At 45.1% G+C, this 115,343-nt stretch carries 90 protein-coding genes and 2 tRNA genes; 41 read left to right on the top strand and 51 right to left on the bottom strand.

Annotated features, from left to right (window positions below; translation table 11 throughout):
- Positions 1–81 precede the first annotated feature (81 nt).
- From deoC to AB4384_RS00425, 9 genes are all read right to left on the bottom strand, one after another.
- Positions 82–858 carry a deoxyribose-phosphate aldolase gene (gene deoC / locus AB4384_RS00465; RefSeq protein ID WP_010436196.1) on the bottom strand — a complete coding sequence of 259 codons (777 nt, stop codon included), beginning with the start codon at positions 856–858 and terminating at the stop codon, positions 82–84.
- A 538-nt stretch (positions 859–1,396) separates the two neighbouring features.
- On the bottom strand, positions 1,397–2,659 hold the full coding sequence (locus AB4384_RS00460) for a NupC/NupG family nucleoside CNT transporter (RefSeq protein WP_017058833.1): 1,263 nt from the start codon (positions 2,657–2,659) through the stop codon (positions 1,397–1,399).
- A gap of 204 nt (positions 2,660–2,863) precedes the next feature.
- Complete coding sequence (locus tag AB4384_RS00455) at positions 2,864–3,676, bottom strand: TatD family hydrolase (protein WP_372128688.1); 813 nt, start codon at positions 3,674–3,676, stop codon at positions 2,864–2,866.
- The gene (locus AB4384_RS00450; RefSeq protein ID WP_171732460.1) at positions 3,657–3,812 is read right to left on the bottom strand and encodes a DUF5363 family protein; all 156 of its coding nucleotides are present in this window, start codon (positions 3,810–3,812) and stop codon (positions 3,657–3,659) included. The genes AB4384_RS00455 and AB4384_RS00450 overlap by 20 nt, the downstream gene beginning before the upstream one ends.
- Positions 3,813–3,910: 98 nt before the next feature.
- Complete coding sequence (gene prfC, locus AB4384_RS00445; protein WP_017059244.1) at positions 3,911–5,491, bottom strand: peptide chain release factor 3; 1,581 nt, start codon at positions 5,489–5,491, stop codon at positions 3,911–3,913.
- 172 nt (positions 5,492–5,663) lie between these two features.
- A complete protein-coding gene (rimI, locus tag AB4384_RS00440) occupies positions 5,664–6,119 on the bottom strand; it encodes a ribosomal protein S18-alanine N-acetyltransferase (protein WP_017063281.1) in 456 nt (151 codons plus the stop codon).
- Positions 6,112–6,510 carry a DNA polymerase III subunit psi gene (locus tag AB4384_RS00435; RefSeq protein WP_017063280.1) on the bottom strand — a complete coding sequence of 133 codons (399 nt, stop codon included), beginning with the start codon at positions 6,508–6,510 and terminating at the stop codon, positions 6,112–6,114. The genes rimI and AB4384_RS00435 overlap by 8 nt, the downstream gene beginning before the upstream one ends.
- Positions 6,511–6,708: 198 nt before the next feature.
- Positions 6,709–7,212 carry a GNAT family N-acetyltransferase gene (locus AB4384_RS00430; RefSeq protein WP_017063279.1) on the bottom strand — a complete coding sequence of 168 codons (504 nt, stop codon included), beginning with the start codon at positions 7,210–7,212 and terminating at the stop codon, positions 6,709–6,711.
- Positions 7,196–7,723, bottom strand: a complete 528-nt coding sequence (locus tag AB4384_RS00425; RefSeq protein WP_170963063.1) for an SCP2 domain-containing protein — start codon at positions 7,721–7,723, stop codon at positions 7,196–7,198. Before AB4384_RS00425 ends, AB4384_RS00430 begins: the two co-directional genes overlap by 17 nt.
- 258 nt (positions 7,724–7,981) lie before the next feature.
- Here AB4384_RS00425 and AB4384_RS00420 point away from each other — a divergent pair, with 258 nt between their 5' ends.
- The 3 genes from AB4384_RS00420 to AB4384_RS00405 all read left to right on the top strand — a co-directional run bounded on the left by AB4384_RS00420 (position 7,982) and on the right by AB4384_RS00405 (position 12,100).
- Entirely contained in the window at positions 7,982–10,021 is a 2,040-nt protein-coding gene (locus AB4384_RS00420; RefSeq protein WP_372128685.1) for an EAL domain-containing protein, read from the top strand.
- Between the two features lie 168 nt (positions 10,022–10,189).
- A complete protein-coding gene (locus AB4384_RS00410) occupies positions 10,190–11,203 on the top strand; it encodes a peptidase U32 family protein (protein WP_017059238.1) in 1,014 nt (337 codons plus the stop codon).
- Positions 11,204–11,221: 18 nt separating this feature from the next.
- On the top strand, positions 11,222–12,100 hold the full coding sequence (locus AB4384_RS00405) for a U32 family peptidase (RefSeq protein ID WP_017059237.1): 879 nt from the start codon (positions 11,222–11,224) through the stop codon (positions 12,098–12,100).
- A gap of 85 nt (positions 12,101–12,185) precedes the next feature.
- Here AB4384_RS00405 and AB4384_RS00400 read toward each other — a convergent pair whose 3' ends face one another.
- From AB4384_RS00400 to rlmE, 17 genes are all read right to left on the bottom strand, one after another.
- Positions 12,186–13,523 (bottom strand): MATE family efflux transporter, encoded by a 1,338-nt coding sequence (locus tag AB4384_RS00400; RefSeq protein ID WP_371721152.1) that lies wholly within the window; start codon positions 13,521–13,523, stop codon positions 12,186–12,188.
- Positions 13,524–13,612: 89 nt separating this feature from the next.
- Positions 13,613–14,020, bottom strand: a complete 408-nt coding sequence (locus AB4384_RS00395; protein WP_017056675.1) for a MarR family winged helix-turn-helix transcriptional regulator — start codon at positions 14,018–14,020, stop codon at positions 13,613–13,615.
- A gap of 153 nt (positions 14,021–14,173) precedes the next feature.
- Complete coding sequence (gene nlpI / locus AB4384_RS00390; RefSeq protein WP_372128683.1) at positions 14,174–15,097, bottom strand: lipoprotein NlpI; 924 nt, start codon at positions 15,095–15,097, stop codon at positions 14,174–14,176.
- 124 nt (positions 15,098–15,221) lie between these two features.
- Complete coding sequence (gene pnp, locus AB4384_RS00385) at positions 15,222–17,342, bottom strand: polyribonucleotide nucleotidyltransferase (RefSeq protein ID WP_017059234.1); 2,121 nt, start codon at positions 17,340–17,342, stop codon at positions 15,222–15,224.
- Between the two features lie 378 nt (positions 17,343–17,720).
- The gene (gene rpsO / locus AB4384_RS00380) at positions 17,721–17,990 is read right to left on the bottom strand and encodes a 30S ribosomal protein S15 (protein ID WP_010436144.1); all 270 of its coding nucleotides are present in this window, start codon (positions 17,988–17,990) and stop codon (positions 17,721–17,723) included.
- Positions 17,991–18,203: 213 nt separating this feature from the next.
- On the bottom strand, positions 18,204–19,157 hold the full coding sequence (truB, locus tag AB4384_RS00375; protein WP_017059233.1) for a tRNA pseudouridine(55) synthase TruB: 954 nt from the start codon (positions 19,155–19,157) through the stop codon (positions 18,204–18,206).
- A complete protein-coding gene (gene rbfA / locus AB4384_RS00370) occupies positions 19,157–19,570 on the bottom strand; it encodes a 30S ribosome-binding factor RbfA (RefSeq protein WP_017065964.1) in 414 nt (137 codons plus the stop codon). Before rbfA ends, truB begins: the two co-directional genes overlap by 1 nt.
- Positions 19,571–19,704: 134 nt before the next feature.
- On the bottom strand, positions 19,705–22,395 hold the full coding sequence (gene infB / locus AB4384_RS00365) for a translation initiation factor IF-2 (RefSeq protein WP_017059231.1): 2,691 nt from the start codon (positions 22,393–22,395) through the stop codon (positions 19,705–19,707).
- A gap of 22 nt (positions 22,396–22,417) precedes the next feature.
- A complete protein-coding gene (nusA, locus tag AB4384_RS00360; RefSeq protein ID WP_017059230.1) occupies positions 22,418–23,905 on the bottom strand; it encodes a transcription termination factor NusA in 1,488 nt (495 codons plus the stop codon).
- A gap of 35 nt (positions 23,906–23,940) precedes the next feature.
- Positions 23,941–24,396, bottom strand: a complete 456-nt coding sequence (rimP, locus tag AB4384_RS00355) for a ribosome maturation factor RimP (protein ID WP_004738265.1) — start codon at positions 24,394–24,396, stop codon at positions 23,941–23,943.
- Positions 24,397–24,630: 234 nt separating this feature from the next.
- A tRNA-Met gene (locus AB4384_RS00350) sits at positions 24,631–24,707 on the bottom strand.
- A gap of 53 nt (positions 24,708–24,760) precedes the next feature.
- Positions 24,761–24,845: transfer RNA gene (locus tag AB4384_RS00345), tRNA-Leu, on the bottom strand.
- Positions 24,846–24,861: 16 nt separating this feature from the next.
- Positions 24,862–25,194, bottom strand: coding sequence for a preprotein translocase subunit SecG (gene secG / locus AB4384_RS00340; protein ID WP_017059392.1), 333 nt, complete (start codon positions 25,192–25,194; stop codon positions 24,862–24,864).
- 310 nt (positions 25,195–25,504) lie between these two features.
- Positions 25,505–26,845 carry a phosphoglucosamine mutase gene (gene glmM / locus AB4384_RS00335; protein ID WP_050651777.1) on the bottom strand — a complete coding sequence of 447 codons (1,341 nt, stop codon included), beginning with the start codon at positions 26,843–26,845 and terminating at the stop codon, positions 25,505–25,507.
- Positions 26,846–26,866: 21 nt separating this feature from the next.
- Positions 26,867–27,697 (bottom strand): dihydropteroate synthase, encoded by an 831-nt coding sequence (gene folP / locus AB4384_RS00330; RefSeq protein ID WP_102393175.1) that lies wholly within the window; start codon positions 27,695–27,697, stop codon positions 26,867–26,869.
- Between the two features lie 88 nt (positions 27,698–27,785).
- Positions 27,786–29,753: an ATP-dependent zinc metalloprotease FtsH gene (ftsH, locus tag AB4384_RS00325; protein WP_017068905.1), complete on the bottom strand. Its 1,968-nt coding sequence runs from the start codon at positions 29,751–29,753 to the stop codon at positions 27,786–27,788.
- Between the two features lie 107 nt (positions 29,754–29,860).
- On the bottom strand, positions 29,861–30,490 hold the full coding sequence (gene rlmE / locus AB4384_RS00320) for a 23S rRNA (uridine(2552)-2'-O)-methyltransferase RlmE (RefSeq protein WP_136977823.1): 630 nt from the start codon (positions 30,488–30,490) through the stop codon (positions 29,861–29,863).
- 114 nt (positions 30,491–30,604) lie between these two features.
- Between rlmE and yhbY the strand changes: the two genes are divergently transcribed.
- Entirely contained in the window at positions 30,605–30,901 is a 297-nt protein-coding gene (yhbY, locus tag AB4384_RS00315; protein WP_004738252.1) for a ribosome assembly RNA-binding protein YhbY, read from the top strand.
- Positions 30,902–31,026: 125 nt separating this feature from the next.
- On the opposite strand, the gene greA is transcribed toward yhbY, so the two are convergent.
- Positions 31,027–31,500 (bottom strand): transcription elongation factor GreA, encoded by a 474-nt coding sequence (gene greA / locus AB4384_RS00310; protein ID WP_017059397.1) that lies wholly within the window; start codon positions 31,498–31,500, stop codon positions 31,027–31,029.
- A gap of 512 nt (positions 31,501–32,012) precedes the next feature.
- Here greA and AB4384_RS00305 point away from each other — a divergent pair.
- Entirely contained in the window at positions 32,013–33,014 is a 1,002-nt protein-coding gene (locus AB4384_RS00305) for a porin (protein WP_372128680.1), read from the top strand.
- 112 nt (positions 33,015–33,126) lie between these two features.
- Positions 33,127–34,560 carry a serine-type D-Ala-D-Ala carboxypeptidase gene (dacB, locus tag AB4384_RS00300; RefSeq protein WP_372054872.1) on the top strand — a complete coding sequence of 478 codons (1,434 nt, stop codon included), beginning with the start codon at positions 33,127–33,129 and terminating at the stop codon, positions 34,558–34,560.
- 110 nt (positions 34,561–34,670) lie between these two features.
- On the opposite strand, the gene AB4384_RS00295 is transcribed toward dacB, so the two are convergent.
- Both AB4384_RS00295 and tyrS read right to left on the bottom strand, forming a co-directional pair.
- Positions 34,671–35,516, bottom strand: a complete 846-nt coding sequence (locus tag AB4384_RS00295; RefSeq protein ID WP_017068902.1) for a magnesium transporter — start codon at positions 35,514–35,516, stop codon at positions 34,671–34,673.
- Positions 35,517–35,907: 391 nt separating this feature from the next.
- Entirely contained in the window at positions 35,908–37,095 is a 1,188-nt protein-coding gene (gene tyrS / locus AB4384_RS00290) for a tyrosine--tRNA ligase (RefSeq protein ID WP_017059402.1), read from the bottom strand.
- A 129-nt stretch (positions 37,096–37,224) separates the two neighbouring features.
- Here tyrS and AB4384_RS00285 point away from each other — a divergent pair, with 129 nt between their 5' ends.
- Entirely contained in the window at positions 37,225–38,514 is a 1,290-nt protein-coding gene (locus AB4384_RS00285) for a peptidoglycan DD-metalloendopeptidase family protein (RefSeq protein ID WP_372128677.1), read from the top strand.
- Between the two features lie 84 nt (positions 38,515–38,598).
- On the opposite strand, the gene AB4384_RS00280 is transcribed toward AB4384_RS00285, so the two are convergent.
- The 3 genes from AB4384_RS00280 to erpA form a co-directional block, all read right to left on the bottom strand.
- Entirely contained in the window at positions 38,599–41,691 is a 3,093-nt protein-coding gene (locus AB4384_RS00280; RefSeq protein WP_372128675.1) for an efflux RND transporter permease subunit, read from the bottom strand.
- 10 nt (positions 41,692–41,701) lie between these two features.
- On the bottom strand, positions 41,702–42,826 hold the full coding sequence (locus AB4384_RS00275; protein ID WP_017059405.1) for an efflux RND transporter periplasmic adaptor subunit: 1,125 nt from the start codon (positions 42,824–42,826) through the stop codon (positions 41,702–41,704).
- Between the two features lie 271 nt (positions 42,827–43,097).
- The gene (gene erpA, locus AB4384_RS00270) at positions 43,098–43,439 is read right to left on the bottom strand and encodes an iron-sulfur cluster insertion protein ErpA (protein ID WP_004734539.1); all 342 of its coding nucleotides are present in this window, start codon (positions 43,437–43,439) and stop codon (positions 43,098–43,100) included.
- Positions 43,440–43,735: 296 nt separating this feature from the next.
- Between erpA and hemL the strand changes: the two genes are divergently transcribed.
- The 14 genes from hemL to AB4384_RS00200 all read left to right on the top strand — a co-directional run bounded on the left by hemL (position 43,736) and on the right by AB4384_RS00200 (position 66,534).
- Positions 43,736–45,031: a glutamate-1-semialdehyde 2,1-aminomutase gene (gene hemL / locus AB4384_RS00265; protein WP_010436060.1), complete on the top strand. Its 1,296-nt coding sequence runs from the start codon at positions 43,736–43,738 to the stop codon at positions 45,029–45,031.
- Between the two features lie 343 nt (positions 45,032–45,374).
- On the top strand, positions 45,375–46,460 hold the full coding sequence (locus AB4384_RS00260) for an AI-2E family transporter (RefSeq protein ID WP_017059406.1): 1,086 nt from the start codon (positions 45,375–45,377) through the stop codon (positions 46,458–46,460).
- A 110-nt stretch (positions 46,461–46,570) separates the two neighbouring features.
- Positions 46,571–47,593: a 16S rRNA (guanine(1207)-N(2))-methyltransferase RsmC gene (gene rsmC, locus AB4384_RS00255; RefSeq protein ID WP_372128673.1), complete on the top strand. Its 1,023-nt coding sequence runs from the start codon at positions 46,571–46,573 to the stop codon at positions 47,591–47,593.
- Between the two features lie 216 nt (positions 47,594–47,809).
- Positions 47,810–51,199, top strand: coding sequence for a response regulator (locus AB4384_RS00250; RefSeq protein WP_017063266.1), 3,390 nt, complete (start codon positions 47,810–47,812; stop codon positions 51,197–51,199).
- Positions 51,200–51,910: 711 nt separating this feature from the next.
- Entirely contained in the window at positions 51,911–53,593 is a 1,683-nt protein-coding gene (locus AB4384_RS00245; RefSeq protein ID WP_017056650.1) for an ABC transporter substrate-binding protein, read from the top strand.
- A gap of 169 nt (positions 53,594–53,762) precedes the next feature.
- Positions 53,763–54,749, top strand: coding sequence for an ABC transporter permease (locus tag AB4384_RS00240; RefSeq protein WP_017059409.1), 987 nt, complete (start codon positions 53,763–53,765; stop codon positions 54,747–54,749).
- A 2-nt stretch (positions 54,750–54,751) separates the two neighbouring features.
- Complete coding sequence (locus tag AB4384_RS00235) at positions 54,752–55,777, top strand: ABC transporter permease (RefSeq protein WP_017056648.1); 1,026 nt, start codon at positions 54,752–54,754, stop codon at positions 55,775–55,777.
- A 2-nt stretch (positions 55,778–55,779) separates the two neighbouring features.
- Positions 55,780–56,763: an ABC transporter ATP-binding protein gene (locus tag AB4384_RS00230; protein WP_372128671.1), complete on the top strand. Its 984-nt coding sequence runs from the start codon at positions 55,780–55,782 to the stop codon at positions 56,761–56,763.
- Positions 56,764–56,837: 74 nt separating this feature from the next.
- The gene (locus tag AB4384_RS00225; protein ID WP_017059411.1) at positions 56,838–57,833 is read left to right on the top strand and encodes an ABC transporter ATP-binding protein; all 996 of its coding nucleotides are present in this window, start codon (positions 56,838–56,840) and stop codon (positions 57,831–57,833) included.
- A gap of 98 nt (positions 57,834–57,931) precedes the next feature.
- Positions 57,932–59,653 carry a glycoside hydrolase family 9 protein gene (locus tag AB4384_RS00220; RefSeq protein ID WP_372128668.1) on the top strand — a complete coding sequence of 574 codons (1,722 nt, stop codon included), beginning with the start codon at positions 57,932–57,934 and terminating at the stop codon, positions 59,651–59,653.
- 2 nt (positions 59,654–59,655) lie between these two features.
- A complete protein-coding gene (locus AB4384_RS00215) occupies positions 59,656–60,540 on the top strand; it encodes an N-acetylglucosamine kinase (protein ID WP_017066804.1) in 885 nt (294 codons plus the stop codon).
- 12 nt (positions 60,541–60,552) lie between these two features.
- Positions 60,553–62,514: a beta-N-acetylhexosaminidase gene (locus AB4384_RS00210; protein WP_102319896.1), complete on the top strand. Its 1,962-nt coding sequence runs from the start codon at positions 60,553–60,555 to the stop codon at positions 62,512–62,514.
- A gap of 127 nt (positions 62,515–62,641) precedes the next feature.
- Positions 62,642–65,047 (top strand): GH36-type glycosyl hydrolase domain-containing protein, encoded by a 2,406-nt coding sequence (locus AB4384_RS00205; RefSeq protein WP_372128666.1) that lies wholly within the window; start codon positions 62,642–62,644, stop codon positions 65,045–65,047.
- Positions 65,048–65,121: 74 nt separating this feature from the next.
- Entirely contained in the window at positions 65,122–66,534 is a 1,413-nt protein-coding gene (locus tag AB4384_RS00200; RefSeq protein WP_372128664.1) for a phosphoglucomutase/phosphomannomutase family protein, read from the top strand.
- Between the two features lie 150 nt (positions 66,535–66,684).
- Here the strand turns inward: AB4384_RS00200 and AB4384_RS00195 are convergent, their stop codons facing one another.
- The 6 genes from AB4384_RS00195 to AB4384_RS00170 form a co-directional block, all read right to left on the bottom strand.
- Positions 66,685–67,713 (bottom strand): ABC transporter ATP-binding protein, encoded by a 1,029-nt coding sequence (locus tag AB4384_RS00195; RefSeq protein WP_102394603.1) that lies wholly within the window; start codon positions 67,711–67,713, stop codon positions 66,685–66,687.
- Positions 67,713–69,338 carry an ABC transporter permease gene (locus AB4384_RS00190; RefSeq protein WP_372128662.1) on the bottom strand — a complete coding sequence of 542 codons (1,626 nt, stop codon included), beginning with the start codon at positions 69,336–69,338 and terminating at the stop codon, positions 67,713–67,715. Before AB4384_RS00190 ends, AB4384_RS00195 begins: the two co-directional genes overlap by 1 nt.
- A gap of 244 nt (positions 69,339–69,582) precedes the next feature.
- Positions 69,583–70,596, bottom strand: a complete 1,014-nt coding sequence (locus AB4384_RS00185; protein WP_102319893.1) for a Fe(3+) ABC transporter substrate-binding protein — start codon at positions 70,594–70,596, stop codon at positions 69,583–69,585.
- 295 nt (positions 70,597–70,891) lie between these two features.
- A complete protein-coding gene (locus AB4384_RS00180) occupies positions 70,892–72,121 on the bottom strand; it encodes an ammonium transporter (RefSeq protein WP_017059420.1) in 1,230 nt (409 codons plus the stop codon).
- Between the two features lie 27 nt (positions 72,122–72,148).
- Positions 72,149–72,487, bottom strand: coding sequence for a P-II family nitrogen regulator (gene glnK, locus AB4384_RS00175; protein WP_004738200.1), 339 nt, complete (start codon positions 72,485–72,487; stop codon positions 72,149–72,151).
- Positions 72,488–72,725: 238 nt separating this feature from the next.
- A complete protein-coding gene (locus AB4384_RS00170) occupies positions 72,726–73,094 on the bottom strand; it encodes a YacL family protein (protein ID WP_019824378.1) in 369 nt (122 codons plus the stop codon).
- Positions 73,095–73,225: 131 nt separating this feature from the next.
- Here AB4384_RS00170 and AB4384_RS00165 point away from each other — a divergent pair, with 131 nt between their 5' ends.
- The 3 genes from AB4384_RS00165 (at position 73,226) to AB4384_RS00155 (ending at position 76,923) form a co-directional block, all read left to right on the top strand.
- Complete coding sequence (locus tag AB4384_RS00165) at positions 73,226–74,380, top strand: sugar diacid recognition domain-containing protein (RefSeq protein WP_017066809.1); 1,155 nt, start codon at positions 73,226–73,228, stop codon at positions 74,378–74,380.
- 127 nt (positions 74,381–74,507) lie between these two features.
- Positions 74,508–75,773: a GntP family permease gene (locus AB4384_RS00160; protein ID WP_017059423.1), complete on the top strand. Its 1,266-nt coding sequence runs from the start codon at positions 74,508–74,510 to the stop codon at positions 75,771–75,773.
- 16 nt (positions 75,774–75,789) lie between these two features.
- Positions 75,790–76,923 (top strand): glycerate kinase, encoded by a 1,134-nt coding sequence (locus AB4384_RS00155; protein WP_372128661.1) that lies wholly within the window; start codon positions 75,790–75,792, stop codon positions 76,921–76,923.
- 101 nt (positions 76,924–77,024) lie between these two features.
- On the opposite strand, the gene acnB is transcribed toward AB4384_RS00155, so the two are convergent.
- The 4 genes from acnB to hrpB all read right to left on the bottom strand — a co-directional run bounded on the left by acnB (position 77,025) and on the right by hrpB (position 87,155).
- Positions 77,025–79,613, bottom strand: coding sequence for a bifunctional aconitate hydratase 2/2-methylisocitrate dehydratase (gene acnB / locus AB4384_RS00150; protein WP_017059425.1), 2,589 nt, complete (start codon positions 79,611–79,613; stop codon positions 77,025–77,027).
- 272 nt (positions 79,614–79,885) lie between these two features.
- A complete protein-coding gene (locus tag AB4384_RS00145; protein ID WP_372128660.1) occupies positions 79,886–82,219 on the bottom strand; it encodes a patatin-like phospholipase family protein in 2,334 nt (777 codons plus the stop codon).
- Positions 82,220–82,257: 38 nt separating this feature from the next.
- Positions 82,258–84,657 (bottom strand): penicillin-binding protein 1B, encoded by a 2,400-nt coding sequence (gene mrcB / locus AB4384_RS00140; RefSeq protein WP_017063253.1) that lies wholly within the window; start codon positions 84,655–84,657, stop codon positions 82,258–82,260.
- Positions 84,657–87,155 (bottom strand): ATP-dependent helicase HrpB, encoded by a 2,499-nt coding sequence (gene hrpB, locus AB4384_RS00135; RefSeq protein ID WP_372128658.1) that lies wholly within the window; start codon positions 87,153–87,155, stop codon positions 84,657–84,659. Before hrpB ends, mrcB begins: the two co-directional genes overlap by 1 nt.
- Before the next feature lie 34 nt (positions 87,156–87,189).
- Here hrpB and sfsA point away from each other — a divergent pair, with 34 nt between their 5' ends.
- The 7 genes from sfsA to panC all read left to right on the top strand — a co-directional run bounded on the left by sfsA (position 87,190) and on the right by panC (position 93,328).
- Positions 87,190–87,915: a DNA/RNA nuclease SfsA gene (gene sfsA / locus AB4384_RS00130; RefSeq protein WP_102394608.1), complete on the top strand. Its 726-nt coding sequence runs from the start codon at positions 87,190–87,192 to the stop codon at positions 87,913–87,915.
- A 135-nt stretch (positions 87,916–88,050) separates the two neighbouring features.
- A complete protein-coding gene (gene dksA, locus AB4384_RS00125; RefSeq protein WP_004738189.1) occupies positions 88,051–88,497 on the top strand; it encodes an RNA polymerase-binding protein DksA in 447 nt (148 codons plus the stop codon).
- A 218-nt stretch (positions 88,498–88,715) separates the two neighbouring features.
- The gene (gluQRS, locus tag AB4384_RS00120) at positions 88,716–89,591 is read left to right on the top strand and encodes a tRNA glutamyl-Q(34) synthetase GluQRS (RefSeq protein WP_017068882.1); all 876 of its coding nucleotides are present in this window, start codon (positions 88,716–88,718) and stop codon (positions 89,589–89,591) included.
- 183 nt (positions 89,592–89,774) lie between these two features.
- A complete protein-coding gene (gene pcnB / locus AB4384_RS00115; protein ID WP_017059432.1) occupies positions 89,775–91,130 on the top strand; it encodes a polynucleotide adenylyltransferase PcnB in 1,356 nt (451 codons plus the stop codon).
- A complete protein-coding gene (gene folK / locus AB4384_RS00110; protein WP_017088704.1) occupies positions 91,127–91,612 on the top strand; it encodes a 2-amino-4-hydroxy-6-hydroxymethyldihydropteridine diphosphokinase in 486 nt (161 codons plus the stop codon). The genes pcnB and folK overlap by 4 nt, the downstream gene beginning before the upstream one ends.
- 22 nt (positions 91,613–91,634) lie before the next feature.
- Positions 91,635–92,429, top strand: coding sequence for a 3-methyl-2-oxobutanoate hydroxymethyltransferase (panB, locus tag AB4384_RS00105; protein ID WP_017059433.1), 795 nt, complete (start codon positions 91,635–91,637; stop codon positions 92,427–92,429).
- 8 nt (positions 92,430–92,437) lie between these two features.
- Positions 92,438–93,328, top strand: coding sequence for a pantoate--beta-alanine ligase (gene panC, locus AB4384_RS00100; protein WP_017059434.1), 891 nt, complete (start codon positions 92,438–92,440; stop codon positions 93,326–93,328).
- Positions 93,329–93,414: 86 nt separating this feature from the next.
- On the opposite strand, the gene AB4384_RS00095 is transcribed toward panC, so the two are convergent.
- The 3 genes from AB4384_RS00095 to AB4384_RS00085 form a co-directional block, all read right to left on the bottom strand.
- Positions 93,415–94,185, bottom strand: a complete 771-nt coding sequence (locus tag AB4384_RS00095) for an ABC transporter permease (protein ID WP_010435987.1) — start codon at positions 94,183–94,185, stop codon at positions 93,415–93,417.
- A 1-nt stretch (position 94,186) separates the two neighbouring features.
- Entirely contained in the window at positions 94,187–95,104 is a 918-nt protein-coding gene (locus AB4384_RS00090; protein WP_017059435.1) for an ABC transporter ATP-binding protein, read from the bottom strand.
- A 350-nt stretch (positions 95,105–95,454) separates the two neighbouring features.
- Positions 95,455–97,086, bottom strand: a complete 1,632-nt coding sequence (locus AB4384_RS00085) for a SulP family inorganic anion transporter (protein WP_170960822.1) — start codon at positions 97,084–97,086, stop codon at positions 95,455–95,457.
- 286 nt (positions 97,087–97,372) lie between these two features.
- Between AB4384_RS00085 and can the strand changes: the two genes are divergently transcribed.
- Entirely contained in the window at positions 97,373–98,041 is a 669-nt protein-coding gene (gene can, locus AB4384_RS00080) for a carbonate dehydratase (protein WP_017063246.1), read from the top strand.
- 74 nt (positions 98,042–98,115) lie between these two features.
- Here the strand turns inward: can and hpt are convergent, their stop codons facing one another.
- Positions 98,116–98,646: a hypoxanthine phosphoribosyltransferase gene (hpt, locus tag AB4384_RS00075; protein WP_017059438.1), complete on the bottom strand. Its 531-nt coding sequence runs from the start codon at positions 98,644–98,646 to the stop codon at positions 98,116–98,118.
- A gap of 337 nt (positions 98,647–98,983) precedes the next feature.
- Here hpt and AB4384_RS00070 point away from each other — a divergent pair, with 337 nt between their 5' ends.
- On the top strand, positions 98,984–99,589 hold the full coding sequence (locus tag AB4384_RS00070; RefSeq protein ID WP_019824386.1) for a LuxR/HapR/OpaR family quorum-sensing transcriptional regulator: 606 nt from the start codon (positions 98,984–98,986) through the stop codon (positions 99,587–99,589).
- 191 nt (positions 99,590–99,780) lie between these two features.
- Here the strand turns inward: AB4384_RS00070 and lpdA are convergent, their stop codons facing one another.
- From lpdA to ampD, 5 genes are all read right to left on the bottom strand, one after another.
- The gene (lpdA, locus tag AB4384_RS00065; protein ID WP_017059440.1) at positions 99,781–101,211 is read right to left on the bottom strand and encodes a dihydrolipoyl dehydrogenase; all 1,431 of its coding nucleotides are present in this window, start codon (positions 101,209–101,211) and stop codon (positions 99,781–99,783) included.
- A gap of 242 nt (positions 101,212–101,453) precedes the next feature.
- Positions 101,454–103,349 carry a pyruvate dehydrogenase complex dihydrolipoyllysine-residue acetyltransferase gene (gene aceF / locus AB4384_RS00060; RefSeq protein WP_372128657.1) on the bottom strand — a complete coding sequence of 632 codons (1,896 nt, stop codon included), beginning with the start codon at positions 103,347–103,349 and terminating at the stop codon, positions 101,454–101,456.
- 26 nt (positions 103,350–103,375) lie between these two features.
- The gene (gene aceE, locus AB4384_RS00055; protein WP_017059442.1) at positions 103,376–106,039 is read right to left on the bottom strand and encodes a pyruvate dehydrogenase (acetyl-transferring), homodimeric type; all 2,664 of its coding nucleotides are present in this window, start codon (positions 106,037–106,039) and stop codon (positions 103,376–103,378) included.
- Between the two features lie 62 nt (positions 106,040–106,101).
- Positions 106,102–106,863: a pyruvate dehydrogenase complex transcriptional repressor PdhR gene (gene pdhR, locus AB4384_RS00050; protein ID WP_136973772.1), complete on the bottom strand. Its 762-nt coding sequence runs from the start codon at positions 106,861–106,863 to the stop codon at positions 106,102–106,104.
- Between the two features lie 483 nt (positions 106,864–107,346).
- Entirely contained in the window at positions 107,347–107,946 is a 600-nt protein-coding gene (ampD, locus tag AB4384_RS00045) for a 1,6-anhydro-N-acetylmuramyl-L-alanine amidase AmpD (RefSeq protein WP_017059444.1), read from the bottom strand.
- Between the two features lie 83 nt (positions 107,947–108,029).
- Between ampD and nadC the strand changes: the two genes are divergently transcribed.
- From nadC to yacG, 8 genes are all read left to right on the top strand, one after another.
- Positions 108,030–108,920, top strand: coding sequence for a carboxylating nicotinate-nucleotide diphosphorylase (nadC, locus tag AB4384_RS00040; RefSeq protein ID WP_016790034.1), 891 nt, complete (start codon positions 108,030–108,032; stop codon positions 108,918–108,920).
- 253 nt (positions 108,921–109,173) lie between these two features.
- On the top strand, positions 109,174–109,626 hold the full coding sequence (locus AB4384_RS00035; RefSeq protein ID WP_372128656.1) for a pilin: 453 nt from the start codon (positions 109,174–109,176) through the stop codon (positions 109,624–109,626).
- A gap of 5 nt (positions 109,627–109,631) precedes the next feature.
- Complete coding sequence (gene pilB / locus AB4384_RS00030; RefSeq protein WP_372128654.1) at positions 109,632–111,317, top strand: type IV-A pilus assembly ATPase PilB; 1,686 nt, start codon at positions 109,632–109,634, stop codon at positions 111,315–111,317.
- A gap of 15 nt (positions 111,318–111,332) precedes the next feature.
- Positions 111,333–112,562, top strand: coding sequence for a type II secretion system F family protein (locus tag AB4384_RS00025; protein WP_372128653.1), 1,230 nt, complete (start codon positions 111,333–111,335; stop codon positions 112,560–112,562).
- A gap of 66 nt (positions 112,563–112,628) precedes the next feature.
- Positions 112,629–113,498: an A24 family peptidase gene (locus tag AB4384_RS00020; RefSeq protein WP_017058945.1), complete on the top strand. Its 870-nt coding sequence runs from the start codon at positions 112,629–112,631 to the stop codon at positions 113,496–113,498.
- Positions 113,499–113,500: 2 nt separating this feature from the next.
- A complete protein-coding gene (coaE, locus tag AB4384_RS00015; protein WP_372128652.1) occupies positions 113,501–114,115 on the top strand; it encodes a dephospho-CoA kinase in 615 nt (204 codons plus the stop codon).
- A gap of 26 nt (positions 114,116–114,141) precedes the next feature.
- On the top strand, positions 114,142–114,882 hold the full coding sequence (zapD, locus tag AB4384_RS00010) for a cell division protein ZapD (protein WP_017063237.1): 741 nt from the start codon (positions 114,142–114,144) through the stop codon (positions 114,880–114,882).
- Between the two features lie 244 nt (positions 114,883–115,126).
- Complete coding sequence (yacG, locus tag AB4384_RS00005; protein WP_004735515.1) at positions 115,127–115,324, top strand: DNA gyrase inhibitor YacG; 198 nt, start codon at positions 115,127–115,129, stop codon at positions 115,322–115,324.
- Positions 115,325–115,343 lie beyond the last annotated feature (19 nt).

The raw sequence follows: 115,343 nt of genomic DNA, 5'->3' as shown, positions 1-115,343 counted from the left end.
TTTGTAGGGAAAGAGGTAATATGGAGTGACTTAACGTCACTCCATCAAACAGACTTAATTTTTTATACCCGAATGGGTAAATTAGTATGCTGCTGGATCAGCAGTCTGGTCTGTCACTTCTAATGTATTAAGAAGGTTAGTTAGTAGGCTTGAAGCACCAAAACGGTAGTGCATGTTGTCTGCCCACTCAGCGCCTAGTAGCTCATCAGCCATTGCTAGGTATAGTGCTGCATCTTCAGCAGTACGTACGCCACCAGCTGGTTTGAAACCAACTGTTTTAGCAACGCCCATGTCACGGATAACTTCAAGCATCATGCGCGCGTACTCTGGAGTCGCGTTTACTGGCACTTTACCTGTTGAAGTTTTGATGAAGTCTGCACCTGCTTCGATACAGATTTGAGAAGCTTTCTTGATTAGTGCTTCTTCTTTCAGTTCACCTGTTTCGATGATCACTTTAAGCGTGATGTCACCACAAGCTGCTTTACACTGTTTAACTAGCTCAAAGCCAACTTCTTCGTTGCCAGCAATAAGAGCACGGTATGGGAATACTACGTCAACTTCGTCTGCGCCGTACGCTACCGCTGCTTTTGTTTCTGCAACAGCAATTTCGATGTCGTCATTACCATGAGGGAAGTTAGTTACAGTCGCAATGCGTACTTCTGGAGTACCTTGCTCACGCAACGCTTTCTTAGCTGCTGGGATAAAGCGAGGGTAAATACAGATTGCAGCGGTGTTGCCTACTGCAGTCTTCGCGTCATGACAAAGCGCCACTACTTTTTCAGTAGTATCGTCGTCATTTAGCGTAGTTAGGTCCATAAGTTTAAGTGCACGTAGAGCTGCTGCTTTTAAATCGCTCATTTCTATCTCCGATCAATATATTCAAATAGTTAACTACTTCGCCCTCCATCCAGTATAGATGGATATTTTAGTAATGCTCAGTAGCCACAAATGAACGGACTTGGTTCCCTGAAGACTTGATAACTTTCGCTACCAATTGCAATCCTTGTCACCGCACAGTACCAGTTTGGTCTATGGCACAACAAATCAGTCATGTTGTGTCTAACATCTATAGCGTATCGCTAATTTTGGCTTAATCCCAGAAGAATAACGTTCGAGTTGATTTCGAGGTTACTTTCTTGCCAACAGAGACATCCTATCCCTTTAGCTTATACATTATAGGTATCCATCAATAAATTGTAGTGCTCCTTAGAACGCAAACGGTTTGTATCTCAAAAAAACATTCTAGACCCTACATCGAATCTAAGCATAAGCATAAGCATAAGCATAAGCGCGTGCATATACTAAAAACGGCAGGCCTAAAAACAAAAAAGCCCCGCAGCAATTTCTTGCTACGGGGCGATATTATTATGGCGTCTATATATCGATTTCTAACTAATTAGAAAGACAGGAAGAAGCCAGCAATTGTTGCTGCCATCAGGTTAGATAGAGTACCAGCAATTACCGCTTTAACACCCATACGTGCGATGTCGTGGCGACGGCTTGGTGCAATACCACCTAGACCACCTAGAAGAATCGCAATTGAAGAAAGGTTTGCGAAACCACATAGTGCGAATGCGATGATAGCTTGAGTCTTCTCAGACATCACTTGACCAGTTGCTGCAACAACTTGAGCGTTTTCACCAACGTATGGTACGAAGTTTAGGTATGCAACGAATTCGTTAACAACTGTCTTCTGACCAATGAAAGAACCAGCGATAGTTGCTTCTTCCCATGGAACACCAATGATGAATGCTAGCGGTGCGAAGATCCAACCTAGAAGAAGTTCTAGAGTTAGGTTTTCCATACCGAACCAACCACCGATGCCACCTAGGATACCGTTGATTAGAGCAATTAGACCGATGAATGCTAGTAGCATTGCACCAACGTTAAGTGCTAGTTGTAGACCAACTGATGCGCCACCTGCTGCTGCGTCGATAACGTTAGCTGGTTTGTCATCGCCACCGTCCATTTCGTCAGCGATGTTGTCGTCTGGCGTATCTGTTTCAGGCTTGATGATTTTAGCGAATAGTAGACCACCTGGTGCTGCCATGAATGATGCTGCTACAAGGTACTCTAGAGGTACACCCATAGATGCGTAACCCGCTAGTACACCACCAGCTACAGAAGCCAAACCACCACACATTACTGCGAATAGTTCAGAGTTAGTCATTTTAGGAACAAATGGACGAACAACTAGAGGTGCTTCAGTTTGACCAACGAAGATGTTTGCTGCTGCAGACATAGACTCGGCGCGAGAAGTACCTAGAGCTTTCTGAAGACCACCACCAAGAACTTTGATTACAATTTGCATAACACCAATGTAGTAAAGTACAGAGATAAGTGCAGAGAAGAAAATCAGAGTTGGTAGTACTTGGAAAGCAAAGATGAAACCGATACCGTCAACTGAGAAGTTAACTAGGCTGCCGAATAGGAAACCAGTACCGTCTTTACCGTAGTCGATCACGTTTGCTACACCAGCAGAGAAACCTGCAAGTAGATCACGACCCCAAGGGATGTAAAGTACGAATGCACCAAGTGCGAATTGGATAGCGAAAGCGCCACCCACTGTTCTTAGATTAATAGCTTTGCGGTTGTCAGATAGTAGTACTGCGATTGCGATCAGTGCAACCATTCCGACTAGGCTCATAAACAGGCTCATAGTTTATGACTTCCTTATTAGTTATTTATTGGCGTGTTACAAAATGGGGCTATAAAGCGGAGGCAATTATACTCATGCGACCACTAATAAAGTAATGCCGTCCTCACACTTTCGTAGAAGATTCATGTACCATTCACACACAAATGTGACCCAAATCACAAGCTCAGTGCAATTTACGCAAACGATAAACAAAAACCTTCGATTTTATTCACATATACCGAATGCGCGATGGCTATTTTGCCAAATTTGCGCTGCAATCGATTGCTTCGGCTCTTTTCTAAGCAAAAAAAGTTCATTTAAGATCGTAACTAAATATTTGGAATGATTAACATTTCCTTGGTTTCCATACATGGGCATGTCCGGAGCATCCGTTTCCAATACCAGACATTCAAGGGGCAATTTTGCGATGGTTGTGCGTGTTTTTTGCGCTCTTGGGTAAGTTATCGTTCCACCGACGCCAATATAGAAACCGAGCTTGATCCACGCCAAAGCTTGCTGTTCACTCCCAGAAAAACCGTGAATCACACCACCTAAGGTGAACTTATGCTGCTTTATTAGCTCGATAAGTCGGTTGTAAGACTTCCTCTCATGGATGATTAAAGGCAGGTCAAACTCCTTCGCAAGCTCCATTTGTTGGATGAAAAAGCGCTCTTGTTTCTCTCGTTCAACGTCCACAAAAAAGTCGAGCCCGCACTCACCTATCGCGACACATTGGCTGTTTTTTGAAGCGAGTAATTGGCGAAGTTCCGAAAATTGTTCGTCATTGGCCGGTTCTAAAAAGTAAGGATGGAAGCCTAATGCATAGTAAATATTGGGGTGAGATTGCGCAATTTTCTCAAGCTTATGCCAGTTATTTTGACCGATAGAAGGGATGAGTAACTTCTCAACTTGAGCCTGTTTTGCCTCTTTGATATATCCCTCAATGCTCAGCTCATGGGTAAAACCTTGCTCAAACGCCTCAAAGTCTGCGTGGCAATGTGTATCAAATAGCGGAAAATCACTTGTTTGCTGTGTCATCTTTCCCACTCTCAGCTTGCTGCCCTTGAGGATCTCGACGATAAGGAACACAACTGCGCTTGTTTTCAGGCGTTAGCCCAAGCTCTTCACACCACTTATCGTATTTCCTAATCCAAGCTTTTATCCAACCGAACATATTTACCTCAAGCTTATTGTCTAAAATGGCACGCATTAAAAAACGCCTATTGCAGAACAATAGACGTTTTTGTTTAACTCGAATAGAGATCGAAGAAATTAGTGCTCGCGCGTCGCTCGGAATTGAACTTCAGGGAAACGTTCAGAAGCTAGGTTCAAGTTCACCATAGTTGGTGCGATGTAAGACAGGTTATCACCGCCATCTAGCGCTAGGTTAGATTGGTTCTTACGTTTGAATTCTTCAAGTTTCTTAGCGTCATCACATTCAACCCAACGAGCTGTTGCAACGTTAACACCTTCGTAGATAGCTTCTACGTTGTATTCCGCTTTCAAGCGCGCTACAACCACGTCGAACTGAAGGACACCAACCGCACCAACGATCAGGTCGTTGTTCTGCATAGGACGGAATACTTGTACTGCGCCCTCTTCTGAAAGCTGAACTAATCCTTTTAGAAGTTGCTTCTGCTTCAGTGGATCGCGTAGACGGATACGACGGAATAGCTCAGGTGCGAAGTTAGGAATACCAGCGAACTTAAGGCTCTCACCTTGAGTAAAGGTATCACCAATCTGGATAGTACCGTGGTTATGTAGACCGATAATATCACCCGCGTATGCTTTTTCAGCACGTGCACGGTCACCCGCCATAAAGGTTACCGCATCAGAGATACTTACACTCTTGCCTGTACGAACATGGTTCATCTTCATACCTTGGTTGTAAGTACCCGAAACGATACGCATGAATGCGATACGGTCACGGTGTTTAGGGTCCATGTTTGCTTGGATCTTAAATACGAAACCAGAGAACTTCTCTTCTGTCGCTTCAACATCACGCTCGTTCGCTTGACGCGTTTGAGGTGCTGGAGCCCATTTCGTTAGACCATCAAGCATGTGGTCAACACCAAAGTTACCCAATGCAGTACCGAAGTAAACCGGCGTTAGTTCACCCGCTAGGAATAATTCATGGTCAAACTCAGGACAAGCACCGATAACAAGCTCTAGCTCTTCACGTACGCTTTCCGCAAGATCAGCACCTACTGCTTCATCTAGCTCAGGGTTATCTAGACCTTTGATGATACGAACTTCTTGGATCTCGTGGCCGTGGCCAGATTCATACAAGATCGTTTCATCACGGTGAATGTGGTAAACACCTTTAAACTCTTTACCGCAACCAATTGGCCATGAGATTGGAGCACAAGCCATACCTAGCTCGCTTTCCACTTCATCAAGCACTTCCATCGGGTCACGAACATCACGGTCAAGTTTGTTCATAAACGTTACGATTGGAGTATCACGAAGACGTGTTACTTCCATCAGCTTACGAGTACGGTCTTCGACACCTTTAGCAGCATCGATAACCATCAAACAAGAATCAACCGCTGTTAGCGTACGGTACGTATCTTCCGAGAAATCTTCGTGTCCTGGAGTATCGAGTAGGTTTACTAGGCAATCATTGTATGGGAATTGCATTACCGACGTAGTTACCGAGATACCACGTTCTTTTTCCATCTCCATCCAGTCAGATTTAGCGTGCTGGTTAGAGCCACGGCCTTTTACGGTACCCGCTTTTTGAATCGCGTTTCCGAATAAAAGAACTTTTTCAGTAATCGTGGTTTTACCCGCATCCGGGTGAGAGATAATCGCAAACGTTCTACGTTTGCTCACTTCTTGTTGGAAAGACATAGTCGCCCTTTGCTGATCTAAAGCGTAAAAAGGGCAAGTAGATAATACTTGCCCTTGAATTCTGTGTGCGGATTATACAGAAAGCGTATCACTTTCTAAAGGGTCAGTTTACACCCTATTTTTTGGCTAATTTTGTGATTAGCTATCTAGTTAGCGAAAAGACGTAACATGACTAGCTAAAAGACATAAAAAGATAGCTCATAATGATGGCATCTTCGTTGCCTTGTTTAGTTGGATAGTAATTACGACGGCGATCAACTTCGTTGAAGCCTGCCTTTTCGTAAAGATTAAACGCGTTCACATTACTTTCGCGAACTTCTAGCCAAGCACTTTCCGCGTCAGCTTGCTCACACATATCAAGGAAATGTTCCGTTAACGCTTTTCCATACCCTTTGCCTTGCTGGCTTGGGTCTACCGCGATATTAAGCAATGTGACTTCGCCAACGATGTTTTGCGCGAAGAAATAGCCCACCACTTGTCCATCAACTTCAAGGACATGATGACAAGCGCCTCGGCTATCAAGATCTCGGATCATATTTTCAGACCAAGGGTGAGAATGCGCGGCCTGCTCGATCTTCCAAATGGCGTCTAGGTGTTGTTGTGAAGTCGGTAAAAATTGATTAGTCATAAGCACAAATTTGTTGCCATAAGTCGCGGCGGTGTTGGTTGTTACCGTTAATGTCAGACAGTAATGGCGATTGAAGTGTTTTAGCCTTCAGCTCTTGAGCCGACTCACAACCAGCAAACCATATCCACTCAACCGAACCTAAATCCACAGTAGACAAGTGTTGCGGTTGAAGGTGTAAAGCCTGAGATAAGTCGAGCTTGATACTTTTGAGTACTCGCTCAAACATCACGGCGAGATCTTCCTGAGGTTTTTCAGGCGAAACCAACAGTAACTTGCAATCGCTCGAGAGCGGAGTCAATTCAGATTCATAACCTGCTAAACGCTCTGGGTGACTTAGTTCCCATTGGCTAATGCCCATCTCATGTAGGTATTGCGCGTGTGTTTGTGACATATCTAGCGGTAGTAACCTTAAGTTTATTGGAGCCAAAGTTTATTGAAACCAGAAGTTTGTTAGAACTAGTTTTGTGAAAGCTGCCTCTATTGAAAGAGCGCTTATTAGAGCAGGGCTGATACTAACAAAAAATAAAGGAGCATCAAGCTCCTTTATTTAGACTAAATCAGTTTGTATCTTGTTGCGTGATAAATCAGCTTATAAGTCGTTGAACTCGGGGCTGTAAGCAATCTCACCAGCATGTCCAGCAAACGCACCGTTTACCAATTCAATCGCTTGGAAAGCACCTTCAGGCACATCCCAAACACAACTCAGGCCAAACTCGCTCGCAGCCTTGAAACCAAAGCGGCTGTAATAAGCAGGGTCACCCAACACAACGCAAGCTGGGTAACCAAAATCAACCAAAGTGGAAAACGCATCTTCAACTAGAGATTTGGCAATGCCTTGGTTGCGGAACTCTTCTTTCACAGCGAGAGGCGCAAGCCCTTGCCAGTTATGATCGTCGCCATCAAGAGTGATAGGGCTAAACATCAGGTGACCAACCACCTCGCCTTCATCAGAACAAGCCACCAGCGATAGCGTTAAATGGCTATTCTCACGCAAGCTCATAACCAAGTTAGCTTCTGCATCTGTTTCAAAAACAGATTTCAATAAACGATCAATGACAAGTATATCTGCCGGTGCTTCAGTTCGAATAAGCATTCATTACCTCACTTTGTGTATCTGGGGATTGTACTCCCTTCTGCACAAAATCAGCTAATTGATTTAACAAAGTTTTCATAGGAGTCGGCAATAAGTCCAAATCTACGCTATCCATCAAGTTTTTGACCTCTAAACCGAGCTCTGTATCACCTTCAATAGACAGTCGACGTTGGAAGAAAAGCGTATCTGGGTCTTCTTTACGTCCCGCAATCAACACAAGATCGTTAAGATTGCCGCTAAAGCTTACATCTTCAACCACGTCTTTATCAGCTACAACCAGTTGCTCATTTTTGTAGCTAATACACCAACTTAACCCCATGTCTTTTATTGAGACTTTCAGCCATTTGTCTTCTAAAAACTCAAAGTCACCGTCCTCTAAAGCTTCCTTGAATACATTCTTAAGCGCCTCCAATAAGGCTCTTTTTTGTACTGTTTTAGGCAATAACTGGACTGGAGATCGCAAAATTGATGCGGCATTTTGAACTAGTTGAGTGCGAATCTTGTTTATCACGTGACTTATCCGTAACTTTGTCAATAATATGGAATGCATCATAGATGATGTTGAGATCTCAGTTACTGTTATGTATCAAATTAACTTCTGTTTGATACTCGACCTTTAATATCCTGAAAATCACAGTTATAGTAACTCAGGTAATGAGAATTACAGCGGATCGCTGCACTCACAGGTAAATATCGATAGCCACACAAAAAGTAATAAATATTTATCGATAGTGAATATTCAAGCTCTTGGAGAATTGGTAGTACTTTGATGCCTCCCCAACAACTACAACATTGGTTTACCCAGCTAACTGCAAATAGTCCGTTCTTTTTTGCAGTACTTGATGCTCAACATAACTATTTTATGGTGAATGAGCGTTACTGCGATATTGCTGGTTTGAGTCAACCAGAGCTTGCAGGCATGAATGATCGCCAAACATTGGGCGAACAGTTCTACCAACATCTCAAGCCTTACTATGAGCGTGCATTCAGTGGCGAAACGATTGAGGCCGAAGTCACCCTCAACGAAACAGACCTCGATACCAGCCTTCATTTCAGCCTATCTCCGCTTACCAATGGCAACAAAACCGACTACATCATCTTTCACGCCTTCGATACATCAGAAAACCAAGTACTTGTCCGTTCTTTAGAAGAATCCGAAGCGAAATTCCACAAGCTATCTCAACTACTCCCTGACGGATTACTGCTCGTTGAAAGTGACTATATCTTGTCATCCAACCCAGCGGCAGCGCGCCTGCTTGGCTTTAACTCAACCACAGAGTTAATTGGCGAACAGCTGGGACGCCTATTTATCGATGAACAAACCAAAACAGTCTTCAATAATAACCTCAGCTCTATTATTTCTGAGTCTGGTTTGGTTTGCTTAACGGGTGCACGATGCGGCTTTGAACGTAAGGTCCAGCTCAACATCGACTCCACCACCGTTCTTGGAAGCAACACTCAGCTGGTGCTTATTCAAGACGCACAAGAAACCGCAAAACAATACACACCAGCAAACAGTGAAGATGCCTACATAGATGCACTGACCAAACTCTACAATCGAGTTGGGTTTACTAAGCGTCTTGAGCAGTTCATTCACAACGATACGCCGGTGGTGATGCTCTACTTAGACATTGATAACTTTAAAAATATCAATGACTCACTTGGTCATCACATCGGTGACAAGGTGATTAAAGAGGTCGCTTCGCGTCTTAAACGCTTACTGCCTCGTAAGGCCGTGATTGGACATTTAGGCGGGGATGAGTTTGGTATTATCCTGCCAGAACCTGAACATCAGCGAACACCTGAAATGCTCGCTGAAAAGATCATATCTCTGATCAATCAACCCTTCGATCTTCACCACTTTAGCAAGCGCTTAGCCTGCTCAATTGGTAGCGTGAGTTTTCCTCAAGATGGTACTGATGCTCGTATCTTGCTGCAAAATGCAGACACAGCAATGTATGAAGCCAAAGATCGTGGGCGCAACCGTCTGATCAAGTTCAACGAACAGATGAACAAAGAAGCGCGCATGCGACTGTGGCTTGAGATAGAGCTACAAAAAGCGCTGCAACAGAATGGACTTGAGGTTTGGTATCAACCAAAAGTGAATGCCCGTGATTTCACCATCAACGGCGCTGAAGCTCTGGTACGTTGGAAGCATCCTGTCGAAGGTTATATCAGTCCTGCTGCGTTCATTCCTGTAGCGGAGCGAGCTGGTCTTATCGAACAACTTGGCCGAGTGGTAATGCGCGAAGTGTTTGCTACGGTTAAACGCTGGAAGATGCAAGGTATCCTTCCAGGTCGAGTGGCTATCAACCTTTCACCAGAACAGTTTGGTAACCCGAAACTGATTGATTACATGGAAAAGCTACTGCGTTCGACCGAGCTTGATCCAAGTGCGATTACGTTCGAGCTAACGGAAAGTGCGGTGATGAGTGATAGTGAACACACACTCCAAATGCTTAACGCCATCAAGAAACTTGGCTTTGCTCTCTCCATTGATGATTTTGGTACAGGTTACTCTTCACTGTCTTACCTTGCTCGCTTCCCAATTGATGAGCTTAAGATAGACCGTGCTTTCATCTCTGATATCGATACCCTACCAAAGCAAATCACCGTAATTGAAAACATCATCAACCTAGGTAAATCTCTCGATTTGACCGTGGTTGCTGAAGGTGTCGAAACCAGTGAGCAAGCGACTCTATTATCGAACCTCAACTGTAGTTCGATTCAAGGCTTCCACTTCTACCGTCCGCAACCAAAACAAGATGTCGAAGAGTTGTTTGCCCAAAACCGCCGTCATAAGAACTAATCAAGTACCTCATATTTAAACCAAGCCAACATGTAAAACGGTCACTCGTCAGTACCTCAAACGGAGTAAAAGCAGATTTATCCATCTAAACCTGCCTTACATCAATTCCGTCATTCACAATTCTTCATAAAATGCTCGCTTCAACTTAATTCTACTGGTAGTGAGCAAATGGAACTCTTATGCCCAGCGGGTAACTTACCTGCTTTGAAAACCGCTATTGATTGTGGTGCGGATGCTGTCTATATCGGATTCAAAGACGATACCAATGCCCGACACTTTGCAGGCCTAAACTTTGCGGGTAAAAAGCTCGATCGTGCTGTGCAGTATGTGCATGACCACAACAAGAAAATTCATGTTGCCCTAAATACGTTTGCTCACCCAAATGGCTTCGACCGTTGGACTAATGCCGTAGACAACGCCGCTGCTCTGGGTGTTGATGCGCTGATCATCGCAGACATCGCGGTGCTTGAGTACGCAGCAAATAAGTATCCAGATCTAGAACTGCACCTATCAGTGCAAGCATCTGCGACCAATGCGGCGGCTATCGACTTCTACCATAAAAACTTCAACGTTAAGCGTGTCGTACTACCGCGTGTGTTGTCGATTCATCAGGTCAAACAGCTTTCTCGTAACATCACTTCTGACGTTGACCTTGAAGTATTCGCTTTTGGTAGCTTGTGCATCATGGCAGAAGGCCGTTGCTACCTCTCTTCATACATGACAGGCGAATCACCAAATACTGTTGGTGCTTGTTCTCCGGCGAAATACGTTCGCTGGCAAGAAACAGAAACTGGCCTCGAATCTCGCTTGAACGAAATCCTTATCGATAAATATGAAGCAGGTGAAAACGCAGGTTACCCAACGCTGTGTAAAGGCCGCTTTGAAGCAGATATCGATGGTGAACGTAAGCGCTATCACGCACTTGAAGAGCCAACCAGCCTCAACACGCTATCCATGTTGCCTGAGCTTTTCGCGGCGAACGTTGCCTCAGTGAAGATTGAAGGTCGCCAACGCAGCCCGGCTTATGTTGAACAAGTCACTCGTACGTGGCGTGCAGCTATCGATCGCTACTTAGCGAACCCAGAACAATACCAAGTGGAACAAGCTTGGAATGCGACACTGGCGAATGTATCGGAAGGTACACAAACCACGCTTGGCGCTTATCACCGTAAATGGCAATAGAGCCAAATGGAGAACTCAATGAAATACGCATTAGGCCCTCTACTTTATTTTTGGCCAAAACAAGACGTTGAAAGCTTCTATGAGCAAGCGAAATCAAGCTCTGCCGATATCATCTACCTAGGTGAAGCGGTGTGTTCAAAGCGTCGTGAGATGAAAGCGAAACACTGGATGGACATTGCTAAAGAGCTGTCTGCTTCAGGTAAGCAAGTCGTACTTTCCACCATGGCATTGCTAGAAGCACCAAGCGAAGTCAACATCATGAAGAAGTACATCGATAACGGTGACTTTGCGATCGAAGCCAATGATGTGTCTGCAATTCAACTGGCCAGCGAAAGCAAAGTACCTTTCGTGGTTGGCCCGGCAGTAAACACCTACAACGCACGCACCCTGAACCTATTCTTGAAACAAGGCATGACGCGTTGGTGTATGCCGGTTGAGCTTTCTCGCGAATGGCTAAGCAACGTAATGACCCAGTGCGAAGAGCTAAATATTCGTAACAAGTTCGAAGTTGAAGTGTTTAGCCACGGCTACCTACCGCTTGCTTACTCAGCACGCTGCTTTACCGCTCGCGCTGAAAACAAAGCTAAAGACGATTGCGAAACCTGCTGTATCAAGTACCCAACAGGGCTACAAGTAGAAAGCCAAGAAGGCCAATCAGTCTTCAACCTTAACGGTATTCAGACGCAATCAGGCTACTGCTACAACCTAGTCAATGATTTACCGAACATGCACGATCTGGTTGATGTGGTTCGTTTAAGCCCTCTCGGTATCGATACCTTCTCTGAAATCAACAACTTCAGAGCAAACGAGCAAGGTCAAAAACCGATGAAAATTGAAAGCCGCCAATGTAATGGGTATTGGCATCAGCTTGCAGGTTTAGACGTTAAGAACATCTAGTTCCTCGCATTGGACTAACCAGTAACAAATACAAAAAAGGTCTAGCATTCGCTAGACCTATTTTATTCGACTTAAGAAACGCGACCTATGCCGCCGCGGTTTCCATCGATGAGGCATCGAGCTTCTTTATATCTTTGTAGAGCATCACCATCACCACCACACTTAGCGCGATGTTAGACAGTGGGTACGCAATCCAGATCCCCGGCACACCATACAACTTAGGCATAATGTACAAGAACGGTAGTTGGATAAGCATATTACCTATAGTCACAAACATCGCCTTGCTGCCCTTGTTCACCGCTTGATAGTAAGCAGCTGCGACTACCAAGAAGCCATCCAGCGCCAGTGCAAACATGTGAAGGCGAATACCCAACACCGTGTACTCAACCAACTGAGGTTCGTCTGAGTTAAATACTGATACAAACTCACGTGGGAACGCATTGAGAAGCAGCACGAACGCCACACCAATCAATACCGAACTCATCATCGCAATCTTAAGTAGCTTGCGGATGTTTGCTTGGTTACGCGCACCATGGTTGTAGCTCACCAATGGTTGCATGCCGTTGGCGATACCTTCAGCCGTGAGATAATAAACCGTCACGATGTAGCCCAAAATCGCGTAAGCACCGATCATCAACTGGTCGCCATATTGAGAGAACAACGCATTGTGCAACGCCACCATCATCGAACCATAAGCGTACATAAAGAAGCTTGATGTACCAATGGCGAAGATTTGTGGAATCACATCCAGCTTCAATCTCAACTCATTCCAACGTAAACGTAGGTTTGCTCGACGCGAGAAGAAGTAAGCCAAGCCGAGAGCCGTTACTACAAACTGGGCAATCGCTGTTGCTAATGCTGCACCCATCAACTCCCAGCCATAGAGAGCGATAAACAGGTAATCGAGCACGATATTAATCACCGCACCAACGATCATCAGTATCGTCGCTAAGTTCGGACTGTCATCGTTACGCAGTAGAAACGGCATCGCGATCGAACCTAGCGTGAAGACACTAGCACCAATCAGAATGTGTAAGTACTGCAGACCAAGTTCATACACTCGCCCTTCAGCGCCCTGCCAAAGCAAGAAGTTATCAGCAAACAAGAACAGCAATGCAGAGACAATAGGCGTTATCGCTAACAACAAGGTTAAGCCCGTTGCTAAGATCTGCTTAGCGCCTTGAGTATCTTTTTCACCTTGGCGAATCGAGACAAGCGCACCTGTGCCCACACCCACCAACATACCAATACCAAGAATCGAACCAATCACAGGCCACGCAACATTGATACCTGCAAGTCCATCAGCCCCCACATAGCGGCCAATGAAGATGCCATCCACCACTTGGTACAGGCCATTAACCAACATGGCCGCCACGGTAGGGATTGTGTATCGCCAAAATTGACGACTAATTGAGTTACTCATTTCTTACTCTACTTTCATTTGTGAGTCGCATATCAACAAGATATGACTCGAAAAATTAGTTAACAAGGCTAACTAAATATCTAAATTATTTACTTTAAAGCTTTATTTAATAATAGGTTTAACTGCTGAGATTCTTGCTCAGACAAACGGCTTTCCAGTATCTGTGCCATGACCTGATAGATCTTACTTTCTTCTTCCAAGCCGACTTCCGCTTTGCTGGTCAGTACGACCAACTTAGACCTCGCATCTTCGAGCGAAGCTTTACGCTCAACGAGACCTTTTCTCTCTAACCTTTGAACCATAGTAGTTGCTGAAGGCTTGGTTACTTGCATTTCAATCGCCAGATCTGTCAATCGGATCGGTTCAGGAGAGGCTTGAATGACCTTCAAATAGTCATATTCATTGAAGCTCAATTGGCAAATAGGATCTTCATTTACCTGAGTGCGCCATATCTTAGAGGCGAAGCGCTCAATCTTTTCTAAATTCTGGTTCAGCATACTCACCTAATCAAAGAATAGCATTTAGTTAGCAAGGCTAACTATTTTAGTGTTGTTTAAATAAAAAGCAATCAAAACGAGATGAAGATCATAAAAAAGGAGCATAAAAAAACCGCTGACAGACAGCGGCTTTTCGGAATCAAAATGTGTTGCTTACTTAGCGTTGGCTTCTTCTTCGGCCTCAGCCAGCTTAACTTGCGCTAAGTGCTCAGCTTTAAGTGTGGTGAAGATACGGCTTAACTCTAAGAAAGAGTAACGATGTTCTACGTATTCATACACGTTAAAAGAAACCGCTAACTTGTACAAAGAGATAGCATTCGCGTAATCACCATTCATATGGTAACGCTTAGCAAGGTAGAAGTACGTCTCTGTTAGACGCTGCGCAAGTAACGTGTTGTCACGAGTACCGGTTAAGATCGCCTTGAAAGCCTGCTCTTCAGTAATGTCATCAAGCATAATCGCGACTAATACCCAACCCCACTGCTCATCACGGCTCTCGTAACGTTTTTGCAAATCAAGCTTAGCCTGCTCTGGCGTCAGCTCATGCTGAATGATGTACAACCACAGAGCGCGAAACGGATCGCTAGGATCGTCGGCATAGTGCTTCATCATCTCTTCATTGGCTAAGTCGTAACGCTCGCCATAGTAAAGCGCGATAGAGCGGTTCCTTTCTGCGTAAGAGTTTGCAGGATCAAGCTCTAACGTAGAATCAAAAGATTCATAAGCCGTATCAAACTCCCCTACCTGCGTAAAGTAAACACCCAAAAGATTGAAGATATCAGGTTGAGCAGGGTTCAATGAAAGAGATTGGTTGAAGTCGAGACGCGCGAGATCACGCAGGCCAACACTGTCGTAGTAGTTACCACGTTCAAACAGCATCTTAGCTCGAACTTCATCGTTCAAATCTGGGCGCTGTAATAACTGACTAAGACGTGCAATTTGAACTTCTTGCTGAACGCTTGGTTGCAATGGCACAGCCATCGGTGGATAAACCCAACTTGAGGTGTTATCTGATGTTGTCGCACAACCTGTTAGTACAAGCAGTAAACACATACTCGCGGTTTGAAACCATTTCACAAATAATTACTCCTGTTATGACCGCAATAAAAAAGGGGAGCGATATGCTCCCCTTTATAACATGCTTTGTTGACGATAGGTTAGAAATCACTAAAAAGCGATATCACCATCGACACACTGAGAATTACTCAGCAGCAGGTGCTTCGCCTTCAGCTGGCGTTTCAACTGCTTCTTTCATGCTTAGACGTACACGGCCTTGACGGTCAATTTCAAGAACCTTAACAGGAACTTCTTGACCTTCAGTTAGGTAGTCAGACACTTTCTCAACGCGCTTGTCAGCGATTTGAGAGATGTGTACTAGACCATCTTTACCTGGAAGGATAGTAACGAATGCACCGAAGTCAGCTAGACGAGCAACTTTACCTTGGTAAATGCGGCCAACTTCAACTTCAGCTGTGATCTCTTCGATACGACGGATAGCTTCTTTAGCAGCTGCGCCTTCAGTAGCAGCAATCTTGATTGTGCCATCGTCTTCGATTTCGATTGTAGTACCAGTTTCTTCACAAAGAGCACGGATAACTGCGCCGCCTTTACCGATAACATCTTTGATCTTATCAGAGCTGATTTTCATTGTGTGGATACGTGGAGCGAATTCAGAGATATCTTCACGAGCACCAGAGATAGCTTCATCCATTACAGAAAGGATGTGCTTACGTGCACCTTGCGCTTGGTTAAGTGCAATTTGCATGATCTCTTTAGTGATACCTTCGATCTTGATGTCCATTTGAAGTGCAGTGATACCAGCGTTAGTACCTGCTACTTTAAAGTCCATGTCACCTAGGTGATCTTCGTCGCCAAGGATGTCAGAAAGAACAACGAAATCGTCGCCTTCTTTAACAAGACCCATTGCGATACCCGCAACAGAAGCTTTGATTGGAACACCAGCATCCATAAGAGCTAGAGATGTACCACATACAGAAGCCATTGAAGAAGAACCGTTAGATTCTGTGATTTCCGATACAACACGAACTGTGTATGGGAATTCTTCAACAGAAGGCATTACTGCTTGGATACCACGTTTAGCAAGCTTACCGTGACCAATTTCACGACGCTTAGGAGAACCAACGAAACCAGTTTCACCTACACAGTATGGAGGGAAGTTGTAGTGTAGAAGGAAGTTGTCTTTCTTCTCACCCATCAGGCTGTCGATGATTTGAGCATCACGTTGTGTGCCAAGCGTTGCAGTAACAAGTGCTTGAGTTTCACCACGAGTGAATAGAGAAGAACCGTGTGTACGTGGAAGAACACCAGTACGTACGTCTAGCGCACGAACCATGTCTTTTTCACGGCCATCGATACGTGGGTTGCCAGCGATGATGCGGCTACGTACTACGTTTTTCTCTAGAGAACCAAGCATGCCGCGGATTTCGCGCTCATCTAGGTTTTCGTCTTGTGCAATTAGAGCTTCAACAACGTCGTTCTTGATTACGCCAACTTGCTCGTAACGAGCCATTTTCTCAGTGATCTGGTACGCGTCAGATAGACGAGTTTCAGCAAGTTCAGCAACTTGAGCTTTAAGCTCAGTGTTAACTGCTGGTGCTTCCCAGTTCCAAGATGGAGTTGCAACTTCAGCAGCAAACTCGTTGATTGCTTTGATTACAACTTGTTGTTGGTCGTGACCGTAAACAACAGCTGAAAGCATTTCTTCTTCAGATAGGTTATCTGCTTCAGATTCAACCATAAGTACTGCGCCTTCTGTACCAGACACAACTAGGTCTAGTTTAGAGTTTTCAAGCTCAGTATTTGATGGGTTAAGAACAAGTTCGCCGTCGATGTGACCAACACGTGCAGCACCGATAGGACCATTGAATGGAGCACCAGAGATAGCAAGCGCAGCAGATGTTGCGATCATAGTGATCATGTCTGGGTTTACGTCAGGGTTGATAGAAACAACCGTAGCGATAACTTGAACTTCGTTTTTAAACGCACTTGGGAAAAGTGGACGAATTGGACGGTCAATCAGACGAGCTGTTAGTGTTTCGCCTTCAGATGGACGACCTTCACGCTTGAAGAAACCACCAGGGATTTTACCCGCAGCGTATGTACGCTCTTGGTAGTTTACTGTTAGTGGGAAGAAGTCTTGACCTGCAACTGCTTCCTTCTTAGCAACAACAGAAACGAATACTGATGTATCGTCCATAGTCGCCATTACAGCAGCAGTAGCTTGACGTGCAATTACGCCCGTTTCTAGAGTAACGGTGTGGTTACCGTACTGGAACGATTTTACAACTGGTTTTTCAAACATTGTATATCCTTAGCTCTAAAGTCAGACTTTAGATTAAGTGAATAATGACTCAAGACATTACCAATCGCGACTAGTGAAAAGGGACTTAGAATGGTGACTCTTTGTATGTGTTCATACGCCGAATTAAGACCAAATCCGCCTTTGAATAGTCGCGACCTATTGGCCGACATCTGTGACTGTAATCTCTTGAGAGGTTGATTGCCAAACGCTGAAAACGCTATAGGCGGGCGTAGTATAAACTATTTTTATTAGGAGATATATTTCCTATCAGAAAAAGCCAGATGATATTCTGAGCATCCAGCCTAGCATTTTCTTACAGGCACAAAAAAAGGAGCATAAATGCTCCTTTTCTTCAAACTGTCTTTGCAGACATCGCTATTAGCGACGTAGGCCTAGACGCTTGATTAGGTCTTGGTAACGAGCAAGGTTTTTGCCTTTCAAGTAATCAAGAAGCTTACGACGGCTAGAAACCATACGTAGTAGACCACGACGGCTGTGGTGATCGTGTTTGTGCGCTTTGAAGTGACCTTGTAGGTGGTTGATAGAAGCAGTAAGTAGTGCTACTTGTACTTCTGGTGAACCTGTGTCGCCTTCAGATTGTGCGTATTCTGCAACGATTGCTGCTTTAGTTTCTGCATTCAGAGACATAATTCTCTCCTGATAAGAGTAAGTTTATATTTGTAGCAGCCAATCTCTGATTCAGCCGCTACGCGAGCCGAGGATTATAGGGAAGTTTGTCAGTTGGTGCAATAACAATCGAACCCATTAAAAACGAAAAAAGCGAACCACCTAAATTAGGCGTTCGCTTTCTATCTTATTTGCTCACTTTTCACGACTCAGCGCTAAGATCCGATGTAAGCGCTACGCTTGTGGCTCTTCATCTCTGAAAACAACCAAACGCTTCGGTGCAACTCGGCCATCTTCAGCAATCTGAGCTACGCCGACAAACAGCTTCTCTTCGCCACTTGTCATACGAACCGTGCCTTCAGTTGGCGCACCAGCAACCTGAACTGGCATACCGTGCTGAACTAGGTCAGTCAGTTCCGCGTTCAGGTTTACTTCTGGTAAGTCTTCAACGGCAGTGTCCATTGGCATCAGCAGTGGATCAAGCAGCTCTTTCGGTGCAATTTCTTGCGCCTGTGCTTGCTCTAGGATCTCGTTTAACTGCTCCAAAGTCACCATACGCTCGTATGGGTACTTTGCGACACCTGTACGACGAAGCATGGTCACGTGAGCACCACAACCTAGCATTTCACCAAGGTCGTCGGTAATTGTGCGGATGTATGTGCCTTTCGAACAATGCACTTCCATTTCAACTTCATCACCTTCAAAGCGAAGCAGTTCAATAGAGTACACAGTGATCTTACGAGACTCACGAGGAACCTCAATACCTGCACGTGCGTATTCGTACAAAGGCTTACCTTGATACTTCAATGCCGAAAACATTGATGGTATCTGATCGGTTTCACCCTTGAAGCTCGCAATGCAACGCTCAAGCTGTTCTTGAGTCACGTTAACATCACGTGTCTCTACCACTTCACCATCAGAGTCAGAGGTATTGGTACGCTCACCAAGCTTAGCGATAACAACGTAGCGCTTATCAGAATCTAGAAGAAACTGAGAGAACTTCGTCGCTTCACCAAGACAAATTGGCAGCATGCCAGTCGCAAGAGGATCCAGAGCACCGGTGTGCCCTGCCTTCTCTGCAAAGTAAATACGCTTTACTTTTTGCAGTGCATCATTAGACGAAATGCCAGTCGGCTTATCTAATAGAATTACCCCGTTGATAGGGCGACCTTTACGACGGCGAGCCATTACTCTTCGCCCTTAGACTGAGTTTCGTCAGTGCGGCCAGCTTCTTCTTGCTTACGCTTGTCGTCGTTCAGAACTTCACTTACTAGGTTAGACATACGCATGCCTTCTACTAGTGTGTTGTCGTAAGTAAAACGAACTTCAGGCGTTAGACGGTGGCGAATACGCTTACCAAGAGCCATACGAACTGGCACTTCATGCTCTTTAAGAGCTTTAAGGCATGATTCCGGTGTTTGCTCACCAACACATAGGAAAGTCACGAACACTTTTGCGTAAGCAAGGTCACGAGACACTTCTACGTCTGAGATAGTTACCATACCAATACGTGAGTCACGAACTTCACGTTGTAGGATAAGCGCAAGCTCTTTTTGAAGCTGCTGAGACACACGTTGTGTGCGGCTAAATTCTTTTGACATTTTCTTTTCTCACTTAGAAAGATGGGGGGCTTGGTAATAACCAGCCCCCCATGGTGTATTCAACAACCGATTACTTATTACCTTTACTAGTAATGTTAGTAACCTTAGTCAATATGTCGAGTCGTACAGACTGATTAGTCTAGAGTACGTTTAACCTCAACGATTTCGAATACTTCGATCTGGTCACCAACGCGAACGTCGTTGTAGTTCTTAACGCCGACACCACACTCGTAACCGTTCTTAACTTCTTGAACGTCATCTTTAAAGCGACGAAGTGACTCTAGTTCACCTTCGTAGATAACAACGTTTTCACGAAGTACACGGATTGGGTTGCTACGCTTAATCGTACCTTCAGTCACGATACAACCAGCGATTGCACCAAGTTTAGGCGACTTAAATACGTCACGAACTTGTGCAAGACCAATGATCTCTTGACGGAACTCAGGAGCAAGCATACCGCCCATCGCCTGTTTAACTTCGTCAATCAGTTGGTAAATGATTGAGTAGTAACGTAGATCTAGGTTTTCGTTCTGAACCGTGTTACGCGCAGTTGCGTCAGCACGAACGTTGAAACCAAGGATGATAGCGTTAGAAGCTGCAGCAAGCGTTGCATCAGTTTCAGTAATACCACCAACACCAGAACCTACGATGTTCACTTTCACTTCGTCAGTTGACAGTTTCAGTAGAGAGTCAGCAATCGCTTCTACAGAACCTTGAACGTCAGCTTTAAGTACCACGTTAAGCTCAGCAACTTCGCCAGCCGTCATGTTCGCGAACATGTTCTCTAGTTTCGCTTTTTGTTGGCGAGCTAGTTTAACATCACGGAATTTACCTTGACGGTAGTTCGCAACTTCACGTGCTTTACGCTCATCACGTACAACAGTCGCTTCATCGCCTGACGAAGGAACACCAGAAAGACCTAGAATTTCTACAGGAATAGATGGACCTGCAGTTTCGATGTCTTTACCGTTTTCATCACGCATTGCACGAACACGGCCGTACTCTTGACCACAAAGAACGATATCGCCTTTGTTTAGAGTACCAGACTGTACTAGTACTGTTGCAACTGGACCGCGACCTTTATCAAGGCGAGATTCAACAACAACACCAGACGCCATACCTTCTTTAACCGCTGTAAGTTCAAGAACTTCAGACTGAAGAAGGATTGCTTCTAGAAGACCATCGATGTTTGTACCCTGTTTAGCAGAGATGTGAACGAAGATGTTCTCACCACCCCATTCTTCAGGGATAACGTCGTATTGAGCTAGCTCATTCTTAACGTTGTCTGGGTTTGCACCCTCTTTATCGATCTTGTTCACAGCAACAATCAGAGGAACGCCTGCCGCTTTCGCGTGCTGGATTGCTTCGATTGTTTGTGGCATTACGCCATCGTCTGCTGCAACTACAAGTACAACGATATCTGTCGCTTGAGCACCACGAGCACGCATAGCTGTAAACGCCGCGTGTCCAGGAGTATCAAGGAAAGTGATCATACCGTTGTCAGTATCTACGTGGTAAGCACCAATGTGCTGCGTGATACCGCCAGCTTCGCCAGAAGCAACGTGTGCTTTACGAATGTAATCAAGTGTTGAAGTTTTACCGTGGTCAACGTGACCCATGATAGTAACAACAGGAGCACGACCTTCAGCGATAGCATCGCTATCACGGTCAGCTAGTACTGCTTCTTCAAGTTCGTTTTCTTTACGTAGGATTACCTTGTGACCCATTTCTTCAGCAACAAGTTGTGCTGTTTCTTGGTCGATCACTTGGTTGATAGTCGCCATAGCGCCCATCTTCATCATTACTTTGATAACTTCAGTTGCTTTAACTGACATTTTGCTAGCCAGTTCAGAAACAACGATAGTTTCGCCGATAGCAACGTCAGATTTAGCAACAGTTGCTGACTTATCGAAGCCTTGCTGCATTGAAGTTGGTTTAGCAAGCTTACCTTTACCGCCACGACCACGCTGGTTACGACCACCACGGTTGTTTGCAGGTTGGTTAGCAGGAGCTGCTTTCTTCTTGCGACGACGAGGTGCTTTCTCATCTTTCTTATCTGCCGCATCTTCAGCTTCACGAGCGTAAGTAGAAGTAGTCACATGGTAATCCGCAGATTTCTCTTGCTCTTTCTTCTTCTTCTCTTCTTCAGACCAACGTTCTTGGTTCTCTTCTGCTAACTTACGAGCTTCTTCAACAAGCTTAGCTGCTTCAGCTTCTGCTTTACGAGTTGCTTCTAGCTCTTGACGAGCTTTAAGTTCATCCGCTTCTTTTTTCGCTTGTGCGTTAGCGTCTGCATTTTTTGAATTCATGTCTTTTTTAGCCTTTTCAGCTTGTGCGCGTTGAGCCTTCTCTTCAGCTTCACGTTTTGCATCCGCTTCACGTGTTACTTTTTCTTCAGCTTCGCGCTGTGCTTTCTCTGCAGCATCACGTTTCGCTTGCTCTTCAGCATCGCGTTGTGCTTTCTCTTCCGCTTCACGATTAGCTACTTCCTCAGCTTCACGTTTCGCTTCATCTTCAATAGTGCTGCGCTTCACGTAAGTACGCTTTTTACGTACCTCTACTTGAACATCCTTACTCTTACCGCCTCCAGCGGCAACACTTAGCGTGCTGCGGGTCTTGCGTTGAAGAGTTAAACGAGTCGGTTCTGTTTCGCCTGAAGTATCGCCGTGCTCCTTTTTAAGGTGCGTTAGCAATGTTTGCTTCTCTGAATCAGTCACTTGATCCGACCCTGCTTTCTTCATGCCTGCATCAGCAAGTTGTTCAATTAAGCGGTCAACTGGCGTACCAATCTCTTCACTCAGTGCTTTAACTGTTAATTGTGTCATACCGCTTTCTCTCCTTGCTGAATTATTCTTCGTCGCCGAACCAACAGATGTTACGCGCAGCCATAATTAGCTCGCCTGCACGCTCTGCAGTTAGGTCTTCGATGCCTTCTAGTTCATCAACGCCTTGGTCAGCTAGGTCTTCCAGTGTCGCAACGCCTTTTGCTGCTAGCTTGTAAGCCATTTCACGCTCAAGACCTTCAAGTGCAAGTAAGTCTTCAGCAGGCTCAACACCGTCGAAAGTTTCTTCTTTCGCTAGCGCTAGAGTAGTCAGTGCGTCTTTTGCGCGGTTACGTAGTTCTTCAACGATACCTTCGTCTAGACCGTCTACTTCAAGAAGCTCGTTCACAGGAACGTATGCTACTTCTTCAAGCGTAGAGAAGCCTTCTTCAACAAGCATTTGAGCAAAGTCTTCTTCAATGTCTAGGTGCTTCATGAAGTTTTCAATAGAAGCAACTGCTTCTTCTTGGTGCTTCTTCTCAAGATCAGCAACAGTCATTACGTTCAGTTCCCAACCAGTAAGTTGAGACGCTAGACGTACGTTTTGACCGCTACGGCCAATCGCTTGTGCTAGGTTATCCGCTTCAACAGCGATATCCATAGAGTGTGCGTCTTCATCAACGATGATTGAAGCAACATCAGCAGGAGCCATTGCGTTGATTACGAATTGAGCCGGGTTATCATCCCAAAGAACGATATCAATACGCTCACCACCAAGATCGTTAGAAACAGCTTGTACACGTGCGCCACGCATACCAACACACGCACCAACTGGGTCAATACGTTTGTCGTTTGTTTTCACAGCGATTTTAGCACGAGAACCAGCGTCACGTGCAGCACCTTTAAGTTCAATTAGCTCTTCACCAATCTCAGGCACTTCAACACGGAATAGTTCAGCTAGCATTTCTGGCTTCGAACGAGTAACGAAAAGCTGGAAACCACGAGCTTCTGGTTTAACTGCGTAAAGAAGACCACGAACACGGTCACCTGGACGGAAGTTTTCACGAGGAAGTTGGTCATCACGAAGGATTACCGCTTCAGCGTTGTTACCTAGGTCTAGGATAATAGTGTCACGGTTAACTTTCTTAACTGCGCCAGTTACTAGCTCGCCTTCGTTATCGATGAACTGCTCAACGATTTGAGCGCGTTCAGCTTCACGTACTTTCTGTACGATAACTTGCTTAGCCGTTTGAGTCGTAATACGGTCAAACGTTACTGATTCGATATCATCTTCAATGAAACCGCCAAGTTCGATCTCTGGGTCATCGTACTTTGCAGCTTCAATAGAGATTTCTTTTGTTGGGAATTCAACTTCCTCAACAGCTTCCCAACGACGGAAAGTTTCGAAATCACCCGTTTTACGGTCAATTTCAACACGAACTTCAATTTCTAGTTCGCTTTTCTTTTTTGTTGCCGTTGCAAGCGCGATTTCAAGCGCTTCAAAAATACGCTCACGAGGAACTGCTTTCTCATTTGAAACAGCTTCTACTACCGCCAAAATTTCTTTGTTCATTAATCTAGCCTCTTAAGCTCTTCTCTCTAGGAGAACTAAAATTTAGGGATCAGGTTAGCTTTCGCAATATTGCTCAGGACGAATTCTTCTTCTTGTCCTTCAACCAATACTTTCACTGTCTCGCCTTCGATAGATTGGATATCACCTTTCCATTTACGACGGTTGCCGACAGCCATTTTCAAAACGATGCTTACCTCGTGACCAATAAATTGTTGGTAATGCTCTGCTTTGAACAGTGGTCTCTCTAAACCTGGTGAAGACACTTCAAGGTTATAAGCCACTGAAATTGGATCTTCAACGTCCATTACGGCACTTACTTGGTGGCTAACTTCAGCGCAATCATCTACATTGATACCGTTTGGTGAATCGATGTAAATACGTAGCGTTGAGTGCTCACCAGCACGAATAAATTCTAATCCAACTAACTCATAACCTGATGCTGCTACTGGAGCGTCAAGCATTTCAGTAAGTTGTCTTTCTAAACCAGTCATTTAACCACTCCAGAAACAAAAAAAGGGCTCAAAGCCCAATTTAAATTCCAAGCAAACATTATCTAAATACATTTACAAATGCTTAGATAACAAAAAACCCCGTATAAGCCGGGGTTTTTGTTGCTGGACCCTTATATGTTAAGTGCCATCACATTCGATATCGCACCTAACTCACAGTGAGGTTCACACTGTGCAAACTTGCTACCAATACAAGCTATATAATAGCATTGAAATTGGTTGCGGGAGCCGGATTTGAACCGACGACCTTCGGGTTATGAGCCCGACGAGCTACCAAACTGCTCCATCCCGCGTCCGACTTGCGAGCATTATACGCCCAACAAGATGTTTTACAAGTTTGTAAACATGGTGCCGAGAGAGGGACTCGAACCCTCACACCCTAAGGCACTAGCACCTCATGCTAGCGTGTCTACCAATTTCACCATCTCGGCATCAAATCTTTACAGATTATTGTGGAATTTCGTCGCCTTGCGCCGGAACTTCACTCACTGCATCATCAGCTTGTTGAATCACCTGACCTTGGGTCGGGTCAATCCATTGTGACTCAGTTTTATGTGTAGACATATTACCAAGCACTAAGCTAAGGATAAAAAATGTAGTTGCAAAAATTGCAGTCATTCGGGTAAGGAAATTTCCTGAGCCACCAGCACCAAACACAGTGTTTGAAGCGCCAGCACCGAAAGAGGCTCCCATATCTGCGCCTTTACCTTGTTGAATCAACACTAGGCCAATTACACCAAGCGCTGCCAACAGGTAAATCACAAGTAGAACTGTAAACATTTTTCCACCTATGTTCCTAATTGTTGAGCCAGCGCCGTTCAAAAAACTATTTTTAAGAACAAGGCTAGCGACCTCCTAACTGAAGGCCGAGCAATACTAGCGAATGCGACGATGGCTGACAAGGAGAATTTGCTAAAAAATAAGCCTTTACCAAGTGAGTGGTCAAAAAAAGGTCAAAAGCGACACAAAACTCATTTACGTCTCTCTTGACCGTTATATCTCTTGACCGTTATATCTTTTGACCGTGAGATAACTCAATCACTTCTAATCACAGGCGCTATTCGTTACGCCGGCTAAGTAAAAGGTTAAATTAGCAGTTTGCTTTTACTGCATCTGCAATCTTAAGCGCTGATGCTTGAACAAGCTCTGCATCTTCGCCTTCAACCATGACACGCAGTAGTGGCTCGGTACCAGACTTGCGTAATAGCACACGGCCTTTCTCGCCAAGCTCAGCTTCTACTTCAACAACCGCTGCTTTTACCGCTTCGGCTTCTAGTGGGTTTGAATCTCCGCTGAAACGAACGTTTTCTAGAACTTGAGGGTACAACGTCATGCCCTGAGACAACTCATTCAGTGTCATTTCGCTATCAACAACTGAAGCCAAAACTTGCAGAGCAGCAACGATAGCATCACCCGTCGTCACTTTATCTAGTAGGATAACGTGCCCCGAGTTTTCAGCGCCGATCTTCCAGCCTTTAGCAAGAAGCTGTTCCATTACGTAACGGTCACCAACAGCAGCACGAACAAACGGAATACCTAACTGCTTAAGGCCATTTTCCATACCAAGGTTGGTCATTAGTGTACCAACAACGCCACCTTTCAACTCACCGCGACGCAGTGCATCACGAGCAATGATGTAAGCGATTTGATCGCCATCAACTTTGTTACCTAGCTCGTCAACCATGATGATACGGTCACCATCACCATCAAAGCCAAGGCCTAATGCCGCTTTTTCTTCAACCACTTTTGCTTGCAGAGCACGTACATCCGTCGCACCGACTTCGTGGTTGATGTTAGTACCGTTTGGCTCAACACCAATCGCAACGACCTCAGCACCCAGTTCTTTAAATACAGCAGGCGCAATGTGGTAAGTCGCACCATGTGCACAATCGATAACGATCTTCATGCCAGCTAATGTCATTTTATGTGGGAACGTACTTTTACAGAACTCGATGTAACGGCCAGCCGCATCGTTCAAACGTACTGCTTTACCTAGCTCTGAAGAATCAACACATTCGATGTCTTTATCCAACTCTGCTTCAATTGCCAACTCGATATCGTCCGGCAGTTTTGTTCCCTCAGAAGAGAAGAACTTGATACCGTTATCGTAGTATGGGTTGTGTGATGCAGAGATAACAATACCGGCTTCAGCGCGGAAGGTTTGAGTTAGGTAAGCCACAGCAGGTGTTGGCATTGGGCCAGTAAACGTAGCCTGAAGACCAGCAGCAGCAAGGCCAGCTTCTAGCGCTGACTCAAGCATGTAACCAGAGATACGAGTATCTTTACCAATGATGACTTTCTTTGTGCCTTGCTTCGCAAGAACACGACCCGCAGCCCAGCCAAGCTTCAGAACAAAATCAGGTGTAATCGGGTACTGGCCTACTTTGCCACGCACACCATCTGTGCCGAAATAACGTCTTTTATCAGACATAGTGATTTTCCTTAATTATATTTAGTGATTGTTGTTCATCACTTCGATTATTTTCATCGCTTCCAGTGTCTCCTCGACATCATGAACGCGAATAATTTGTGCGCCTTTCATCGCGGCAATCGTCGCGCAAGTGACGCTTGCGACCATGCAGTCGGCCGGAACCTTGTCTAGCAATTTAAAGATCATCGATTTTCTCGACATCCCCGCTAAAACAGGTAAGCCTAACGAATGAAACTTTTCAAGGTGCGCTAATAGGTGGTAATTATGCTCAATGGTTTTACCAAAACCAAAACCAGGATCCAGAATCAGCTGATCTTTTGATATACCAACAGCCTCACAAGCCTCCACCCTTTCTTTTAAGAACGCTTCAACATCCATTAGGACATCATCGTAATTAGGGTTAGCTTGCATGGTTCTTGGCTGACCTTTCATGTGCATCAGGCAAACGGGCACATTAGCATCGGCGGCCGCTTCTAAAGCTCCGGGCTCTTGCAGTGCGCGCACATCATTGATCAAATCAGCCCCCGCTTCAACGGCTTGGCGCATCACTTCAGCTTTACTGGTATCAATGGAGATCCACACATCAAACTTAGCGCGAATTGCTTTAATGGCAGGAATAACGCGAGCGAGCTCTTCTTCTAAAGGAACGTCAGGCGCTCCCGGGCGAGTTGATTCACCACCAATGTCAATAATGCTAACACCAGCTTGAATCATTCGCTCTGCTTGCAGTAAAGCATTATCTAATGAATTGAATTTTCCGCCATCAGAGAAAGAGTCAGGCGTAACATTGAGGATACCCATCACATGTGGGCGGTCTAAAACGAGCGTTTTATTATGTGCTTTTAATATCATGGAAGGTGGGTCTTAAAGGTAAAAACATCTAGGGCTAGAAACAGAAAAACCCTGAGCGTACTCAGGGTTTTAATTTATAACTTAGCGATTAAGAATCTTTGTTTTGAGCATCATCTGTTTCAGATTTAACTTCTTCAACTTTCGACTCTTCAGCTTTTGGTTCCGCTTTAGCTTCTTCTGCCTTAGCTTCAGGTTTTGCTTCTTCCTTTGTAGGTTCAGCTTTTACCTGATCACCCCAACCAGCTGGATCACGAATCTCTTGCTTACGCTCCATCAAGTCATCAATTTGACCTGCATCGATCGTTTCGAACTTCATTAGAGCGTCTTTCATCGAATGCATGATATCCATGTTATCTTCAAGAATCTTCTTAGCTCTATCGTAGTTACGGTCGATAAGGATACGAATCTCTTCATCGATAAGCTTAGTCGTGTCATCAGAAACGTGCTTAGCTTGGCTCATGCCGCGACCTAGGAAAACTTCACCTTCTTCTTCTGCGTAAAGAAGAGGACCCAATTTCTCAGAGAAGCCCCACTGCGTAACCATCTTACGAGCAATATCAGTTGCACGTTCGATATCGTTAGACGCACCAGTTGACACTTTGTCTTTACCGTAAATAAGTTCTTCAGCAAGACGACCACCGTACAGGCTAGAAATCATAGACTCTAGATGTTGGCGAGACATGCTCACACGATCTTGCTCTGGCAAGTACATGGTTACACCAAGCGCACGACCACGTGGAATGATTGACACCTTGTACACTGGATCGTGTTCAGGTACCAAACGACCAACAATTGCGTGACCCGCTTCGTGGTAAGCCGTTGACTCTTTCACTTCTTCAGACATAACCATTGAACGGCGCTCTGCACCCATCATAATTTTGTCTTTCGCAAGTTCAAACTCAACCATAGATACATTGCGCTTGTTACCACGAGCAGCAAATAGCGCCGCTTCGTTCACAAGGTTCGCAAGATCTGCACCAGAGAAGCCTGGAGTACCACGAGCGATCAGCGACGGTTCAACATCACCTGATAGTGGCACTTTACGCATGTGTACTTTAAGAATCTGTTCACGACCACGTACATCCGGTAGACCAACCACAACTTGACGGTCAAAACGACCAGGACGAAGTAATGCAGGGTCTAGTACGTCTGGACGGTTAGTCGCAGCGATAACGATAATACCTTCGTTACCTTCGAAACCATCCATCTCAACCAACATTTGGTTCAGTGTTTGTTCACGTTCATCGTGACCACCACCAACACCAGCGCCACGTTGACGACCTACAGCATCAATTTCATCGATAAAGATGATACAAGGTGCCGCTTTCTTCGCTTGTTCGAACATGTCACGCACACGAGATGCACCAACACCAACAAACATTTCAACGAAGTCAGAACCAGAGATAGTAAAGAACGGTACTTTCGCTTCACCGGCAATCGCTTTTGCAAGCAATGTTTTACCCGTACCAGGAGGACCTACCAACAGGATACCTGTCGGGATCTTACCACCTAGCTTTTGGAAGCGGCTTGGGTCACGAAGGTAGTCCACAAGCTCTTTCACGTCTTCTTTTGCTTCGTCACAACCAGCAACATCAGCAAACATGGTTTTGATTTGTTCTTCGCTCATCATTCGAGCTTTACTCTTACCGAAAGACATCGCGCCTTTACCGCCGCCGCCGCCTTGCATTTGACGCATGAAGAAAATCCATACACCAATCAGTAAGATCATTGGGAACCATGAGATGAAGATAGTGCCAAGCAGGCTCTGCTCTTCAGGTGGTGTACCCTGAACTTTTACGTTTTGATTAATTAAGTCATCAAGTAGCTTTTGATCATAAACAGGCATGTAAGTTACATACTTAGAACCACCACCACGACGTGTGAAAGTGATTTCGCTGTTATTGAACTGTGCGTCTTGAATCTGGCCTTGGCCAACTTCCTGTACAAACGTGGTGTAATCTACTGCTCTGCCGTTACTTTCCCCAGGGCCGAAGCTCTGGAATACCGACATCAACACTACCGCGATAACAAGCCACAGAATTAAATTTTTTGCCATGTCACTCAAGGTGTAAGCCTCTCGATAACTAATTGTAATTAAAGGTAGGGTACTACAGTTTGTAACCTGTAGCCATGTTGTTAACTCTCACTCTTGGAAGAGAATCGTTAACCTTTGTAACCAGTGGCTACGATAAACACTTCACGAGATCGAGCTCGAGAAGAGTCGGGTTTTCTAACTTTTACTGTTTTAAACATCTCGCGGACGTCCTTAACGTATTGGTCAAACCCTTCGCCTTGGAATACTTTTACAACAAAACTACCATTGGTAGCTAGAACTTGTCGACACATATCCAAAGCTAATTCAACTAAATACATAGCTCTTGGCTGATCCACAGAATTGTTGCCTGCTATATTAGGTGCCATATCTGACATCACGACATCAACCATGTTTGGTTGTATACGTTCCAACAAGGCATCTAGCACAGCTTCTTCGCGGAAATCGCCTTGTAAAAAGCTAACACCAGCAATCGGATCCATTGGTAACAAGTCACACGCAATGATTTGTCCGTTGTCTCCAACAATCTTAGCAGCATATTGAGACCAACCGCCAGGTGCTGCACCCAAATCCACAATGGTCATCCCAGGAGACAGCAATTTATCTTTCGCTTGAATCTCTTCCATTTTGAAATAAGCACGTGAACGATAGCCTTTCTTTCTTGCTTCATTTGCGTACTTGTCGTCGAAGTGTTCCTTCAACCAACGGCCTGAACTGGCCGAGTGTTTCTGTTTGCTCATTGGATACCTAAATTGGAGGAAAGTACTAATTGCTGAATAAATTATAGTCTTCAGCTTTAGATGGCGTTAAAATAGGTTTTTTCAACCCTAATAGTAAAGAAAATTGGCCGCGTAATGAACCTAAGTACCAAACAAAAGCAGCATCTAAAGGGCCTAGCTCACAGTTTAAAACCTGTTGTGCTAATGGGCGCAAATGGACTTACTGAAGCTGTTCTAGCGGAAATCGAATTAGCTCTAGACCACCACGAACTGATCAAGATTAAAGTTGCATCAGAAGACCGTGAGACTAAGCAACTGATTATCGATGCAATTGTACGTGAAACTAAAGCTGAGAAAGTACAGACTATCGGTAAAGTTCTAGTACTGTTCCGCCAGTCAGAAGCACGTAAAATCGAGATTCCACGTAAATAAGCGAGTTTGATATAAGCTAACTTCACTAATAGGAAGCCACAGCGCTTATCTTTTAGTGTAGCGTGAGAAACGAAAAAGGTCGCATTTAGCGACCTTTTTACTTATCAGAAACAAAGAAAATTCAATTAGATATATTCTACTTTGTCGATTTCGAAGTCTTTGTCACCACCAGGGGTAGAGATCATGACTTCGTCGCCTTCCATTTTACCGATAAGACCGCGAGCAATTGGCGATTTCACAGAAATGCGACCCGTTTTGATGTCTGCTTCGTCTTCTGAAACGATTTGGTAGCGGAACTCATCATCGGTATCCACATCAATCAGTGTCACTGTCGTACCAAAGATAATCTTGCCCGTATTATCCATTTGCGTTACATCGATGATCTGAGCCAGTGATAGCTTATATTCAATATCACGGATCTGAGCTTCACAAATACCCTGCTCTTCACGAGCGGCGTGGTATTCAGCATTCTCTTTCAAGTCGCCCAGTTCACGAGCTTCACCAATAGCTGCTGAGATAACAGGGCGTAGCTTAAGTAGGCGATCTAATTCGTCACGTAGCTGCTGAGCGCCACGTACTGTCATTGGAACCTTTTCCATTTTTTACCTCTATGCCAAAACTTTCTTTGGCGAACATAAATACACCCAACGTATTTATTGGGTAGTAGAAACAAAACGATTTGGCTTAGTGTAAACAAACTTTATGGCTAAATCATCTTTATTCCACTTTGCGTTATAAAAGCTGTATCTAGGTCTAAATTACAGATATCACAAAAATGAATAATAACGCCCCAATCAATAAGACAACAAGAAAATACCTAAAAAAACAAAAAACAAACAAAATAAACACAGATCACACTTTTATAAAAGACACATTAAAACAACAACTTAAATAAAAACAAATATAATAAAACAGTGTTCATTTTTTGGTTTTATATCATTTTACTAACTGACCATGGAACTTTAGAGGTAAAAAGTAACCCATGGATTGCACTGGCATTTTCAGACTTCTGTCCTAATCATGATTATGAAGCCTGATTAATACAGGCAATACACAAAAGGGTTCAAATCCTTAATAAAACTTCTATGGACAGTAATTAGGAAATAATAACATGAATAACAAGACTCTGATCGCTCTAGCAGTAGCAGCAACAGTATCAGCTGGCGCAAATGCAGCTAACGTATACAGCCAAGATGGCACTGAACTAAACGTTGGTGGTCGCGCGGAATTCCGTGGTGATTTCATTGGTAACGGTGGTGAAGAAATTGAAGGCACAATGGCTAACAACAGCCGTTTCCGCCTTAACGTTGGTGGTACTACTGAAATCAATGAATCACTAAGCGGCTTTGGTTTTTACGAAGCAGAGCAAACAGTAAACTCTTCTAGCGACAATGATGCGAACTCTGACTTCAAACAACGTTACATGTTTGCTGGTCTTCAAGGTGACTTCGGCGCAGTATCATTCGGTCGTCAAGATACAGCAGCAGTACAAATCTCTCAAATGTCTGATGTAACGACATTTACTGGTGCTCAAAAAGAATTCATCAACGCTGGTAACGAGCAAATCAACAACACAATCCTTTACACTGGCGAATTTGACGCGCTAACAGTAAAAGCAAGTTTCGTTGCTGGTGAAGAGAAAGATACTGACGCTTACGGTGTTTCTGGTATCTACACTCTACCTATGGGTCTAGGCTTCGGTCTTGGTTACTCTGCTGGCGACAATGGTGAAGGCGAAGGTTCTGGCGACGCTATCATCGCAGGTGTTAACTACACTCTTGATTCTCTATACCTAGCGGGTACATACACTACTGGTGAAGCAGATGATAAAGACAAGTCAGACTTCAACGGTATGGAACTTTCTGCAGTATACGGCTTTGGTAACGGCTTCTCTCTAATGGGTGCTTACCAAAAAACTGATCTTAAAGTTAATGGTACTAAAGAAGACCAAAGCGATTTCTTCGAAATTACTGGTGACTATGCATTCAACAAAAATCTTAATGCTTACGTTGCTTACCAGTTAAACAACCTAGATAGCCAATACTCTCAGGTTGGTAACAAGAAAATCGAAGGCGAAGATACGATGCGTCTAGGCCTAAAATACGACTTCTAATTCTGATTACCTAATTGATTAATTAGTTAATTGAGAATCAAAACGCCCGCTACCTAGCGGGCGTTTTTTATATCTGTATACTTGAAAACATCAGCCATCCAAGAAATCTTCTATGCGCCTTCTATCCACTCTACTTCTATGTAGCTTATCACTTGGTAGTTACTCACTTACCGCTTTCGCATATGCCCCTCTTGATAAACTGCCCGATGGCAGTAGTACAAGCTTAATACTGCAATCATTGAGTGGTAATTCAAATGGAATGAATACCGACACTGATGGCTTTTATCCACCAGCCAGCACTTTAAAACTGGTTACGGCTTTGGCAGCCAAGTTGGAATTGGGGGATGACTTTCACTACACGACCAACATAGCTCGTTCTAATGAAGATGTTGTGATCTCATTCAGCGGTGACCCAACGCTACAACGAGAACATCTAAAAAGCCTGTTAACTCAATACGCTAAGTCTCAATCCAGAACCATCAAGGGCAATTTATATCTGGATAACACAGCTTATACCGGCTATCAGCGAGCGGTGGGGTGGCCTTGGGACATTCTAGGGGTTTGTTACAGCGCGCCTTCTAGTGCAATGACCTTGGACAGCAACTGCGCACAAGCCTCTATTTATACAAAAGATAATGGTGCGACACGCGTTTATATTCCCGCTCACTACCCGATAGACGTGACAACCACTGCCGCCACGGTAACTCGCTCTGGGCAGAAGGCGACACAATGCGACTTAGAGCTCACCACCACACCAGATAACGCTTACAAGCTCTCTGGTTGCTTAGTTGAACGTAAAAAGCCACTGCCACTCAAGTTCGCGATTCAAAATCCAGAGCTTTACACTTATCAAGTTGTTACATCGCTTCTCAAAGAACTGAAAATCGGAGTAAAAGGTGATGTGATTATTGGTAAAAAAGCGAAAGCAGACAAAACCACGTTAGTCGCTAGTCACAACTCAGAAAAGCTTCCTGAACTGCTAGATATCATGCTCAAGAAGTCAGATAACCTTATCGCAGACAATCTAACTAAAACGCTAGGAGCCACATTTTATGTTCAACCGGGCAGTTTCAATAACGGTACTGAAGCGATTAAGCAGGTCTTGCTAACCAAGGCTAATATTGACCTCAGTAAAGCGCAGCTCGTCGATGGTTCAGGGCTATCTAGAAATAACCGAATGAGGTCACAGACCATGGCTCAAGTGCTTCGTTATATCTGGGAAAACGATCAACAGCTCAACCTGATTGAGGCTATGCCTACATCAGGCACTGATGGAACGCTCAAATACCGTCAAAGCATGAGAAAAGCACCGATTCAAGGCAACATTATCGCCAAAAGTGGTTCTCTATACGGCAGTTACAACATGGCGGGATACGGATTAGATAAAGCGGGAAAACCGAACTCTCTGTTCGTACAATTTGTTCGTGATTACTTCCCTGAAGAACAAGATCCAGACAAACAAGTGGAAGCACCAATCACCCAGTTTGAACGTGCTTTCTACAAAGATGTGGTCGAGTTCAGTCAAACACAAAGCAAATCTAAGTAATGCTTAGCTCTGTGTAAACTTCTACTTTAATAACAAAAATGGCGCTGAAGACCTTCAATCTTCAGCGCCAATTTTATTTCTCAGATGTATTTAGCTATTTTTATCAGCTTTTAAGCGATTCCTAGGAATGAGTTCACGACAGTGAAGTAGATCCACATTCCTGAGATATCCACTATCGATGCAAGTACTGGGCTCACTAACACCGCTGGATCAAGCTTAAATAGCCTAGCAACTATCGGTAACCCTCCGCCGAGTACGGTAGATATGGTCACCTGAATAAACAGCGCTACCGCAATCGCTAACGCAATCATGTTGATATCATAACCACCTGTCGATTGGTTTTCACTGAATAGCAGAATACGCCCAATCATCACTACGGCAATCGCTAGAGCTAAACAAATAGCAACTCTAAACTCTTTCCACAGAACGTTAGCCCATTGGCGTTTTTTCAACTCACCTGTGGCTAAGGCTCTGATAACCAAAGTCGCGGCTTGTGTTCCGGTGTTACCACCAGCAGCAGCAATTACCGGCATGTAGATAGCCAAAAGTACCAATTGACTGAGAATGTCTTCATACTGAGCAATGATAAGCCCTGAGACAATTCCCAATAGTGCTAACGCAATAATCCAACCGATACGCTGCCTAACGTGGCTCATGACACCAGTAGAAAGGTAGCCCTGCTGAGGTTCTACCTCTGAGTAGATCAGCCCTAGTTGGTGAGCTAGGTGTCGAGAACGCTTCTCAAAGCCCTGCTCTTCTAGCTCACTAAGTAAAGTCTGAATCGTACTAAGAGAGCATTGCCCCAGCACTAGCACCGCATCTTCAAGCGGCATTCGGTTCAAAAGGTTAATTTGTTGTTCACGTCCGTACTGTTGAAATGCATTCGACACAGCTTGGATGTCTTGCTCTGAGTACAGAGCTTCAATAGATAAAAAAGTGTTGTTCATTACCGTCAAGGCGAATCTCCCGATTGGCAAAGGTAACGACCATCAAAACAAATAGCATAGATTTATAGATTTATAGATTTATGCGCACCAAGAGCTGAAAGCTACTGGTGTGTCTACTTGTTAGAATCTAGTGTGTGGAAAAGAATGAGGGGGAAAAACAAAGATACCCTACCTGAACGGCAGGACAATAGATCAATACCGAGACAGGTTATTCTTCTCCATTCAAACTAGGAGGATGGTCGGTATTGTTCATAAAAATCTCCAGAATTACTGTCAATTTGACAGCGCGCATAGTGTAGCAATAGCCGTTCAAAAACTTCGTCAAATTCCTGTCAATAAATAGGGGTCAATAAAAAAGGCATCCGTAGATGCCTTTTCGTTAAATCATTGAGATTTAATATTACTTGATAGTAATACGAGCAAACTTACGCTTACCTACTTGGTAAACCGCAGTACCTGCTTCAGGTACGAATTTGCTATCTTCAATCTTCTCGCCTTCAAGCTTAGCCGCGCCTTGCTTGATCATACGCATCGCATCAGAAGTCGAGTTTACAAGACCCGCTTCTTTTAGAACGTTCGCAATTGGCAGGCCAGCTTCGAATTCGAATTCTGGCATTTCATCAGGAACTTGGTTCTTAGCAAAACGGTTAACGAACTCTTGCTCAGCGGCTTCAGCATCTGCTTCACTGTGGAAACGAGCGATGATCTCTTTAGCAAGAAGCACTTTAACGTCACGCGGGTTCTTACCTGCATCAACGCCAGCTTTCAATTCCGCAACTTCTTCAAGAGGACGGAAAGACAGTAGCTCGTAGTAGCTCCACATTAGATCGTCAGAGATAGACATGATCTTACCAAACATCTCGCTTGGTGCTTCGCTAATACCGATGTAGTTGTGCGCAGACTTAGACATCTTCTTAACGCCGTCTAGACCAACAAGTAGTGGCATCATCAGTACCGCTTGTGGTTTTTGACCTGCTGCTTTTTGCAGTTCACGACCCATTAGAAGGTTAAACTTCTGGTCAGTACCGCCAAGCTCAACGTCGCTCTCTAGTGCAACAGAGTCGTGACCTTGTAGAAGTGGGTACATGAATTCGTGGATTGCGATCGGTTGACCACCAGCGTAACGCTTTTTGAAGTCATCACGCTCAAGCATGCGAGCAACAGTTTGGTTAGAAGCAAGACGAATCATGCCTTCAGCGCCAAGCTCAGATAGCCATTCAGAGTTGAAACGAATTTGCGTTTTCGCAGGATCTAGAATCTTGAATACTTGCTCTTTGTAAGTTTCAGCATTCTTCAATACGTCTTCGCGGCTTAGCGGTGGACGTGTTGAGTTTTTACCTGATGGGTCACCAACCATTGCAGTGAAATCACCGATAAGGAATGTCACTTCATGACCAAGCTCTTGGAAAGCGCGAAGCTTGTTAAAGATAACCGTATGGCCTAGGTGGATATCTGGAGCTGTTGGATCGGCACCCAGCTTAATGCGTAAAGGACGACCTTCTTTTAGTTTTGCAATCAGTTCGTCTTCTGGAATCAGTTCTTCTACGCCACGTTTGATCTCGGCTAGTGCAGCTTCAATACTCGCCATTCTTGTTCACTCCCACAGATTTGGCAAAAATACATTAATTAGACATCTTACTTGAATAGCGATGTATTTTGAAACCAGTTACACTATTCCGTCGTCGATTTTCATAATATTTACAGAACGAACCGGAACATGTTGTCTATTTTTGCACGCCTTCCTATTTTGCACCGGGCTTTTATCGCATTTTTTAGTGCCATAATTTTCGTCGCGATTTTCTTACTCCCCGACGTCAACAGTTTGCGTGACGATTCGGGCGCTTTAGTTGTGGGAAAACATTACCCACTGACTATCAATGCCTCTGCGCTTATTAGCTCAAGTGACGCTCCACCGACGGCAGTGCTCAATTGGGAGAAATACACCGTTCGCTCTGGCGAAAGCACCTCTGTTTTATTTGAACGTATTGGCCTCTCATACCGCCAGCTGATCACGCTACTCAATACCAATGATGATATTAAGAAGCAGCTGTCTAATCTAAGACCTGGCGATGTATTGCAGTTCGGCTTCGATGAAAACAACGACCTTATTCAGTTAAAAAGACAACTTAGTGCGTTTGAAAGCTTCAAGATCACTAAGTCTGGCGATTCTTTCTCATCAAGTTTCGACAAAAAAGAAGTGGCCTACCAATACAATTATGCCGAAGCCAACATCACCTCTAACTTCTGGAATGCTGGCGTAAGTGCAGGTTTAACCGCAAATCAAATTATGGAACTGGCGGGCATCTTCGGTTGGGATATCGACTTTGCGTTAGATATTCGTAAAAACGACAGCTTCAAAATCTTATACCAAGAGAAAGTGGTTGAAGGTGAAGTGGTTGGTCGCGGTAAGATCATGGCAGCCGTATTCAAAAACCAAGGCGATTCATTTACCGCAGTATTGGATGATAAGAGCGGCAACTACTTCGATGAAAATGGTCGTGCGATGAAGAAGGCGTTCTTGCGCTCACCAATTGATTTTCGTCGCGTAACATCGAACTTTAACCCTACCAGGAGACACCCAGTAACCGGTAAGATTCGAGCTCACCGCGGTACTGACTACGCAGCCCCTGTTGGCACGCCTATCTGGGCAGCCGGTGACGGTATTGTTCAGAAGTCAGGTTACAACCAATTCAATGGTAACTACGTGTTCATCCGCCACAGCAACACCTACATCACCAAGTACCTGCACATGAAGCGACGTATGGTGAAAACCGGTCAGCGCGTAAAACAAGGCCAAACCATTGGTACTTTGGGCGGTACAGGCCGTGTGACTGGCCCGCACTTACATTATGAATTCTTGGTTAATGGCGTACATAAAAATGCGCGTACCGTGAAATTGCCTCAATCCAAGTCGTTAACTGGTAAAGCAAAAGCAACCTTTATTGCCAACTCAGAGATTCGATTAAGAAACCTTGAGCGATACGGTCAGTTACTAGCGACTAACTAGGCGTTTGTAGCTTCACTGCAAAATAGAAAAATGCAAAGAGCGCCCATCAAGGCGCTCTTTTTTATGCTCACATACCACAACTAGCTACTGTTTTTCAGGTTTGTTGTTCCGTCCAAGCATTAACAAACAAGGGGTTAATACTAAAGTCAGCACCGTGGCAAACGCCAAACCACCAGCAATAGCGGTCGCAAGCTGTGACCACCATTGTGTACTTGGCGCGCCAAACTCTATCTTTTGATTAATCAGGTCGATGTTCATCTCTAACACCATCGGCATTAAACCTAAGATAGTCGTAACCGTCGTGAGCATTACTGGCCTTAAACGCTGAACACCGGTTCTTAGAATCGCATCTCGCTTGTCCAAGCCTCTTTTGATGAGCTGATTATAAGTATCAATCAACACGATGTTGTTGTTCACGACTATGCCGGCGAGCGCTATTACCCCAATTCCCGACATCACAATGCCAAACGGACGTTGGAAGATCAGTAAGCCAACGAACACGCCAACGGTCGAAAACAATACAGCACTCAGAATCAAAAACGCTTGATAGAAGCTATTGAACTGAGTAATCAGAATCAAAGCCATTACCGCCAAAGCAACCAAGAAAGCACTTTGTAAAAAGGCTGACGAGTTTTCTTGTTCTTCGTTTTGACCACGGATGCGAAATTCCACGCTACTCGGCAGCCCTAGCTCACTCAATGCTTGTTCGATCTTTGGTAGTTCGAGAGCAAGGTTATACCCTTCTTCCATATCCGCCATGATGTTCACCACACGCTTGCCATCAAGGCGTTTAATGGTGTCTTGCTTATGGTCGGGAACGATCTGAGCGAAATTAGTAATAGGTACTAAACCTGCTGGCGTTTTCACCCTAAGCTGGTCGAAGCGCCCGATATCACGCTTATCATTAGGGTAGCGCACCAAGATATCGACCTCTTCTGAAGAGTCATCGGGCAGATAATCACCAATCTTGAGACCATTAGTCACGAATTGAACGGTATTACCCACTAAGGTCGCATCAGCTGCAAAGCGCGCAGCATCGTCGCGGCGAATATCCACCTTCCAATCGATGCCATCTTTACTCGCAGTATCGCTGATATTGGTCAGTGCTTTATTTCCATCAGCCCAACCTCTCACAATTTTTGCAGCCTGATTGAGCTGCTCTGGAGTTCTTGCCGACAGCTCAATCACTAAGTCATTTTCAACCGGAGGCCCAGCATCAGGGAACTTATATTCAATCTCAACACCAGCGTATTGATCGGTTTGTACCTTCAACTCATCAATAATCGCCTTAACGCTGCGACGGTATTGCCAGTCAACAGGCGTAATTGAGATCAAACCAATCTGGTCGTCACCACCCGTTCGCGTGTAAACGGTATCGAACTCATCATGATTGAGCATCATCAGTTCAATATCGCGCATAATGTCATCCTTTTCTTGGATAGACAGATCACCATGAGAACGAACTTTGACGTTAAAGAATGGCGGATCAACCTCAGGAAAGAACTCTGCTCCAAGACCGGCTTTGGAGTAAGTAAAGCCAACCGTAACCGCGAGCAGTATCGCACTGAATAAAATCTTAAACGGGTGTTTAATCGCAATCGAGAGCGTGTGGTAATACGCCTTAGTTAAGCCTGTGGCTTGTGAAAAGTCACCATTATGCAGTGCGACCATTCGAGCTTGGCTTTTAGACGATACGTATTGCGGTTTGCCAATCAAACCGCCCAGCACGGGCACAAACAACAGCGCCATGATCAATGATGCAGTTAAAGTCGCGATCAGAGTTAGTGGTAAGAACTTCATAAATTCGCCCGTCACATCAGGCCAAAACAGTAACGGAGCAAATGCGGCTAAGGTTGTGGCAGTCGATGCGGTTATCGGCCACGCCATCCGTTTCGCTGCATCTCGGTAAGCGGCTTTGCGCCCTTCACCCTCTTGCATTCGCCTGTCTGCAAATTCGGTCACCACAATCGCACCGTCTACTAGCATCCCCACCGCCATAATCAGAGAGAACAGCACTACGATGTTGACGGTTAAGCCAAACACCGAAAGAACCAATAACCCGGTTAGGAATGAGCCTGGAATGGAAATACCCACTAACAAAGCGGTACGCACACCAAGAATCGCGATGATAACGATCACCACCAGAATAATGGCGGATAAGATATTGTTTTGCAGATCATTAAGCATGATCTTCACATCTTTAGATTCATCCCAGGTGTATTTGACCAACAGGTTATTTGGCCATTCCGCTTGCTGCTGAGCACCAGCCATTACCGCTTTGACTAGCTCAACGGTTTCGATGATGTTCTCACCTGCACGCTTCTTGATATCCAACACCACCGCAGATTTGCCATCTAAACGAGCAAAACTTTCAGGATCTCGAAACGCTCGACGAACCGTAGCGACATCGCCAAAAGTGACCACCTGCTTGCCATCCACTTTAATAGGCAACTCAAGCACGTCTTTTAAGGAGTTAAATACCGAAGGGACTTTGACAGAAAAACGTCCGTAGCCAGTATCAACAAAACCTGCGGCCACCACTCGATTGTTCAGAGCGATCAGATTATAGATATCCGCTTGATCTAAGCTGTAGCTCTCCATCAATAACGGATCGACAATGATCTCGACGATGTCAGCGCGATCGCCCGCAATATCGACTTCAAGGATTTGGCGATAGCTTTCTAATTTGTCTCCAAGCTCTCGGGCAATTTGCACTATGGTGCGCTCAGGAACGGTACCGAATAGCACAACAGACAAAACAGGTTGCTCTGAAGCAAGCGTCACCTCATTTACGGTCGGTTCGTCACTGTCTTCTGGTAGTTTTGGTTTAGCCAGATCAACCGCGTCACGCACATCGGCCATTGCTTTGGTGAGATCGACGCCAACATTAAACTCCAACACAACAGAGGCATGCCCTTCTGCTGCGGTTGCTGTCATCTCTTTTACGCCTTCAATCGACCTCAGCTCTTGCTCAATAGGTCGAACCAATAAACGTTCTGCATCCGTTGGCGAGATCCCTTGGTGCCCGACCGAAACATAGATAATTGGGATGGTAATGTCTGGGCTCGATTCCTTAGGTATCGTGATATAGGTGACGACACCGGCTACAAGGATTAACGCTAAAAGGGAGAGCATTGTTCGAGCACGAGACAAGGCTGCATCAATAATTGAATACATCGGTTATCTCCTACTCTGCGGTTACGTTAGAGAGTTCAGCGACTTGCTCAACAGCAATCACCGAATCACCATCACGCACAAACCCTTGGCCTACTGTGATGATATCGACGCGTTGTCCAAGTCCTGTGAGCCAAACTCCATCTTGTTCGGCCTTTACTAGCTGAATGCCTACAAACTTCACCGTTGGTGAGTCATCGACTGAAACCAAGGTTTTGACCCCTAGGTTACCCGCCTCATCCAATGCTAGCATCGCCGGTGTTATCTTTATTGCATCTCTTGTTTCTAGGTTGAGTTTAACTTCGGCACTGACACCTGCTGGTAATAGGCCTTTAGAGTTATCGATTTCTATCTCGATTGGGAAGGTATTAGTAGCAACAGAAGAGATACGAGAAACATAGCGTAAACGGCCTTCCGCTTCTTCTCGCCCTAACAAACGAACCAAAGCAGATTGATTGACTAGCAAATGTTGGATATGACGCTCACTGACATCCGCCTCAATAACCAAAGGATCGAGGTCAATCACGCCAGCAACAGGATCGCCAACACTAACGAAATCACCGAGCTCCACCATCAAATCTTGAACCACACCCGAAAAAGGCGAAGTAATGACAGTATTCTTTAAAGCCAATTCCGCATTGCGCATCATGGCTTTTGCTTCTGTTAATGAAGCCTCAGCTGTGGTGTAGGCGATTTCACCTTGCAGTCCTCTTTTCTTCAGTGACTGCGCCGCTTTGAACTCTTTCTGCTTCAAGCGATATAACGCAGATGCTCGCTCTAGTTGAATCTCTAAATCACCCTTATCTATCTGGGCAATGGCTTGTCCTGCTTTAACCATCCCCCCCTTAACAACATTCAATCTGACAATCTTACCCGCGACTTCTGCACCTAGACGAGCATGCCTATCGGGCGCCGTTCTTCCATAGAGATCAATCGTTTTAAAGGTCGGTGATGAGGTGAAGGTTTGAAAGGAAACCTTAGCCAGCGGAATTTCTGTTGCTTTTTTCTCAGGCGACTCTTCTGCTTGCCCTACGCCTAAACCAAGCCAGATCGACAACAACACGACTAGAGTCAGAGAAACCAGCCACGGCTGCTTCAATTTCTGAAAAAGTGGTGAGTTAGAAAATAGAGTGGGCATAACAAATCCTTTTGTCCGATGTCATTCAGGCGCGCTAGTTGGCTTAATAGCGTGATGTGCAACTTCCTTATGCACAAAGGTAACCTTAACAGACCAATCCTCAACGAAGTTGGACGCTATCGACAGTTTAAAAAATATGCCGTGTACTAAAAATGAGAGGAATGCTTTGAAAAGTAATAAGTTACTAAGTAAAAACAAAAACGCCGAACATAAGTTCGGCGTTTGAAATGTATCTAATACAGCTTTGAGCTCAAGCTATTTTCAACTCATGCTATACGCTGAATGATGCGCCACAACCACATGTTGTTGTAGCGTTCGGGTTGTTCACAAAGAAGCGTGCGCCTTCTAGGCCTTCAGTGTAATCAACCATGCCGCCCATTAGGTATTGTAGGCTCATTGGATCAACAACCAGCGTTACACCGCTGTTTACAATTGTAGTGTCGCCATCATTTACTTTTTCATCAAATGTGAAGCCGTATTGGAAACCGCTACAACCACCACCTGTAATGTATACACGCAGTTTTAGTTCTGGGTTTTCTTCTTCAGCAATTAGCGTTTGTACGCGGGTAGCTGCTGCATCAGAAAAAGACAATGGGATATTTACTTCGCTCACGACAACCTCTCTTACCTGTGTCAAAAACAACATGATACAAATCTAATTCGAGACCATAGTTGTTGAGTATTTTCTTATATTCCGGTGATTATCTAATACCTGACTGAAACGTTCAAGTATTCACCACAGGATCGGTCCTTTTACTGCTGTAAACTCGCCAATATCTAACAATTAAAACGTGTAACCACACAAAACAACCAGATTCGGGTGATTATCTGGGCGAAAGCATTCCTAGTTGGATTAGGGATAGGTACAATGCGTGCCAATTGGTCCGACAGTCAAAAGAGGATATATCAATGACCAAATCAGCAGAGCTGTACGAAAAAGCACAGCAAACCATTCCTGGTGGCGTAAACTCTCCAGTTCGTGCATTCAATGGCGTAGGTGGTTCTCCAATCTTCGTTGAACGCGCTGATGGCCCACTTATTTTTGATGCTGATGGTAAAGCGTATATCGATTACGTTGGCTCTTGGGGTCCAATGATCCTTGGTCACAACCACGCGGTTATTCGTGACGCAGTTATTGCAGCAGCTCAACGCGGTCTTAGCTTCGGTGCTCCAACCGAAACTGAAATCAAAATGGCTGAACTGGTATCTGAGATGGTTCCATCAATGGAACAGCTACGTATGGTGAGCTCAGGTACAGAAGCAACAATGAGCGCGATTCGTCTAGCTCGTGGCTTCACTGGTCGTGACAAAATTCTTAAGTTTGAAGGCTGCTACCACGGCCACGCAGACAGCCTACTTGTAAAAGCTGGTTCTGGCGCACTGACTTTAGGTCAACCAAGCTCTCCAGGCGTACCGGCTGATTTTGCGAAACTAACGCTAACAGCAACCTTCAACAATCTAGATTCAGTACGTGAAATCTTCGCAGCAAACAAAGGCGAGATCGCTTGTATCATCGTTGAGCCGGTAGCGGGTAACATGAACTGTATCCCTCCTGTAGAAGGCTTCCACGAAGGTCTACGTGAAATCTGTGATCAAGAAGGTGCATTGCTAATCTTTGATGAAGTAATGACAGGTTTCCGCGTTGCTGAAGGTTGTGCTCAGGCTTACTACAACATCAAGCCAGACCTAACGTGTCTTGGTAAAGTGATTGGCGGCGGCATGCCTGTCGGTGCTTTCGGTGGTCGTAAAGACGTGATGCAATACATCGCACCAACTGGCCCTGTTTACCAAGCGGGTACGCTTTCAGGTAACCCTGTTGCAATGGCTGCTGGCTACGCATGTTTGAACCTTCTACGAGAAGAAGGCAACGAAAAGCGTCTAGCTTCAAAAACTAAGCAGTTGGCAAAAGGCTTCAAGCAACTTGCTGACAAGCACGGCATCCCGATGCTAGTTCATCAAGTTGGCGGTATGTTTGGTTTCTTCTTCACAGATCAAGAAACTGTGACGTGCTACGAAGATGTAACTAAGTGTGATGTAGAACGCTTCAAGCGCTTCTTCCACCTAATGTTAGATCACGGTGTTTACCTTGCACCTTCAGCATTCGAAGCAAGCTTTACTTCTCTTGCTCATGGTTCAAAAGAACTTGATGCAACACTAGAAGCTGCCGACCGCTCTCTTGCGATCATTGCTGCTGAAAGCAAATAATCGAAAGCACTTTATAAGTCGCTAACCGATTGAATTTAGGGCTGCATTAAATGCAGCCCTTTTTATATATCGCGCTCACCAGCCAAAAAATATGACAGCTTATTTAGCCGTCGACTAAGGCTAAAGCTGAACCAAAAGCGATTAACGTTCCCAGAAAAGAAAAACCAACAACATCAAGGTACCGAGGAACATTCTGAACCAAGGGATCTCTTTTTTTGTTTGCTGTTCTTCGTCTTGGCATTTCTTATCTTTATTACAGCATCCCATTATCAAAACTCCTCATTGCTAACTCTCTGTTTTGCAGCCATTATAAACTCAGAACGCAAATATAGAGACCATTACCGTGTCAGAAAAACTCAAAATCAATTCCAGCCACTGGGTGATCATCATTGCCCTACTCGCGGCGGCTTATGCTTGTTACTTGCTTATCGAGCCATACGTTAACTCTATCGTGATGGCCTTTATCATTTCACTATTGATGTTCCCAATCCATGAGTGGCTTGAAAAAAAGCTCCCGAATAAAGAAAACATCGTCTCTCTGCTGTCTTGTATCATACTGACCTTCATTATTGTTATCCCTTTATTGGCAGTATTCGCAGCAATTGTTCAGCAAGGTTCTCTGTTCTCTCAGAACACCTACCAATGGGTAACACACGGCGGCATTCAGACTCTGTTTGCTCATCCGTTAGTGGTCAAAGCGCTGTCATTTGTGAATAACTACCTGCCTTTCGACAATATTGAGCCCCAAGCCATCGCACAAAAAGTCGGTGAGTTTGCGACAAGCTTTGGTTCTAAGCTAGTTGGTATCAGTGCCAAAATCTTAGGTGACGCGACCAATTTCTTGATGGATTTCTTCTTGATGCTGTTCGTTTTGTTCTTCTTATTAAGAGATCACGACAAAATCATCAGTGTGGTTCGTCATATTCTGCCGCTGTCTCGTAGCCAAGAAGACAAACTTCTAACAGAGATAGAACAAGTATCTAAATCAGCAGTAATGGGCTCATTCTTAACCGCAATCGCGCAAGGTTTTGCCGGCGGTTTAGGTATGTGGATTGCCGGTTTCCCAGGTCTATTCTGGGGTACTATGATGGGCTTTGCCTCTTTCATCCCAGTTGTGGGTACCGCATTAATCTGGATTCCAGCAGCAACCTACTTGTTCCTAACTGGTGATACCACGTGGGCGATTTTCCTAACGGTTTACTGTGTAGCGATTGTTGGTTCAATTGATAACCTTCTGCGTCCGCTGCTAATGCAAGGCAGTGCAGGCATGAATACCCTGATGATCTTCTTCTCACTATTGGGTGGTATTCAACTGTTTGGCCTAATTGGTCTTATCTACGGACCATTGATTTTTGCGATTACCATTGTCCTATTCAACATCTACGATGAAGAGTTTAAGGACTTTTTAAACCAGCAAGACAAGAGTTAACGAACTTGACGTCAACTTGATTGGCGAACCCGTATTAAACACTTCAAGCTTTGGGCGGATTATGCGAAAATCCGCCCTCATTTTTTGCTAACGATTCAACAGAGTGTCCTATGTCAGCTTATATTGCACCAAGCCAGATTGCTCAACGCCAACTCGCCTACTTTGAAGGCAAACATGTTTTAGTTGCCGGTGAGGCAGAAGACTTGTTCCCTGTTGAGTTAGCGAAGCATTGTGAATCTGTCTCTGTGTTTACTTCTAATTACAGCTACTACCGTCAATTAGAAGGCTACAACACCATCCAACGTTTTTATGGTGCGGAGTTTACCGAAGAGACCAAAGCCGACTTAGTGATGTTGTACTGGCCAAAAGCCAAAGCGGAAGCGGAATTTTTGTTGGCGATGCTATTTGCCAAGCTAGGCAAAGATACCGAGATCGTCGTGGTTGGTGAAAACCGTTCAGGCGTGAAAAGCATCGAGAAGATGTTTGCTCCTTACGGCAAAGTTGTTAAATACGATTCAGCGCGTCGTTGCTCTTTCTACTGGGGTCAATGCTTCGAGCAACCACAAGCGTTCAACCTGCAAGACTGGTTTAAGACCTACACGGTTAACATTGGTGAGCAATCACTTACGGTAAAAAGCCTTCCTGGCGTCTTCAGTCACGGTCAATTCGATGTCGGTAGCCAACTTCTTTTGGATACTCTGCCAAAACTAAAAGGCAAGGTACTGGATTTTGGCTGTGGTGCAGGCGTATTGGGCGCGGTGATGGCATCTCGTAACCCAGATATCGAGCTAGAAATGTGCGACATCAGTGCATTTGCCGTGGCATCAAGCCAAGCAACGCTAGAAGCGAATGGTTTAACGGGTAAAGTCTTCGCATCCGATGTCTATTCTGATACTGCAGAAGACTATCAGTTCATCATCAGTAACCCACCATTCCATTCAGGTTTAGACACTAGCTACAGCGCGACTGAGACCTTACTTTATCAGGCTCCTAAGCATTTGAAGCGTTCTGGTGAGATGATTATTGTTGCGAATAGTTTCTTAAAATACATTCCAATTATTGAACAAGCGTTTGGAAAATGCGCGACTCTAAATAAGACCACTAAATTCGCGATCTATCACGCAAACAAATAACCTCTCTAGCACAGCGCAGGGTCATTATCTGCGCTGTCTGTTCATATTTTTGTCAAAACTCTATAAAAATGAGCTTTTGCACACGCTTTAAATACCACTTACTTGTCAAAGTAAAAAAACTCGTTAATTTCGTTAAATTGGAACCCGTTAATTCTATTCTCTGTACTTGTTTTCGCCCCTTTTAGCAGTACATCAAAGGAAAGTAGTACCCAATTTATGTTTAGATTCTATCGTAAGCAGAAGTTTAAGCGCCTTCAAAATACCCTAATGCTGGCATTTCTTGTCCTCAGTATTACCCCTGTGACACTTATCGCGATATTTTTCCTCCAATCGCACAGTCAGGATCTCCAGGAACAAAGCACCTCACACCTTGTTTCGGTTCGTGATACTAAGCAGCAGCAAATTGTCGATTACCTACAAGCTCAAGAATCCCAAGTGATGGGCTTTGTTCGCTCAGAATTGGCCAATGCCAGTGGCGGGCGATTTTATGGTTTGATCAATGCATTTCAACGATTGGGGTTAGATATTGACGAGGCACGCAGTAATGCACAGCAGCGCTATATTCAAGGCTCTGGCGATCAAATCAAAACGTCGATCCTCCCTGAATCCAGCAGCTTTATTGGCAGCGAGCGTTATCGCCTGCTCCACAAGCGCTACCATAATGCTTACCTAGAACTGCTTAAACGCTCTGATTTTGACGATATTCTCTTAGTTGATATCAACGGTAACGTCGCTTATTCCGTCTTTAAAAATGACGATTACGGCACCAATCTGCTGACAGGAAAATACAAGGACTCCAACCTAGGTATTACCTTTCAACGACTAGCCAAAGACGTAACCGACCGACGCAAATCTAACGAAGATTACACGCCGGTTATCGTTTCTGACTTTAAAGACGAGAATGGCAAACAGACCGCATGGCTAGGCGCACCTATCGTTCAACAAGGCTACCTACACAGTTACGCGATGTTTAGGCTACCAATCAACGGCATTACTAAGTTGATTGCGGATCTCAACAAGAGTTCGAATATTCAAACGCTGCTTGTAGGTGATGATCACCTGCCGCGTAGCCTTGCTCATTCACAAGAATCTATCAACTTGAGCCTAGATGTTGTCGATAAAGCATTGGCTGGCGAAACAGCGGTTGGCACCTTCGACAACACCCTAGATCAAGCGATCATCGCGGCATATACGCCAATTGAGCTGAAATACGCAACATGGGCTCTTGTCGTAGAGCTGCCAGAGAAAGAGGCGTTTGCCCGTATTCATCAGTTAGAAAAGATCTTCGTGATCGTGATGCTAACGGCGATCATTCTGGTCGTCGTTGCATCGCACTATCTGTCTAACTTCATCACATCCCCACTGCTTAAACTGACGTGGGCTGCCGAAAAAGTATCGGCGGGTGATCTCGATGAAACCATGATCAATACCGAGCGCAAAGATGAGATAGGCCGACTCGCGGTGAGCTTCGAAAGAATGCAGCGATCTATTCGTGAAAAAATGCAGCTCATCAAAAGCCAAAACGATGAGCTTGAGGACAACCTTAAGACCATTCAAAAGCAAAACGAAGAGTTACAACTGGCAAATAAACTCAAAGATGAGTTCTTAGCGACTACTTCACATGAATTGAGAACACCACTGCATGGCATGGTGGGTATCGCTGAAGCGTTGATATCTGGAGCTAACGGCCCTATTCCTGCTAATCAGAAATATCAGTTGGATATCATCATCAATAGCGGTCAGAGATTGGCGACCTTGGTTGATGATCTGCTTGATTATCACAAGATGCGCTATGGTAGCTTAGATATTAAGAAATCAGCCGTTGATTTGTCGGCAGCCACCAGCTTGGTCCTAGAGTTGTCTCATCACCTATTGGGCAATAAGCCAATCCGTATTATTAACCAAGTCCCAAGTGATTTAGGTCTGGTTTCATCGGATCCTCAACGACTTGAGCAAGTGATGTATAACTTGGTCGGCAATGCCATCAAGTACACCTCAGAAGGTAAAATTGTTATCTCTGCCAGCGTTATCGATGACAACATTCGTGTACAAGTTGTCGATACTGGCCAAGGTATACCGGCCGAGTACCTTGAGCACATCTTTGAGCCATTGATTCAAGCAGGCCAAGATGCGAGTAACTACCGCCAAGGTGCAGGGCTTGGATTATCGATCAGTCGTCAGTTGATCGAGCTAATGGGCGGTTCACTGTACGTTAGTAGCCAACCAATGCTCGGCACTACGTTTAGCTTTACCCTGCCCCTAGCTACTCAAGATGAGTTAGACAGTTACAACGAATCAGGTCACTACTCTCACTTCCAAGCGCCTGATTTAATTGATAACAGCCAACAAGAAAACAGTGTTATCAGTGAAAACCCAGATGGCCCGTTATTGGTTATCGCCGATGATGAGCCGGTTAACCTGCGAGTATTAGACAGCTTCTTGAAGTTAGAAGGTTATCGAGTACGTACTGCATGTGATGGCCCTGAAACCATTGAACTGATTGAGAAAGAGAAGCCAGAGCTGCTTCTGCTCGACATAATGATGCCAGGAATGAGCGGCTATCAGGTTTGTGAAGCACTGCGTAAACAATATGACCATGCTCAGTTGCCAATCATCATGCTAACGGCACTCAACCAAGCAGAGGACCGTGTTCGAGGTTTCGAAGCGGGTGCCAATGACTACTTGTCTAAACCGTTCAACAAACAAGAACTGGCGGCTCGAATTACAGCGCATCTATCAGCAAGTAAAGCTGAACAGAGACGCCTTGAAAACGACCAACTGCAACTCGAGCTCAAACATAGAGCGATGGTTGAAGCTAACTTGTTAGAAACTCAAGGCCGCTTATTAGAGCAACTAGAATCGGCACCTGAAGCCATTATCTGTATTCGTGATGACCAACGTATTCGCTTTGCTAACGAAGCGGCGGCGAAGCTATTCAGACGCGGACAAGAACAACTTAAACGCTCAATGGCCGACGAAATCATTGCGCCTAAATACCTTAAGGTGGAACAAGCCCACTACTGCGGTGACATTGATATCTATATAGATGACACACGTCAGCGCATACCAAGTGACATCCTTAAGCTGCCTGAAGGCTCAGGGCTCGACACCATGTATATCTTTAATGTAGGTGGTGGTGTTAACTCAAACCGAATCAATAACCTTGAAACGGCGGTTGAGGCTCTCTCTAGTTATGCCTTTGAAGGCGACAAAGATAAGTTACAGCAGCTGAAAGAGCTTGGCGGAGAATTTACTCGTCTTGCTGACAAGGCAACCGGTGAAGGTAAAAACAAGCAAGAGTTAATGCGTGAGGTACTGGTCGATGCGATGACGAATGCCATCATCTACTGGGAATCGGTGACTGGTGAAACCAAGTTTGCTTTCGCCGAGAAGAGTGGCTTGTGGCGCGTCTACTTAGACCGCAGTACGCTGCAAACTCGAACGCTAGACAAATACCTACGCGTAGAAACCCTACCGAAAACGCCTCGCTGGCGAACGGTACTGAGCTCAATCGAATTCATACTGGAACATTGTAAAGAACAGACACCAGAAAGAACCCACATTGAGATGCTAAGAGATAAACTGCAGAAACTACTGACCAGTTAAACCCTGAACCAACATCACGATACTTTGAATAATGGAGCCCACCTAGCGTGGGCTTTTTTGTACGCCTAATAATCACAAAAAGTAGAATCCCAACGCTTGCAACGCACTTTTTTTACGCCTTTAAACAAGGGGAAATTCACGCTAATTACTCACAGTGCGTGCTGGTAACCGTCAGTACTTTTCGTTCTATTCTCAATCATATCTGACCGTTATCTGACTCTTTGTTGCAGTTTGAGAAGCGAGTCACAACAGAACGGCAGATTTAATTTTCTAGGGAAATTTAACGTAAAACTGGCAAGTGACCGAGATCTACAATTATACCAACGTAGGGTAAGGCATTATAATAAAAAGCCTTTAAAGTTAGTAGCCACTTACAACCTGCAAGAACCTCAAAACCAAATGCGAGTCACATCACTTTAACAATTGCGTACAAAAAACCACCAAAGCAACCTATTTTGACGTTAATGACGTGGGGTTGTGTGTTTTTAACGTTTTTGACGGGAAACGAGTTTGATTAATTCATCGATAAGGTGTTTTCTTACTCCTGCCAAAGGCCTACAGGCCACTCTTACCACTTCTCAGAATCAACGATGAATCTGGAGCAACGAAGAAGAGGTAGGCCTTTAACCAGAGTGTGTATCTACTAAACAATTTAGCGACAGATAACATTCAATCCATTAGTGAAATGAAAGCAAATAGTAAGGAACAGCTATGCTTGCCAATATAAAAAAAACAGCAATAGCAACAGCAATTATTGCAACTGCTACAACAGGTTTTGCATCAGTAGCAACCGCTGCAGAACGCAGTGAACTGACCGTTCACCCGAAAGAGTACACTACATTCGTACGTAACTTTAACCCGTACCTTGGTGCTACTAACCTACATACTACAACTGACTTCATGTATGAGCCGCTAGTAGTATTTAACGAAATGCACGGTAACACTCCAGTGTTCCGTCTAGCTGAAAACTTCAAGATGTCAGATGATCTGATGAGCGTTGTTTTCGACATTCGTAAGGGTGTTAAATGGTCTGACGGAGAAACTTTCTCTGCTGATGATGTTGTTTTTTCTTTCAACCTTGTAAAAGAGAAGCCAGAGCTTGACCAATCTGGTATCAACTCTTGGGTAACTTCTGTAGAGAAACTGAACGACAACCAAGTTAAGTTCACACTAACAGAAGCAAACTCAAACGTACCTTACGAGATTGCTAAAGTACCTGTAGTACCTAAGCACATCTGGAAAGACGTTAAAGATCCATCAACGTTTACCAATGAGAACCCGGTAGGTTCTGGTCCATTTACAGAAATCGATACGTTTACAGCGCAGCTATACATCCAGTGTGCAAACCCGAACTACTGGGATGCAGACAACCTAGATGTTGACTGTCTACGTGTTCCACAAATTGCGAACAACGACCAATTCCTAGGTAAAGTTGTAAACAGTGAAATGGACTGGACGTCTTCTTTCGTTCCAGATATAGATCGTACATACGCAGCAGCTAGCCCTAAACACCACTACTGGTACCCGCCAGCAGGTACACAGGCATTCATCGTTAACTTCAAGCACCCTGATGCTGCGAAGCATGAAGCATTGAGCAACGTTGACTTCCGTCGTGCTTTCTCTATGGCTCTTGACCGTCAAACTATCATCGACATCGCATTCTACGGTGGCGGTACTGTGAACGATTTCGCATCGGGTCTTGGCTACGCGTTTGAAGCTTGGTCTGATGAAAAAACTCACGACAAGTACAAAGGCTTCAACACTTACAACGCTGAAGGCGCGAAGAAGCTTCTTGCTGACGCTGGCTTCAAAGATGTGAACAAAGATGGTTTTGTTGACACTCCATCAGGCAAATCTTTCGAACTAATGATTCAATCGCCAAACGGCTGGACTGACTTCAACAACACAGTTCAACTAGCGGTAGAACAACTGAACGAAATCGGTATTAAAGCGAAAGCTCGTACACCTGATTTCTCTGTTTACAACCAAGCAATGCTTGAAGGTACATACGACGTAGCATACACAAACTACTTCCACGGTGCGGATCCATACACGTACTGGAACAGTGCTTACAACTCATCACTACAATCTGGTGATGGTATGCCTCGTTTCGCAATGCACTTCTACAAAAACGACAAGCTAGATGGTCTTCTAAACAGCTTCTACAAAACAGCTGATAAGAACGAACAGCTAGATATTGCACACGGTATCCAGCAAATCATCGCTGCAGACCAAGTGACAATCCCTGTGATGTCTGGTGCTTACATGTACCAATACAACACAACTCGCTTCACTGGTTGGTGGAACGAAGAAAATCCAAAAGGCCGTCCAAACATTTGGGCTGGTATTCCAGAGCGTCTACTTCATGTACTGGACCTAAAACCAGTTAAATAAGTAATCGTTCAATCCTTGCGGCGTAACCTCTTACGCCGCTTATAAAAATCCCCACACTCTCAATTGAAAGTATGGCGCTAGTCGTCAGGGGATTTTTCGTTCCAAATTTCGCTAGGAGCGACCTGAATCCAGAAACAGGGAAACAATCTGGGTGAGTAAGGTGTGAGTTATGGGTTATTTTTTAAGACGTTTGTCATTTTATTTTGTCGCGCTATTAGTTGCTGCGACGTTAAACTTTATTATTCCAAGAGCAATGCCTGGTGACCCAGTTACCATGATGTTTGCGAACGCTTCTGTACAAGTTACTCCAGAGCGTATTGCTGCAATGAAAGAACTATTAGGCTTCGTTGATGGTGGCTACTTAGTTCAATACGTGGCGTACATGAAGAACATTCTTAGCTGGGAACTTGGTACATCAATTCAATTCTACCCACTTTCTGTAAACACACTGTTGGGTGGAGCATTCGGTTGGTCGCTTTTCTTAGCCGGCACCGCAGTTATTCTTTCTTTCTCGATTGGTTCAATCCTAGGTATTTTCGCAGCGTGGAAACGCGGCAGTAAGTACGATGCCTTCGTAACGCCAGGGATGCTGATTCTACAAGCCGTTCCTCAAGTTGTTATCGCGATGATTGCACTATTTACCTTTGCAATTGGCTTGAAGTGGTTCCCAACAGGGTATGCCTACACCGCTGGTACTATACCTGATTGGACAAGCTGGGCATTCATTAAAGATGTCGCTTACCACGCCTTCTTACCACTGTTCTGTGCTTCTGTTGTTCAAATTGGTGGCTTCCTAGTAAACATGCGTAACAACATGATCAACCTACTAGCCGAAGACTACATCACCATGGCGAAAGGCAAAGGCCTGAGCGAAAACCGAGTGGTATTCAACTACGCAGCTCGTAACGCGATGCTACCTAGTGTGACAGCCCTTTCAATGTCGCTAGGTATGGCAATCGGTGGTCAGTTAATTATCGAAATTATCTTTAACTACCCGGGTCTTGGCAGCGTACTTTTCAACGCAATTAACGCTCGTGACTACCAAGTACTGCAAGGTCAGCTGCTTATCATGACGCTATTCATGCTGTTCTTTAACCTAGTTGCAGACATGCTTTACGTTGTTCTTGACCCTCGTCTTCGTAAGGGTGGTAAATAATCATGAAAGACTTTCTAAAACTCATTTGGCGTAACCCGATGGCCCTAACAGGCGTCATCATCCTAAGTATTTTTATTCTTGGCGCGATTGCAGCTCCATTAATCACCAAACATGTACCAGACAAGCGTACAGGTAACCCACACGAATATCCTGGTTTCGTGGTGAAGTCTGCACAAACTAACCCTGATGGCTGGGTTGCTCAAAATCTAGCAGACGACCGTCGTACATTGATCATGTCTAAAAAGGCAGACCACGTACTAGGTACAACTCGTATGGGTCGTGACGTTTGGTCTCAAGTGGTATACGGCGCACGCGTATCTCTTGCTGTAGGTTTTGGTGCGGGTCTAACCGTATGTTTACTCGCAACTGTTATTGGTGTTTCTGCAGGTTACTTCGGTGGCCGTGTCGATGACGTTCTAACAGCCGCAATGAACATCATGCTGGTAATCCCTCAATACCCATTACTGTTCGTGGTAGCAGCCTTTATCGGTGAGGCAGGGCCACTCACCATAACCTTGGTTATCGGCTTTATGTCTTGGGCTTGGGGTGCCCGTGTTGTTCGCTCCCAAACCTTAGCACTGCGTGAAAAAGAGTTTGTAAAAGCCGCTGAAGTTTTGGGTGAATCTTCATTCCGCATCATCTTCGTAGAGATTCTGCCAAACCTTATCTCTATCGTTGGCGCAAGCTTCATCGGTTCGGTGATGTACGCAATCATGATGGAAGCAACCATCTCGTTCCTAGGTCTTGGTGACCCGAACACAATCAGCTGGGGCATCATGCTTTACAACGTTCAAACCTCTTCATCAATGCTGATTGGCGCTTGGTGGGAACTGTTGGCTCCTTGTATCGCATTGACACTACTTGTAACTGGTCTTGCTCTACTTAACTTCGCGGTCGATGAAATTGCTAACCCGCAACTGCGTTCTCACAAAGGCATGAAGCGTTGGAAGAAACTAGCAGCTCAAGACAAAGAAGAACGTGAACCAGAACTACCACCACAAAATGCACTTTGGAGCGGAGATAAATAATCATGTCTGAACCACTAATTTCTATCCGCAACTTATGCGTGGATTACATCACAGAGTCTGGCGATGTTCGTGCGTGTAACAACGTAAGTTTCAACATCGCTCCAGGTGAAGTCTTCGGCCTAGCTGGTGAATCTGGCTGTGGTAAATCAACGGTCGCTTTCTCTCTTATGCGTCTTCATAAGCCGCCCGCTTACATCAGTGGTGGTGAGGTTATCTTCAACGGTGAGAACATCCTTGAATACAGTGATGACCGTATGCAGTCGTTCCGTTGGAGTGAGATGTCGATGGTATTCCAGAGCGCGATGAACGCACTCAACCCAGTACTACCGATGGAAGAGCAGTTCTGTGACGTAATCATGCGTCACACCAACATGACTCGCGAGCAAGCTAAGCAGCGTGCTGAAGGTCTACTTGAAATCGTCGATATTCACCCGAGCCGATTGAGTGACTATCCTCACCAATTCTCTGGCGGCATGCGTCAGCGCTTGGTTATTGCTATCGCGTTAGCACTGAATCCAAAGCTGATCATTATGGATGAGCCGACAACCGCACTTGATGTGGTTGTGCAACGCGAAATCCTACAAAAGATCTATGCACTAAAAGAAGAATTTGGCTTCTCAATTCTGTTCATCACCCATGACTTGTCATTGATGGTCGAGTTCTCTGACCGCATCGGCATCATGTACTCAGGTGAGCTAATCGAAGTGGCTAACTCTCAAGATATTCTAGAAAACCCTTACCACCCTTACACCAAAGGGCTGGGAAGTTCTTTCCCTCCACTGACAGGGCCAAAGACAAAGTTAGCAGGTATTCCGGGTAACCCTCTGAACCTGTTAGAGATCCCTGAAGGGTGTCGTTTCCAAGCTCGTTGTGACCGTGTACATGAAAAGTGTACCAAGGTGCCAACCAAGCTGCGTTCTATCGACCCGGGACATTTGTCTAACTGCCACCTGTACGGTGACCCAATAGTACAAAGGAAGCTATAGCTTGCGTGAATAACGAACAAGGCGGCTCGACCGCCTAAAAACAAGCAAAGCGAATAAGGATTCTGGAGACAATTATGAGCAAAGATTTCGGTCAATTATTGGTAGAAGGCAAGAATGTCGTAAAAGACTTCCCAATAAGCAGTACCACCATTCAAACCCCAATGATGCGTGCGATTAACGACGTGTCATTCAAGATGTACAAAAGCCGTGGCCTAGCAGTGGTTGGTGAGTCTGGTTCAGGCAAATCAACAACCGCAAAAATGATCGCAAAAATGTACGCACCTTCAGGCGGCACGATCGAATACAAAGGTCGTGATATCCAAGAGATCTCAAGCAGAAAAGATCTTATGCACTACCGTGAAGGCGTGCAGATGGTATGGCAAGACCCGTTTGGTTCATTGAACCCAACGCACAATATCTTCCACCACATTGCTCGACCACTGTTGATCCACAAGAAAGTATCTCCGGGCAACAAGAAAGAGCTAGAAGAACGTGTTTACGATCTTTTAGAGCAAGTGGGCCTGATCCCACCAAAAGAGACGGCGAAGAAGTACCCTCACCAACTGTCTGGCGGCCAACGTCAACGTGTCAACCTAGCCCGCAACATCGCGGTAGGTGCCGAAGTTGTACTAGCCGATGAGCCAACTTCAATGCTTGATGTATCGATTCGTGCCGGTGTTTTGAACCTGATGGAAGAGATGAAGTTCGAGAAGCAAATGTCTCTGCTTTACATCACTCACGATATCGCAACCGCTCGTTACATCGCTGAAGACCTTTCGGTGATGTACGTGGGACACATGGTGGAATGGGGCGATACCGATGACGTGATTGCTAACCCTCAGCACCCATACACCCAATTGCTTGTTTCGGCCGTTCCAGATCCTAAGAAGTCGATCCACGAGCAACTTGCAGGCAACAAAGGTGAGATTCCTCTGTGGACACCAGTATCAGCAGGCTGCCCATTTGCAGGCAGATGTACTCACGCAATGGATAAGTGCAAAGAGCAGCTACCAGGGGTTACGCAGCTCGCTGATAACCACTTTGTGCGCTGTTACCTACACGAAAGCTAAGCAATAAAACCCAAGTTAGGGTCTTCGGACCCTAACTATTTATATCCAAAACATTCAAGTACCTAGCCAATAGAAACTAGGACTGTCGGAGAATATTGATGCTGTTATTGACCAACCATATTGGCTATGAGTCCACAGGCCCGAAGCAAGCTATCCTACAAACTAAGAAAGCTCGCCTATCAAGCACTACGGCTCTACTCGTCTGTGCTGACAACCATATGACTGTCGGAAATTTTGATGTGGTTAAACAAGGCCGCGTAGCAAATTGGCATCAAGGGCAATTCTTCACTATTGATTTCAGTTCAGTCACTGAATCTGGTCGCTACTACCTACGTTTTGACAACCTGCGTTCAGAAGTATTTGAGATTGGTAGCAACCTATTAATGAACCACACGTTTTCTGATGTGCTTCATTACTTTAAGTCACAACGCTGTGGCGGTATTTTCGACAAAAAAGATCGACAAGCACAAATTCTAGGTACCGACCGATACGTCGATGTCCACGGTGGATGGTATGACGCATCAGGTGATGTCAGTAAATATTTTAGCCACCTGTCTTATGGTAACTACCTAAACCCACAACAAATTCCGATGGTCGTTTGGAACATGCTAAAAAGCGTACGCTTGACTAGCCATAACCCAGACTTCCCGAAATTCTCCATGACTCGTCTAACGGAAGAGGCTCTGTTCGGTGCCGACTTCTTAGTGCGTATGCAAGACGCTGACGGATACTTCTATATGACGGTATTCGACAAATGGAGCAAAGATATCAACCAACGCGATATCTGCGCTTATGCGACTCAAGAAGGTCATAAATCAACGGACTTACAAGCGGGCTACCGACAAGGTGCAGGTGTTGCTATCGCAGCATTAGCCGCAGCTTCTGAGCTTGAAATCTCTGGCAGCTACTCGAGCCACACATACCTTGAAATGGCGGTTAAGGGTTACTGGCATCTAAAAGAGTACAACCTCCAGTATCTAAACGATGGTGAAGAGAACATCATCGATGAGTATTGCGCCCTACTCGCAGCCAATGAGCTGTATCGCGTAACACAAGACCAGCAATACCTATCAGAAGCAAGAACTTGGGCGGCTCGTTTAATCTCTCGTCAGCAATCCGATGATTCATTTGAGCACTTCTGGTCGGCAAACTCTGATGGCTCTCGTCCATACTTTCACGCAGCTGAAGCCGGTCTTCCTGTGATTGCACTATGTGAATACATCGACAATGAAACCGATGCTGAATTAAAAGAACAGGCGCGCACAGTTGTTGAACAAGCTTGTCAGTTCGAAATCAACATCACCGACAAAGTCACCAACCCATTTGGCTATCCAAGACAATACGTTAAATCTGTCGATGGTGATAAACGTGATGCCTTCTTCGTCGCTCAACAGAACGAAACCGGTTACTGGTGGCAAGGCGAGAACGCACGCCTTGGCTCACTCGCAACCATGGCTTACCTAGTTCAACCGCACATTAAAGATAGCGAACTTCAAGAGCGCTTAATCCAGCTTTCACAAAATAGCCTTGATTGGATCTTGGGCCTCAACCCATACCACATGTGCATGCTCGATGGTCATGGCCATAACAACCCAGACTACCTACCTCAGCTTGGGTTCTTCAATGCGAAAGGCGGTATCTGTAATGGCATCACAGCTGGTTTTGAAGATGAACAAGACATTGCGTTCAATCCACCAGCACAAAAAGATGACATGCTTCAAAACTGGCGCTGGGGTGAGCAATGGATCCCTCATGGTGCGTGGTTCTTATTAGCAACCGCTGCACAGTTCAACTTCTTAGCTCAGCGTAAGGAGCAATAATAATGACTCTTTACTACGTCGGTATTGATGGTGGTGGTACTTCTTGTCGTGCTCGTATTCGTGACGCTCAAGGTAAACTGATTGGTGAAGCGAAAAGTGGCAGTGGCAACATCCTTTTGGGTGTTGATGTTGCGATGAGCTCAATTATTGATGCCATCACAAAAGCGGCACAACAAGGGCAACTCAACTCAGACCATTTTTCAAATATGCATGTTGGCCTAGCGCTGGCTGGCGCTGAGCAAAAATCAGCATGGTTCGACTTCATGGCTCAACCACACCCTTTCGCAAGCATGACACTAAATACCGACGCTTATGGCGCTTGCATTGGTGCTCACAATGGCCAAGACGGCGCAATCATGATCGGTGGTACGGGTTCTTGCGGTATCTTCCTAAAAGACGGTGAGCAATATGTGGTTGGCGGTCGTGAATTTCCGATTTCAGATCAAGGCGGCGGCGCAGTCATGGGCTTACGTTTGATTCAACAAGTCTTGCTTGCAGAAGACGGTATTCGCAACAAAACCCCGCTGACTCTACATGTGATGAATCACTTTAATAATGATGTGGATGCCATTGTCGAATGGTCAAAAGGTGCTATTCCAAAGGATTACGGTCAATTCTCACCAGTTATTTTTCAACTCGCTAACGAAGGTGACGAACTGGCTATCGATATGCTCAAGCAAACCGCGGCTGATATCGAAATGTTTGTCTTAGCACTGCATCGAAAAGGCGCTGACAAGGTGTGCTTAATGGGAAGTATCGCTGAGCGTATTCTCAACTGGCTATCACCACCAGTACAACAATGGATCGTTAAACCTCAATTCGACGCTATTGAAGGCGCATTGATGTTTGCCGGAAAACCACAACACAACTTGTATCAACAGGCTTAGCAGGGAAGTTATATGAATTATCGCATCGACTTAGCTGTTCTTTCTGAACAAAAAAATAACTGCCGATTTGGCCTTACGGTACATAACTTAAGTGACCTCGACGTAAAAGATTGGTCTCTGCACTTTGCATTTGATCGTTTCATCCTTCCAGAGAGTTTATCGCAAGGAGAGCTGACTCAAGTTGGCAGCTTTTGCTCATTCACACCAAGTTCGTCAGTGTTAAAGGCCAACAACCATTACTACCTTGAATTCAGTATTCAAAGCGCACCATTCCGCTTCTATTCTGATGGCCTTAACGATGCCTTTATCCAGTCACATAATGATGGAGAAACATCGGTACTGCCTGTCGCGATATCACCCATAGTACTGGCTTCGCCATACCGTGAACGCAATCAAATACCTGAAGTTAACGCTGCTGAGATTGCATTGATTCCTCAGCCTAATCAGATCGAATTTCAGCAAGGTAGTTTCGCGCTAAGTAACTTCGCGCTAAATAACGACTGCAGAATTGAGGTTCAATCTCATCTTGCTGATAAGGCAGTCTCTTGGTTCCAGCAAGAGTTGCTCTCGACCTTTGAGCTGTCTCTTTCGACCGCGCTTTCAGCTGAACTTTCAAAAGACGAAAGCGGCAACATTCTATTTCGCAGCAACCCGACGTTAGATGAAGCCGAATACAAACTGACCATCACTGCACAACAGATTATTGCTGAATCAGGCAGCCAGTCGGGATTTACACACGCTGTGGCAAGCTTGATTCAACTAGTTCAACAACTGGACGCAGAGAACTTCTCTCTACCATGTTGCAAGATAGCCGACCAACCGCGCTTTAAGTACCGCGGCATGATGTTGGACTGCGCTCGTCACTTCCACTCAGTAGAGCAAGTGAAGCGTTTAATCAATCAACTGGCGCACTACAAGTTCAACGTATTTCATTGGCACCTAACTGACGATGAAGGTTGGAGAATTGAGATAAAGAGCCTGCCACAGCTAACAGAAATTGGCGCTTGGCGTGGCCCTGATCATGCACTAGAGCCGCAATATACCCACATTGCGGAAAACTACGGCGGCTTCTACACGCAACAACAAATTCGTGAAGTCATTGAATATGCAGAGCAACGCAGCATCACGGTGATCCCAGAGATCGATATTCCGGGACACTGCCGTGCCGCAATCAAATCACTGCCTGACATGTTGGTAGAGCAAGCTGACACTACTCAATACAAAAGCATTCAGCACTACAACGACAACGTCCTAAACCCAGGTTTACCAGGCACTTACCAATTTCTAGATGCAGTTATTGAAGAAGTCGCAGAGCTGTTCCCGAGCGAATTAATTCACATGGGTGCAGACGAAGTGCCACCGGGAGTGTGGAGCAACAGCCCTGCTGCTCAAGCGTTGATGAAAGAACACCAGTACCAAGACAGCAAAGACCTACAAGGTCACCTATTCCGCTATGCCGAAAACAAGCTTAAGCAACTCGGCAAACGCATGGTCGGCTGGGAAGAAGCACAGCACGGCGACAAAGTGAGTAAAGAGACCATCATCTACTCATGGCTCAGTGAAGAAGCGGCTGTCAATTGCGCTCGCCAAGGCTTTGATGTGGTGTTGCAACCTGCACAGTTTACCTATCTCGACATGACCCAAGATTATGCACCGGAAGAACCGGGCGTAGATTGGGCTGCCGTTATCCCATTAGAACAAGCTTATACCTACGAAGCACTTGCTGAGATATCCGACACCGACCCAATTCGTAAGCGGATCCGCGGAATTCAGTGTGCTCTATGGTGTGAGATCGTCACCAACCAAAAGCGTATGGATTACATGGTATTCCCAAGAATTAGCGCTTTAGCTGAAGGATGTTGGACACATAAAAACAACCGAAACTGGCTAGATTACCTATCTCGCCTAAAGGGGCATCTGCCATTACTCGACAAACTCAATGTTGATTATCGCAACCCTTGGAAAGCTCAATAAAACAAACCAAAGCGACACTCATATCGAGTGGTTGCTGACTCAAATTAAGGTGCTCAGTTAGATACGACTCAGCATCACTATTTAAAAATTAGCTGCATAGATGCAGTTTGTTAAAAAGGAAATGACAATGAAATACGGCTATTTCGATAACGACAATCGCGAATACGTCATCACTCGCCCTGATGTACCAGCACCTTGGACAAACTACCTAGGTACTGAAAAGTTTTGTACCGTGATTTCGCACAATGCGGGCGGTTACTCGTTCTACAATTCTCCGGAATACAACCGTGTTACTAAGTTCCGTCCAAACGGCACCTTTGACCGCCCAGGACACTATGTTTACCTGCGTGATGATGAGACGGGTGATTACTGGTCTATCTCTTGGCAACCAGTGGCAAAGAGCCTAGATGAAGCGAACTACGAAGTTCGTCACGGCCTGTCATACTCAAAATTCAAATGTGAATACAGCGGCATTACCGCAACCAAGACGCTATTCGTACCTAAGGGTGAAGATGCAGAAGTTTGGGACGTTGTATTAAAGAACAACACTGACAAGCCACGTACTATCAGCACTTTCTCGTTTGTTGAGTTCTCTTTCAGCCATATTCAATCAGACAATCAAAACCATCAGATGTCTTTGTACTCTGCGGGCACGTCTTACCAAGAAGGTGTTCTGGAATACGACCTGTACTACAACACTAACGACTTTGAAGGCTTCTACTACCTAGCTTCAACTTTCTCACCAGACAGCTACGATGGCCAACGTGACAACTTCCTTGGTATGTACCGTGATGAAGCAAATCCAATTGCGGTTGAAAACGGTAAGTGTTCTAACAGCGCTCAAACTTGTTACAACCATTGTGGTTCTCTGCACAAGCAATTTACGATTCAACCCGGTGAAGAAGTTCGCTTTGCGTATGTACTCGGTATCGGTAAAGGCAACGGTGAACGCCTACGTGAGAAGTACCAAGACACAGCAAACGTAGACGCCGCTTTCCAAGGCATCAAAGATCACTGGGACGAGCGTTGCAACAAATTCCAAGTTAAGTCGCCAAACGAAGGCTTAGACACAATGATCAACACGTGGACGCTATACCAAGCGGAAACCTGTGTGGTTTGGTCACGCTTTGCATCATTCATCGAAGTTGGCGGTCGTACTGGTCTTGGTTACCGTGATACGGCTCAAGATGCTATTTCAGTACCCCATGCCAACCCACAAATGACCAAGAAACGTATTATCGACCTGCTTCGCGGCCAAGTGAAAGCGGGCTACGGTCTACACTTGTTCGATCCTGACTGGTTCGATCCAGAGAAAGCCGACGTTGAGCCATCAAAATCACCAACAGTTGTTCCAACACCGTCAGATGACGACAAGATCCACGGCATTGACGATACCTGTTCTGATGACCACCTATGGATCGTTCCGACCATTATCAAATACGTAATGGAAACCGGTGAGCACGACTTCTTTGATGAAGTGATCCCATACGCAGACGGTGGCGAGGCGACAGTTTACGAACACATGAAAGCGGCACTGAACTTCTCTGCTGAATACGTGGGTCAAACGGGTATCTGTAAAGGTCTTCGAGCTGACTGGAATGACTGTTTGAACCTAGGTGGTGGTGAATCTTCAATGGTTTCATTCCTACACTTCTGGGCGCTACAAGAATTCCTAGATCTTGCTAAGTTCCGTAATAACGATGCTGATGTTGCGAAATACACTGAAATGGCAGCTAACGTTCGCGAAGCGTGTGAAACGCACCTTTGGGATGACGAAGGCGGCTGGTACATCCGTGGTCTAACTAAAAATGGCGACAAGATCGGTACCGCTCAACAAGCTGAAGGTCGTGTACACCTTGAGTCAAACACGCTAGCCGTTCTATCTGGTGCTGTATCTCAAGAACGCGGTGAGAAAGCGATGGACGCTGTTGATGAGAACCTTTTCTCAGAATACGGCCTACACCTAAACTCTCCTTCATTTGCAACACCAAACGATGATATCGGTTTCGTAACTCGCGTTTACCAAGGCGTAAAAGAGAACGGCGCAATCTTCTCTCACCCTAACCCATGGGCCTGGGTAGCAGAAGCGAAACTAGGCCGTGGTGACCGTGCGATGAAATTCTACGACGCACTGAACCCATACAACCAAAACGACATGATTGAAACGCGTTACGCAGAACCATACTCGTACGTGCAGTTCATCATGGGTAAAGACCACCAAGACCACGGCCGTGCAAACCACCCATGGTTAACAGGCACCTCTGGTTGGGCTTACTTCGCGGTAACCAACTTCATTCTTGGTGTTCGTACAGGCTTTGAAGGCTTAACGGTTGATCCTTGTATCCCGACTGATTGGCCAGAATTCGAGGTTACTCGTCAATGGCGTGGCGCGACTTATAACATCACAGTGCAAAACCCGAATGCAGTAAGCAAAGGCGTTGCCTCTATCACTATCAATGGTGAATCAGTTGAAGGCGCTATCCCAGTACAAGCAGAAGGCAGCATGAACGATGTTGTCGTTGTTCTAGGCTAGTCACGCAATTTAACGAACAGCTCTTGTCTCAAGTCTTTACAGGCTTGAGACAATGAGACTAAAAGGATTTTCTAATGATTAAATTTGGTACAGGTGGCTGGCGCGCTTTCATTGGTGAGGAGTTCACTAGAGAAAACGTCCGTTTGGTAGCGCAAGCACTCGCTAACATCATCAACAACGAAGATGCAGCCAAGAATGGGTTTGTGATCGGCTATGACCGTCGTTTCCTTTCCGATAAAGCCGCATGTTGGTTTGCAGAAGTACTTGCGGCGAACAACATCAAAGTAAGCTTCATCGATAAGTTTGTTCCAACACCTATCGTGATGTTCCAAGCAAAAGAGATGGGATGCACCTACTCGGCGTGTATTACCGCCTCTCACAACCCAGCCGATTACAATGGCATCAAGGTATTCATTGAAGGTGGCCGTGATGCTGATGAGATCATCACAGAGAAGATCGAACAGCAAATCGCAACACTGACCAACGAAGATATTATTCGTGTCGATTTCGAGCAAGCGTTGAATGACAAAGAGATCGAAATCATCAACCCGATGAACGCCTTTGTTGATTCCATCATTAATGCCATCGATATTGAATCGATTAAGAAAGCGAATCTACGCGTGCTGATCGACCCAATGTTTGGTGTGGCGAAAAACGCTCTGCAAACGGTTCTTATCAACGGTCGTTGTGATGTCGACGTAATCAACGATGGTAAAAACCCAGACTTCGGTGGCCTAATGCCTTCTCCTAGCGCAGCAACGCTCTATCGCTTGAAGCACTTAGTTGCAGCAGAAGGCTATGACATTGGTATTGGTACTGATGGCGATGCCGACCGTTTGGGAATCATCGATGAGAAAGGTCACTTCATTCACCCTAACGAAGTACTACTCCTACTTTACTACTACTTGCTGGAATACAAAGGTTGGAAGGGCTCTGTCGTTCGTAACATCGCAACCACACATCTACTGGATAAAGTCGCGGCGGATCATGGTGAGAAGAGCTTTGAGGTTCCTGTAGGCTTTAAGCACATCAGCTCACAAATGGAGGCCGATGACTCTCTGATTGGCGGCGAAAGTTCGGGGGGTTTAACCATTCGTGGTCATATCAGAGGTAAGGATGGCGTATTTGCTTCAAGCTTACTGGTTGAGATGATCAGTGTGACAGGCAAGAAGCTGTCTGAATTACTTGATGAGATTTACTCTAAATATGGCTATGCCTACACCGCAGAAGGCGATTATAAGTTTAAACCTTCAGAGAAAGAAGCGCTCTACACTAAGATCTACGTCGAGAAGCAACTGCCTGAATTTGAATACGAAATTGAAAGAGTCAGCTATGAAGATGGTGCCAAGGTGTACTTCAAGAATGGCGGCTGGGTCATTGCTCGCTTCTCAGGAACAGAGCCGTTACTACGAATCTTCGCAGAAATGGAAGATAAAGACACTGCAGAACGTGTTCTTCAAAAAGTGAAAGACTTCCTCTCTCTATAGGCTTATAGAGTGCAGCAGTTTTGTATGGGACTTAACAAATCACTGCCTTGTTAAAGCCTATAAGTGAAGAACTCTTGCCCAGTACTTTGATTAAAGTGCTGGGCTTTTTTATCGCGATTCTTGTAACGATTAGTATCGCGTTATATCTCTTTAAAAAGCCAATACGCCTTTGGTATCGACTTTTACATTGACCGGCATACCCACTTCAAGTGCTTCTGACGAGGTTGCTAATAACTTCTGACCATGCGCTTCGATTACATAACGACAGTGATCACCCATAAATTGCTGTTCTAGCACCGAAATAGCACTATCTTGCTCGTAACTTGCTTGGATATGCTGGGGCCTTAGCAGAAGCTCACATGTATTGCCGAACTCAATCTCCGTTTGCGGTTTGGCTTCAACCATACCCAAACTGGTTTCAAATTCATGCTCCGAAATACGCTGTGCCTTTAAGTAGCTACCGCCACCCAAGAAATCAGCAACGAACTTACTCGAAGGGTGGAAATACAACTCAGATGCCGAACCATACTGTTCAATCACACCATGGTTCATCACAGCCATCTTATCTGCAAAAGCAAATGCCTCTTCGCGACTGTGAGTCACAAAAATAGCGGTCACACCCTGCTTCTTAAAGATCTTACGAATTTGAGAAATCAGCTCATGACGAACTTGAGTGTCAATGTTCGAGAATGGTTCATCTAACAGCAGTAAGTCAGGCTTGTATGCCAAAGATCGGGCAATCGCAACACGCTGCTGTTGACCACCAGAAAGTTGATGCGGGTATCGTTCACCATACTCATCTAAATGAACCAACTCTAACATCTCTTGAACTTTCTCTTTCTTTTGCTGCTCTGAGAGTTCTTTTAGTCCAAAGCCAACGTTCTGGTTGACCGTCAAGTGCGGGAACAGAGCGTAGTCTTGGAAAATCATACCGATATTTCGTTGCTCCGGTGGCAACCAATTATCGCCATCATCGATGGTTTGACAGTTTAAACTCATTACGCCACTACTCAATGGAAGCAGGCCAGCAATCGCCTTAAGTAAGGTGGTTTTCCCGCAACCACTTGCACCAAGAAGACAAACAATTTCACCATGCTCAACTTCTAACGAGAGCGCTTCCAAGATGGTTTGCGACTCATACTTACAAGTCAGATCTTTAATTGATAATGCACAACTCATTAGTGTTTCTGCTCCAAAGAACGGTTTACGATGATCAGAGGAATTAAACCTACTAACACCAGTAATACAGCAGGCATCGCCGCCAATTCGAGGTGCTCATCTGAGGCATAGTTATAAACATAGGTCGCTAATGTTTCGAAGTTGAAAGGACGCAGCAGCAATGCCGCATTTAGCTCTTTCATTGATTCGATAAACACCAGTAAACCGGCGATCAGCGCGCCGCGTTTAATCAAAGGTAAATGAACACGACGTAACATCTGGTTGGTATTGCAACCCATGGTTTTAGAAGCCATATCCAATGAAGGAGATACTTTACTCAAGCTACTTTCAATACTGCCAATCGCCACTGCAGAAAAACGCACCACCATTGCAAAGATAAGCGCAAACATGGAACCAGAGAAAATCAGCCCCGGACGTCCCCACTCCATCACTTTGGCAATATCATTGACTAAGTGATCCATGAACAAAACAGGTACCATCACACCAATCGCTAACACGGTGCCTGGGACGGCATAGCCCATCGAAGCGAGGCGCATATAAGCCTGATTCTTCTTACTCGGACTAACGCGTTGGTTAAAGTTAACAATCATCGCGATAATCACGCCAATAATCGCAGCAGCTACCGAAACGTAAAGGCTGTTGATGGCATATTCTCTGAATTCAGGGGTCCAGCTTTGAGCAAAATATTTGTAGGCGTAAATAATGAGCTGGCCAAGAGGGAATAAGAACGCAACGCAAACTAGTCCCCAGCACCAGAATAGTGCCAGCCATTTTTTCCAACCAGAGAGGTTGTAACGAAAATCTTCGCGGCTGCTGAACTGGTTCTGGAATAGCTTCTGCTTACGGCGACTGTATCGCTCTGAGCTCAATAATAGGATCACGATAACCAGCATGATTGCCGATATTTTCGCAGCTGCCGTTAAGCTTGAGTAGCCTAGCCAAGTATCATAAACCGCAGTCGTTAAAGTATTTACCGCAAAGTAACTCACGGTACCAAAGTCACCGATGGTCTCCATAGCAACAAGCGATAAACCGACAGCCATTGATGGACGAACAAGTGGTAAGGAGATACGACGGAAGCTTTCCCAAGGAGAGCATTTTAGCAAACGAGCAGATTGTAATAAGGAGACGTTTTGCTCCATAAATGCCGCGCGGCACAGCAAATAAACATAAGGATAGAGAACGAGAGACAGAACAATAATAGCGCCGGATAAGGTTCTAATATCCGGGAACCAATACTCACCGGGTCCCCACCCAGTAAGATCTCGCAGTAGAACCTGAACAGGGCCGGCAAAGTCGAACCAATCGGTAAAGATATAGCCAACAATATAGCCTGGCATTGCTAATGGCAGGACGAGTGCCCACTGCAAAACACGCTCTCCCGGAACACGGCACATTGCCATAACCCAGGCCGACGGAATACCAAAAACTAAAGACAGAAACATGGTTCCTATGACTAAAACCACCGTGTTGTAGGCATAGGTAGGCATCACCGTGGACATCAGATGAGAAAATAGCTCATCTGTTTCTCCAACAGCCGTCGTAAAAATCGCTAAGATCGGTAAAACCAGTAATACAGCAATAATGCCGCTACTGGTGTTCCATAAATAATTCTTTTCTTTCATCGCCTAACTACAACGAGGCTTAATGAAACACAAATGCATTTGCAAATACATCTCATATCCTTTTAATGGTGGGGTTATTTATACCCATATACTCTAATGACTTCAAGGTGAGATGCTAATAACTCAAGGGATCAACGGGGTGCTTTGTATCAAAAAGTGATTTTCCAATAACAAACAACCCCAAGTAACCAAAATGGCGACTTGAGGTTGTCATTTTACTTAGGCCGGAGCCTACCGTAATAAATTATAGATCGAACTTAACTTCGTCTAATAGCTTGATTGCAGCCGCGTGGTGGTTTGCAATTTCATCTAGAGAAATAGTATCCGCTTTGAACTCGCCCCATGAAGCAACAAGCTCAGAAGGTTTAACATCAGCTTTCACTGGGTATTCATAGTTCACTTCTGCATACATGCTTTGTGCTGTGTTACCCGATAGGAATTCCATTAGCTTAACGGCATTCTCTTCGTTTGGAGAGTATTTAGCCATTGCCATACCAGAGATATTCACGTGAGTACCCGTTGTCTCTTGGTTAGGGAAGTTAATGTAAACAGCGTCAGCCCAAGCTTTTTGCTCTTTATCGTTAACCATCTTGCCTAGGTAGTAGCTGTTACCAAGAGCAACATCACATAGGCCTTCTTTAATCGCTTTAACTTGTGCACGATCGTTACCTTGAGGCTTGCGTGCTAGGTTAGCTTTTACGCCTTCTAGCCACTCTTTCGTTTCAGCTTCACCTTTGTGAGCAATCATCGAAGATACTAGAGAAACATTGTATGGGTGCTTACCACTACGAGTACAGATTTTGCCTTTAAATTCAGGCTTAGTTAGATCTTCGTAAGTGAACTCTTCACCTAGACGACCAACACGGTCACGTGAAGAATAAACGCTACGTGTACGAGTTGTTAGAGCGAACCACTCGTTATCTGTATCTTGGTATTGAGCTGGGATGTTCTTTTCAAGTACATCGCTTTCTACAGATTGAACCAGACCTTGTTTAGTTAGCTCAGATAGACGGCTGATATCTACAGTTAAGACAACGTCAGCTGGGCTGTATTCACCCTCTTGAGCTAACTTCTCTGCTAAACCTTTTTTAGCAAACTTAACGTTTACTTTAATACCAGTCTCTTTTGTGAACTCTTTGAACATTGGCTCAACAAGGAAAGGTTGACGGTAAGAGTATACGTTTACTTCTTCCGCAGCCATTGCTGTCGGGGCAATTACACCACACGCTAGAGCTGAAAGTGTTAGCAGTTTCTTCATTGTAAAATCCTTTATATCGAAATGATAATGTCTATCAGTTGCGTTATTATATTCATCATTAATATAATTACAATGACGACCAACAAAAAATCCGTCTACTCAGACCATTCAAACTCTCACTTTTGTAACAAACCATTTCAACTTTGTGTCTTGTCGTTCCCCTTAAACAATGAGCCTAACTTCAACGTTCGTGTTTATATATTGTGCAACCGTAAATACAACAAAGCCCCGCAACAAGAGTTGCGGGGCTTTCTTTGTCCAACCTAACCCATTCAGATTAGGCGACGACTGTTGATTATTTTACTGATACAAACTCAGGGTAAGCGCCGACACCACAATCGTGCATGTCCATACCTTCAAGTTCTTCATCTTCCGTTACTCGGATACCGATTGTTGCTTTAAGCACCGCCCATACTGCTAGGCTAGCACCGAATACCCATGCAAAGATGACTGCTGCACCCATTAGCTGAGCACCAAACGTTGCATCAGCGTTGCTTAGTGGCACAGCCATTAGACCGAAGAAACCACATACACCGTGTACAGAGATAGCACCTACTGGATCATCAATCTTAGCTTTGTCTAGAGCGATGATGCTGAATACAACCAATGCACCAGATACCGAACCAATCGCTACAGCAAATAGAGGTGATGGTGATAGAGGGTCTGCAGTGATTGCTACTAGGCCAGCTAACGCGCCGTTAAGAATCATTGTTAGGTCTGCTTTACCCCAAGTTGTTTTACATACTAGTAGTGCTGCAATTGCGCCTGCTGCTGCTGCTGCGTTGGTGTTAAGGAAGATTTGACCTACTGCTGTTGCGTTCTCAAAATCCGAAACCATCAGTTGAGAACCGCCGTTGAAACCGAACCAACCGAACCAAAGGATAAATGTACCTAGCGTTGCAAGTGGCATGTTTGAACCAGGAATCGGGTAGATTTCACCGTTCTTACCGTATTTACCTTTACGAGCACCTAGTAGTAGAACACCAGCTAACGCTGCTGCTGCACCAGCCATGTGTACGATACCTGAACCTGCGAAGTCACTGAAACCCGCTTCTGATAGGAAACCACCGCCCCAAGTCCAATAACCTTCAACAGGGTAAATGAACGCTGTTAGTACTACAGAGAAGATTAGGAATGACCAAAGCTTCATACGCTCAGCAACCGCACCAGATACTACAGACATTGCTGTTGCAACGAATACTACCTGGAAGAAGAAGTCTGATTCTAGAGAGTGGTCTGCGCCTTCACCTTGTGTACCAATTAGAGTACCAAATGATGGCAACCAACCGCCTTCACCGTTGTCGACATACATGATGTTGTAACCAACCACTAAGAAAGCAGTACAAGCAATTGCGTACAAACAGATGTTCTTAGTTAAAATTTCTGTGGTGTTCTTTGAACGAACTAGGCCAGCTTCTAACATCGCGAAGCCTGCTGCCATCCACATTACCAACGCACCTGAAATGAGGAAGAAAAAAGTGTCTAGTGCGTAACGTAGTTCCGTTACTGTTGTTGTAAGTTCCATATTAAAGTCTCCAGTCCTTGTAATTCTTTAAAGTGCTTCAGCATCCATTTCACCAGTACGAATTCGTACGGCTTGGCTTAGGTCATACACAAAAATTTTGCCGTCGCCGATTTTTCCGGTGTGTGCCGCTTGGCTAATCGCTTCGACAACTCGGTCAACATTCTCAGCTTGGGTAGCAATCTCTAGCTTCACCTTTGGTAGGAAATCCACTTGGTACTCTGCACCACGATACAATTCAGTATGTCCCTTCTGACGACCAAAGCCTTTCACTTCAGAAACAGTCATACCTTCAATACCCACATCAGAGAGCGCTTCGCGTACATCGTCTAATTTGAATGGCTTAACAATGGCATTTATTAATTTCATATTCGTTCCTTAAATTCTTACTTAATCCGTTAATTCTCTTATTACAATCCAAGTAGCGTGCCAAAAAGTTAAGTGCTTGATTTTAAATAAGATGAAGATAATAAGGTCGTAATAACGAAAAAGGCCGCACCAACATGGTGCAGCCTTTTCACTATCTTAATGCGCGATGCTCTTATTGCTCCAGTTTTGGGCAACGGAGCCTTCAAAGCTCTGAATGACTAACAAATAGGTCTTAGGACTAGTAACCTAAAAAATCCATCCAGCGTTCGATGAGCAGTTCGAAATCGTCGATTCCACAGCTTGCTTGGCTTTCACAGTTATAGAAGTCGAACTCACTGCCCTCTTCCATCTCTTGCTCATGCGCTAACACGTTTTCTTGAATCGTTACTTCGTCTTCATTAATCGCAAGGCTAATCTCTTTGCCAAGCAACGTCACTTCATTGCTCAAGTCCTGTCGAGATTGCTCAATCAACGCCATCACATGATCTAATTTTTGCTTATCTTTACCGATCTCTTCTTGAAGCCAACGGCCAACAATCTCATGGCCCATGCTGCATTTCACATAGTATTCACCCATTAGAGTGTTTCTAGTAAATTCAAACTCCATAACTCAACCTATACTGCATTAATACTCAAGCGATACTATTTCTGAGTATACCATTGTCTTGTCAGAAACGAGCGTATTGACGAATTTATCGTTACGATCCAACCTACACAGTCAATGAAGAGGAGGGCTCTATGCAGTTGAACGAAATGATTGCCAAACAAATTGTCGAACGAACCATGAAGATCATCCCACACTCGATTAATGTGATGGATAATAAAGGTCGCATTATTGGATCCAGTGATCCTACTCGCTTATACCAAAAACATGAAGGAGCGGTACTTGCCATCACCGAATCACGAGTCGTTAATATTGACGAAGCCACTGCCGAACACCTAAAAGGGGTTAAGCCTGGAGTTAATTTACCGATTCTATTTCAGGATAATGTCATTGGGGCGATTGGGGTTTCTGGGACACTGCAGCAAGTTCATCATTTTGGTGAGCTGGTGAAGATGACCGCTGAGCTTATTGTTGAACAAGCTGTACTTATGTCTCAAGTAGAATGGAATAAGAGGCATCGTGAAGAATTGGTATTGCAATTAATCCGAGGTAGCACGCTTAATGACATGCAACTGCAATCCATCGCACAGCGTCTGGATCTCGACCTTGCACAACCGCGGATTGCCGCCATCGTCAAGGTGTTACCGATAGGAGACACTGCGCCTTCATTGGAAAACTTACAGCAATTAGTACATTTACTTGAATATCCCGAGCGCGATAATTTAGTCGGTATCTTGTCTGTTTCACAAAACGAAGTGGTGGTACTCAAGCCTATAACCCTGATAGGGAACAGCTGGTCCAAGGATGCAGAAGCCAAGCGCGTGAAATTGCTACTCAAAAGAATAAAGAAAGAAGCTAAGTTTCAAATCAAGATTGCGCTTGGGGATTACTTTACCGGACTTTCTGGTTTAGCACGCTCATATGATACCGCTGAGCTCACTATGCGCAGTGTCGGTAACCGCCCCGGAGACATGTTTTTCTATCAAGACTATCGACTGCCGGCCATTATGAGTAGCCTGTTACAAGATCCATGGATTCGTGAGCAACTGGAGCAGTCTTACCTACATCTTCAACAACAGGACAGTAAAGGGATACTGATCAAAACTTTGAAGACATATTTAAAGCAGAACTGTGATTCAGCTCTCACCTGTAACGAACTACATATCCATCGCAATACGCTACGCTATCGAACAGACAAGATAAACCAAATAACATCATTAAATATCAACAATATAGACGATCTATTTCAACTCTACATTGCAATAAATCTATTCCACTGGTCGAGCTAAAAAATGTGCAACTGCACAATTTAAAAGGACCGATTTGAGCACTTATTTGTAGAGAATGACAAAGACTTACCAACCCTATATCTTTATATTTGCCGAAAATGACACATCGTTATCTGGGAAATAGAACATGATTGAAGTTTCAACTCTTGGCGCACTTTCAGCATTGATTGTTGCTATCGCGCTCATTCTTAAAAAAGTGCCACCCACCTACGGCATGATCATCGGTGCTTTGGTTGGCGGCGTGGTTGGCGGCGTTTCTCTCACCGAAACCGTTGAGTTAATGATAGGTGGTGCCCAAGGGATCGTCACTTCAGTGATGCGAATTCTCGCCGCTGGTGTGTTGGCCGGCGTACTAATTGAATCAGGGGCGGCTACCTCGATTGCAGAATCCATCATCAAAAAAGTAGGCGAAACTCGCGCCTTACTTGCTCTTGCCATTGCGACCATGATTTTAACCGCTGTTGGCGTTTTCGTTGATGTGGCCGTTATCACGGTTTCTCCTATTGCACTGGCTATTGCTCGCCGCGCAGACCTTTCTAAAACCGCGATCCTTTTGGCGATGGTGGGCGGCGGTAAAGCAGGTAATGTCATGTCGCCTAACCCAAATGCCATTGCGGCGGCTGATGCGTTCAATGTTCCGTTAACCTCTGTGATGGCTGCAGGCGTGATTCCGGGTCTATTTGGGCTGCTTTTCGCCTACTTCTTGGCAAAGCGCCTCGTCAATAAAGGTTCAAAAGTAGCGGAAAGTGAAGTGGTCAAAGCGGATCAAAGTTCACTGCCAAGCTTTTCTTCTTCAATCGTTGCACCGTTAGTGGCTATTGCCCTACTCGCGCTGCGACCACTCGCTGATATCAATGTTGATCCTCTAATTGCATTACCCTTGGGTGGATTGCTGGGTGCACTGGCTATGGGTCGCTTCAAACAAGCCAATAGCTTTGCGGTTTCAGGCTTGTCACGTATGGCACCGGTTGCTGTAATGCTACTGGGCACAGGAACCATTGCAGGCATCATTGCTAACTCAGGACTAAAAGCTGATCTGATTGAAGTGCTGACGATGTCTGGGCTGCCTTCTTACTTACTTGCTCCGTTTTCTGGCGCACTGATGGCACTATCAACCGCATCGACAACTGCCGGAACAGTAGTGGCATCGAATGTATTTGCCAGCACCATTCTTGAGCTAGGTGTTCCAGCTCTCGCAGGCGCAGCAATGATCCACTCTGGTGCGACAGTACTTGACCATATGCCACATGGTAGCTTCTTCCATGCCACGGGTGGTGCGGTACATATGAGTATTCATGAACGTCTAAAACTCATCCCTTATGAGTCAGCGGTCGGTCTTGTTATCGCCTTCGTCTCAGTAATGATCTTCGGTGTATTTGGTCTGTTTGTTTAAGTTTAAAGGTATCAAAATGAAAATTGTAATTGCTCCTGACTCATATAAAGAAAGCCTATCAGCAATGGGCGTTGCTCAAGCGATTGAAGATGGCTTTAAACAGCTAATACCAAACGCCGAATACGTAAAATTACCAATGGCTGATGGTGGTGAAGGCACAGTACAATCTCTGGTGGATGCGACCAATGGCTATATCATCCAACATCCAGTGATTGGTCCATTAGGTGAAATTGTCGAAGGCTTCTACGGTATGTTCGGTGACGGTAAAACTGCCATTATTGAAATGGCGGCCGCTTCCGGCCTAGATTTAGTCTCTCCAGAACAACGTAATCCACTAAAAACCACTACCTATGGTACGGGTGAGTTGATCAAAGCCGTATTAGATAAAGGTGTTGAGCATATTATTATTGGCATTGGTGGTAGTGCGACCAATGATGGTGGCTTAGGAATGGCTCAAGCGCTAGGCATTCGTATGCTAGATGCAGAGGGTCACGAGCTGGTGTTTGGTGGTGGTGAAGTGTCAAAACTGACAACCATTGATCTCACCAACCTCGACCCACGCCTACAAAACGTACGCTTAGAGGTCGCTTGTGATGTCGATAATCCATTATGCGGACCAAAAGGGGCATCACAGGTATTCGGTCCGCAAAAAGGCGCAACACCAGAAATGGTTGAGCTGTTAGATGCTAACCTTGCTCATTATGCCAGTATCATGAAAAACCAGTTAGGCGTCGATGTCATTGATCTCCCTGGTGCTGGCGCGGCAGGCGGTCTAGGCGCGGCACTTGTTGGCCTGTTAAATGCGGAGCTTCGCCCTGGTATTAACATCGTAATGGACGCCGTCAATTTAGATGAAATAGTCTCAGATGCTGATCTTGTGATTACAGGAGAGGGGCGCATTGATAGCCAAACCATTCATGGCAAAACACCGATTGGTGTCGCTCGCACAGCCAAAAAACATAAACTGCCTGTCATCGGTATTGCCGGCTGTCTAGCCAGTGATTGTGGTGTGGTTCATGAGCATGGTATCGACGCGGTATTTGCGGTAGTGAACCGTTCAGTAGACTTGCCGACAGCTTTGGCTGAAGCGGCTGAAAATATTGAACTTACTGCTCGCAATGTTGCAGCAATGTATACGATTAAGCACTAATCGAGCTCTCTGTAAGCTAAAAGCAATTTTCGCTGTATGCTAAAAGCAATTAAGGCCGCTATTCACAGCGGCCTTAATTATATTTACAACAAAATCAGACGTTACGCAGGCTCTTGGAAGATAACCGTGTCTGCTTTTTCCGTGTACTGACCCATTTTATGGAAGTTCAGGTAACGGTATGTATCAGCAGCGGTTGCATTAATCTTCTCAGCGTACTCTAAGTACTCTTCTTTCGTTGGGATGCGACCTAGAATCGCGCCAACAGCAGAAAGCTCAGCAGAAGCCAGATAAACGTTCGCGCCATTACCTAAGCGGTTCGGGAAGTTACGCGTTGACGTCGACATAACCGTCGAAGCATCAGCAACACGAGCTTGGTTACCCATACATAGTGAACAGCCAGGAGTTTCGATACGTACGCCAGCACGACCGAAGATGCCGTAGTAGCCTTCTTCTGTCAGTTGGTCTTTATCCATCTTCGTTGGCGGAGCCACCCATAGGCGAGTATTTAGCGAGCCGTTAAACTCTTCTAGCATCTTACCAGCGGCACGGAAGTGGCCGATGTTGGTCATACAAGAACCGATGAACACTTCTTGAATCTCTGTGCCTTGAACGTCAGATAGAAGACGAGCATCATCTGGATCGTTTGGTGCACATAGGATTGGTTGATCGATATCAGCAAGGTCAATCTCGATAACGTGCGCGTATTCCGCATCTGAATCAGCAGACAGCAACTCAGGGTTAGCTAGCCACTCTTCCATTGCTGTAATACGACGCTCAATCGTACGAACATCACCGTAACCTTCAGCGATCATCCACTTCAGCATCACGATGTTCGAGTTCAAGTACTCAGAGATAGACTCTTCAGAAAGCTTAACGGTACAACCTGCAGCAGAACGCTCAGCAGATGCATCAGAAAGCTCAAATGCTTGCTCAACAGATAAGTGCTCAACACCTTCAATTTCTAGTACACGACCAGAGAATTCGTTGATCTTACCGGCTTTCTCTACCGTTAGTAGGCCTTGCTTGATGCCGTAAAGAGGAATGGCATGTACTAGGTCACGTAGCGTGATACCCGGTTGCATTTCACCTTTAAAGCGAACCAAGATAGATTCAGGCATATCAAGAGGCATAACGCCTGTTGCTGCAGCAAATGCTACCAAGCCAGAACCCGCAGGGAATGAAATACCTAGAGGGAAACGAGTATGCGAGTCACCACCTGTACCTACAGTATCAGGAAGAAGCATACGGTTTAGCCATGAGTGGATAACGCCATCACCCGGACGAAGTGAAACACCCGCACGATTCATGATGAAATCAGGTAGCGTATGGTGAGTGTTTACATCGACTGGTTTAGGGTATGCCGATGTGTGACAGAAAGACTGCATTACAAGGTCTGCAGAGAAACCAAGACACGCCAGATCTTTAAGCTCATCACGAGTCATAGGACCGGTCGTATCTTGAGAACCGACTGTCGTCATTTTAGGTTCACAGTACTGACCAGCACGAACACCTTCAACGCCACATGCTTTCCCAACCATCTTCTGAGCTAGCGTGTAGCCTTTATCAGATGCAGATGGATCGATTGGTTTAGCAAACAGATCCGTTTCAGCTAGACCTAGAGCGTCACGAGCACGACCCGTTAGACCACGACCGATGATCAGTGGAATACGGCCACCAGCACGCACTTCATCAAGAAGTACTTTGCTTAGCTCAAAGTTTGAGATCACAGAACCGTTCTTGTGAACAACACCTTCGTACGGGTAGATATCAATGATATCGCCCATGTTCATGTCTTGTACGTTCAGTTCAATGGGTAGTGCGCCTGAATCTTCCATTGTGTTGTAGAAGATTGGTGCAATTTTACCACCAAGACAAACACCGCCAGTACGCTTGTTTGGTACGAATGGGATATCTTCACCCATGAACCAAAGTACTGAGTTTGTTGCCGATTTACGTGAAGAACCTGTACCAACAACATCACCAACGTAAGCCAGTGGAATGCCATCTTTTTGCATTTCTTCAATTTGTTTGATTGGACCAACGCTACCCTGTTCATCAGGAGTAATGCCATCACGTTCCATCTTCAGCATCGCTTTCGCGTGTACTGGGATGTCAGGACGTGACCATGCATCAGGCGCTGGAGATAGGTCATCGGTGTTCGTTTCACCAGTGACTTTAAATACTTTTACTGTGATTTTTTCTGCTACTTTATCTTTCGCTGTAAACCATTCAGCATCAGCCCAAGATTGAAGTACTTGTTGTGCAGCAGCATTGCCAGCTTTCGCTTTCTCTTCTACGTCATAGAACGCATCGAACATCAGTAGAGTATGAGATAGCGCTTTAACAGCGATTGGAGCAAGCTCAGCATCGTCTAGTAGAGATACTAGAGATTCGATGTTGTAACCGCCTTGCATGGTACCAAGCAGTTCTGCAGCTTTTGCTTTGCTTACTAGTGGCGAAGCTACTTCACCTTTAGTGATAGCCGTAAGGAAGCCAGCTTTTACGTAAGCAGCTTCATCTACACCCGGTGGAATGCGATTTTCTAGTAGGTCAAGAATGATTTCTTCTTCACCTTGAGGTGGATTCTTCAGAAGTTCAACTAGGCCAGCTACCTGCTCAGCATCTAGTGGTTTTGGAACAACTCCTTCGGCAGCACGTTCTTCGACGTGTTTACGGTAGGCTTCAAGCACGACTTTTTTCCTCTCATTGCGGTTCACTTCTTCCCTTCATAATTGTTAGTAAAATAAAGAAGTGAACATCCTTGGAAACTTGGCTCTCCATTGCCATTTTTGTCATTCAATTTGTATTGATGAGCGGCGTCATAGAGGCCAAACTGTGGGCGGTAGAATAGCAAATTTAACGTTAAATTAAAATCTTATCATTTTGACCAACATAGCAAGTTAAGACGAAAGTCCCACTATTTTTGCCTAATTACGCACTTAAATGGCGACTCTGCGCATGATTATTTGTAGGACGTACCTACAATCAGATACACCGAATCGAAATTATCTTCGGTTCGGCCATAAGCTAAAATGATCGGCCCGATTGGAGAATCAACACCCGCGAAAACAGAACCCGCGGTGTACATTGGCGCTTCATCAATACTCAAATCATTGTTCGACCAAACACCACCATGCTCAATGGATGCGCCCACGTAGAATGGTGATTCAAAGAGTCCGAAGTCATTTTCAAACCACTTATAACGATAAGTAAGACTGGTATAAGCCAAGTTCTGACCAATCATACTGTTCCTTGGAATACCTGACAGGTTTAAGAAGCCACCAAGCTCTTTAGGATCAATAGGGAAAATCGAATTTTTGCTCTCTACAATGCCGTAATCAACCTTTCCGACTAAAGTATGTCGTTCATAACTTTTTGCAGCCATGAAATTAGCCGAAAATTCGTAAACAGTATCGCTTTCAGCCGCTAGCTCCGGGCTATCTCCAGACGTGTTGTCCTCAAAATCATCATGAGAAACAAGGTACTCAAGATCAACAAAGTAACCTTCCGTTGGCAAACTAAAATTATCTAAAGTATCGAGTCGATAACTAATAAACGCACCTATACGTGCATACGCTCCGTTACCAAAAGATGGTAGCGAAGAAACCTCAAAATCCCCATCAGTATAACGAGCACCAAATTTCAGTTCTTGCCACAAGGTAGGCTGATAGCCTAAAGCCAATTCACTAACATATTGACTATAAGTCAGTGGAACATAGTTTATAGTCGCATCTAATGTCGGCTCTCCAACCTCCCCCTCAACCACTGGCAAGTTTCTGTTTTCCTTACTGTAAACAATCGATGCAGAAGTAAACAGCTTTTGACTCGAAAAGAATGGCGAGTAAAGTTCCGCTTCAATTCGCTTGTCCGTTCCCATCTCGATATTGGTTCTTAGCTCTGCACCATGCTTATTAATATCAGTAAAGTTGGCTGAGACACCGAGCGAGTACTGACTGGTAGTCGAGAAATCATCTTCAAGAAAGAATCGAAAGTTGAGGTAGTTTGGGCCCCAAGATTTTTCGTTCACATCGACCAGCAGTTGCTCCTCGCTATCTACCGTGTCAAATTCATAAGTCACCAACTCGAATCTATCTAGCGCATAGAGGTCTTGTACTTTAGATTCAATTTCACTGGTCTTCAGAATCTCACCTGAATCAAGGTTTAAACGGTTTTCGATCAGCTTATCGGAATAGTGGGTATTGTTATTGATAACAACTCGGTCAACGACGGTCTCATCGCCGTGTTTTAGCTGTCTGCGCGCTTTTTGTTTGTCCTCGATATAATGCTGATAATCGGCATTTGAGAGCGATAGCTTAGAAAGTTCATCAGTATGCTGCTTAGCAGCTTCATAGCCCGCGAGGAAAGCCGATGGCATTTTATCAAATTCTGTCGTCTCCATTTCCCCAACATCTGGGCGCAGGAAGACATCATCGTCTGTGAGTGTTTCAGCTTGCTCTTGGGTGCTGCGTTGAACAAGATAATTAGAGAGTTGGTCAGCTGCGGCTAGAAAATTCGTGAAGTCTTCTTTGCCTTTGTAATTGGTACTGATATCCACCGCAATGACAATGTCTGCACCCATCGCTCTGGCTACGTCGACGGGCATGTTATTGGTGACACCACCATCAACCAGCATTCGACCATCGAGGTCATAAGGGGGAAGCGCGCCGGGAACTGACATACTCGCCATCATGGCATCAACAAGGTGGCCATGATCGATGACCACCTCTTCAAGTTCGATAATGTCAGTTGCGACTGAACGGTATGGGATAGCAAGATGGTCGAAAGAATCGAATGAGGATAGATTACCCGTGGTCTCACGCAGAATACGCAACATATTCTGGCCTTGCACCACCCCTTTCCTTGCTTTGATTTCGCCCCAACCTAAGCCGAGATCGGTGTTCAGTTGGTAGCGGTCTTCATATTCTTTGTCACGTACGCGGCGATCACTACGGTTAACGCGATCACGATAACCGCGATTCCAATCAACCGTATAAATAAAGCTCTCGATCTCGTCTGCGCTCATCCCTGTCGCATAAAGACCACCAACGTATGAGCCCATACTGGTACCGGTAATGTAATCAACCGGGATTTGCATCTCTTCTAGAGCTTTAAGCACACCAATGTGAGCTGCACCTTTTGCCCCACCACCAGCAAGAACGACAGCAACGGTTGGCCTTTTATGAGCTTGTTCAGCCTGCTGAGATTGATCAATCTGTGTCGCGGTGGATGCAAACAGCTGAAAACTGATCACAGTACCGACAACACCTAAGCCACTCACTAACCAACGAGAAATCATTATGTTAACTGTCCTTGTCATTCTTTCTTGTTACGATTTTACCACTGAAAAAGCTTCTTTAGCCACTGTTTTGGTTGACTTTCACAGCCCTTTTTAATGTTTCCACCCTCATCCCAAAGTGGCAGTTTAACTGCACCATCACAATCAAACTCTAAAGCCCCTTCAGAAGTTCGAGTAAAGTTAGCGGTGACAATTCCTGTCGGCCAAGGCAGTAATAACTGCTCGGGTGTTCTCTGTTTGAGATAATCGGCATAAACACGTAACGCACCACTCGAACCAGTAAGCTTAGTCGGCTTATTATCATCACGTCCTAGCCAGATGGTCGTCACTTCACGGCCATCTACGCCCACGAACCAACTGTCTCGGCTGTCATTACTAGTGCCAGTTTTACCAGCTAACCCTGCCCATGCAAACTGACCTTGTAGGAAACGGCCCGTGCCTTCCGACACGCCACGTTTCATTGCATAGGTTGTAAGCCAAGCGGCTTGCTGGTCAACGCTTTGTGATACACGAGGGATCGACTGATACAGAACCTCGCCATCGTTATCAACAACTGAGCGAAGCGCAGACAAAGGTGCTATACGCCCAGAATTGGTAATGGTTTGATACATCTGCGCAACTTGGAACGGAGTCAGTGAGAACGAACCCAAAAACATCGACGGCACTGGGCGAATCTCATTTTTATCGACCCCCAGTTTTCCAATCGTATCCGAGACACTATCAATGCCTAATTGCATGCCTAAACGAACAGTAGGTACGTTGTAAGACTTAGAAAGCGCCACATACAAAGGCACATCGCCACGGAACTTACGATCGAAGTTTCTCGGGCTCCACACGCTACCTTTACTGCCTTTCAAGCTCAGTGGCGTGTCTTTCAATGTTGTCGCCAACGTGTACTTCTGAGGCTGCTCTAGTGCGGTTAAGTAAATTGCAGGCTTGACCAAAGAACCAATTGGGCGACTCGCGTTCAAGGCACGGTTAAAGCCATCGTAGCCAGTACGCTTACCACCGACCATCGCCCGGATTTCACCGGTATTTCTATCCACGGCAATAGCTGCTGCTTCCAGCTTATTACCTGCGGTTTTCGATAAATCAGGCACCTTACGAGCAATCGACTTCTCTAACTTGTCTTGAGATACCGGATCCAGAGAGGTAAAGACTCGAATCCCTTTTTTCGCCTCAAATCGATCGCCGACATACTTCTTAAGCTCAATGTTTACTTGTTGGAAATAAGCGGGCTGACGGCTAGCAATGCGTGGGTTGTCTTGAATATCCAAATCACGACTCGCCGCCTCTTCGTATTGTCGCGGAGTTAAGATGTCTTGTTGCATCAATAAGCGAAGAACCAGATCGCGTCGAGTCTTAGCACGCTCAGGATAGCGAACCGGATTGTAATACGACGGTCCTTTCACCATACCCACCAGCAGTGCTAGCTGATCGATGCGCAGCTCTTGAATAGGTTGACCAAAATACAAACGAGACGCTAAACCGAAGCCATGAATCGCTTGCCCACCATTCTGTCCAAGATAAACCTCATTTAAGTAAGCCTCTAGGATACGGTCTTTGCTGTAACGATGGTCTAAGATAAGTGCAATGTAGGCTTCACGAACCTTACGCCACAATGTACGTTCACTGGACAAGAACAGGTTTTTTGCCAACTGTTGTGTCAGCGTACTACCACCTTGTACCGTTCGCCCAGCTTTGACGTTAACGACCATTGCACGAGCGATGGCCAGTGGCGACACACCATCGTGTTGATAGAAGTTTCGGTCTTCGGTTGCCAGTAAGGCATCAACCATCACTTCTGGGAACTGATTGCGTTTTAAGAACAGGCGCTGCTCATCGTTACTTTTCTCAAGCATGCCAAGCATTTTCGGTTCAACACGCAGGTAGCCCATGTCGCCTTTCTTCTCCAGCGACTGAATGCGAGTTAATTCGTTACCATTGAAGTGCAGCATCACATGACGATCCGCTTCCGGTCCATCAACAAACTCGAACGGACGACGAATCATTTCAATCTTGGTCGAAGAAGAAGAGTATTCGCCTGGGTGACGAGGCGCGTTCACCTTACGGTAATTAAGTACATCGAGCTCATTCTTAACCTGAACCAAACTCACCGGAGTTCCCGGAGACAGGTCTAGCACTCGCGCATAAACCACGGTTGGCAAATCAAACAGCTGACCTTCAAAGCGCTGTTTGACCACAGAATCAAGATAAATACCGACGAACAACAGCAATGCCGCAAGCGCTAAGCCCGCTTTCCAAGAAATGCCCCATAGGATCTTCAACCAACCTCTTTTGCCAGATTTCTTAGCCTTAGGTTTGGTCTTTTTCGCAGCCGCTCTTGGTTTTCTTGGCTTGGCTTTGGTCGCTGGTGACTTCTTTGCTGGCGCTTTTTTAGGTGGTGCCTTTTTTGGCGTTAACATTTTGGTCATCATCATCGATTCAACTGTCGTTTGGTTTTAGTGGTTGCTACATGGTTAGCAGGGTCATCCGGCCAAGGATGTTTTGGGTAACGGCCCTTCATCTCTTTTTGTACTTCTTTGTACGCACCAGCCCAAAAGCCGGCTAAATCTTGAGTAATTTGCAGTGGTCGCTGTGCTGGAGAAAGTAGCTCAAGCACTACTTTTTTACGCCCTTGCGCGATCAATGGCGAGTCTTGTTCGCCAAAGACTTCCTGCATTCGCACTGAGATCACTGGTTCAGATTGATATTGATAACGAATGGCCTTCTTGCTGCCTGTTGGCATCAGATAGTGTGTTGGCAGCCATTGGTCGATTTCTTGATTCAAAGGCCAGCCAAGATAAGCCGACAATGCTTGCTCAATCGAAACACTAGCCAGCCCTTTTGCCGACTTAATGCCATTCAGATAGGGAGATAGCCACTCATCAAGGTGTTCAATCAAACTCGCATCGTCCATCGCTGGCCAATCATGCTCAGGCATCCAAAGTGCTGCGCAGCGCACACGCTCAACCAACTGCTTAGCCGAAGCTGTCCAATTTAAGCGATCCAGCCCGCATCGAGCGACATAATTGAGCAGCGCTTGGCTCGCCTGATTCGCATCGGGATCAGGTAAAGCTTTGGTGCTGATAATCAACTTGCCCAGAGATACACGCTGCTCAGCAACTAAACGGCCACGTTTCTCATCCCAATCGGCGTAATCGGAACGCACAAACAGTTTTGGAAATTCAGCTTCTAACTGTGCGATATCAACCGCGGTGGCTAAGAAAATCTGACTGGCTCGCCCTGTGCTGCGCATCAAATCAATCACTACGATATAGTTATTGTTCGCCAGTGGATCATCATCACGAACCTCAGCACCGTGGCCATTCGCCAAAAGGAAAGCACTGCTGGTCGCGCTTCTCACTTGTGCAATCCGGTCTGGGAAGGCAAAACAAAGCACTAATGGTAGCAATGATTCGTCAGCTTGTGACAAATCTAAGTGATGATTGAGTTTGCTCGCGAGACTTTTCGCTCGCTGCATCACAACGCTATTTTTGGAATGTTTTCTTTGCTTAAGTCGATGCAAAGAGTGTTGAATATCCGTCACATTGCGCTCCGGCTCTTCCAGCAAAGCAGCAGCAACAATCGCGACATTCAACAGAGCAGGACTACCTTGCTGCGCTTTAACCAACATGCTGGCAATACGAGGCTCTAGACCTAAACGTTGGACCTGTTTTCCTAATGCCGTAAATTGACCATTATCGTCTAACAATTCAAGAGTCTGTAAGAGTTGCTTGGCTTGCCCGATAGAAGCTTTGGGTGGAACGTCTAACCATTGCAGTTCATCAGCACTCGCAGCGCCCCATTGCGTCAATTCAGACACCAGCGAAGACAAATCAGAATGAAGAATTTCAGGTTCTGGTATAGCTGGTTGCTGCATCAGCTGCGTTTCGCTGTACAAACGAACGCACAAGCCCTCTTCAATTCGTCCCGCACGACCTGCTCGTTGTTCAGCAGAAGATTGCGAGATCTTAACTTGCTCAAGCTTAGTAATACCGGTTTTCAGATCGAACTTCGCCACACGTTCAAGCCCGGAATCAACCACCAATCGAATGCCTTCAATCGTCAAAGAAGTCTCAGCAATATTGGTCGCTAACACCACCTTTCGACGCCCTTTCTCTGATGGCGCGATCGCTTTCTGCTGTTGAGAAAAGCTGAGTTGCCCATACAGAGGACACACATCGATATCATTGGCGAATTGTTCTAGTTGAGATTCCACCTGTTTAATCGCAGAAACGCCCGGTAAAAAGGCCAGAAGTGAGCCTAACTCTTTCTCCATCAGCGAACGAATCACGTTAGCCATTTTAGGGGCTAGATATTCATTTGCACTAAGAGGCTGATAACGGAAATCGACCGGAAAGGTGCGACCTTGTGATTCAACGTATTTGGCATTCGGCAGCAAAGTTTGCAGAGCTTGTTGATCTAAAGTTGCCGACATCACTACCACTTTCAGATCGTCACGCAACGCCTCTTGGATCTCTAAGCTAAACGCCAATGCGGTATCGGCGTGAATACTGCGCTCGTGAAATTCATCAAAGATCACCATATCAACCCCTGTCAATTCAGGGTCGGTTTGGATCATTCTTGTCATGATCCCTTCAGTAACAATCTCTAAGCGAGTCGTACTGCTGCTTTTAGATTCACCACGAACTCTAAAGCCAATGCTCTCTCCCACCTTTTCTCCCAATTGGCTCGCTAAGTAAGTAGCAATATTCCTTGCAGCCAAACGCCTCGGTTCAAGCATGATGATTTTGCCTTGAACGGCGTTGGTCTTAACTAACTGTAAAGGGAAGAATGTTGACTTACCCGCACCGGGAGCGGCCTTTAGAATAAGTTGAGTGTGTGTTTCTACGCCAGCGAGCAGATCTGGCATCACAGCTTCTATGGGCAGTTGTGGCAATGGGAGAACCTTGTGGTGTAATGTTGGCAACATTGTACATAAAAACCTACCTGTCTAAATAAGTAATATGCACTTCAATCCGCCATTAGAGCCTGCGACTCTTATTAAACGCTATAAACGTTTCCTCACTGACATCCAACTTCCTGACGGTAGCGAGCGTACTATTCACTGCGCTAACACTGGAGCGATGACAGGATGTGCGACTCCTGGCAATACGGTGTGGTACTCAACCTCCGATAATGCAAAGAGAAAGTACCCAAACAGCTGGGAGATCTCAGAAACAGACAAAGGTCATCGTATTTGTGTAAATACTGCGCGGGCAAACCAGCTAGCAGTGGAAGCAATTGAAAATGGGACTATAGTTGAACTCTTAGGTTATAACGCGTTACGAACCGAAGTGAAATATGGCAGTGAGAATAGTCGCATTGATATTCTGCTTGAAGATAACGAAAAGCCGCCTTGCTATATCGAAGTGAAAAGCGTCACTTTGCTCGACGAGCTAGAAACGTCAACTAAAGGGCAAGGTTTTTTCCCTGATGCGGTCACAACCAGAGGCCAAAAACATCTGCGTGAACTCACAGAAATGGTCGAATCTGGAAATAGAGCCGTACTTTTATTCACTGTTTTACATTCAGGTATTGAAAAAGTGTCTGCGGCACACCATATAGACGCCAAATATTCGTTATTACTAAAACAAGCACAAGACGCTGGAGTTCAAGTGCTTTGCTATAAAGCAGAGCTCAGCAGTACTCAAATACAACTAAAACAAGCTGTTGAATTTATCAATAGCTAGGCAAAGATGCTGAACTAATCACATTGATTGCAAGTTTGAATAAGAGTATTTGCCACCATTCGTTCTTTCTGCTATAGATACCCGCCTTAAAATTAGCTGCTTTGCAGTTGACTAGGTGTAAATAGGAGATGCTGTATGCCAGAATCTAAGAAAAAAGCGCTAGGCATCCTAGCCATCGCAGGTGTTGAACCGTACCAAGAGAAGCCAGGTGAAGAGTACATGTCACCTGAGCAAACGGAACATTTTACAAAAATTTTAGCAGCTTGGCGCAACCAGCTCAGGGAAGAAGTTGATCGTACTGTGCACCACATGCAGGACGAAGCAGCGAATTTCCCAGACCCAGTTGACCGTGCTTCTCAAGAAGAAGAATTCAGCCTAGAGTTACGTAACCGTGACCGTGAGCGTCGTCTTATCAAAAAAATTGAGAAGACATTAGACAAGATCGAAGAAGACGATTTCGGCTTCTGTGATTCTTGCGGTATCGAGATTGGCATTCGTCGCCTTGAAGCTCGTCCAACTGCTGATCTTTGTATTGACTGTAAAACACTTGCAGAGATCAAAGAAAAACAGATGCAAGGTTAATTCTTGCAGATGTAAAGAAAGGGAGCCTTGGCTCCCTTTTTTGTTTGTTATCCAAGCGAAGTATTTCACACGCTTGATAGTAAATAGCAGCTTTAAGCCTTAGTTCTATACATCAAACCTTGTTCTATAGATTGAAGCTTAGTTCTAGGCATTAAAGCTCTTGTCAAACGTCTTAAGAATCGGCTACTGCGGTACCATTTAGATTAGGTTGTTCACTCATGAATTATATCGGGCGCTTTGCACCATCACCGTCAGGTCCTCTTCATTTTGGCTCACTTGTTGCTGCTCTTGGTAGCTACTTTCAAGCGAAATCTAACCAAGGAAAATGGTTAGTTCGTATGGAAGACCTCGACCCACCAAGAGAAATGGCCGGCGCTGCAGACCTCATTCTTAAGACGCTTGAGGCTTACCATCTATTTTGGGATGGTGAAGTCGTCTATCAAAGCCAACGTCATGACTTGTATCAAGCTCAAATCGATCAATGGGTTGCTGACAATCAAGCCTACTACTGCCAATGCACCCGCAAGCAGATAAAGGCTTTGGGCGGCTTTTACAATGGTCACTGTCGAGATGTAGGCCTAATCGATTCAGGTGAACAGGCGGTGCGCTTGTGCATGGACTTTCCAGTAGAGTCCTTTGATGATGTTCGCCACGGCACCATTCAAATCCCTAAAGCACTAGCTGTAGAAGATTTTATTATTAAACGCAGAGATGGATTGTTTGCCTATAACTTGGCCGTTGTCCTTGATGACATCGAACAAGGAGTAACAGAAGTCGTAAGAGGCGCAGATCTGATAGAACCCACCGGTCGACAAATCAGTTTGTATAAGACGCTCAAGCAAAAAACAGTGAGCTACTTGCACTTACCATTGGCAACCGATGGCTTGGGGAATAAACTGTCAAAACAGAACCATGCCACCGCGATAGATCTCGACAACCCAAAACCAACGTTACTCAACGCGATGCGATTCTTAGGTTTTGATATCCCGACGGCTCTTTGTGAGGCTTCAATGGATGAGATTTTATTGTGGGGCTGCCAGCAATGGAACGTCAGTCAGTTACCTGATAGTTTACAAAAAGAGCACTGTAATTAGCTCGAAACTCACGGCAAATAGCAAAAACGACACATAAAAATGCCATAACCAACCACTGTGGTTAAGCAGACGATGTTCTCAAATGGCTCGCGCTAAGCTATTATTAGCCGCAATTAAACTCTGCACTACCACTTTGGACTAAGAGAAAAACAAAGTTGGCGATACCTACTTTGTTCTAAACTAATGAATACAAACGACAATACCCCAAGCGAACAACGCGGATTCCACGAATTAGCTCTGAATATTTATACTCGTCAAGAGCACAATATTTCACGCAAGCAGATCAGCGACAACGCACTAAAAGTGCTATATCGCCTGAATGGTGCGGGTTTTGACGCATTTCTAGTCGGTGGTGGTGTGCGCGATATCTTATTAGGCTCTCAGCCAAAAGATTTTGATATTGCGACCAACGCAACGCCAGAGCAAATCAAACACCTCTTCAGAAACTGTCGTCTTATCGGTCGCCGTTTCCGCTTGGCACATATCATGTTTGGTCGCGACATCATTGAAGTGGCAACTTTCCGTGGTCACCACCAAGAACCATCGAAGAACGTTTCTGCACAATCGAAAGAAGGCATGCTACTTCGCGATAACGTGTACGGCAGTGTTGATGAAGATGCAGAGCGTCGTGATTTCACAATCAACGCGATGTACTACAACATTGCAGACTACAGCATCCACGATTACGCGGGTGGTGTAGAAGATTTAGAAGATAAACTGATCCGCCTGATTGGCGATCCAGAAACGCGTTACCGCGAAGACCCAGTACGTATGCTACGTGCAATGCGCTTCGCCGCTAAACTGGATTTCGACATCGAAGAAGACACGGCTGACCCGATTGAAGAGTTAGCTCACCTTCTAAGAGATATCCCAGCAGCGCGCCTTTACGAAGAGTCTCTGAAATTACTGCAATCAGGTCACGGTTTAGAAACCTACCACTTGATGCGCGAGTACAATCTATTCCAACAGATGTTCCCAGCGGTAGCGGAGCACTTCACCGAAGATTACGACTCACACACAGAGCAGATGCTTGATTTGGTTCTCGATTCAACCGACCTTCGCATCGAAGATGGTAAGCGAGTAAACCCAGCATTCATGTTCGCAGCGATGCTTTGGTACCCAATGAACAAGCTGGCAGACAAACTTGTCGCTGAACAGGGTATGGCACACTACGATGCGATCATGGAAGCGAGTAACATCATTCTAGATCAGCAAGTAAAGTCTATTGCGATTCCTCGTCGTCACACAGCAACCATTCGCGAAGTTTGGCAACTGCAACTTCGACTGCCTCGTCGCAACGGTAAACGCGCTGTTCGTCTAATGGAATTAAACAAATTCCGTGCAGGCTACGATTTCCTAGAAATGCGTGGTGAGATTGAAGGTGGCGAAACCAAAGAGTTAGCAAAATGGTGGGAGCGTTATCAGACTGCAGGTCGTAACATGCGTCAAGCAATGGCTAACGACGTTGCAGCACCATCAAAGTCAGGCCATCGTCGCCGTAAGACTTACCGAAACAAAAAGAGTAAGCAATCAGAATGATAACTGCTTACATTGCGGTCGGCAGCAACCTTGCCGACCCAGTTAGCCAAGCAAATTTGGCTATCGAAACGCTAAAAAACCTACCGCGATCAACGTTTATTGCGACCTCTCAGCTATATAGTAGCACTCCAATGGGACCGCAAAATCAACCAGACTACATCAACGCGGTAGTCGCTATCCAAACCGAATTAACGCCAATTGAACTGCTTGATTGCACTCAAAAGATCGAACTAGAGCAAGGGCGCGTCCGTAAAGACGAACGTTGGGGACCAAGAACCTTGGATCTCGACATTGTGCTATACGGCAATGAGGTGATCGATTCAGAGCGCTTAATCGTTCCTCATTATGGAATGAAAGAACGAGAGTTTGTACTCTACCCGCTTGCTGAAATCGCACCAAGTTTACAACTCCCTGATGGGACTGAGCTGACAGAACTACTGAAAATAGTAGATAAGAACGGGCTCAATGTTTGGCAACAATAGCCAAGCGCATTAAGGAAAACCAATGAAAAAAGTAACCATTAACGACCTGATCAAATGCAAACGTGAAGGCCGTAAATTTGCGACTTCGACAGCTTATGATGCGAGCTTTGCTCAATTATTCGAAAGCCAAGAAATGCCAGTTCTGCTTGTCGGTGATTCACTGGGTATGGTTTTACAAGGCCATAACGATACATTACCAGTAACCGTTGAAGACATTGCTTACCATACTCGCTCAGTGCGTGCTGGTAGCCCAAATTGTCTTCTTATGGCTGACATGCCTTTCATGAGCTACGCGACGCCAGAACAAGCTTGTGAGAGCGCAGCGACTTTGATGCGTGCTGGTGCGAACATGGTAAAAATCGAAGGCGGAAGCTGGTTGGTTGATACTGTGAAGATGCTAACAGAACGTGCAGTACCAGTATGTGCACACTTAGGCTTGACGCCCCAGTCTGTGAACATTTTTGGTGGTTACAAGATTCAAGGTCGTGACGACGAGCAAGCCGACAAAATGGTTGCTGACGCGTTAGCACTGCAAAACGCAGGCGCTCAAATCGTTCTACTTGAATGTGTGCCAGCTTCATTGGCAAAACGAATTACAGAAGCTTGTGACGTACCGGTTATCGGTATCGGCGCAGGTAATGTTACCGATGGTCAGATCTTGGTTATGCATGACATGTTCGGTATTTCTGCGAACTACATGCCGAAGTTCTCTAAGAACTTCCTAGCAGAAACAGGTGATATGCGTAAGGCAGTAGCTCTATACAAAGAAGAAGTAGAGAGCGCGCGCTTCCCTGATGAAGCTCATACAATCGCTTAGGAGTAAGTATGCAAACTTTTGCTGAAATAGCGGCTCTTCGTGAGCAGATTAAACAGTTTAAGCGTGATGGACGTACGGTTGCTTTTGTACCGACAATGGGAAACCTGCATGAAGGCCACCTGACTCTGGTAAAGAAAGCTCGTGAACTGGCCGACATCGTTGTGGTAAGCATCTTTGTAAACCCAATGCAGTTTGACCGTGCAGACGACCTAAACAACTACCCTCGAACGTTAGAAGCAGATTTAAGCAAACTAACAGGTGAAGGGGTTGAGCTAGTATTTACACCAACGCCAGAGGTGATGTACCCAGATGGATTAGACAAGCAGACGTTTGTTGAGGTTCCTGGCATATCTCACATGCTTGAAGGTGCCTCTCGTCCAGGTCACTTCCGTGGTGTATCAACCATTGTCACTAAACTGTTTAATATCGTTCAGCCAGACTTTGCATGCTTCGGCGAGAAAGACTTTCAGCAACTTGCTGTTATTCGCCAGATGACCACTGATTTAGCATTAGACATTGAAGTTGTCGGCGTTGCGACCGTTCGTGAAATGGATGGTTTGGCAATGAGCTCTCGCAATAGCAACCTAACGATTGACGAGCGCCAACGAGCGCCCGTTTTAGCGCGTACTATGCGCTGGATCAGCAGCGCTATTCGTGGTGGTCGCGATGATTACGCATCAGTGATTGAAGATGCTACTGACCAGCTACGCGCTGCAGATCTTCAACCTGACGAAATCTTCATTTGTGATGCTAAAACTCTGCAAGCGATCACTTCAGAATCAACTCAAGCAGTGATTCTAATGTCGGCTTTCCTAGGTAAGACGCGTCTTATCGATAACCAAGTTCTCGATTTGGTAACGGAAACCAAAGAAGAAGTGAAAGAAGAAACGACTGAATAGTCGGCTTCTGCTCTTAACGCAAAACAAAAAAAAGGTCGATGTTATATCGACCTTTTTCTTTACCTGTTACTTAGATGAACCAAAGGTTAGCTACGTAAGCCAATACCCTTTGTCACTAGGTAGTGTGCAATGCCATACAACAGCACGATAAACACACCTAGTACGCCAAACGACGTCACGATCCCCACATCAGACACACCCAAGAAGCCATATCTGAACGCGTTAACCATGTACACGATAGGGTTCAACTTCGATACACCTTGCCAGAATTCAGGCAATAGACTGATCGAGTAGAACACACCACCAAGGTACGTCAGCGGCGTTAAGATAAAGGTTGGGATAATAGAGATATCATCAAACGTGCGTGCGAATACCGCGTTAATCAAGCCACCCAAAGCGAATACTACCGACGTTAAAAATACCGTCGCAATGATCACGCCCCAATGGTCAACTTGTAAGTCGACAAAGAACAACGACACGAAGGTTACTATGGTACCCACTAACAATCCACGAACCACACCACCCATTACGAAGCCGGCGATAATCACGTAGTTAGGAACAGGCGCTACAAGCAGCTCTTCAATGTTCTTCTGGAACTTGGCACTAAAGAACGATGAAGCAACGTTGGAATATGAGTTGGTGATCACCGACATCATGATCAGACCGGGAACAATGTATTCCATGTAACTAAAGCCGTTCATTTCACCAATACGCGCACCAATCAGGTTACCGAAGATGATGAAGTAAAGCGTCATGGTAATCGCTGGCGGCACCAGAGTCTGCACCCAGATACGAGTAAAGCGATTGATCTCTTTGGTCAACAAACTGCAGAAAGCGGTCCAATATAGGCTGTACATATTATTTACTCCCCTCACGGACGATACTCACAAATAGCTCTTCTAGACGGTTTGCTTTGTTACGCATAGAGAGGACTTTAACCTGTTGCTCGCTCAATTGAGCAAAGATGGTATTCAAACCTAGGTTCTTGTCGATTTCGATTTCTAGCGAGCCATTGACCATCACTTGGCTATTCACGCCTTCAAGCTTAGGTTCAGTCGTGCCCTCTTCCAGATCCAGAATAAAGGTCTCAGCACTCAATTTGCCCAACAGCGCTTTCATTGTTGTGTTCTCAATCAGCTCACCGCGATTGATGATACCAATGTTGCGACACAGCATTTCTGCTTCTTCTAGGTAGTGCGTGGTCAAGATAATGGTAATGCCCTGCTTCTCATTGATCTCTTTTAGGAATTCCCACATTGAACGACGTAGTTCAATATCAACGCCTGCTGTCGGTTCATCAAGGATCAACAAATGAGGTTCATGCATCAATGCACGCGCGATCATCAAACGACGCTTCATACCACCAGACAAGTTACGCGCGCGTTCGCCACGCTTTTCCCACAGATCGAGTTGAGATAGGTACTTTTTCGCTCGCTCTTTCGCTAATGCTTTTGGCACGCCGTAATAACCCGCTTGTTGCAGCACGATCTGTTCAACGGTTTCAAACGGGTTAAAGTTAAACTCTTGAGGCACAAGGCCTAAGTTCTGCTTCGCCAATTCCAGATCGGTATCAATGTCGTAGCCGAACACTTTAACCTTGCCTGACGTTTTATTTACCAGTGAAGAGATAACACCAATGGTGGTTGATTTACCCGCACCATTGGGACCAAGTAGTGCGTAAAAGTCGCCTTTTTCTACTTGTAAACTAACGCCCTTAAGAGCCTCGAAGCCCCCAGCATAAGTTTTTCTTAATTGCTCAATTTCTAATGCATACATAGAGATAGACTGCCATTTGCTATAGATAAGATGTAGACGACCGAGCTTGAGGAAGAGAGTAATGCTTAAAACGAGCTAGCAGAAAACTAACCCAAACTTGTTAACTCGGCCATTTTGCAAACAAGTTTATCGTTGATTGACGATTAATACAAATATCGTGTGAGAGTTTCTTTCGAAAACAAATAAGCGTCTTGGCTAGGTGAAGACTAAATCAACGTTCAATAAATATAAAAATGCCGCTAAGTGATTCACTTAACGGCATTAATGATCAGTCTTGAAGTGAGCGTCTATAGCTTATTCATATTAGATTATTCATATCAGGTCATTCATATCAGCTTATTACTGAAAAATTAAACTGACTCAAATTGATGCTCATCTCTGTCGACATAGCTTGTTGCTGCCGTCAGGGCTTCATATCTGAATCGATAAGTGTTGGATTCAGGTACTAGGTCAATCACGTGGAACTTCTCTAGTTGTTGACGAGTATTCTCATTAGGACACAGCAGATACACCTCACACTGCGCATCCAATGCATCTTTAATCGCATTCTCTAGCGCTAGGCCAACAGTGACATCAATCATAGGTACATCTGTCAGGTCTAGAATCATCGCTTCATAGTCAGAGATACTTGAGTGCTGACGTGAAATCGCCTTTGAAACGCTGAATATCATCGGCCCTGATAGGTAGAAGAATAGCACCTTACCATTGGCACTATCGAGTAACTGACGTTCGCTATCAGTCAATGGGATATCGTCTTCATCATCACCATCACTGATCGCCTTAACTTGTCTGGCTTGCTCTCGGCTTAATCTTTCAATAATCAGAATATTCGAGATAAACACACCCAGTCCAACGGCAATAATCAAGTCAACAAACACAGTCAATAGCATCACGCCGTACATCACGCCCATGCCGGCATAGCTAACCTTGTGCGCGCGCTGGATAAAGCTCCAATCTAGGATATTGAAACCAACATACATCGCGATACCAGCCAGCACTGCCATAGGAATCGGTTCTGTTAAACCACCTGCAACCAATACCACGAGCGCAAGTACTAAAGCTCGAATAACACCTGAAAGCGGAGAACGCGCTCCCACCTGAATATTGGTTACAGTCCCCATAGTAGCACCCGCGCCAGGTAGTGCACCAAACAGGCCAGAGATCATATTGGCAATGCCTTGGCCACGAAGCTCTTTGTCTGAGTCATGCTCTTTACGAGTCAATGAATCTCCGATAACCGCGGTCAAAAGCGTATCAATACAACCTAATGTACCAAGCACCAAGGCATCGATAACCATAGTAGTAAACTGTTCAGCGCTGATCGTAGGGATAACGAGGGAAGGTAAACCAGCTGGGATTTCACCAATACGGCGAATAGAGTCGGTATCAAAAATAATGACGGACAAGAGCGTTACAGCCACTAACGCGACCAGTTGAGCAGGCACATACTTACGATACTTAGCGGGGAAGCCAAAAAGAATACCGAGTGTCAGAGCACCTAGAAATAGCTCGCTGATTTTAAGATTAGCCAATGTATCTGGAAGTGCAGAGAGCGTGCCCATTACACCACCGGATGGAGCGGCATGCCCTAACAATGGAGACAGCTGCAAGATAATCAGAATAACGCCAATGCCCGACATGAATCCGGAGATCACGCTATATGGCATCAAAGTGACGTATTTTCCTAGCTTTAACGTACCAAGTAATATCTGGAATGCACCGGCCATCATCACGACAGTAAAGGTCATTGCCATACCCGTTTCAGGATATTTAGCAACCATACTCGTCATTACGGCAGTCATGATCACCGTCATCGGGCCGGTAGGTTCAGATATCAAACTACTCGAACCGCCAAACAATGCTGCAAATAGGCCAACCATAATGGCGCCCCACAAGCCAGCTTCAGCTCCCGCGCCAGAAGCAACACCAAATGCCAATGCTAAAGGTAACGAGATGATGGCTGTAGTTACACCGCCAAACATATCCCCTTTGAGATTGATATCCGTAAAACGACTTCCAAACAAAACACACCTTCCTGATGATGAAATGACAAACCTTATCACTTTAGCAAATGTATCAAGTATTCAGAAAGTGTTAATTCAATCACATTATTCATGTCTTATAACCGGATTATTGATAGTGGGCTAAGTTTATGATTTTCCTTACTAGAACACGTCAGATGAGTACATTTTGACGCAGTTTTTACGAGATTGAATTTGTAACATTGTGTATAGTTAAGCATCTTAATTGAGGGATGTAAGAAGCAAGATGCCAGAAATAAAACAGCTTTTTGAGAACAATTCCAAATGGTCTGAAGAAATTCGCTCTGAAAGACCTGAGTATTTTACAACGCTTGAAGAGGGTCAAAGCCCTGGTTTTCTATGGATAGGTTGTTCAGATAGCCGAGTTCCAGCCGAGCGCCTGACTGGCTTATATTCTGGAGAACTGTTTGTTCACCGAAACGTGGCCAACCAAGTGGTTCATACAGACCTAAACTGTCTATCTGTTGTTCAGTACGCAGTAGATGTGCTTAAAGTGAAACACATTATTGTCTGTGGTCACTACGGTTGTGGCGGTGTTAACGCGGCGATTGATAACCCTAAACTTGGTCTTATCAACAACTGGTTACTGCACATCCGTGACAATTACCTAAAATACCGCAAGCAAATCGAGGGGCTTCCTCGTGAGCAATGGGGTGACAAGTTATGCGAAATTAACGTCGCAGAACAGGTTTATAACCTAGGTAACTCAACCATTATGCAAAATGCGTGGGAGCGTGGCCAAGACGTTGAAATCCATGGTGTGGTTTATGGTATTGGCGATGGCAAGCTACAGGACCTTGGCGTACGTTGCTCAAGTAACGATACTTTAGAGAACAGTCACTTAGATGCATTAAACAAGATCTTAACGACGCCTCTTCTTAGTCAACAAAGCTAACCCATTCCGTCATATATACAAAAAGCCCGCATCAAGCGGGCTTTTTAATGACTTCTAAACCACAAGCGTAATGATTACTCTTGAGGTACTACCTTACCGATGTACGGTAGGTGACGATATTTTTGTGCGTAGTCGATACCAACACCAACAACAAACTCGTCTGGGATCTCAAAACCAATCCATTTTGTATCGACAGTCACTTCACGGCGAGAAGGCTTGTCTAATAGCGTACAAATTTCGATAGACTTAGGACCACGTAGGCTCAGAATCTCTTTTACTTTAGTCAGCGTGTTACCTGTATCGATAATATCCTCTACAAGTAGAACGTCTTTACCTTGGATATCATCATCAAGATCTTTCAAAATACGAACATCACGTGAGCTTTCCATGCCGTTGCCGTAGCTAGACGCGGTCATGAAATCAACTTGGTGAGTTAAATCGATAGCACGAGCAAGATCTGCCATAAAGACAAAAGATCCACGCAATAAGCCAACTAAAACTAGATCTTCACTACCATTGTAGTGTTCCGTGATCTGTTTGCCTAGTTCGTTCACTCGATCCTGAACTTCTTGCTCAGAGATCATGACTTCAACTGTATGCTTCATACTGCTCTCATTCTATTTGGTGATTGCGACGAATGTTGACAGTTTCGTCAGTTGTGTCGCTCAATTTTGTGCGTAAGTCTAGCACTGCTCAAATACCCACACCACCTTATGGTTCGAATTTACTGTCAGATTCTCAACGAAATGTGCGCTGGTGCCTTATCCAATACTCGTCTCCTTTCACATCAATGCTGATCACGCTTTATGTATCAAGTTTGATGTAACTGTCTATAAAACAAGCTGAAAGGATTGACCATTCGCATATGCACCATTACACTCATCTTGGCTTAAATAATAATAAAATCATTAATATAAAAATTTCGTTGGCAAGGAAAATAAAATGGACTCAATATCTAAGAGACCTAGAACTAGGCTTTCACCTTTAAAAAGAAAACTTCAATTGATGGAAATCGCTCTTGAGGTATTCTCTCGCCGCGGTATCGGTCGTGGTGGACACGCTGATATTGCAGACATCGCTCAGGTGTCTGTCGCAACTGTATTTAACTACTTCCCTACCCGTGAAGATCTGGTTGATGAAGTACTAAATCACGTTGTACGCCAATTCTCTAACTTCCTTTCAGACAATATCGATCTGGATATTCACGCAAAACAAAACCTACATAATATTGCGACTGAAATGGTGACGTTAGTGGCTCAAGATAGCCATTGGTTAAATGTGTGGTTCGAATGGAGCGCTTCGACTCGTGATGAAGTATGGCCGCTATTCGTAACAACGAACCGCACTAACCAAATGTTAGTACAAAACATGTTTAGCAAAGCGATTGAACGTGGCGAAGTTTGTGACGATCACGATCCTAAACATCTAGCCAATCTATTCCACGGCATTTGCTACTCGCTATTCATCCAAGCAAAACGTGTAGAAACGCCAGAAGAGCTTTCAAGCTTAACGGATAGCTACTTGAACATGCTGTGCATTTATAAGTAGATTCGAGTAAATAATTTAAGGGTTGGCCTAATGGGCCAACCCTTTTTTGTAGAATGGAATGTCTCTTCGCATCCCGAAGCGCAGCGTACTCGCATCTCGGAGTGAAACGTTCCTGCTCTTTTCTTCAGACATAAAAAAACCGCTGACGAATCAGCGGCTTTTAAAAACATTAGCGAGTGGCTAAAGAAGGATTACTTCTTCTTTTTCACTGCTTTCTTGTTTGGAAGGTCAGTGATTGAACCTTCGAATACTTCCGCAGCTAGACCAACAGACTCGTGTAGAGTTGGGTGAGCGTGGATAGTAAGTGCGATATCTTCTGCATCACAACCCATTTCGATCGCTAGGCCGATTTCGCCAAGAAGTTCACCACCGTTAGTACCAACAACAGCACCACCGATTACGCGATGAGTATCTTTATCGAAGATCATCTTAGTCACGCCGTCTGCACAGTCAGAAGCGATTGCACGACCAGAAGCAGCCCAAGGGAAAGTAGCAACTTCGTAATTGATGCCTTCAGCTTTCGCTTCTTTCTCAGTCTTACCTACCCAAGCAACTTCTGGCTCAGTGTACGCAATTGATGGGATTACTTTAGGGTCGAAGTAGTGCTTCTTACCAGAGATAACTTCAGCAGCTACGTGACCTTCATGCACACCTTTGTGAGCAAGCATTGGTTGACCAACAACATCACCGATCGCGTGGATGTGAGGAACGTTAGTACGCATTTGCTTATCAACATTGATGAAACCACGCTCATCAACTTCGATACCCGCTTTTTCAGCGTCGATAAGTGCACCGTTTGGAACACGACCGATAGCAACAAGAACAGCATCGTAGCGTTCAGCTTCAGCTGGTGCTTTTTTGCCTTCCATTGAAACGTAGATACCGTCTTCTTTTGCTTCAACAGCAGTCACTTTAGTTTCAAGCATTAGCTTGAACTTGTTCTTAATGCGCTTAGTGAAAACTTTAACGATGTCTTTATCCGCAGCAGGGATAACTTGATCGAACATCTCTACAACTTCAACTTTAGAACCTAGAGAGTGGTAAACCGTACCCATCTCAAGACCGATGATACCGCCGCCCATGATAAGCAGTTTTTCAGGTACTTCGTTTAGTTCTAGTGCATCCGTAGAATCCCAAATACGTGGGTCTTCATGTGGGATGAAAGGAAGTTTGATTGGGCGAGAACCCGCAGCAATGATTGCGTTGTCGAAGTTAACAGTTGTTGCTTCGCCTTCGCCTTCAACAAGAATGCTGTTAGGACCAGTGAACTTACCGAAACCGTTAACAACAGTAACGTTACGCATCTTAGCCATACCGCCAAGACCGCCAGTTAGTTGATCAACTACTTTTTCTTTCCAGATACGGATCTTGTTGATGTCCGTTTGTGGCTCGCCGAATACAACGCCGTGCTCTGCCATCGCTTTAGCTTCTTCGATTACTTTAGAAACGTGAAGAAGTGCTTTTGATGGAATACAACCAACGTTTAGACATACACCACCAAGAGTGCTGTAACGTTCAACTAGTACTGTTTCTAGACCTAAATCCGCACAACGGAATGCCGCTGAGTAACCAGCAGGACCTGAACCAAGTACAACAACTTGGGCTTTAATTTCTTTGCTCATTGTGACCTCTTGTAGTCATTATCCCTAACAGGCTGAGTAGATGTTCTTAAAATTATTGGGCTTTCAAACAGGAAACATTTTACAGAGATGTTAACAGTGTGAAAGTAGCTTTAAGTTAGCCTGTGAGCTAGACAACAATTCCCCATCAGATTATGAGAAATGCAGGAAACTGTTGTCTAAAAATAGTCTTTATATAAAGAATTAAGGTGACCCGAAAGTCACCTTAATAATTACTTTCTCAATTACAGTACTAGACGACGAATGTCAGATAGTGCGCTGTTTAGGAAAGTAATGAAGCGTGCACCTTCAGCACCATCGATCACACGGTGGTCGTATGATAGAGACAGTGGAAGCTGTAGACGTGGTTGGAACTCTTTACCATTCCAAACTGGCTTAATTTCAGACTTAGATACACCTAGGATACCTACTTCTGGAGCATTTACGATTGGAGTAAATGCAGTGCCGCCAATACCACCAAGGCTAGAGATTGTGAAACAACCGCCTTGCATGTCTGCCGCTGTTAGCTTACCAGAACGTGCTTTCTTAGAAACAGCCATTAGCTCTTCAGATAGCTCGTAAATGCCTTTCTTGTTCACGTCTTTGAAGACAGGAACAACTAGACCGTTTGGTGTATCAACAGCGATACCCACGTTTACGTACTTCTTAAGAATGATGCTTTCGCCATCTTCAGAAAGAGAAGAGTTAAACGCTGGGAATGCTTCTAGCGCTTTAGCAACAGCTTTCATGATGAACACAAGTGGAGTGATCTTCATGCCAGTGTCTTTCTTCGCTTCGATTGCGTTCTGTTCTTTACGGAATGCTTCTAGCTCAGTGATGTCTGCGTTGTCCCATTGTGTAACGTGAGGGATCATTACCCAGTTACGGTGCAGGTTAGCACCAGAGATCTTCTTAATCTTAGAAAGCTTCTGAACTTCAGTTTCGCCGAACTTGCTGAAGTCAACTTTTGGCCATGGTAGTAGACCAAGAGCAGAACCGTCGCCGCCTTTGCCAGATGCAGCTGCACCAGACTCAAGACGCTTAAGTGCATCTTTAACGTAAGACTGAACGTCTTCTTTAAGGATACGGCTCTTACGACCAGTACCTTTAACCTTAGAAAGGTTAACGCCAAATTCACGAGCTAGACGACGAACTACTGGAGAAGCGTGCGCGTAGTCACCGTTCTCTTGGAAGTCGCCAGCTGCTGCAGGTGCTTCTGCTTTAGGAGCAGGTGCCGCCGCTGGAGCTGCTGCTTGTGCAGGTGCTGCAACAGGAGCAGGAGCTGCGCCTTCAACCGGAGTGCCGGCCACGACGAAAGTCATGATTAGAGAGCCAGTTGACACTTTGTCGCCAGCTGCAATCTTGATCTCTTTTACTGTACCAGCGAATGGTGCAGGAACTTCCATTGAAGCTTTGTCGCCTTCAACAGTAATTAGAGATTGCTCTTCTTCTACTGTATCACCAACCGCTACCATGATTTCAGTAACTTCTACTTCATCACCACCGATATCAGGAACGTTTACTTCTTTCTCAGCAGATGCTGCTGGAGCAGCTGCAACTGGTGCTGCCGCCGCAGGAGCCGGAGCTGCTGCAGGTGCTGAACCAGCCACTTCGAATACCATTACTAGAGAACCAGTAGAAACTGAATCACCAGAAGCGATCTTGATTTCTTTAACGATACCAGCGAATGGTGCAGGAACTTCCATAGAAGCCTTGTCGCCTTCAACAGTAAGAAGAGATTGCTCTTCTTCTACTGCATCACCGATTGCAACCATGATTTCAGTTACTTCAACTTCATCACCGCCGATGTCTGGTACGTGAACTTCTTTAAGCTCAGCCGCCGCTGCAGGAGCTGCAGCAACTGGTGCCGCCGCTTCAACTGCTGGCGCAGCCGGTGCTGCAGCAGCACCTTCCGCTTCGAAGATCATGATAAGAGAACCAGTAGAAACTGAATCGCCTTCAGCTACTTTGATTTCTTTAACGATACCCGCTTGAGACGCTGGAACTTCCATTGAAGCTTTGTCGCCTTCAACAGTGATCAGTGACTGCTCTTCTTCAACCTTGTCACCAACGTTTACAAGAATCTCAGTTACTTCAACCTCGTCAGCACCGATGTCTGGTACATTAATTTCGATTGTCATTGTATTTACCTACCTTAATGCCAGTCTTATGCGTATTGCGGGTTAGTTTTTTCAGTGTCGATATCGAACTTAGCAATTGCTTCAACAACTACTGATTTCTCGATGTCACCACGTTTAGCCAGTTCAGTTAGAGCTGCAACTACGATGTAGCCAGCGTTCACTTCGAAGTGACGACGTAGGTTTGCACGGCTGTCAGAACGGCCGAAACCATCTGTACCAAGTACTTTGTAAGACTCAGTTGGCATGTACGCACGTACTTGCTCAGCGTAGTTCTTCATGTAGTCAGTCACTGCGATTGCAGGTTCTTTACCAAGAACAGTCGTGATGTACGGTACTTTCTCTTCAGCTTCTGGATGAAGCATGTTGTCACGCTCTACCGCTTGGCCGTCACGAGTTAGTTCGTTGAACGACGTTACTGAGAATACGTCAGATGCTACGCCGTACTCTTCGCTTAGAATTTCAGCCGCTTTACGCGCTTCGTTCATGATAGTACCAGAGCTCATTAGTTGAACTTTGCCCTTAGCACCAGCGTGAGATTCAAGCTTGTAGATACCTTTACGGATGCCTTCTTCAGCGCCTTCTGGCATTGCTGGCATTGCGTAGTTCTCGTTCATTACTGTTAGGTAGTAGTAAACGTTCTCTTGCTCAGGACCGTACATGCGACGGATACCGTCTTGCATGATTACCGCTAGCTCGTAAGCGAACGTTGGGTCGTAAGAGATACAGTTAGGGATAGTGTTCGCTTGGATGTGCGAGTGACCATCTTCGTGCTGTAGACCTTCACCGTTCAGTGTTGTACGACCTGCAGTAGCACCTAGTAGGAAGCCACGAGCTTGTTGGTCGCCTGCTAGCCATGCCATGTCACCAATACGTTGGAAACCGAACATTGAGTAGTAGATGTAGAACGGGATCATCGGTAGATCGTTTGTGCTGTATGAAGTTGCAGCAGCAACCCATGAAGCCATAGAACCTAGTTCGTTGATACCTTCTTGAAGAACTTGACCAGACGTTGCTTCTTTGTAGTAAGAAACGATGCCTTTATCTTCAGGTGTGTATTCTTGACCGTGTGGGTTGTAGATACCAACCTGACGGAATAGACCTTCCATACCGAATGTACGAGCTTCATCACAGATGATAGGAACGATGTTCTTACCAATGTTCTTATCTTTAAGAAGGATGTTTAGCGTACGTACATAAGCCATAGTTGTAGAGATATCACGCTTCTGTTCACCTAGTAGAGGTGCGAATGCGTCTAGCTCAGGAACCTTGAACTCTTGAGTAAACTTAGGAAGACGTGCAGGTGTGTAACCGTGTAGAGCGTTACGACGAGCGTGCATGTATTCGTACTCAGGCGTACCTTCTTCCAGTTTCAGGTAAGGAAGTTCAGCGATCTTCTCATCTGAAAGGATGTCTTCTAGGCCTAGGCGATCACGTAGGTGTTGAACATGAGTCATGTCCATTTTCTTAACACCGTGTGCAATGTTCTTACCTTCAGCTGCATCACCCATGCCGTAACCTTTAACAGTCTTAGCTAGGATTACAGTTGGCTTACCGTTTGTCTCTTTTGCATTGTTGAATGCAGCAAACAGTTTAGAAGAATCGTGACCACCACGCTTAAGAGCGAAGATTTCGTCATCAGTCATGTCTGCAACTAGTGCAGCTGTTTCTGGGTACTTACCAAAGAAGTGCTCACGTACGTATGCGCCATCTTTAGATTTGAATGTCTGGTAGTCACCATCGATAGTTTCGTTCATTAGTTGAAGAAGCTTACCAGTCGTGTCTTTAGCCAGTAGAGAATCCCAGTTGCTACCCCAGATAACTTTAACAACGTTCCAACCTGCGCCTTTAAATAGGCCTTCAAGTTCTTGGATGATGCTGCCGTTACCCATTACAGGGCCGTCTAGACGCTGTAGGTTACAGTTGATTAGGAAACATAGGTTGTCTAGCTTCTCACGCGCAGCGAAAGAGATAGCACCACGTGATTCTGGCTCATCCATCTCACCGTCACCTAGGAACGCGTATACGCGTTGCGCTGAAGTTTCTTTCAGGCCACGGCCGTCAAGGTACTTAAGGAAGCGCGCTTGGTAGATAGCAGAGATAGGGCCAAGACCCATAGATACTGTCGGGAACTGCCAGAACTCAGGCATCAGTTTCGGGTGCGGGTAAGAAGGGATACCTTTACCATCAACTTCTTGACGGAAGTTATCTAGCTGTTCTTCAGTTAGACGACCTTCAACGAATGCACGAGAGTAGATACCAGGAGAGATGTGACCTTGGTAGTAAACTAGATCGCCACCGTCTGTCTCGTTTGGAGCACGGAAGAAGTGGTTGAAACATACTTCGTAGAACGCTGCTGCTGACTGGTAAGAAGCCATGTGACCACCAAGGTCTAGGTCTTTCTTAGAAGCACGCAATACGATCATGATTGCGTTCCAGCGAATAATCGAACGAATACGACGCTCAAGAGTTACGTCACCAGGGTAAGCTGGCTCTTGTGCTGCTGGAATTGTGTTGATGTAGTTTGTGTTGATGCCTGTAGCCATATCAACACCATCTAAACGCGCTTTATCTAGAACTTGTTCTAGTAAAAACTGTGCACGTTCTACACCTTCTTCACGTACTACTGACTCAAGAGCTTCTAACCAATCTTGAGTTTCCAGAGCATCAACGTCATGCTTCATGTCAGACATGGCGATCTATCCTTTTTGTTAGTTGGATTCTACTAAACACGTAAATAGCCGAAGTATTACGGCTATTTACCCTGTTGAATTCGACGTAAAGAACGTTCGCGGCGCGACTCTTCTTTGGTCAAATCCATCAATGTTTCTTCGATGTAAGCTAAATGAGAGTGTGACATTTCACGTGCCTGTTCTGGCTGTCCTGAAACGATCGCATCCACAATGTTAGCTCGATGTATACTCACTTTCTCCACAACGTCTTTACGACGATGCAACAGCTTTAAATTCTCTAAGACGTTTTGTTCGAGTAACGGAGCCAAGCTACGAACAATGTGCAATAACACCACATTGTGCGCTGCCTCTGTTAAAGCAATAAGAAAAGCCATCACCGCTGCAGATTCGGCTTCAATATCACCCTTTTCTTGCGCGCCGTGAATTTTTTCTTGGCAGGCTTGAATACGAGCAAAGTCTTCATCGGTTCCACGCAATGCCGCGAAGTAAGCCGAAATCCCTTCCATCGCATGACGCGATTCCAACAAGTCTAGTTGGGTTTCAGAATGGGACGACAACAAATTAAGCAAAGGATCTGAAAAGCTTTTCCAGATATTTTCGCTAACAAACGTACCTCCACCTTGACGGCGAGTAAGCAAGCGTTTTGCTTCTAAACGTTGTATCGCTTCTCGGATCGAAGGACGAGACACATCGAACTGTTTCGCCAGTTCGCGCTCAGGCGGCAGCTGCTGCCCTGGAGCCAGTGTTCCTTCCACTATCAACCTTTCTAACTCTTGTTCGATAACATCGGAGAGTTTTGGCTGACGAATCCTTTGATAAGCCATAGTTTGTTGTTCTTCTTTTTCTTCGCTGACAATTGGTAATACCAATTTTAAGTTGGGCAGAAATTAACATAATTAAAACGCCACTGTCCAGCCTAAAATTGACCTGCATCATAGAATACAGCGTGAATTAACCATGATTTAACAAATGAAATTTAAAACAGCAACCAAATTGGTCTTACCATTTACAGGGGTAATACTTTTGGGGAGTGTTCTTGCTAGAAAGTTTCAGGATAAAAATGAATTGTTTCAGAAAGATTAGTGTCACTCGTTTAAAAATCGAACCAAGCGCACATTTAGGGTGGAAATTCTGTTCATAAGTTTTAATAAATGAGTGTTTGATAAGTTCGTCACACTCTCAATTTATTGATGCGCTTCTCTCCACCACTTTCTTTACATCGCAACAACAAAAATTCACAAGTCATTATGCCAGGCGTTGACTATTCAACGCCCACCAGCGGTAAGCCCATCGTCAAAAACTGAGGCTTAAGCTTTGAGATTTTTTTTAAACTTCTGCCAATCAAACACCAAGCCAGGGTCAGTTTTACGCAAAGGCGCTATATATTGATGGCCAGTGATACGCTCACTGGTGATTTGAGGAAACGTCGATACGAGCGTTTCTGTTAATTGGCTAAGCGCTTGATACTGCTGCTCGCTATAAGCTACAAAGTCACTACCTTCCAGTTCAATACCAATAGAGTAATCATTGCACCTTTCACGCCCTGCAAAACTCGACTGGCCAGCATGCCAAGCTCGGTCTAAGAAAGAAACGAACTGCACCACTTCCCCATCGCGACGAATCAAACAGTGCGCCGACACGCCCATTTGGTGAATCACCTTAAAAAACGGGTGTTCCTTCGGGTCGAGTTTGCCCGTAAAAAACAGTTCTATGTAAGGCCCACCAAATTGACCCGGAGGCAAGCTAATGTTGTGAACCACCAGCAGAGAAATATCGTCGGCACTCGGTCGAGCATCAAAATACGGAGAAGGAACATGCCGAGCGTTGTCGTACCATCCGTTGGAGCTGATCGTCATCTTGGTCTCACTTTCTTTTCTGCTAGCACAATAAGATGTGACCTTGCCCATAGAGCAGTCGCGCTAGCCTCTTTAATTTGAAGTTAAGCAAGAGTATCATTCCATTCCCACTCCCTTTCAAGATTAGATTTGCGATGAAAAACACACATAACAGCCACCAACGCCTTGACTACTTAAAAGAGCAACTGCCTCTAGAGATCACTCGTGCAGTAGCCGAGACTATCAAAGAAGACCTAGGTGGCACGTTAGATCCAGCGGCTGACATCACGGCAAGTCTAATCCCTGCAGACGCAATCAACAGTGCAACTATTATTACCCGTGAGCACGGCGTGTTCTGCGGTAAAGCTTGGGCAGATGAAGTGTTTAAGCAATTGGGCGGTGAAGTGACTATCGAGTGGAATGTAGAAGATGGCGACAAGGTTGAACCAAACCAAACGCTTTGCACGCTAACTGGCCCAGCACGCGCGCTATTAACGGGTGAGCGCAATGCAATGAATTTCATTCAAACGCTATCTGGTTGTGCGACTACGACGGCTATCTACGCAGACAAAATTAAACACACAGAGTGCCGCCTGTTAGATACGCGTAAAACGATACCTGGCCTGCGCAGCGCACTAAAATACGCAGTCGCTTGTGGCGGCGGTTTCAACCACCGTATTGGGGTTTTCGATGCTTACCTAATCAAAGAAAACCACATCATCGCTTGTGGTGGCATTGAGAAGGCTATCTCTACAGCAAAAGAGCTGAACCCAGGTAAGCCTGTGGAAGTTGAAACCGAAAGCCTAGAAGAGCTAGAGCAAGCGATCAACGCTGGCGCAGACATCATCATGTTAGACAACTTCACCACAGACATGATGCGTGAAGCCGTGAAAATCAACGCAGGACGTGCTGCGCTAGAAAACTCTGGTAACGTAACTTTAGATACCATTGCAGAGTTCGCTGAAACGGGTGTTGATTACATTTCGGTAGGCGCGCTAACTAAGCACCTAAAAGCAATGGATCTATCAATGAGATTCAAAGCGTAATTGACTGAATAATAAATAATTTCTGTAAAGGTACTGTTAATAACGGTGCCTTTTTTATTGCCTGAATTATCAATATTTCAAGCAGTTATTTAAGCTGATCGCATAATTTTGCCTGCTATATGAAACACTACACCAATAAATACCAAACCGCTCGCGACCGCACCTGAACACCATTCCACTACCCCATCTCAACTTCTATTCTTTCCATCAACCAGTGCTTGCGCTGAAACAAACTAAACAATGGAATAGAACAATGAATAACAAGAACAAAAGAACGAACCAGAAAGGCTTTACGCTGATTGAATTGATGATCGTGGTGGCCGTGATTGGAGTATTGGCCGCGATTGCCATTCCTCAATATCAAAAATATGTAGCAAAAAGTGAGGCCGCTTCTGCATTAGCCACCTTAACAGGTCTAAAAACCAACGCTGAGGCTTATACCGTAGAAAATGGTGTATTCCCAGACGCAACAAAGAGTAGTGCTATGGGAACCCCAACATCAGAGATGGGCAATATTGCCTTTGCAAATACTACCTCTTCAGCTGCGGGAACAATTAAATTCGAGTTTAACGGAACAGTAAGTCCTGACCTTAAAGGTCAAAGTATTTTATTGGCGCGAGAAACAAATGGTACATGGAAGTGCAAATCATCTGCAGATATTGTCAATAAAGCGGTTTATCCAAAAGGATGTAGCGCAGCACAGTAATCTTTATGCTAACCAACCTCCCAACCGTTCTCCGTCAGGCTAATTTACTTAGCCTGACTCAGGAGCAAGCCGTTGCGGAACATATACATGCTTCAGGTGTATCTACACCTGAAGCTTTGCTCGTTCTTGATTTCTTCAGCGGCGATTCCTTAGCTAGCAATATCAAAACCATTTTCGGTTTACCGTTAGTACAACTGGCCAGTACTGACTACGAAACCTTGTGTGACCAATTAGGGCTTCGTGAACTGATTACTAAATATCGTGCTATCCCGATTTCAGTTTCTAGTTCTACTCTTACGCTCGCCTCAGCCGACCCGACCGATTTACAAGCGGAAGATGATTTCCGATTCGCGACGGGATTGCAGATCGAGTTAGTTGTCGCTAATTACTCTGAATTAGAAGGCGCTATACGCAAGCTGTATGGCCGTTCTATTTCAGGGCAAGATTCCAAACGCAAAGAGATAACTCAAGACGAACTCGCCAATCTTGTTGAGGTTTCTGACGATGAGATAGCGTCGATTGAAGATCTCAGCCAAGACGATTCCCCTGTCAGCCGCTTTATCAATCAAATACTGGTCGATGCGGTGCGTAAGGGCGCATCAGATATCCACTTTGAACCTTACGAAGAAAACTACCGCGTACGTCTACGTTGCGATGGCATCCTTGTCGAAATTCAACAGCCCGCTTCTCACTTAAGTCGTCGTCTATCGGCGCGCTTGAAGATCCTCGCCAAACTCGATATCGCCGAGCGTCGCTTACCTCAAGATGGTCGTATTAAATTACGTTTAAACGACGAACTGGCGATTGATATGCGTGTATCAACTTTGCCGACCTTGTGGGGTGAAAAGATCGTTCTTCGACTGCTTGATAGCAGCGCGGCCAATCTAGATATCGATAAGTTAGGTTACAGCGAAGATCAAAAAGCACTCTACCTCAATGCCCTGAAACGCCCACAAGGGATGATCTTAATGACAGGCCCAACCGGCAGCGGAAAAACCGTCTCCCTATATACTGGCCTTCGAGTGCTCAACACAACTGAACGCAACATATCAACAGCCGAAGATCCGGTGGAAATTAACCTATGTGGTATCAATCAGGTACAAGTGACGCCTAAGATCGGCTTTGGATTTGCGGAAGCTCTGCGATCATTTTTACGACAAGACCCTGATGTGGTGATGGTTGGAGAGATCCGCGACTTGGAAACCGCAGAAATCGCGATCAAAGCATCGCAAACCGGTCACTTAGTACTTTCGACACTGCACACGAATTCCGCCGCAGAAACCGTCACCCGACTCGCACATATGGGTATAGAACCCTTTAACCTCGCTTCATCATTGAGTTTGATTATCGCCCAACGACTGGCAAGACGATTATGCAACCACTGCAAAGAAAATGACGACTCGCCAGACATATTCCTGCGTCACTCCATTCCTAACAGCCAAACCATCTACAAAGCGAGTCCTAAAGGTTGCAATGAGTGTAACCAGGGTTATTCGGGGCGAGTGGGTATCTATGAAGTGATGCCGTTTAGCGATCAACTGAAAAGCAGCCTGATCGACAAACCGAACGCGTTGGCCATTGAAAACTTGGCTCGCCGAGAAGGCATGAGAACTCTGCAAGAGTCGGGGCTAGATAAATTGCTTGAAGGCACCACCAGCTATCAAGAGCTGCAACGTGTTCTGTACATATAAACCAATGGAGCACCAATGAGTAGCAAGTCCAAACAATCACAATTAAAAAGCTATCACTGGAAAGGCATTAACAGCTCAGGCAAGAAAGTGTCTGGGCAAACGTTAGCGCTCACCGAATTGGAAGTACGAGAAAAGCTCAAAGAACAGCATATTCAGATTAAGAAAATCAAAAAGAAAAGTATTTCAGCCGTCACTCGTTTAACCCATAGAGTAAAAGCCAAAGACATCACTATTTTGACTCGGCAGCTTGCTACCATGCTGGCCACTGGTGTGCCTATCGTACAAGCCATCAAGTTGGTGTCGGACAATCACCGCAAAGCTGAAATGAAATCGATTCTATCGCATATCTGCAAAGGTGTAGAAGCCGGAACGCCAATCTCAAAAGCAATGCGAACCGCAAGCCGTCACTTTGATGACCTATACACTGATTTGGTCGCCACAGGCGAGCTCTCCGGTAACCTAGCACAAGTGTTCGAACGTTTGGCGACCTATAGAGAAAAGAGCGAGCAGTTAAAGTCCAAAGTCGTCAAAGCACTCATCTACCCCGCGATGGTGGTCACCGTTGCACTGACCGTTTCTTATTTAATGCTGACCATGGTGATTCCAGAGTTTGAGTCGATGTTTTCAGGCTTTGGCGCCGACCTGCCTTGGTTCACCCAACAAGTACTCTACCTTTCCCATTGGATGCAGGCTTATAGCTTCTATACGGCGGTAGGCATCGGGCTTGTTTTCCTGATTATGTACCAACTGTGTCAGCGTTCCCACTCGATCAAACTGTCTGTTAGTCGGCTAGGATTACGCTTTCCTGTTCTTGGTGGCGTATTAGCCAAAGCCTCTATTGCCAAATTCAGCCGAACCTTATCAACTAGCTTTAGTTCTGGCATTCCGATTTTAATGAGCCTTAAAACCACAGCCAAAACCGCAGGCAACCTGCATTATGAATCGGCCATCATTGAGGTTCACCGAGAAACGGCTGCTGGCATGCCAATGTATATCGCAATGCGCAATACCAACGCCTTTCCTGAAATGGTGTTACAGATGGTGATGATCGGTGAAGAGTCAGGAAACCTTGATGATATGCTCAATAAAGTAGCCTCCATTTACGAGTTTGAAGTCGACAACACAGTCGACAATTTGGGCAAAATTCTAGAGCCACTGATCATCGTGTTTTTAGGTACTGTTGTTGGTGGGCTTGTTGTCGCAATGTACTTACCGATCTTTAATCTTATGAGTGTGTTAGGATAGTTAAAAGCAACTAAACACCCATGAGCAGCAATCTCTGCTCACCTTGATTAAGTGGTAAAGGACACTATGGAAGTATTTCACTACTATCCTTGGCTATTCCCCGTATTAGCTTTCATTTTTAGCCTTCTTATCGGCAGCTTCCTCAACGTAGTCATACACCGTTTACCGATTATGATGGAACGCGAATGGCAACAAGAGTGCTCGGAGTATTTCTCTCAATATAAAATTCCAGCGCCAGAGGGGAAGTTTAATCTCAGTATTCCTCGTTCAACCTGCCCGAAATGCAAAACCCAATTAAGAATCGTCGACAATATCCCAGTCTTAAGCTGGTTGTTCTTAAAGGGTAAGTGCCATAGCTGTGCTAATCCAATCAGTGCTCGCTACCCTTTGGTCGAACTGCTTACCGCAATACTTTGCACAATGGTTGCTAGCCACTTTGGTTTCAGTTACTACGCCATTGCTTTGATTTTTTTCACCTTCGCACTGATTACCGCGACCTTTATCGATCTCGATACCATGCTACTGCCCGATCAAATCACCTTGCCTTTAGTATGGTCCGGTATCGCTTTAGCATTGTTTAATATCAGCCCAGTATCGCTGCAAGATTCTGTGGTTGGCGCAATGGCTGGCTACCTGGCTCTGTGGTCTGTTTATTGGTTGTTCAAACTACTGACAGGCAAAGAAGGCATGGGTTACGGTGACTTCAAACTCCTGGCTGCGCTTGGCGCATGGCTTGGTTGGCAGCACCTACCGATGATCATCCTTTTATCTTCGCTTGTTGGCCTTGTGTTTGGTTTGATTCAACTTCGCTTGAAACAGCAAGGCATCGATAAAGCCTTTCCATTTGGGCCCTACCTTGCGATTGCGGGTTGGGTAAGCTTGATGTGGGGTAACGACATCATGGGTTGGTATTTCACTTCTGTACTAGGAATTTAACCATGGCAATCATTATCGGATTAAGCGGTGGTATCGCCAGTGGCAAAACTACGGTCGCTAACCTGTTCAATGAGCATTTTAATATAGATATTGTTGATGCTGATATCGTGGCACGTGAAGTGGTTGCGCTGGGCAGTGTCGGCTTAAAACAGATTACAGAACACTTTGGTGAGTCTATCTTGCTTGACGATGGAACACTCAACCGAAGTAGGCTGCGTGAGCTGATCTTCTCAGATCCTAAAGAAAAGCAGTGGCTCAATGATCTTCTTCATCCCATGATCCGTGACAAAATTGACAGTGACCTGTCTAAAATCACATCCCCGTATGGTTTATTAGTTGCACCGCTATTGGTGGAAAACCAAATGCAAGGCATGGCCGATCGCGTATTAATTGTTGATGTGCCAGCAGAAGTTCAAATAGAACGTACGATGAGTCGTGACAATGTTTCTAGGGAACAAGTTGCATCAATTTTAAAATCACAGGCTTCAAGAGAACAACGCTTAGCAGTTGCAGATGACGTGATTAAAAACCATACTAAAAACCAAGAACTTTTGCCTCAAATCACAGATTTACATCAAAAGTATCTGGCAATCAGTACAGTAGATGGGTCAGAATAGAACTATGTTGAATGAAGGTTTGCTTGATGATCACCCATAAATTTGAACATCCTCTAAATGAGAAAACAAGAATCTACTTAAGAGTTGAATCGCTCTTGAGGCAGCTACACTTGTCTTCTACATTTTCCGATGCTCAACAGTATCAACTCTTTTTCCGTTCCATCTTTGATCTGATTGAAATCTTCGAACAGATCCAACTCAAGAGCGAACTCGCAAAAGATATTGAGAAGCAACGTGTAACCTACAAAAGCTGGTTGGATGTTGAAGGTGTCGATCAAGAGATGCTGACATCACTACTTAATGACATTGGTAACATCTATCGTGACCTGATGCAGGCAGAACGTTTTGGCCAGTCACTTAAAGAAGACCGCTTCCTAAGTGCAATTCGCCAACGCTTTAATCTTCCAGGTGGTTCATGCTGCTTTGATCTGCCCGCACTGCATTATTGGCTGCACCTTCCTCTCGATAAGAGAATGCGAGATGCCAAAGCTTGGATGGATAGCCTACAGCCTCTGTATGAAGCGCTAACACTGTGGTTGAAGCTCACCAGAGAGACGGGTCACTTCAAAGAGCAAATCGCTCGTGCTGGCTTCTTCCAGAGCGATGCCGATGAAGCGAATATCCTTCGTCTTTCTATTCCGATGCAATACGGTGCCTACCCGATGATCTCCGGTCACAAGAACCGCTTTGCTGTTAAGTTCATGAGCTTTGAAACTGGGCAAGCCTGTACTCAAGACATCGAATTTGAATTGGCAATCTGCACCTAATTAATTTCCTTTTATAGTTTGGCTTGAGCCCTCACTCGAGCCTAAACGAACTCTTATGCCAATCACAGTAAGTAAGTGTTCATAAATAGCGTAGGAAAAAGGCTTGAGAACAAGACAGAAATTTTCGATAAGTATTTATTCTACAATCAAAATTTCTAACGAAGTTATCGAGCGTTTTAACAAGCTAGGATGACCAGTTATTTACTACGATTGGTATTACTACACCTTCAAATTAAGAATCACTATGTCGAAGAAAATCACCATCGTTAAATGCCCTCAATGTAATGCTGACGTTGAATGGGGCGAACAAAGCCCGCACCGCCCGTTTTGCAGCAAGCAATGTCAGATGATTGATTTCGGTGAATGGGCAGACGAAGAGAACAGCATCGCTGGCGCACCAGATATGTCAGATAGCGATGGTTGGTCGGAAGATCCGCACTAAGCGAGTAGCGAGTAGCGAG

Origin of the sequence: Vibrio sp. 10N.261.51.A4, assembly GCF_041471945.1 — a bacterium.
Classification (GTDB): Bacteria; Pseudomonadota; Gammaproteobacteria; order Enterobacterales; family Vibrionaceae; genus Vibrio; species Vibrio crassostreae_C.
Note: the sequence above shows the minus strand (reverse complement) of the source record. Positions and strands in the feature narration are given on the sequence as shown.

Bases quoted from the DNA above. Each gene is read 5' to 3' on its own strand.
- deoC (WP_010436196.1), bottom strand. From the start codon at position 858: ATGAGCGATTTAAAAGCAGCAGCTCTACGTGCACTTAAACTTATGGAC.
- AB4384_RS00460 (WP_017058833.1), bottom strand. From the start codon at position 2,659: ATGAGCCTGTTTATGAGCCTAGTCGGAATGGTTGCACTGATCGCAATC.
- AB4384_RS00455 (WP_372128688.1), bottom strand. From the start codon at position 3,676: ATGACACAGCAAACAAGTGATTTTCCGCTATTTGATACACATTGCCAC.
- AB4384_RS00450 (WP_171732460.1), bottom strand. From the start codon at position 3,812: ATGTTCGGTTGGATAAAAGCTTGGATTAGGAAATACGATAAGTGGTGT.
- prfC (WP_017059244.1), bottom strand. From the start codon at position 5,491: ATGTCTTTCCAACAAGAAGTGAGCAAACGTAGAACGTTTGCGATTATC.
- rimI (WP_017063281.1), bottom strand. From the start codon at position 6,119: ATGACTAATCAATTTTTACCGACTTCACAACAACACCTAGACGCCATT.
- AB4384_RS00435 (WP_017063280.1), bottom strand. From the start codon at position 6,510: ATGTCACAAACACACGCGCAATACCTACATGAGATGGGCATTAGCCAA.
- AB4384_RS00430 (WP_017063279.1), bottom strand. From the start codon at position 7,212: ATGCTTATTCGAACTGAAGCACCGGCAGATATACTTGTCATTGATCGT.
- AB4384_RS00420 (WP_372128685.1), top strand. From the start codon at position 7,982: ATGCCTCCCCAACAACTACAACATTGGTTTACCCAGCTAACTGCAAAT.
- AB4384_RS00410 (WP_017059238.1), top strand. From the start codon at position 10,190: ATGGAACTCTTATGCCCAGCGGGTAACTTACCTGCTTTGAAAACCGCT.
- AB4384_RS00405 (WP_017059237.1), top strand. From the start codon at position 11,222: ATGAAATACGCATTAGGCCCTCTACTTTATTTTTGGCCAAAACAAGAC.
- AB4384_RS00400 (WP_371721152.1), bottom strand. From the start codon at position 13,523: ATGAGTAACTCAATTAGTCGTCAATTTTGGCGATACACAATCCCTACC.
- AB4384_RS00395 (WP_017056675.1), bottom strand. From the start codon at position 14,020: ATGCTGAACCAGAATTTAGAAAAGATTGAGCGCTTCGCCTCTAAGATA.
- pnp (WP_017059234.1), bottom strand. From the start codon at position 17,342: ATGTTTGAAAAACCAGTTGTAAAATCGTTCCAGTACGGTAACCACACC.
- rpsO (WP_010436144.1), bottom strand. From the start codon at position 17,990: ATGTCTCTGAATGCAGAAACTAAAGCAGCAATCGTTGCAGAATACGCA.
- truB (WP_017059233.1), bottom strand. From the start codon at position 19,157: ATGGCTCGCCGTCGTAAAGGTCGCCCTATCAACGGGGTAATTCTATTA.
- rbfA (WP_017065964.1), bottom strand. From the start codon at position 19,570: ATGTCAAAAGAATTTAGCCGCACACAACGTGTGTCTCAGCAGCTTCAA.
- infB (WP_017059231.1), bottom strand. From the start codon at position 22,395: ATGACACAATTAACAGTTAAAGCACTGAGTGAAGAGATTGGTACGCCA.
- nusA (WP_017059230.1), bottom strand. From the start codon at position 23,905: ATGAACAAAGAAATTTTGGCGGTAGTAGAAGCTGTTTCAAATGAGAAA.
- rimP (WP_004738265.1), bottom strand. From the start codon at position 24,396: ATGACTGGTTTAGAAAGACAACTTACTGAAATGCTTGACGCTCCAGTA.
- secG (WP_017059392.1), bottom strand. From the start codon at position 25,194: ATGTTTACAGTTCTACTTGTGATTTACCTGTTGGCAGCGCTTGGTGTA.
- glmM (WP_050651777.1), bottom strand. From the start codon at position 26,845: ATGTCTGATAAAAGACGTTATTTCGGCACAGATGGTGTGCGTGGCAAA.
- folP (WP_102393175.1), bottom strand. From the start codon at position 27,697: ATGATATTAAAAGCACATAATAAAACGCTCGTTTTAGACCGCCCACAT.
- ftsH (WP_017068905.1), bottom strand. From the start codon at position 29,753: ATGGCAAAAAATTTAATTCTGTGGCTTGTTATCGCGGTAGTGTTGATG.
- rlmE (WP_136977823.1), bottom strand. From the start codon at position 30,490: ATGAGCAAACAGAAACACTCGGCCAGTTCAGGCCGTTGGTTGAAGGAA.
- yhbY (WP_004738252.1), top strand. From the start codon at position 30,605: ATGAACCTAAGTACCAAACAAAAGCAGCATCTAAAGGGCCTAGCTCAC.
- greA (WP_017059397.1), bottom strand. From the start codon at position 31,500: ATGGAAAAGGTTCCAATGACAGTACGTGGCGCTCAGCAGCTACGTGAC.
- AB4384_RS00305 (WP_372128680.1), top strand. From the start codon at position 32,013: ATGAATAACAAGACTCTGATCGCTCTAGCAGTAGCAGCAACAGTATCA.
- dacB (WP_372054872.1), top strand. From the start codon at position 33,127: ATGCGCCTTCTATCCACTCTACTTCTATGTAGCTTATCACTTGGTAGT.
- tyrS (WP_017059402.1), bottom strand. From the start codon at position 37,095: ATGGCGAGTATTGAAGCTGCACTAGCCGAGATCAAACGTGGCGTAGAA.
- AB4384_RS00285 (WP_372128677.1), top strand. From the start codon at position 37,225: ATGTTGTCTATTTTTGCACGCCTTCCTATTTTGCACCGGGCTTTTATC.
- AB4384_RS00280 (WP_372128675.1), bottom strand. From the start codon at position 41,691: ATGTATTCAATTATTGATGCAGCCTTGTCTCGTGCTCGAACAATGCTC.
- AB4384_RS00275 (WP_017059405.1), bottom strand. From the start codon at position 42,826: ATGCCCACTCTATTTTCTAACTCACCACTTTTTCAGAAATTGAAGCAG.
- hemL (WP_010436060.1), top strand. From the start codon at position 43,736: ATGACCAAATCAGCAGAGCTGTACGAAAAAGCACAGCAAACCATTCCT.
- rsmC (WP_372128673.1), top strand. From the start codon at position 46,571: ATGTCAGCTTATATTGCACCAAGCCAGATTGCTCAACGCCAACTCGCC.
- AB4384_RS00250 (WP_017063266.1), top strand. From the start codon at position 47,810: ATGTTTAGATTCTATCGTAAGCAGAAGTTTAAGCGCCTTCAAAATACC.
- AB4384_RS00245 (WP_017056650.1), top strand. From the start codon at position 51,911: ATGCTTGCCAATATAAAAAAAACAGCAATAGCAACAGCAATTATTGCA.
- AB4384_RS00240 (WP_017059409.1), top strand. From the start codon at position 53,763: ATGGGTTATTTTTTAAGACGTTTGTCATTTTATTTTGTCGCGCTATTA.
- AB4384_RS00235 (WP_017056648.1), top strand. From the start codon at position 54,752: ATGAAAGACTTTCTAAAACTCATTTGGCGTAACCCGATGGCCCTAACA.
- AB4384_RS00230 (WP_372128671.1), top strand. From the start codon at position 55,780: ATGTCTGAACCACTAATTTCTATCCGCAACTTATGCGTGGATTACATC.
- AB4384_RS00225 (WP_017059411.1), top strand. From the start codon at position 56,838: ATGAGCAAAGATTTCGGTCAATTATTGGTAGAAGGCAAGAATGTCGTA.
- AB4384_RS00220 (WP_372128668.1), top strand. From the start codon at position 57,932: ATGCTGTTATTGACCAACCATATTGGCTATGAGTCCACAGGCCCGAAG.
- AB4384_RS00215 (WP_017066804.1), top strand. From the start codon at position 59,656: ATGACTCTTTACTACGTCGGTATTGATGGTGGTGGTACTTCTTGTCGT.
- AB4384_RS00210 (WP_102319896.1), top strand. From the start codon at position 60,553: ATGAATTATCGCATCGACTTAGCTGTTCTTTCTGAACAAAAAAATAAC.
- AB4384_RS00205 (WP_372128666.1), top strand. From the start codon at position 62,642: ATGAAATACGGCTATTTCGATAACGACAATCGCGAATACGTCATCACT.
- AB4384_RS00200 (WP_372128664.1), top strand. From the start codon at position 65,122: ATGATTAAATTTGGTACAGGTGGCTGGCGCGCTTTCATTGGTGAGGAG.
- AB4384_RS00195 (WP_102394603.1), bottom strand. From the start codon at position 67,713: ATGAGTTGTGCATTATCAATTAAAGATCTGACTTGTAAGTATGAGTCG.
- AB4384_RS00190 (WP_372128662.1), bottom strand. From the start codon at position 69,338: ATGAAAGAAAAGAATTATTTATGGAACACCAGTAGCGGCATTATTGCT.
- AB4384_RS00185 (WP_102319893.1), bottom strand. From the start codon at position 70,596: ATGAAGAAACTGCTAACACTTTCAGCTCTAGCGTGTGGTGTAATTGCC.
- AB4384_RS00180 (WP_017059420.1), bottom strand. From the start codon at position 72,121: ATGGAACTTACAACAACAGTAACGGAACTACGTTACGCACTAGACACT.
- glnK (WP_004738200.1), bottom strand. From the start codon at position 72,487: ATGAAATTAATAAATGCCATTGTTAAGCCATTCAAATTAGACGATGTA.
- AB4384_RS00170 (WP_019824378.1), bottom strand. From the start codon at position 73,094: ATGGAGTTTGAATTTACTAGAAACACTCTAATGGGTGAATACTATGTG.
- AB4384_RS00165 (WP_017066809.1), top strand. From the start codon at position 73,226: ATGCAGTTGAACGAAATGATTGCCAAACAAATTGTCGAACGAACCATG.
- AB4384_RS00160 (WP_017059423.1), top strand. From the start codon at position 74,508: ATGATTGAAGTTTCAACTCTTGGCGCACTTTCAGCATTGATTGTTGCT.
- AB4384_RS00155 (WP_372128661.1), top strand. From the start codon at position 75,790: ATGAAAATTGTAATTGCTCCTGACTCATATAAAGAAAGCCTATCAGCA.
- AB4384_RS00145 (WP_372128660.1), bottom strand. From the start codon at position 82,219: ATGATTTCTCGTTGGTTAGTGAGTGGCTTAGGTGTTGTCGGTACTGTG.
- mrcB (WP_017063253.1), bottom strand. From the start codon at position 84,657: ATGATGACCAAAATGTTAACGCCAAAAAAGGCACCACCTAAAAAAGCG.
- hrpB (WP_372128658.1), bottom strand. From the start codon at position 87,155: ATGTTGCCAACATTACACCACAAGGTTCTCCCATTGCCACAACTGCCC.
- sfsA (WP_102394608.1), top strand. From the start codon at position 87,190: ATGCACTTCAATCCGCCATTAGAGCCTGCGACTCTTATTAAACGCTAT.
- dksA (WP_004738189.1), top strand. From the start codon at position 88,051: ATGCCAGAATCTAAGAAAAAAGCGCTAGGCATCCTAGCCATCGCAGGT.
- gluQRS (WP_017068882.1), top strand. From the start codon at position 88,716: ATGAATTATATCGGGCGCTTTGCACCATCACCGTCAGGTCCTCTTCAT.
- pcnB (WP_017059432.1), top strand. From the start codon at position 89,775: ATGAATACAAACGACAATACCCCAAGCGAACAACGCGGATTCCACGAA.
- folK (WP_017088704.1), top strand. From the start codon at position 91,127: ATGATAACTGCTTACATTGCGGTCGGCAGCAACCTTGCCGACCCAGTT.
- panB (WP_017059433.1), top strand. From the start codon at position 91,635: ATGAAAAAAGTAACCATTAACGACCTGATCAAATGCAAACGTGAAGGC.
- panC (WP_017059434.1), top strand. From the start codon at position 92,438: ATGCAAACTTTTGCTGAAATAGCGGCTCTTCGTGAGCAGATTAAACAG.
- AB4384_RS00095 (WP_010435987.1), bottom strand. From the start codon at position 94,185: ATGTACAGCCTATATTGGACCGCTTTCTGCAGTTTGTTGACCAAAGAG.
- AB4384_RS00090 (WP_017059435.1), bottom strand. From the start codon at position 95,104: ATGTATGCATTAGAAATTGAGCAATTAAGAAAAACTTATGCTGGGGGC.
- AB4384_RS00085 (WP_170960822.1), bottom strand. From the start codon at position 97,086: ATGTTTGGCGGTGTAACTACAGCCATCATCTCGTTACCTTTAGCATTG.
- can (WP_017063246.1), top strand. From the start codon at position 97,373: ATGCCAGAAATAAAACAGCTTTTTGAGAACAATTCCAAATGGTCTGAA.
- hpt (WP_017059438.1), bottom strand. From the start codon at position 98,646: ATGAAGCATACAGTTGAAGTCATGATCTCTGAGCAAGAAGTTCAGGAT.
- AB4384_RS00070 (WP_019824386.1), top strand. From the start codon at position 98,984: ATGGACTCAATATCTAAGAGACCTAGAACTAGGCTTTCACCTTTAAAA.
- lpdA (WP_017059440.1), bottom strand. From the start codon at position 101,211: ATGAGCAAAGAAATTAAAGCCCAAGTTGTTGTACTTGGTTCAGGTCCT.
- aceF (WP_372128657.1), bottom strand. From the start codon at position 103,349: ATGACAATCGAAATTAATGTACCAGACATCGGTGCTGACGAGGTTGAA.
- aceE (WP_017059442.1), bottom strand. From the start codon at position 106,039: ATGTCTGACATGAAGCATGACGTTGATGCTCTGGAAACTCAAGATTGG.
- pdhR (WP_136973772.1), bottom strand. From the start codon at position 106,863: ATGGCTTATCAAAGGATTCGTCAGCCAAAACTCTCCGATGTTATCGAA.
- ampD (WP_017059444.1), bottom strand. From the start codon at position 107,946: ATGGGCAAGGTCACATCTTATTGTGCTAGCAGAAAAGAAAGTGAGACC.
- nadC (WP_016790034.1), top strand. From the start codon at position 108,030: ATGAAAAACACACATAACAGCCACCAACGCCTTGACTACTTAAAAGAG.
- AB4384_RS00035 (WP_372128656.1), top strand. From the start codon at position 109,174: ATGAATAACAAGAACAAAAGAACGAACCAGAAAGGCTTTACGCTGATT.
- pilB (WP_372128654.1), top strand. From the start codon at position 109,632: ATGCTAACCAACCTCCCAACCGTTCTCCGTCAGGCTAATTTACTTAGC.
- AB4384_RS00025 (WP_372128653.1), top strand. From the start codon at position 111,333: ATGAGTAGCAAGTCCAAACAATCACAATTAAAAAGCTATCACTGGAAA.
- AB4384_RS00020 (WP_017058945.1), top strand. From the start codon at position 112,629: ATGGAAGTATTTCACTACTATCCTTGGCTATTCCCCGTATTAGCTTTC.
- coaE (WP_372128652.1), top strand. From the start codon at position 113,501: ATGGCAATCATTATCGGATTAAGCGGTGGTATCGCCAGTGGCAAAACT.
- zapD (WP_017063237.1), top strand. From the start codon at position 114,142: ATGATCACCCATAAATTTGAACATCCTCTAAATGAGAAAACAAGAATC.
- yacG (WP_004735515.1), top strand. From the start codon at position 115,127: ATGTCGAAGAAAATCACCATCGTTAAATGCCCTCAATGTAATGCTGAC.